At 64.2% G+C, this 113,581-nt stretch carries 107 protein-coding genes and 2 pseudogenes (1 of these 109 only partly in view); 60 read left to right on the top strand and 49 right to left on the bottom strand.

Annotated elements, in window-relative coordinates; translation table 11 throughout:
• Positions 1-282: 282 nt before the first annotated feature.
• A complete protein-coding gene (locus tag J5251_RS08690) occupies positions 283-504 on the top strand; it encodes a helix-turn-helix domain-containing protein (protein ID WP_208575795.1) in 222 nt (73 codons plus the stop codon).
• Positions 505-606: 102 nt separating this feature from the next.
• Entirely contained in the window at positions 607-1,155 is a 549-nt protein-coding gene (locus J5251_RS20645; protein WP_208575794.1) for a DUF1643 domain-containing protein, read from the top strand.
• A gap of 599 nt (positions 1,156-1,754) precedes the next feature.
• Here the strand turns inward: J5251_RS20645 and J5251_RS08680 are convergent.
• Complete coding sequence (locus J5251_RS08680) at positions 1,755-2,420, bottom strand: NUDIX hydrolase (RefSeq protein ID WP_208575793.1); 666 nt, start codon at positions 2,418-2,420, stop codon at positions 1,755-1,757.
• A gap of 135 nt (positions 2,421-2,555) precedes the next feature.
• Here J5251_RS08680 and J5251_RS08675 point away from each other — a divergent pair, with 135 nt between their 5' ends.
• From J5251_RS08675 to J5251_RS08640, 8 genes are all read left to right on the top strand, one after another.
• Positions 2,556-3,443 (top strand): ARPP-1 family domain-containing protein, encoded by an 888-nt coding sequence (locus tag J5251_RS08675; protein ID WP_208575792.1) that lies wholly within the window; start codon positions 2,556-2,558, stop codon positions 3,441-3,443.
• 62 nt (positions 3,444-3,505) lie between these two features.
• Positions 3,506-4,996 (top strand): ADP-ribosylglycohydrolase family protein, encoded by a 1,491-nt coding sequence (locus J5251_RS08670; RefSeq protein ID WP_208575791.1) that lies wholly within the window; start codon positions 3,506-3,508, stop codon positions 4,994-4,996.
• On the top strand, positions 4,993-5,730 hold the full coding sequence (locus tag J5251_RS08665; protein WP_208575790.1) for a TY-Chap domain-containing protein: 738 nt from the start codon (positions 4,993-4,995) through the stop codon (positions 5,728-5,730). The genes J5251_RS08670 and J5251_RS08665 overlap by 4 nt, the downstream gene beginning before the upstream one ends.
• Positions 5,731-5,788: 58 nt before the next feature.
• The gene (locus J5251_RS08660; protein ID WP_208575789.1) at positions 5,789-6,151 is read left to right on the top strand and encodes a hypothetical protein; all 363 of its coding nucleotides are present in this window, start codon (positions 5,789-5,791) and stop codon (positions 6,149-6,151) included.
• 264 nt (positions 6,152-6,415) lie between these two features.
• Positions 6,416-7,126 (top strand): ribonuclease HI, encoded by a 711-nt coding sequence (locus J5251_RS08655; protein ID WP_208575788.1) that lies wholly within the window; start codon positions 6,416-6,418, stop codon positions 7,124-7,126.
• Between the two features lie 130 nt (positions 7,127-7,256).
• Complete coding sequence (locus tag J5251_RS08650; RefSeq protein ID WP_208575787.1) at positions 7,257-8,366, top strand: sigma factor-like helix-turn-helix DNA-binding protein; 1,110 nt, start codon at positions 7,257-7,259, stop codon at positions 8,364-8,366.
• Positions 8,354-8,743: a hypothetical protein gene (locus tag J5251_RS08645; RefSeq protein ID WP_208575786.1), complete on the top strand. Its 390-nt coding sequence runs from the start codon at positions 8,354-8,356 to the stop codon at positions 8,741-8,743. Before J5251_RS08650 ends, J5251_RS08645 begins: the two co-directional genes overlap by 13 nt.
• 172 nt (positions 8,744-8,915) lie before the next feature.
• Positions 8,916-12,440 (top strand): TM0106 family RecB-like putative nuclease, encoded by a 3,525-nt coding sequence (locus J5251_RS08640; RefSeq protein ID WP_432264415.1) that lies wholly within the window; start codon positions 8,916-8,918, stop codon positions 12,438-12,440.
• Between the two features lie 112 nt (positions 12,441-12,552).
• Here the strand turns inward: J5251_RS08640 and J5251_RS08635 are convergent, their stop codons facing one another.
• Complete coding sequence (locus J5251_RS08635) at positions 12,553-13,866, bottom strand: hypothetical protein (protein ID WP_208575785.1); 1,314 nt, start codon at positions 13,864-13,866, stop codon at positions 12,553-12,555.
• 748 nt (positions 13,867-14,614) lie between these two features.
• Here J5251_RS08635 and J5251_RS08630 point away from each other — a divergent pair.
• Entirely contained in the window at positions 14,615-17,116 is a 2,502-nt protein-coding gene (locus J5251_RS08630; protein ID WP_208575784.1) for a beta-glucosidase family protein, read from the top strand.
• A 118-nt stretch (positions 17,117-17,234) separates the two neighbouring features.
• Complete coding sequence (locus J5251_RS08625) at positions 17,235-18,839, top strand: alpha/beta hydrolase domain-containing protein (protein WP_208575783.1); 1,605 nt, start codon at positions 17,235-17,237, stop codon at positions 18,837-18,839.
• Between the two features lie 116 nt (positions 18,840-18,955).
• Here J5251_RS08625 and J5251_RS08620 read toward each other — a convergent pair whose 3' ends face one another.
• Together J5251_RS08620 and J5251_RS08615 are read right to left on the bottom strand one after the other, a co-directional pair.
• A complete protein-coding gene (locus J5251_RS08620; protein ID WP_208575782.1) occupies positions 18,956-19,852 on the bottom strand; it encodes an RNA polymerase sigma-70 factor in 897 nt (298 codons plus the stop codon).
• 25 nt (positions 19,853-19,877) lie between these two features.
• Complete coding sequence (locus tag J5251_RS08615; RefSeq protein WP_208575781.1) at positions 19,878-21,077, bottom strand: NAD(P)/FAD-dependent oxidoreductase; 1,200 nt, start codon at positions 21,075-21,077, stop codon at positions 19,878-19,880.
• A 407-nt stretch (positions 21,078-21,484) separates the two neighbouring features.
• Between J5251_RS08615 and J5251_RS08610 the strand changes: the two genes are divergently transcribed.
• Together J5251_RS08610 and J5251_RS08605 are read left to right on the top strand one after the other, a co-directional pair.
• A complete protein-coding gene (locus J5251_RS08610; RefSeq protein ID WP_139004970.1) occupies positions 21,485-22,246 on the top strand; it encodes a peptidoglycan-binding protein in 762 nt (253 codons plus the stop codon).
• Between the two features lie 7 nt (positions 22,247-22,253).
• Complete coding sequence (locus J5251_RS08605) at positions 22,254-24,818, top strand: hypothetical protein (RefSeq protein ID WP_244250857.1); 2,565 nt, start codon at positions 22,254-22,256, stop codon at positions 24,816-24,818.
• Positions 24,819-24,933: 115 nt separating this feature from the next.
• On the opposite strand, the gene J5251_RS08600 is transcribed toward J5251_RS08605, so the two are convergent.
• From J5251_RS08600 to J5251_RS08585, 4 genes are read right to left on the bottom strand one after another with little or no spacing between them, the layout of a single operon-like run.
• On the bottom strand, positions 24,934-25,767 hold the full coding sequence (locus J5251_RS08600; protein ID WP_139004969.1) for an ABC transporter permease: 834 nt from the start codon (positions 25,765-25,767) through the stop codon (positions 24,934-24,936).
• Between the two features lie 9 nt (positions 25,768-25,776).
• The gene (locus tag J5251_RS08595) at positions 25,777-26,712 is read right to left on the bottom strand and encodes an ABC transporter permease (RefSeq protein ID WP_244250855.1); all 936 of its coding nucleotides are present in this window, start codon (positions 26,710-26,712) and stop codon (positions 25,777-25,779) included.
• A gap of 45 nt (positions 26,713-26,757) precedes the next feature.
• Positions 26,758-27,954 (bottom strand): ABC transporter substrate-binding protein, encoded by a 1,197-nt coding sequence (locus J5251_RS08590; protein ID WP_208575780.1) that lies wholly within the window; start codon positions 27,952-27,954, stop codon positions 26,758-26,760.
• A 44-nt stretch (positions 27,955-27,998) separates the two neighbouring features.
• Positions 27,999-29,087 carry an ABC transporter ATP-binding protein gene (locus tag J5251_RS08585; protein ID WP_208575779.1) on the bottom strand — a complete coding sequence of 363 codons (1,089 nt, stop codon included), beginning with the start codon at positions 29,085-29,087 and terminating at the stop codon, positions 27,999-28,001.
• A 202-nt stretch (positions 29,088-29,289) separates the two neighbouring features.
• Here J5251_RS08585 and J5251_RS08580 point away from each other — a divergent pair, with 202 nt between their 5' ends.
• A complete protein-coding gene (locus J5251_RS08580; RefSeq protein ID WP_208575778.1) occupies positions 29,290-30,027 on the top strand; it encodes a FadR/GntR family transcriptional regulator in 738 nt (245 codons plus the stop codon).
• A gap of 2 nt (positions 30,028-30,029) precedes the next feature.
• Positions 30,030-30,728, top strand: coding sequence for a cache domain-containing protein (locus tag J5251_RS08575; RefSeq protein ID WP_208575777.1), 699 nt, complete (start codon positions 30,030-30,032; stop codon positions 30,726-30,728).
• Between the two features lie 250 nt (positions 30,729-30,978).
• On the opposite strand, the gene J5251_RS08570 is transcribed toward J5251_RS08575, so the two are convergent.
• The 3 genes and pseudogenes from J5251_RS08570 to J5251_RS20320 all read right to left on the bottom strand — a co-directional run bounded on the left by J5251_RS08570 (position 30,979) and on the right by J5251_RS20320 (position 34,403).
• Positions 30,979-32,223, bottom strand: coding sequence for an FAD-dependent monooxygenase (locus tag J5251_RS08570; protein ID WP_208575776.1), 1,245 nt, complete (start codon positions 32,221-32,223; stop codon positions 30,979-30,981).
• 123 nt (positions 32,224-32,346) lie between these two features.
• Positions 32,347-33,327 (bottom strand): ABC transporter substrate-binding protein, encoded by a 981-nt coding sequence (locus J5251_RS08565; protein WP_208575775.1) that lies wholly within the window; start codon positions 33,325-33,327, stop codon positions 32,347-32,349.
• Positions 33,328-33,497: 170 nt separating this feature from the next.
• Positions 33,498-34,403 (bottom strand): annotated as a pseudogene (locus J5251_RS20320) (alpha/beta hydrolase).
• Positions 34,404-34,470: 67 nt separating this feature from the next.
• Between J5251_RS20320 and J5251_RS08550 the strand changes: the two are divergent.
• Complete coding sequence (locus J5251_RS08550; RefSeq protein WP_208575772.1) at positions 34,471-35,232, top strand: IclR family transcriptional regulator; 762 nt, start codon at positions 34,471-34,473, stop codon at positions 35,230-35,232.
• A gap of 40 nt (positions 35,233-35,272) precedes the next feature.
• Here J5251_RS08550 and J5251_RS08545 read toward each other — a convergent pair whose 3' ends face one another.
• A complete protein-coding gene (locus J5251_RS08545) occupies positions 35,273-36,982 on the bottom strand; it encodes a flavin-containing monooxygenase (protein ID WP_208575771.1) in 1,710 nt (569 codons plus the stop codon).
• A gap of 140 nt (positions 36,983-37,122) precedes the next feature.
• Here J5251_RS08545 and J5251_RS08540 point away from each other — a divergent pair, with 140 nt between their 5' ends.
• From J5251_RS08540 to J5251_RS08495, 10 genes are all read left to right on the top strand, one after another.
• Entirely contained in the window at positions 37,123-37,749 is a 627-nt protein-coding gene (locus tag J5251_RS08540; RefSeq protein WP_208575770.1) for a flavin reductase family protein, read from the top strand.
• A 246-nt stretch (positions 37,750-37,995) separates the two neighbouring features.
• Positions 37,996-38,865 carry a TetR/AcrR family transcriptional regulator gene (locus J5251_RS08535; RefSeq protein WP_208575769.1) on the top strand — a complete coding sequence of 290 codons (870 nt, stop codon included), beginning with the start codon at positions 37,996-37,998 and terminating at the stop codon, positions 38,863-38,865.
• Positions 38,862-39,749, top strand: a complete 888-nt coding sequence (locus J5251_RS08530; RefSeq protein WP_208575768.1) for a 3-keto-5-aminohexanoate cleavage protein — start codon at positions 38,862-38,864, stop codon at positions 39,747-39,749. Before J5251_RS08535 ends, J5251_RS08530 begins: the two co-directional genes overlap by 4 nt.
• Positions 39,750-39,754: 5 nt before the next feature.
• Positions 39,755-40,726 carry a 3-hydroxyacyl-CoA dehydrogenase NAD-binding domain-containing protein gene (locus tag J5251_RS08525; RefSeq protein WP_208575767.1) on the top strand — a complete coding sequence of 324 codons (972 nt, stop codon included), beginning with the start codon at positions 39,755-39,757 and terminating at the stop codon, positions 40,724-40,726.
• Positions 40,723-41,193 carry a thioesterase family protein gene (locus J5251_RS08520; RefSeq protein WP_208575766.1) on the top strand — a complete coding sequence of 157 codons (471 nt, stop codon included), beginning with the start codon at positions 40,723-40,725 and terminating at the stop codon, positions 41,191-41,193. The genes J5251_RS08525 and J5251_RS08520 overlap by 4 nt, the downstream gene beginning before the upstream one ends.
• 102 nt (positions 41,194-41,295) lie before the next feature.
• On the top strand, positions 41,296-42,825 hold the full coding sequence (locus J5251_RS08515; RefSeq protein WP_208576087.1) for an ABC transporter substrate-binding protein: 1,530 nt from the start codon (positions 41,296-41,298) through the stop codon (positions 42,823-42,825).
• Entirely contained in the window at positions 42,822-43,778 is a 957-nt protein-coding gene (locus tag J5251_RS08510; RefSeq protein ID WP_208575765.1) for an ABC transporter permease, read from the top strand. The genes J5251_RS08515 and J5251_RS08510 overlap by 4 nt, the downstream gene beginning before the upstream one ends.
• Positions 43,775-44,662, top strand: coding sequence for an ABC transporter permease (locus J5251_RS08505; RefSeq protein ID WP_208575764.1), 888 nt, complete (start codon positions 43,775-43,777; stop codon positions 44,660-44,662). The genes J5251_RS08510 and J5251_RS08505 overlap by 4 nt, the downstream gene beginning before the upstream one ends.
• Positions 44,659-46,350: a dipeptide ABC transporter ATP-binding protein gene (locus J5251_RS08500; RefSeq protein ID WP_244250854.1), complete on the top strand. Its 1,692-nt coding sequence runs from the start codon at positions 44,659-44,661 to the stop codon at positions 46,348-46,350. Before J5251_RS08505 ends, J5251_RS08500 begins: the two co-directional genes overlap by 4 nt.
• 8 nt (positions 46,351-46,358) lie before the next feature.
• Positions 46,359-47,522 carry a serine hydrolase domain-containing protein gene (locus J5251_RS08495; protein ID WP_208575763.1) on the top strand — a complete coding sequence of 388 codons (1,164 nt, stop codon included), beginning with the start codon at positions 46,359-46,361 and terminating at the stop codon, positions 47,520-47,522.
• A 46-nt stretch (positions 47,523-47,568) separates the two neighbouring features.
• Here J5251_RS08495 and J5251_RS20580 read toward each other — a convergent pair.
• Positions 47,569-47,949 (bottom strand): annotated as a pseudogene (locus tag J5251_RS20580) (VOC family protein).
• A 127-nt stretch (positions 47,950-48,076) separates the two neighbouring features.
• Between J5251_RS20580 and J5251_RS08485 the strand changes: the two are divergent.
• From J5251_RS08485 to J5251_RS08445, 9 genes are all read left to right on the top strand, one after another.
• On the top strand, positions 48,077-49,456 hold the full coding sequence (locus J5251_RS08485) for an MFS transporter (RefSeq protein WP_208576085.1): 1,380 nt from the start codon (positions 48,077-48,079) through the stop codon (positions 49,454-49,456).
• 327 nt (positions 49,457-49,783) lie between these two features.
• Positions 49,784-50,773 (top strand): phosphate/phosphite/phosphonate ABC transporter substrate-binding protein, encoded by a 990-nt coding sequence (phnD, locus tag J5251_RS08480; RefSeq protein WP_208575762.1) that lies wholly within the window; start codon positions 49,784-49,786, stop codon positions 50,771-50,773.
• A gap of 38 nt (positions 50,774-50,811) precedes the next feature.
• The gene (gene phnC, locus J5251_RS08475; RefSeq protein ID WP_208575761.1) at positions 50,812-51,624 is read left to right on the top strand and encodes a phosphonate ABC transporter ATP-binding protein; all 813 of its coding nucleotides are present in this window, start codon (positions 50,812-50,814) and stop codon (positions 51,622-51,624) included.
• A complete protein-coding gene (phnE, locus tag J5251_RS08470; protein ID WP_208575760.1) occupies positions 51,617-53,260 on the top strand; it encodes a phosphonate ABC transporter, permease protein PhnE in 1,644 nt (547 codons plus the stop codon). The genes phnC and phnE overlap by 8 nt, the downstream gene beginning before the upstream one ends.
• A gap of 200 nt (positions 53,261-53,460) precedes the next feature.
• Positions 53,461-54,540, top strand: coding sequence for a cytochrome P450 (locus J5251_RS08465; RefSeq protein ID WP_208575759.1), 1,080 nt, complete (start codon positions 53,461-53,463; stop codon positions 54,538-54,540).
• Entirely contained in the window at positions 54,537-55,454 is a 918-nt protein-coding gene (locus tag J5251_RS08460) for a PaaX family transcriptional regulator (protein WP_208575758.1), read from the top strand. Before J5251_RS08465 ends, J5251_RS08460 begins: the two co-directional genes overlap by 4 nt.
• Positions 55,455-55,564: 110 nt before the next feature.
• A complete protein-coding gene (locus J5251_RS08455) occupies positions 55,565-56,980 on the top strand; it encodes an alpha/beta hydrolase family protein (protein WP_208575757.1) in 1,416 nt (471 codons plus the stop codon).
• Between the two features lie 14 nt (positions 56,981-56,994).
• Positions 56,995-58,326 (top strand): hypothetical protein, encoded by a 1,332-nt coding sequence (locus J5251_RS08450; protein ID WP_208575756.1) that lies wholly within the window; start codon positions 56,995-56,997, stop codon positions 58,324-58,326.
• A gap of 483 nt (positions 58,327-58,809) precedes the next feature.
• Positions 58,810-59,037 (top strand): type II toxin-antitoxin system Phd/YefM family antitoxin, encoded by a 228-nt coding sequence (locus J5251_RS08445; protein WP_208575755.1) that lies wholly within the window; start codon positions 58,810-58,812, stop codon positions 59,035-59,037.
• Positions 59,038-59,290: 253 nt separating this feature from the next.
• Here the strand turns inward: J5251_RS08445 and allB are convergent, their stop codons facing one another.
• The 3 genes from allB to J5251_RS08430 are packed head-to-tail and all read right to left on the bottom strand — an operon-like array spanning position 59,291 to position 62,989.
• Positions 59,291-60,673: an allantoinase AllB gene (gene allB, locus J5251_RS08440; RefSeq protein WP_208575754.1), complete on the bottom strand. Its 1,383-nt coding sequence runs from the start codon at positions 60,671-60,673 to the stop codon at positions 59,291-59,293.
• 50 nt (positions 60,674-60,723) lie between these two features.
• Positions 60,724-61,470, bottom strand: coding sequence for an aspartate/glutamate racemase family protein (locus J5251_RS08435; RefSeq protein WP_208575753.1), 747 nt, complete (start codon positions 61,468-61,470; stop codon positions 60,724-60,726).
• Between the two features lie 34 nt (positions 61,471-61,504).
• Positions 61,505-62,989, bottom strand: coding sequence for an NCS1 family nucleobase:cation symporter-1 (locus J5251_RS08430; protein WP_208575752.1), 1,485 nt, complete (start codon positions 62,987-62,989; stop codon positions 61,505-61,507).
• Positions 62,990-63,460: 471 nt separating this feature from the next.
• Between J5251_RS08430 and J5251_RS08425 the strand changes: the two genes are divergently transcribed.
• The 5 genes from J5251_RS08425 to J5251_RS08405 all read left to right on the top strand — a co-directional run bounded on the left by J5251_RS08425 (position 63,461) and on the right by J5251_RS08405 (position 67,364).
• Complete coding sequence (locus tag J5251_RS08425) at positions 63,461-64,144, top strand: GntR family transcriptional regulator (RefSeq protein ID WP_208575751.1); 684 nt, start codon at positions 63,461-63,463, stop codon at positions 64,142-64,144.
• Between the two features lie 174 nt (positions 64,145-64,318).
• Complete coding sequence (locus J5251_RS08420) at positions 64,319-65,191, top strand: fumarylacetoacetate hydrolase family protein (protein WP_208575750.1); 873 nt, start codon at positions 64,319-64,321, stop codon at positions 65,189-65,191.
• A gap of 139 nt (positions 65,192-65,330) precedes the next feature.
• Complete coding sequence (locus J5251_RS08415; protein WP_208575749.1) at positions 65,331-65,852, top strand: HNH endonuclease; 522 nt, start codon at positions 65,331-65,333, stop codon at positions 65,850-65,852.
• 95 nt (positions 65,853-65,947) lie between these two features.
• Positions 65,948-66,553: a DUF1326 domain-containing protein gene (locus tag J5251_RS08410; RefSeq protein WP_208575748.1), complete on the top strand. Its 606-nt coding sequence runs from the start codon at positions 65,948-65,950 to the stop codon at positions 66,551-66,553.
• Positions 66,554-66,572: 19 nt separating this feature from the next.
• Positions 66,573-67,364, top strand: coding sequence for a DUF2182 domain-containing protein (locus J5251_RS08405; RefSeq protein ID WP_244250852.1), 792 nt, complete (start codon positions 66,573-66,575; stop codon positions 67,362-67,364).
• Positions 67,365-67,391: 27 nt separating this feature from the next.
• Here the strand turns inward: J5251_RS08405 and J5251_RS08400 are convergent, their stop codons facing one another.
• Positions 67,392-68,162, bottom strand: coding sequence for a DUF2306 domain-containing protein (locus J5251_RS08400; protein ID WP_244250851.1), 771 nt, complete (start codon positions 68,160-68,162; stop codon positions 67,392-67,394).
• 139 nt (positions 68,163-68,301) lie between these two features.
• Between J5251_RS08400 and J5251_RS08395 the strand changes: the two genes are divergently transcribed.
• Positions 68,302-69,006 carry a TetR/AcrR family transcriptional regulator gene (locus J5251_RS08395; protein WP_208575746.1) on the top strand — a complete coding sequence of 235 codons (705 nt, stop codon included), beginning with the start codon at positions 68,302-68,304 and terminating at the stop codon, positions 69,004-69,006.
• Here the strand turns inward: J5251_RS08395 and J5251_RS08390 are convergent.
• Both J5251_RS08390 and J5251_RS08385 read right to left on the bottom strand, forming a co-directional pair.
• Positions 68,997-69,683 carry a M15 family metallopeptidase gene (locus tag J5251_RS08390; RefSeq protein ID WP_208575745.1) on the bottom strand — a complete coding sequence of 229 codons (687 nt, stop codon included), beginning with the start codon at positions 69,681-69,683 and terminating at the stop codon, positions 68,997-68,999. The two genes, J5251_RS08395 and J5251_RS08390, sit on opposite strands and share 10 nt — an antisense overlap.
• Before the next feature lie 69 nt (positions 69,684-69,752).
• Positions 69,753-71,051, bottom strand: a complete 1,299-nt coding sequence (locus tag J5251_RS08385; protein ID WP_208575744.1) for an alpha/beta hydrolase — start codon at positions 71,049-71,051, stop codon at positions 69,753-69,755.
• A 91-nt stretch (positions 71,052-71,142) separates the two neighbouring features.
• On the opposite strand from J5251_RS08385, the gene J5251_RS08380 reads away from it, so the two are divergent.
• From J5251_RS08380 to J5251_RS08370, 3 genes are all read left to right on the top strand, one after another.
• Complete coding sequence (locus J5251_RS08380) at positions 71,143-71,703, top strand: helix-turn-helix domain-containing protein (protein WP_208575743.1); 561 nt, start codon at positions 71,143-71,145, stop codon at positions 71,701-71,703.
• Between the two features lie 57 nt (positions 71,704-71,760).
• Positions 71,761-72,942, top strand: a complete 1,182-nt coding sequence (locus tag J5251_RS08375; RefSeq protein ID WP_208576083.1) for an MFS transporter — start codon at positions 71,761-71,763, stop codon at positions 72,940-72,942.
• Between the two features lie 90 nt (positions 72,943-73,032).
• Positions 73,033-73,506, top strand: a complete 474-nt coding sequence (locus J5251_RS08370) for an SRPBCC family protein (RefSeq protein ID WP_208575742.1) — start codon at positions 73,033-73,035, stop codon at positions 73,504-73,506.
• A gap of 63 nt (positions 73,507-73,569) precedes the next feature.
• On the opposite strand, the gene J5251_RS08365 is transcribed toward J5251_RS08370, so the two are convergent.
• From J5251_RS08365 to J5251_RS08345, 5 genes are all read right to left on the bottom strand, one after another.
• Complete coding sequence (locus J5251_RS08365) at positions 73,570-74,616, bottom strand: NAD(P)-dependent alcohol dehydrogenase (RefSeq protein WP_208575741.1); 1,047 nt, start codon at positions 74,614-74,616, stop codon at positions 73,570-73,572.
• Between the two features lie 24 nt (positions 74,617-74,640).
• Positions 74,641-75,054, bottom strand: a complete 414-nt coding sequence (locus tag J5251_RS08360; protein ID WP_208575740.1) for a (R)-mandelonitrile lyase — start codon at positions 75,052-75,054, stop codon at positions 74,641-74,643.
• 72 nt (positions 75,055-75,126) lie between these two features.
• Entirely contained in the window at positions 75,127-75,588 is a 462-nt protein-coding gene (locus J5251_RS08355) for a MerR family transcriptional regulator (protein ID WP_208575739.1), read from the bottom strand.
• 64 nt (positions 75,589-75,652) lie between these two features.
• Positions 75,653-75,886, bottom strand: a complete 234-nt coding sequence (locus J5251_RS08350; RefSeq protein WP_139006791.1) for a hypothetical protein — start codon at positions 75,884-75,886, stop codon at positions 75,653-75,655.
• A 104-nt stretch (positions 75,887-75,990) separates the two neighbouring features.
• The gene (locus J5251_RS08345) at positions 75,991-77,061 is read right to left on the bottom strand and encodes an enoyl-CoA hydratase/isomerase family protein (protein WP_208575738.1); all 1,071 of its coding nucleotides are present in this window, start codon (positions 77,059-77,061) and stop codon (positions 75,991-75,993) included.
• Between the two features lie 77 nt (positions 77,062-77,138).
• Here J5251_RS08345 and J5251_RS08340 point away from each other — a divergent pair, with 77 nt between their 5' ends.
• Complete coding sequence (locus J5251_RS08340) at positions 77,139-77,420, top strand: cupin domain-containing protein (protein ID WP_208575737.1); 282 nt, start codon at positions 77,139-77,141, stop codon at positions 77,418-77,420.
• Here the strand turns inward: J5251_RS08340 and J5251_RS08335 are convergent.
• From J5251_RS08335 to J5251_RS08320, 4 genes are read right to left on the bottom strand one after another with little or no spacing between them, the layout of a single operon-like run.
• Positions 77,413-77,712 carry an antibiotic biosynthesis monooxygenase family protein gene (locus J5251_RS08335; protein ID WP_208575736.1) on the bottom strand — a complete coding sequence of 100 codons (300 nt, stop codon included), beginning with the start codon at positions 77,710-77,712 and terminating at the stop codon, positions 77,413-77,415. The two genes, J5251_RS08340 and J5251_RS08335, sit on opposite strands and share 8 nt — an antisense overlap.
• 18 nt (positions 77,713-77,730) lie before the next feature.
• Entirely contained in the window at positions 77,731-78,399 is a 669-nt protein-coding gene (locus tag J5251_RS08330; RefSeq protein WP_244250850.1) for a DsbA family protein, read from the bottom strand.
• A gap of 40 nt (positions 78,400-78,439) precedes the next feature.
• Positions 78,440-79,153 (bottom strand): cation transporter, encoded by a 714-nt coding sequence (locus J5251_RS08325; RefSeq protein WP_208575734.1) that lies wholly within the window; start codon positions 79,151-79,153, stop codon positions 78,440-78,442.
• The gene (locus tag J5251_RS08320; protein ID WP_208575733.1) at positions 79,153-79,482 is read right to left on the bottom strand and encodes an ArsR/SmtB family transcription factor; all 330 of its coding nucleotides are present in this window, start codon (positions 79,480-79,482) and stop codon (positions 79,153-79,155) included. Before J5251_RS08320 ends, J5251_RS08325 begins: the two co-directional genes overlap by 1 nt.
• Positions 79,483-79,600: 118 nt before the next feature.
• Between J5251_RS08320 and J5251_RS08315 the strand changes: the two genes are divergently transcribed.
• Positions 79,601-80,179 carry a hypothetical protein gene (locus tag J5251_RS08315; RefSeq protein WP_139006785.1) on the top strand — a complete coding sequence of 193 codons (579 nt, stop codon included), beginning with the start codon at positions 79,601-79,603 and terminating at the stop codon, positions 80,177-80,179.
• Between the two features lie 3 nt (positions 80,180-80,182).
• Here the strand turns inward: J5251_RS08315 and J5251_RS08310 are convergent, their stop codons facing one another.
• From J5251_RS08310 to J5251_RS08285, 6 genes are all read right to left on the bottom strand, one after another.
• Positions 80,183-80,938 (bottom strand): glycosyltransferase, encoded by a 756-nt coding sequence (locus J5251_RS08310; protein ID WP_208575732.1) that lies wholly within the window; start codon positions 80,936-80,938, stop codon positions 80,183-80,185.
• Complete coding sequence (locus J5251_RS08305) at positions 80,931-82,385, bottom strand: bifunctional PIG-L family deacetylase/class I SAM-dependent methyltransferase (RefSeq protein WP_208575731.1); 1,455 nt, start codon at positions 82,383-82,385, stop codon at positions 80,931-80,933. The genes J5251_RS08310 and J5251_RS08305 overlap by 8 nt, the downstream gene beginning before the upstream one ends.
• Positions 82,379-83,434 carry an acyl-CoA/acyl-ACP dehydrogenase gene (locus J5251_RS08300; protein ID WP_208575730.1) on the bottom strand — a complete coding sequence of 352 codons (1,056 nt, stop codon included), beginning with the start codon at positions 83,432-83,434 and terminating at the stop codon, positions 82,379-82,381. The genes J5251_RS08305 and J5251_RS08300 overlap by 7 nt, the downstream gene beginning before the upstream one ends.
• A 26-nt stretch (positions 83,435-83,460) precedes the next feature.
• Positions 83,461-84,030, bottom strand: coding sequence for a Dps family protein (locus tag J5251_RS08295; protein WP_208575729.1), 570 nt, complete (start codon positions 84,028-84,030; stop codon positions 83,461-83,463).
• Between the two features lie 189 nt (positions 84,031-84,219).
• On the bottom strand, positions 84,220-85,521 hold the full coding sequence (locus J5251_RS08290; RefSeq protein WP_208575728.1) for a cation:proton antiporter: 1,302 nt from the start codon (positions 85,519-85,521) through the stop codon (positions 84,220-84,222).
• Positions 85,522-85,700: 179 nt separating this feature from the next.
• A complete protein-coding gene (locus J5251_RS08285) occupies positions 85,701-86,507 on the bottom strand; it encodes a tryptophan-rich sensory protein (RefSeq protein WP_208575727.1) in 807 nt (268 codons plus the stop codon).
• A gap of 136 nt (positions 86,508-86,643) precedes the next feature.
• Here J5251_RS08285 and J5251_RS08280 point away from each other — a divergent pair, with 136 nt between their 5' ends.
• Genes J5251_RS08280 through J5251_RS08270 form a run of 3 tightly spaced genes read left to right on the top strand, consistent with a single transcriptional unit; the run spans position 86,644 to position 90,340 of the window.
• Entirely contained in the window at positions 86,644-88,083 is a 1,440-nt protein-coding gene (locus J5251_RS08280; protein WP_208575726.1) for a cryptochrome/photolyase family protein, read from the top strand.
• On the top strand, positions 88,083-88,829 hold the full coding sequence (locus tag J5251_RS08275; RefSeq protein ID WP_208575725.1) for a glycosyltransferase family A protein: 747 nt from the start codon (positions 88,083-88,085) through the stop codon (positions 88,827-88,829). The genes J5251_RS08280 and J5251_RS08275 overlap by 1 nt, the downstream gene beginning before the upstream one ends.
• The gene (locus J5251_RS08270) at positions 88,826-90,340 is read left to right on the top strand and encodes an SDR family oxidoreductase (RefSeq protein ID WP_208575724.1); all 1,515 of its coding nucleotides are present in this window, start codon (positions 88,826-88,828) and stop codon (positions 90,338-90,340) included. Before J5251_RS08275 ends, J5251_RS08270 begins: the two co-directional genes overlap by 4 nt.
• On the opposite strand, the gene J5251_RS08265 is transcribed toward J5251_RS08270, so the two are convergent.
• The 6 genes from J5251_RS08265 to J5251_RS08240 all read right to left on the bottom strand — a co-directional run bounded on the left by J5251_RS08265 (position 90,283) and on the right by J5251_RS08240 (position 95,574).
• Positions 90,283-91,164: a prenyltransferase gene (locus J5251_RS08265; RefSeq protein ID WP_208575723.1), complete on the bottom strand. Its 882-nt coding sequence runs from the start codon at positions 91,162-91,164 to the stop codon at positions 90,283-90,285. The two genes, J5251_RS08270 and J5251_RS08265, sit on opposite strands and share 58 nt — an antisense overlap.
• On the bottom strand, positions 91,157-91,507 hold the full coding sequence (locus J5251_RS08260) for a lycopene cyclase domain-containing protein (protein ID WP_208575722.1): 351 nt from the start codon (positions 91,505-91,507) through the stop codon (positions 91,157-91,159). The genes J5251_RS08265 and J5251_RS08260 overlap by 8 nt, the downstream gene beginning before the upstream one ends.
• Positions 91,504-91,899 (bottom strand): lycopene cyclase domain-containing protein, encoded by a 396-nt coding sequence (locus J5251_RS08255; protein ID WP_208575721.1) that lies wholly within the window; start codon positions 91,897-91,899, stop codon positions 91,504-91,506. The genes J5251_RS08260 and J5251_RS08255 overlap by 4 nt, the downstream gene beginning before the upstream one ends.
• The gene (gene crtI / locus J5251_RS08250) at positions 91,896-93,479 is read right to left on the bottom strand and encodes a phytoene desaturase family protein (RefSeq protein ID WP_432264422.1); all 1,584 of its coding nucleotides are present in this window, start codon (positions 93,477-93,479) and stop codon (positions 91,896-91,898) included. Before crtI ends, J5251_RS08255 begins: the two co-directional genes overlap by 4 nt.
• A 74-nt stretch (positions 93,480-93,553) precedes the next feature.
• Positions 93,554-94,492: a phytoene/squalene synthase family protein gene (locus tag J5251_RS08245; RefSeq protein ID WP_244250849.1), complete on the bottom strand. Its 939-nt coding sequence runs from the start codon at positions 94,490-94,492 to the stop codon at positions 93,554-93,556.
• Complete coding sequence (locus tag J5251_RS08240; protein ID WP_244250847.1) at positions 94,489-95,574, bottom strand: polyprenyl synthetase family protein; 1,086 nt, start codon at positions 95,572-95,574, stop codon at positions 94,489-94,491. Before J5251_RS08240 ends, J5251_RS08245 begins: the two co-directional genes overlap by 4 nt.
• Positions 95,575-95,632: 58 nt before the next feature.
• On the opposite strand from J5251_RS08240, the gene idi reads away from it, so the two are divergent.
• Positions 95,633-96,196 (top strand): isopentenyl-diphosphate Delta-isomerase, encoded by a 564-nt coding sequence (gene idi / locus J5251_RS08235; protein WP_208575719.1) that lies wholly within the window; start codon positions 95,633-95,635, stop codon positions 96,194-96,196.
• Here idi and J5251_RS08230 read toward each other — a convergent pair.
• Complete coding sequence (locus tag J5251_RS08230) at positions 96,148-96,789, bottom strand: MarR family winged helix-turn-helix transcriptional regulator (protein ID WP_244250846.1); 642 nt, start codon at positions 96,787-96,789, stop codon at positions 96,148-96,150. The genes idi and J5251_RS08230 overlap by 49 nt on opposite strands.
• A gap of 67 nt (positions 96,790-96,856) precedes the next feature.
• Between J5251_RS08230 and J5251_RS08225 the strand changes: the two genes are divergently transcribed.
• Positions 96,857-97,417, top strand: a complete 561-nt coding sequence (locus tag J5251_RS08225) for a DUF6328 family protein (RefSeq protein ID WP_205676857.1) — start codon at positions 96,857-96,859, stop codon at positions 97,415-97,417.
• 94 nt (positions 97,418-97,511) lie between these two features.
• Here J5251_RS08225 and J5251_RS08220 read toward each other — a convergent pair whose 3' ends face one another.
• The gene (locus J5251_RS08220; protein WP_139006773.1) at positions 97,512-97,799 is read right to left on the bottom strand and encodes a hypothetical protein; all 288 of its coding nucleotides are present in this window, start codon (positions 97,797-97,799) and stop codon (positions 97,512-97,514) included.
• Positions 97,800-97,887: 88 nt separating this feature from the next.
• Here J5251_RS08220 and J5251_RS08215 point away from each other — a divergent pair, with 88 nt between their 5' ends.
• Positions 97,888-98,190 (top strand): hypothetical protein, encoded by a 303-nt coding sequence (locus J5251_RS08215; protein WP_208575718.1) that lies wholly within the window; start codon positions 97,888-97,890, stop codon positions 98,188-98,190.
• A gap of 141 nt (positions 98,191-98,331) precedes the next feature.
• Entirely contained in the window at positions 98,332-100,125 is a 1,794-nt protein-coding gene (locus J5251_RS08210; RefSeq protein ID WP_208575717.1) for a DUF222 domain-containing protein, read from the top strand.
• A 17-nt stretch (positions 100,126-100,142) separates the two neighbouring features.
• Here the strand turns inward: J5251_RS08210 and J5251_RS08205 are convergent, their stop codons facing one another.
• Positions 100,143-101,546 carry a sugar porter family MFS transporter gene (locus J5251_RS08205; RefSeq protein ID WP_139006770.1) on the bottom strand — a complete coding sequence of 468 codons (1,404 nt, stop codon included), beginning with the start codon at positions 101,544-101,546 and terminating at the stop codon, positions 100,143-100,145.
• Positions 101,547-101,708: 162 nt separating this feature from the next.
• Here J5251_RS08205 and J5251_RS08200 point away from each other — a divergent pair, with 162 nt between their 5' ends.
• Positions 101,709-102,284, top strand: coding sequence for a hemerythrin domain-containing protein (locus J5251_RS08200; RefSeq protein ID WP_208575716.1), 576 nt, complete (start codon positions 101,709-101,711; stop codon positions 102,282-102,284).
• Here J5251_RS08200 and J5251_RS08195 read toward each other — a convergent pair.
• From J5251_RS08195 to J5251_RS08185, 3 genes are all read right to left on the bottom strand, one after another.
• Positions 102,198-103,058: a DUF4386 domain-containing protein gene (locus J5251_RS08195; protein ID WP_208575715.1), complete on the bottom strand. Its 861-nt coding sequence runs from the start codon at positions 103,056-103,058 to the stop codon at positions 102,198-102,200. The two genes, J5251_RS08200 and J5251_RS08195, sit on opposite strands and share 87 nt — an antisense overlap.
• Before the next feature lie 151 nt (positions 103,059-103,209).
• Positions 103,210-104,364, bottom strand: coding sequence for a fatty acid desaturase family protein (locus J5251_RS08190; RefSeq protein WP_208575714.1), 1,155 nt, complete (start codon positions 104,362-104,364; stop codon positions 103,210-103,212).
• An 11-nt stretch (positions 104,365-104,375) separates the two neighbouring features.
• Positions 104,376-105,467: a ferredoxin reductase gene (locus J5251_RS08185; RefSeq protein ID WP_208575713.1), complete on the bottom strand. Its 1,092-nt coding sequence runs from the start codon at positions 105,465-105,467 to the stop codon at positions 104,376-104,378.
• A gap of 155 nt (positions 105,468-105,622) precedes the next feature.
• Between J5251_RS08185 and J5251_RS08180 the strand changes: the two genes are divergently transcribed.
• The 3 genes from J5251_RS08180 (at position 105,623) to J5251_RS08170 (ending at position 109,021) form a co-directional block, all read left to right on the top strand.
• Positions 105,623-106,966 (top strand): alpha-amylase family glycosyl hydrolase, encoded by a 1,344-nt coding sequence (locus J5251_RS08180; RefSeq protein WP_208575712.1) that lies wholly within the window; start codon positions 105,623-105,625, stop codon positions 106,964-106,966.
• Positions 106,967-107,165: 199 nt separating this feature from the next.
• Positions 107,166-107,873, top strand: a complete 708-nt coding sequence (locus tag J5251_RS08175; RefSeq protein ID WP_346764142.1) for a GAF and ANTAR domain-containing protein — start codon at positions 107,166-107,168, stop codon at positions 107,871-107,873.
• A gap of 74 nt (positions 107,874-107,947) precedes the next feature.
• Positions 107,948-109,021, top strand: coding sequence for an alkene reductase (locus tag J5251_RS08170; protein WP_139006763.1), 1,074 nt, complete (start codon positions 107,948-107,950; stop codon positions 109,019-109,021).
• Positions 109,022-109,027: 6 nt separating this feature from the next.
• On the opposite strand, the gene J5251_RS08165 is transcribed toward J5251_RS08170, so the two are convergent.
• From J5251_RS08165 to J5251_RS08155, 3 genes are read right to left on the bottom strand one after another with little or no spacing between them, the layout of a single operon-like run.
• On the bottom strand, positions 109,028-109,831 hold the full coding sequence (locus J5251_RS08165) for an ABC transporter ATP-binding protein (RefSeq protein WP_208575711.1): 804 nt from the start codon (positions 109,829-109,831) through the stop codon (positions 109,028-109,030).
• Entirely contained in the window at positions 109,828-110,919 is a 1,092-nt protein-coding gene (locus J5251_RS08160; protein WP_208575710.1) for a FecCD family ABC transporter permease, read from the bottom strand. Before J5251_RS08160 ends, J5251_RS08165 begins: the two co-directional genes overlap by 4 nt.
• Positions 110,916-111,986: a FecCD family ABC transporter permease gene (locus tag J5251_RS08155; protein WP_244250932.1), complete on the bottom strand. Its 1,071-nt coding sequence runs from the start codon at positions 111,984-111,986 to the stop codon at positions 110,916-110,918. Before J5251_RS08155 ends, J5251_RS08160 begins: the two co-directional genes overlap by 4 nt.
• 134 nt (positions 111,987-112,120) lie before the next feature.
• Between J5251_RS08155 and J5251_RS08150 the strand changes: the two genes are divergently transcribed.
• Both J5251_RS08150 and J5251_RS08145 read left to right on the top strand, forming a co-directional pair.
• Positions 112,121-113,128 (top strand): ABC transporter substrate-binding protein, encoded by a 1,008-nt coding sequence (locus tag J5251_RS08150; protein ID WP_208575709.1) that lies wholly within the window; start codon positions 112,121-112,123, stop codon positions 113,126-113,128.
• A 93-nt stretch (positions 113,129-113,221) separates the two neighbouring features.
• Positions 113,222-113,581, top strand: the 5' portion of a protein-coding gene (locus tag J5251_RS08145; protein ID WP_208575708.1) for a hypothetical protein. Its footprint extends 126 nt past the window's final position; the window shows 360 of its 486 coding nt (coding positions 1-360); its start codon is at positions 113,222-113,224; the stop codon falls past the right edge of the window.

Raw genomic sequence — 113,581 nt, 5'->3', positions numbered from 1 at the left:
CAATTTCATCTTAATCCATTGCTATTCGTCCTTTAAAAAGAAAGCTCAGCGGTGGCTCAGACGCCGCTCATAACTTTTGGCGACGGGAGGGATATATTGAATGCTTCATCATCTCAGGCATACGTAACGGTTCGCTCGGGCGCGTTGCCGACAATCCAATTTTTGAGGCAACAGAATCTTCACATAGATTCAAACTTATAGGGTGGATAAGAAACGTGCTGTATGAAGGCATGATGAATCGAGTTGAAGGAGGGCAGTTCCACAGTGACGGACAGACGATTCATGACGCTCGGTGATGTCGGTGCGGAGCTGAATATTTCCTCTACACAGGCATATGCATTAGTGCGCTCCGGCGAGCTGCCTGCGATCCAGGTTGGAGGCCGTGGTCAGTGGCGTGTGGAGATTCGGATTTTGGAGGAGTTCATTGCCAAAGCGTACGAGAAATCGGCCGCCGCCGCCCGGCTTACGAGTCCCCCCGAGGACGACGAAAACGCAGATGGTTAGCACAATCCCCTGCAGGTTTCTCGTTCGTTCTGCATGATGTATACGACAGTGCCTGTCCCGGGCGATCATGTCGCCGCTCTGGAGGAGTGAAGGAGTAACGACATGGATCCGGTAACCTCCGGAGGACACTGTGCGCCATCCGCTGTCGTCCAAGGCCCTTATCGGTACGAGCTAACCCGGCACTGGGTGGTATCGGACAATCCATCGATGCTCACCGTCGTCATGCTGAATCCTTCAACAGCCGACGCGACTCAAGACGATCCCACGATCCGCAGGTGCATAGGACTCGCAAAGGCGGCTGGAGCCGAAGGGCTGCGGATTGTTAACCTCTTCGCACTGCGTAGTACCGACCCGGGTGCTCTTGCTCAGGCCAACGACCCGATTGGACCAGAGAACGACGAGCACATCCTAACTGCCGCTAGGGAGAGCACTCGGATGGTCGCCGCGTGGAGCGCTCACCCATTTGCGGCACGCCGGGCGAACATAGTCTACGAGATGCTCCGGAATGAGGACGTCCCGCTTGAGTGCTGGGGAACGACCAAGGACGGACATCCGCGCCACCCGCTCTACTTACGTAATTCGAGTCAACTGCAATCCTGGAAACCGAGTAACCAATATTCAAGAGCGAACGAAAATGGCACACCGAAATGAGGAGTCAGGGGATGGTGAATTCGTGCTGGAATCGGGGCTGCGAGCTTTATGACTCGTCGTGTGCTGTCAGCTTCTCGGTCACGTGCCCGGCGCCCCACGGGCGCGGCGGATCTCCTATAGCGGTGCCTGGTGACCACTATCCATCGGCCCCGGTTGGATCCTTAGTCTGACTTCGCCAACATGTCGCCCAGCAATGACGCATCTTAACCGTGATCGTTTCGGGCAATTCGTGGCCCGTCGTCTTGGTGTAGCCGCGGGACTAATCCAGTTTTCTGGACTTCAAGCCGGCGATCCCGCCGTTACCCCTGCTTCCAGGCCACAGCACCCAGACGACGAAGACGCGTCCTTCGACGCGACAAATTGAGACCGCCGGTGCACGGAAACTAGTGCCTTTGGAGCGAAGGTCTCCAGCCGGTTCCCGCTCGGAAGTAGTAGGGAACCGCCACTACCGTGGCGTATTTATTTGGACGTCGCCCCATCTCTCACTGAGCTTGGCATCAGCGCTTCTTTCCAATCTCGGTGACATATATGCGAGACGAGAGGCAAGCGGTAGCACAACCGCACGACAGAGTACGTTGTCTGGTGATGTTCCGGAACTCCTAGCGATTATCGCAGTTTGGCTGACGGAACAATCGCGATGGTCGGCCCCGGCCACCGTCGGTCATTTCCCCGGTGGGGACGAGCTTGGGTTCCATGAAGCGGCGAAAGGTGTCGCGCATGAGCTCCTCTCCCATGACCGTCTCATGTAATCTGCGCAGGTCGCGCAGAGTAAATGCGCCGGTGAGCAAGCCCCCGGGATCTGGTTCGGCGGAGTAGGCGGTTCGAGTCCGTTCGATTGCTTTGGCGACGATGGCCGGGTGGTCGTAGGGCAGGTTAGGGATGTCGCCGCACAGGGGCAAGAGCTTAACACCAGTGGCCTTGATGGCTGGCTCCAGGTCTTGTATTGGAACGACGTCGACGTGAGCGACAGAAAGGATCCAACCGCGGGGATCCCGCTTCGGATCGTCGAATACATGCAGTTGTTGTGGTTGTCGCCCGGACACATGCGCCTTCTCACGCAGGGAGCGAAGCACTGCATCTGCCAACCGCTCCCCCTCGTGCAAAAAGGTGCCGGGAAGGGCCCACCCATGGCCAGGCACCTTGTCGTGCGCGACGACCAAGACACCGAGCTCGCCACCGGAAACTGTCAGTACCGCGGTGTCTACTGCTACTGAGGGGCAGGGATAGTCGCTCAGGCTCTTGCCGACGTCGTTAGTTTTAGCCACAGAACCCATTAAACGCAGGATTGCGCTAATTACCAAACTGCTCTATCTTTGAATTAGCGCGATGATGCGTAAAAGATTAACCGCCGGACCGACCTCTTTGGTTGAAGGGGCACCGGCGGCAGATTTGGGGGAATCATGAAGATCAGCACCTTACACATTGGAGCCGGCACCAAGCTCGGCCCGCTCACTCTCTTCCCGGTCTGGACCGAAGGCCGGGGCGCCGTCGGCCTAACGAGCGGTGCCGCCGCGAACCTCCAGGTCACGGAGTTGGCCTCCGGTCCGCAGGTTTCCAAACTGACCGTTAGCAACAAGGACACCAAGCCCTTTCTGCTGCTCGAAGGCGAACTGCTGGAGGGCGGCCATCAGCACCGGGTATGCGCCCGGGACGTGATCCTGGCACCGGGCGAAAGCCGCGACGTCGAAACGTACTGCGTGGAGCAGGGCCGCTGGGGCGGAGCTTCCGTTCACGGCCGCTCCGCACGGCGGGCGCCGCTGAACGTCCGGGCGGAGCTGAACCGCGAAACCCGTGGGCCGGAAACGCAGGGCAGGGTGTGGGAGCGGGTCGCCCGTTATCAGGGCCTGCACACGGTCTCCGGTTCCGGCTCGCTGGTTGACCACCTGGACGCCGGCACCCGTCACGCAGGTCTTGACCTTGCCAAGCTGCCGCAGCCGATCGAAGGCCAACGCGGCGTCGTCGTTGGTTTTGGTGGCAACGCCCTGATGCTGGAGCTTTTCGGCAGCCACCGTCTGTTCGTGCAGCACTACCGGCCGCTGGTGGAAGCGGCGTGGCTGGACATCCAGGTGTTCGCCGGCAACGTACCCAGCATCAAGACGCCGGCACAATCCGCCCGCGATCTCGCCGTACGGCTGACCGAGATGGGAGCCCGCCTGGATGGCTCGGCGATCACCACCGGTGACGGCCGGGTCACCGCCAGCGGCATCGCTTGGGCACCGCCGAAGCGGCTGCCAGCGTTGGCGCACCTGAGCAGCTGGGACACGCACCACCCAATGATGGCGATCTAACCGCCGCTGCTCCACCTCATCCGCAACACTTGACCTCATCACTTCGCGCCCTTGGAGGCCCCATGAACCTGAACTCTTTGCAGAATGACCGCGCCGCCGGCGTCCTGGTCACCCTCGCCGCCGGCGACGCCCTGGGCGCCGGCTACGAATTCGGACCCGCCCTGCCGGACACCGCCGACGTCAGCATGAAGGGCGGCGGCCCGTTCGGGTTCGCCCCCTCCGAGTGGACGGACGACACGTCCATGGCGATCGTTATCGCCGACGCCCTGCTCGAAGCCGCCGGCGAGCGCCGCGGACTGGACGAGCAAGCCAAGAGCGCGATGGCGCAGGCTTGGTCCGAGTGGGCACGTGAGGCCAAGGATGTGGGCGTCCAGACCAGCTCCGTGCTGGGCCGGGCACGGAGTGCGGCCGCCGCCGAGGGGCGCACCGCGATCACCGCAGCAGATGCCTACGCGGCGTCCGAGCAGGTGCACCGCTCCTCCGGCCGTTCCGGCGGCAACGGCTCGCTGATGCGCACTGCTCCCCTGGCGCTGGCCTTCCTCGACCGGCCCGAGCGGGAGCTGTTCGACGCGGCCATGGAGGTCAGCGCACTGACCCACTTCGATCCGGAGGCGGGTGAGGCCTGCGCGCTCTGGTGCCTGGCCATCCGGCATGCTGTCCTCACCGGCGATCTGGACATCCGGAAGGGGCTGGAGCTCCTGCCCGGTGAACGGGCAGCCTTGTGGCTGGAGCGGATCGAAACCGCTGAACGCAGCCGGCCGCGCGACTTCACCCGCAACGGCTGGGTAGTCGAAGCCTTCCAGGCTGCTTGGTCCGCTATTACGACGACGACGGACGCAGCTTCCGGCCCGGCGCATCTTCGTGCCGCGCTTGAGGCTGCGGTCCGCGGCGGGAACGATACCGACACGGTCGCCGCAATTGCCGGTGGACTGCTCGGCGCCGCGCATGGCTTTACTGCAGTGCCGTTCGAGTGGCGGCGGAAGTTGCACGGTTGGCCCGGGTACGAGGCCCGGGATCTGCAGCGGCTGGCCCTGCAGCTGGCCCGCGGCGAGGGTCGGACGGAAGGCCGCTGGCCGGACCTGCCGGTCTTCGACAACTCGGCGTTCATCAGTGCAGCCAAGACCGCCGTCGTTGCCCACCCGCTGGATGACGGCGTGCTCCTGGGCGGAGCCCCGGCCCTGTCCCGGACCGACTACGACGCCGTCGTCTCCCTCTCCCGTGTTGGCACCGCCGAAACCCACGTGGATCCGTCCGACCATGCCTCCTTGTGGGTACTGGATGAAGCGGCGGCTGACGCTAACGCCCATCTGGAATTCGCGCTCCGGGAGGCCGCTGCCGCCGTCGCTCTCTTCCGCTCCGAAGGTAAGCGTGTGCTGCTGCACTGCGTTCGGATGGAAAGCCGTACGCCAACCGTCGCTGCTCTCTACGGTGCCCTGGTTACGGGCATGACTCCGGAGCAAGCACTGGAGAAGGTCCGTGAGGTCCTCCCCCACGCCAACCCGAACCCCGGATTCCGCCGACTGCTGCGGCGTCTTTCGCAGGAGGCCCAGTGAACAGCGGGCTGGGGCGGGCCTGCCCGCATTGCGGTGGCGACAGGCCGGAGCATTTGATCCCGCGGAATTACTTGTGCCCGGCATGCACGGACCGTGCCACCCATGTCATGGGCCGCAAGGTCCGGATGTTCAACGGCTTCGAAGACCAAGCGGACCGTATCAGCGCCTCCGGCCGAGGCGCAGAACACGAGGACGGTAGCCTGTGCCGGGAGGTTGCCGAGCGCGGCATCGCATACGTTGACGGGGCTGCCTATCAGGCGGGCGAAGGCCGTTTCGGCGGAACATGTATGTGGCCCCTCGCCTCGCCGGCTCCAGCTGCGAAGGAGACAGAACCGCATCCGGATGAGATGGAACTTTACTGGCAGGGCGCCACGCTGGCGCTGGCCGAGGACATCGAGTGGCTCAAGGATGGTGACTTCGTCCTGGTCGAGTACGGAGAGTCAACGGAAGACGCCTGTGCACCCTACGCTCAGGTCGCCTTGGACGAAGAGGGCTACTGGTGCGAGATCGTGTCGAATGACTATCTACCCGGAGACACCTGGCCGCTGCACGGTGACGTGTTGAAGGCGGCCGGCTGGAACGCACCGGATACGTCCTGCCCCAACTGGAGCAGTATGCGCACCGGACCGCAGCTCACTGCCGGGGAAGTGCTGGCTGGCCTCAGACACGGCCGGTCCTGCCCGGATGTCCGCCAACTTAGCTGGCATGTTGCAACGGCTCCGCCAGAGCTGTAAGCCGTCGTCTCACCGACTTCCGCGAAGGCGGAAAGTCTCCATCGCCGTCGTACTCGCGATGGCTGCCCGTAAAAATGTCAGTGGCAAGCCCTACTGTGAAATCACGGGGGCAGGCATCAGCTGCCACGTCAGAACGACGAACATTCTTGGGGGAATGATGAGCGACGGCTATGCAATTTTCGACACGGGCAATGACCAGCGCAAACCGGTGAGGCTACTGCTGGGCGACGCCAAGAAGCTGGAAATTATTCACGGCTTGCGGCGTGCTGGGTTTCGTTCCAAAGAGGCCGCGCTGGCCTTCCTGACGCGGACGACCGGCCGTCCCATCGCCAATCTGACAGAGGTCTACGACGTCGAAGGCGCCAAGATCTTGAGGGAGCTCAGCAAACTCAGCCGACCGCAGATATCCCAACGAATCTAAGAAAGGGAACAACACCGCCAAACCAACTACCAGGCCAGGGAGGTCGCCATGCAGTTTCCAGTACCCGTTCCACCAGTCCGTCGGTTCATTAGTGCTGCGGACGAAGTATCCGTCCGCAGCGGGATCTCCGTTCATGTTAGGCAGCAGCACGGTCATTACATCTGGGCCGCGGCACGGACACAAGGCGAACGTGTCCTTGGCATTCGCTCCGGAGCTATGGAGCCGACAGCCTGTGGTGCTAACCGAGGAAAACTGCTCAATGAAATGCACGACGCCGTACGCCTGCTGAGGGGTTCCAATCAAGTAGATATCTTCTGCACAAGCGAGGACACGGCCGAGTCGCTGCGCCAGCTGGGGCTGGCCGTGTCAGCCTTCTATCCGCCGGTTGCTGCCATCACGGCTATGGACGACGCTGTGCGTTCCTGCGTCGATAGCTTGTTCACCGCCGTCGAAATTGCCACGGATGCATCGCGGGGCAGGGGCTCCCGCTGGGTAGGCCACGGCTGGGTCCTGACGTTCGCGGGAAGCGTTGGGCCTGTCCTCGGATACAAAGCCGTGGACGTCGGCAATGTCCTCGAAGGCGAGCTGCGTGCCCTTCGTTTCGCTCTCCTTGCTGCCCGGAGCGCTTATACGGGTGCCCTCGACGGCCGAAGCGCGGTCACCGTCAGCACGGATAGTCAGTTGGCACTGCGGATGCTGCTGCAGCAAGGTTTCGAGCCGCCGTCGTCAAACGGCCGCTGCGCGAGCGAAGTCCTGCGCATCCGCGAGTTGACCAAGCACGCGGACGTGCATTTCCGGTGGGTCAAAGGGCATTCAGGCGATCCGTTGAACACCTTCGCTGACCGAATGGCCGTGCTCGCCCGGCGATGCCGGGAAGCCGGATTGTCTCCGGAAGAAACGGACCGCCTCGCTGCTGCAGTCCGTGAGGAAGCAGAGTGTCAGCTTCTCAGTTCGCACGTGGCGCTGGCCGCCTAGATCATTGTTCCGGCCCGCAGCAGTTGCCCGAGCTCAAATCCTGTCAGTGGCGGCTGATAAACCTTAACCAGAACGAACAGGACTTCCCCTGGCAACGTTCCTGACCCTGTTTCCTACCCGAGGAGATTGCATGACTCTAACCCTTCCGCCGGCTCCCGCCGGTGTCTCCGGGATCAGCCCGGTCGAAGCTGCCGTTTCCGGACAGCAGCTCACGCAAGCCCAGCGCAATGCCATCTGGGTGCGGCGCTACATCGACGGCGAAACGCTGGAAGCCATCGGCTCCGATTATGGAGTCACGCGCGAACGAGTCCGCCAGATCGTCACTAAGATCGGCGGCAGCCTTGCTCAGGAGTCGCGGCAGAAGCGCCTGGACGCGCGGCAAGCACTGGCACGGGCCGCTGCAGAAGCATTCATGGGTAAATACGGCGAGTCCGCCAGGCGCATCGCGGCGCAAGGATGCACCAAGCCGCAGACCCTTGCCAGGCTGAAATTCGTGTTCCCTGCCATGGATGAGGAACTTGCTGATTCAGTCCTCCGCACAGCGGGCATCGTGTTCAATCATCAAGCGCAGAACGTTTTTTCGGACGCAGTCATCAAAGCTGGCGTCTACTATCTGGTTGGCGCCGAGCTGGGGCTGGCGCCGGATCCCGAGTACGCCGCAGTACACGTGGACCTGGAGCTGATGGAAGAACTCGCACGGATCCTCAGGGGCGGAACTGCTAGCGACGACGACGTGGCCACCATTCTGGGCATCATCGGGGCTGCTCATAGGCATGTCGCCCAGCACCCCGAAACCACGATTACCGGCGCGCGTTATGAAGAGCTCCGTGATGAACTGGTACCCGCGCTCGGCTGGGAATCCAGGCAAGGTTCCACGCCTTGGCCACCTACGCGCCAGACACTCATGGGCCGCTACAAGTACTGGAATTCCGCACTGGAATCGATGGGCCTAGCCACCGCCAATATTGGACGCCCGCCGGGTCTCGTCAAATTCTCCGAAGCCGAGTACCAGGATGCGATTGACTCCTTCGTCCAAGAGATGAGACTTCTCGACCTGCACCCAAGCGTCGAACGCTACGGTCCATGGGCCTCCAGCGAAAAGGCAGCAGGCGTGAAGCGGCCCGCCGAAGCGTCCGTTCGAAACTTCTTCGGCGGCTGGTCCGCAGCGGTCCGTGCTGCCGAAGACCAGCAGCACGTTGTTGACCAGCACGAAAAGGAAATTCCGGCATGCGCGATTTGAGGAACACCCCCGAGTGGAACGCCTTGGCTGAGCTCCGCCGGCGCGGAGTCCCTGTGGAAACCGCGGCGGGTCTCTTCGGCTACTCGAAAGAGGAAGTCCTCCGCGCCTTTGGCCGCTGGGCAGCTGTCGAGAAGAAAAAACCGAAGGTGGCCAAAGACGGAACGACCATGTGTCCCAGATGCGGTCATGAGGCCTGGCCGGTGCGTTTCGGCATGTGGGTTCCTCAGCCGGACAAACCTGCGCCTAAAGCTGTCATGGCCGGGTGTGTCATTGGGCCAGACGAGCCCGACTGGGCCTGCCAGAACGAAGAATGCGGTTATGAATGGCGCGTGGACTCGGTAAGCAGAGCTGGCCACGATGGCTTCCGCGACTGGTGAACGGGAGACTTCTTCGCTGAACTCAACCTGCAGGATCACGCACAATCAGTGCGAAGGCTTCATTGAGACTGCTCGGCTCCGCTCGACTGCGTTTGGCTCTACCGACAATGACGCATATGAGCCCCAGCTGCCACTAGTACCGTGCCTGCACTAAACTTGGTTTGTTCAAATATTGGGGGAAATTTTGTTCACTTTGCCATCTACTGACGCATCAAACGGCCTAGACGTCGTATTTTCTGCAAGCGATTTAGTGCTCTTCAGCACCTGTCAGTTCGCCACGTTGCGGCGGTTGGACATCGCCCTTAAATGGTCGCCAAAGCCCGATTTCGCTATCGACGCTATGTTGGACCGGACGAGCAGGCTGGGCGACACCCACGAGAAGAAGGTACTTGTCCGGTACGTGAACCAGTTTGGGCGTTGGAACCCCGCGAAGGGCACTGGAGTCTACATCGTAGAAGAGGTGACAGCAGCCGAGCGTTCTCAAGGTGTACGAGAGGCTTACATCCGCAAGCACGACGAAACCGTTGACGCCCTTCGAGCCGGAGCTGACGTCGTCTTTCAGGCCTCATTCTTCGATGGCGTTTTTCACGGAAAGGCAGACTTCCTAGTCAAGCAGCCGAATGGCGCATACGCAGTCTATGACACGAAGCTTGCGCGGCACCCAAAAACCACTGCACTCTTGCAACTCGCCAGCTACGCCGATCAGCTTCTCAAGTTGGGTTTCCAAGTCGCGCCAGAGGTCACTCTGGTGCTCGGCACGTTGGAAGAATCCAACCATGCCGTTGTAGACCTCCTTCCCGTCTACCGGGAGCAGTTCGGCCGCCTGCTGAAAATGGCGTCTGGCCATAGAAGTGCAGGACTCCCGGTTGAATGGTTTGGAGAAAACTTTTCGGTTTGCGGCACTTGCGACTATTGCAGCGAAGCCATCGAAGCTAACGACGATTTGTTCTGCATAGCTGGAATGCGTACCTCGCGCCGTCAGGAGTTGATGGCGCAAGGAATAAGCACGGTCAAAGACCTAGCACTCGCAGACCCTGCACAAGGCGACGCATATTTTGCGAGGCTCGTTGACCAAGCCGTCATGCAGGCCGGAGCAGATAGCGAAGAATGCCCTAAGTACAAAGTCTTGCCCGGACACAACCTTCACTCCATTCCCCGGCCCTCCGAAGGAGACATCTTCTTCGATTTCGAGGGCGATCCATTGTGGCAGGACACGGCAACCGGTGACTGGGGCATCGAGTATTTATTCGGTGTCATCGAGGCACCAGTTGATGGGCTGGAGCCTGTCTTTGTAAAGTTCGTTGCGCACGATCGCAAGCAGGAAAGGCAAGCATTCCTAGACTTCGTGGACTACGTTCAGAAGCGGCGCGCGCAGCATCCTGACATGCATATCTACCATTACGCGGCCTACGAGCGTACAGCGTTGAAACGACTGTCGCACACTTATCCTGGCGGCGAACATGCCATCGACGACTGGCTCCGTAACAACGTCCTGGTGGACCTATACGCGGTCGTTCGGCGCAGCTTGCGCATCGCAGCTACCTCCTACTCCATCAAGAAGTTGGAGCCGCTCTACATGGGCGATGAACTTCGAACTGGTGATGTCAAGGACGCCGGCGCATCCGTCGTCGCATACGAAGAGTTCTGCGATGCCATCATCTCGAAGAATCAGCAAGCTGCAGACCGCATTTGGCGCTCGATCGAAGACTATAACCACTATGACTGCCTCTCAACGTTAAGATTGCGTGATTGGCTACAAAGCCTTCGGCACCCAGACGTCAGTGGCGCCGCCGAGGAAGGGAGCGATCCGCGTCCCCTGACTGAGCCTTCCGAGCTTGAGGTCGCCATGGGCGATCTCGTCGCCGCCCTGCCCGATGAATCCGAATGGTCGGGTGAAGATATCGTGCTGACCTTGGTCGAGGCCGCCTTGGCTTATCACCGTCGCGAGAACAACACCGCATTCCGAGAACACTTCGACCGGCTCAACGATGATGTCGAGGACTGGCAAGACCACCGCGACGTCTTCCTCATCGAGGAATGCACTGTCGAAGCCGATTGGGCGAGGAAGTCTGCCCGCTTATATCCGCGCCGACGGATTCGTGCCTCCGGCAGGTTGGCGGACGGATCCCGGTTCATCCCGACGAGCCTAAAGAAAGATGCGCGGTACGTTCGGATATTCGAAGATCCGTGGCCTGCGAAGCTGTCCGCGGACGAGTCACAAATGCGCAACCTGAGAGGTCATTTCAGGAATACCGAGATCATTTCCGTCGATCTTGGTGAAAACGGGCAGTCGACGATCATCTTCGATGAAGTCGACAAAGAGGGCTATGAGCAGTTTCCTATGGCGTTGGCTCCCCGTATGCCGGTGCCTGCGGACAAGCTCAAGGACGCAATCCATGGTTTGGCCCGGCGTTTACTCGAAACCTACCCCGAGCTGCCGAGACACTGCGTGTTTGAACTACTGCGACGGCGATCACCCAACAATCTGTTTGCCAATGCGTTGGCTGGGGTAGCCGGCCACGACTACGTCTCCGCAGCCGTTAGGGCCCTTAAAAGGATTGACCACTCTTACGTAGCGGTTCAGGGCCCTCCAGGAACTGGAAAGACGTATGTAGGCGCCCGGGTCATCAAAGCCCTTGTCGAACAGGGCTGGCGTATCGGCGTTGTCGCTCAGTCACACGCGGTGGTCGAAAACTTGCTCGACAGTGTAGTGGAGGCAGGTCTCAGTAACGACTGCGTGGGTAAAGTCCCCGAAGGCGATGGGGTGCGGCTCTGGACCACGCTCGCTAAGGGCAATTCATTTCGTGACTTCGCTAAGAAGGCCTCAGGCGTAGTAGTCGGCGGTACGGCTTGGACCTTCACCGACCCGGCTCTCGATGTCGAATTCGACCTTATGGTCGTGGACGAAGCCGGTCAGTACTCGCTCGCTTACACTATGGCTGCTGCGCACAACTCCCGCCGGCTCCTCCTGCTAGGGGATCCGAATCAGCTGCCACAGGTCACTCAAGGTAAGCACCCGGCACCGGTAAACCGATCTGCACTCGGCTGGCTCACTCAGGAGAAGCCCGTGCTCCCGTCCGAATTCGGCTACTTCCTCGACCAGTCATGGCGTATGCACCCCGAGCTATGTAACTTCGTGTCCCGTCTATCGTATGGGGGAAGGCTCAGCTCTGCCGATGCCGCTTCCCAACGAAACATGGAGCGAGAGCCCGCCGGCGTAGAGACCTTATTCGTTGACCATGAGAACAGGACTACCTCGTCGTCAGAGGAGGCAGATGAAGTGGTCCGTCAGGTCCGACGGCATGTCGGACTGGCATGGGTCGACGAGGAAGGAGTTGTTCCAAGGCCTTTAGCGGCATCGGACGTCCTAGTGGTCGCTGCTTATAACGCGCAGGTGGAGCTGCTCCGGCGTGTGCTCGACAACGCCGGTCTCGAAGCGGCGCGAGTCGGCACCGTCGATAAATTCCAAGGGCAGGAGGCCCCCGTCGTCGTTGTTTCAATGGCTTGTTCTGAGCCACGGACTGCAGCGCGAGGAATGGAGTTCCTGCTCAACCGGAATCGAATTAACGTGGCCGTGTCCCGTGCAAAATGGCGCACTGTGCTTATACGCTCGCCCCATTTGACGCACTATCTGCCCAAACAACCACATGCTCTAGCGGAGCTTGGTGCATTCATCGGGTTGTCCGAAGGTCACTAACAGCTCGCGTCTCAAGATGTCCTGTCCCCGGTGATGCTGCCCTCGAAACAGCATCACCGGGGACAGGACAATACGCAGCAAGAAATGTCAGCTCCTGACGGTACCAGCGCGGTTAGACAGCGACTGCAGGGAACACAACGAGCGATCCGTCGCTGCTTCGTTCGATCTCAATCGCGACATCGGCTTGGTGGATTCGCACATTGAGGCCGTCTCCTATCGCACGAAGGCGATAAGCGGCGTCGAGTAGGTCGTCCACCTCGCCTGGCGTGAATGCAGGGATCCGGAAACCGCCATGGCGCTTCAACTCAAGAGTGGACAGTCGAAGGAGGACTGAGTTGATGCCTGCTTCCAACTCGTCGACGCGACGTTCGTCGTCGCGCAATATTCCGATGAAGCTCTTGAACGGATTGTCGGTTCCCTCCAGCTGCGCGTGTTCAACTGCTTGAAGCACCAGTACTCGACGCTTGAGAGCAATGGCGAGCCGTGCAAGCTCCAAGTGAGCACGGAATGCGCCACCTTCCTCGTTGATACCGGGGAATGATTTGGCCAGTGCACCGACTTCAACCGGGCCATCAGGCAGCGCATCTAGGGAGTTTTGCCATTTCATGAGCCGACGCTTGGCTCGTTCGAACGCAGTGCTGATCGCGTACGACGAGGAATCCAGGCCAAGCGATAGTCCGATTCTGCCCTGGTCCAAGACAATCGATGTCGCCTTGTCGATCGCGTCACGACAACCGTCTAGCTCATTGCGTTCCTTCTCAAGGTTGTCTTCGTGTAATTGCTCCAGGAGGACGGTGATTCGCTCGATCGCTTGCTGGCGTTGGTGATCGGCGTGGGCGCTGACACCGACCGCGACGGCCATCAGCACGAGTGGCGCGGCCACTGTCAACGCTCCGGCGCTGGCTACGGCCACGCCAGCCGTGGCGGCCGAGCCGGTTGCAGCACCTGCAACAGCGGCCTTGCCAGCAACGGGCACGAACGTTGCTTTGGCTACGATGCCGGTAGAGTCGCGCAGCGCACTGTACACACCTCCGGCAGCGGCCTTAGAAGCCATGGGCTTTACGAGTCCCTTACCGACCTGCGCGGCGACCTTTGCCGGGACCACCATTCGATAAAGCACCTCGCCGCCATCCACGACGTTTAGCTTCGCGGGCGCAGACTTCGCGCTATCAGCCACAAGCTGCGATAACTGCTGAGCGAGCGGACTGGCCGAATGAAGCGCAATCCCCCCATTCCGATCGCGTTTGGCTGACATCGGATGCGCTTCCAGCGTCGCGATTGGGGAATCCGCAAGCGCTGCCAGAACTGTTCTCAGTTCTGCGAGTCGGGCAGGTGTCATGCCCTCGTCGCCTAGCACGCTCGGAACGTTCACGGCCTCTGTAGCGAGTGTCCATACCGGCACTGGTGCCTTGTTATCGGTAGTCACGTCTTGTCCCCTCCCCAAACTGACATCCACCATAGGCGGTGGTAGCGACACCAATTCAACCACAAGCCGCAGACCGTATTTCTCTCCTGTTCATGTGGTCGCACCCTTTCTGGTGGGCTGTAGGTGGGTCCTTGGGGCCCAGTCCGTTCGGCCACTCATGAAGCCTTTGCCAGCCCTGCCCTGCTGTTGCTGTTCGCGGTGACCATCCTCCCTGCTGGCTTCGACGAGTTCAGCCATGCCGCCGCGGCCAGACGCGACGGATCCACACCCGGGCGCTGTTCGTGGGCTGGCCTGCTTTCTATGCCAGTGTCACGAACTCCTACCGGCTCAGCCTGACGGCCGGATTCGCGCCAAGACGCACGGACGATGCTTCACTACCATCCTTGTCGTCGTCACGAAGGATACCTGGTGGCTTACCTGCTATGACGAGCTGCTCCTGATGGTGATGACTCGGATTCTCAGATGGTCTGCCAGCTGCTGTCCCAAGAGCATCGAGAGACGGGTAGCGGTACATGCCGCGGTCGACATGGACCGGGTACACGGCGCCGTCCTTATTTTATCTCCTTTAGAGTGCGAACAAGTTCAGTGCAACAGATGGCAACCAGTTGTTCAGGTCTTGCCTTGCAGTGGAGGCTGTCCTGTGACGCCCGTCGCTGCGCAGCAGACTCGCCGCTGCACAGCGACCGCGGCCGTTGGGGGCGTGGCTCCCCCGCGCCCTCGTCCTGAGATAGGTCGAAGGAGACCGTATATGACAAGCCGTTACCGCAGACGCGGGCTGCTGGCGCTGGCCGCGGCCGTGCCGGTGGCTCTCGCCGCTGCCGGCATCGCCGTTGCAGACCCCGCTACGACAGGCAGTCCCGAGGTGGCTGCCGCTGACCTGCCGTGGATGGATACCACGCTGGTGCCCGAAGAGCGCTCGTCGCTGCTGCTCGAAGCCATGACGCTCGAGCAGAAGATGCAGCAGCTGACCGGTGCCAACCCCGAGATCCTCCCCGACCTGCCCGAGTGCTACGGCGCCCGGCATGTCACCGGGATTGCCGACCTGGCCATCCCGACCCTGCGCATCACCAACGGCCCGGTGGGCGTGGGGCAGAACGACTGCGTCGACCCGGCGCTGGCCGACGATCCGAACGCCTCGCCGTACGCTGCCTACACAGACCCCTCGTCCGCCAAGGCGACGGCGCTGCCCTCGGCCACGTCGGTTGCCGCGTCCTTCGATCCGGCTGTCGCCTCGATGTTCGGCGACGTGATCGGCACCGAGATGAAAAACCTCGGCCTGCATGTGTTCGAGGCTCCGGGCATGAACATGGCACGCCTGCCGGTGCTGGGCCGCAACTTCGAATACTTCGGCGAGGACCCCTACCTGACCGGCACCATGGGCGTCGCCGAGACCCAGTCGGTCCAGGATCACGGTCTGATCGCCATGGCGAAGCACTTCGTCGCCAACGAGCAGGAAACCAACCGGATGACGATCCAGGAGACCGTCGACGAGCGCACGCTGCACGAGATGTACCTGCTCCCGTTCGAGATGGCTGTCAAGGACGGCGACGTGGGCTCCATCATGTGCGCGTACAACTACGTCAACGGCACCTCCTCCTGCGAGAACGACTACATCCTGAACGACGTGCTTCGCGACCAGTGGGGTTTCAAGGGCTACGTCCAGTCCGACTTCTTCGCAACGAAGAGCACTGTGGACACGCTGCTCGGCGGCCTGGACCACATGATGCCGACCCCGCAGCAGTGGGCGCCGGAACTGTTGACCGCCGCTCTCGACGCCGGCGACATCAAGGTGTCCGACATCGATACCGCGCTGGACCGACGTTATGTCCAGATGTTCAAGTACGGCATCTTCGACCGGCCGCTCGAGCAGACCCCGATCGACTACGCGGCCGGCGGCGAGAAGGCACGCGAGATCGGCACCAAGGGTGCCGTGCTGCTGCAGAACAACGGCGCGCTGCCGATCGACTCCTCGGTGGAGGAGATCATGGTGATCGGCAAGGCCTCGCAGGTCTACGCCCAGCAGGCTGTGGCCGGCGGTGCAAAGGTCGGTGAGCCGTTCGGCTCCGGCGGCGGAAGCTCCGACGTCGTTCCTACGTACTCTGTTTCCCCGGTGGAAGGCATCAAGAATGCGTTGGGCAACCTCGGCAATGCCGAGGCGAAGGTCAAGCTGATCCTCGTTGACGACGAGAACACCAACGCGACGATCGACGGCGAGGAAACCACGTTCGACGCGGCGCTGGAGGAGGCCCGGAACGCGGACAGCGTGGTGATGATGGCCGGCACGATCTCCGAAGAAGGCGCCGACCGTGCGACCTTCACCGACACCACCGGCAAGCAGCGTGTGGCCGTCGGCGACAACCTCGACTGGTACGCGGCCGCGCCGAACAAGATTGCAACCGACGACGGCGAAAACCCGGCGAAGAACAGCAACACGGTGGCCATGATCAAGGCGGTCATGGCTGCGGCTCCCTCGATGGCGGAGAAGACGTCCCTGGTGCTGAAGGACAACGCGGGAGTTGCCATGGATCCGGCCCTGGTGGGCGATAAAGGTCCGGCCATCCTCGAAGCGTGGTTCCCCGGTCAGGAAGACGGCAACATCGTGGCGGACCTGCTCTTCGGCGTGGAAAACCCATCCGGCAAGTCGCCTGTCACCTATCCGTACACCGGCAAGGGTTTCATGGACAACGTCTCCACGCTGCAGTTCCCCGGTGACATCATCGACGGCAAACAGACCGTCGAGTACACCGAGAAGCTCAACATCGGCTACCGCTGGTACGACTCCAACGTGAGCGGCGAATGCGACGCCGCGGAAGACGGCTCCAACTCCTGCGTAGCGTTCCCGTTTGGTCACGGCCTGTCCTACTCCGAGTTCGAGACGTCCAAGCTCACGGTGACGCCGCGGGTATCGGACGGGACCAAGCCGATCAAGGTCCAGTTCTTCGTGGAGAACACCGGCGATGTGGCCGGCACGGAGGTACCGCAGCTCTACGTGAGCCTGCCGGACGCCGCCAACGAGCCGCCCAAGCGCCTGGTCGGCTTCGAGAAGGTGGAACTGCAGCCGGGCGAGAAGAAGCGCGTGCAGATCACCATCGATCCGGATGCGTCCAACCACCCGCTCTCGGTCTGGGATGCCGAGGCTGACGAGTGGAGCACGCCGGCCGGAGAGTTCGATATCCGCGTGGGCAGCTCCTCGGGCGACGTGACGCTGTCCGAGACCGTGGACGTCCGGATGCCCGCGGCCAAGCAGTAACCGGACACCGCAGCAACAGCAGTAATGCCGCCGGGCCACTTTGTGGTCCGGCGGCACCATTCGCACTAAGAGCAGGCGCGACGGCGAGCATGCCGGGCGCCGGAAGAAAGAATTTGAGATGAAGAGACCGGGAAATCTACGCAATTGGCGTCTGCCGATGGCCGCGCTGTGCATAGGTGCCGTTTCGTTCACGGTGGCGGCAGCACCGGCGTCGGCCTTTGGGAAGTCCCAGGACAAGACTTCCGAGACGAGCGGCCCGTCGCAGGACGCGATCGCCGAATCGCTCAGTGCCGTCCCGTCCGTCAAGGGACCCATCGCGGAGACTGCCAACAGCTACATGTTCTCCACCATGGACCAGGCAAAAGAGCCGTTCGATGTGAAGGACCACGGCTACGTGGAGAAGGAGTACTTCCTCTCCGGCACGGCCAATGTGTACAGCAACGAAAGCGGCGCCGTCGAGGTCGCCACGGAAGATGTTCCCTACACCAACCGGATCCTGGTGCGGCGGCCGGCCAACCCGCAGGACGCTTCCGGCGTGGTGCTGGTGGACATCCTCAACGCCTCCAACGGGTACGACGTGGAGGACCACTGGCGCCGGGTCTGGCAGCACGCCATGGCCGAAGGCCACACCTACATCGGCATCACCTCGAAGCCCCTGAACGTGGACGCCCTCAAAAATTTCGACGCCGAACGCTACGCCGACTTGAGCTGGAACACCGACCAGGATACCGCGGACCAGCGGATCGTCGCCGATCCGGACAACCCTGCCACCTTCGACCCGTTCATGGTGGTCGAGGGAGCGGAAGAAGGCCTGGCCTGGGACATCATCACGCAGGTCGGCACGCTGCTGCAGAGCGACCAGTCCCGCCGCGTGCTCGGCGGCCAGGACGCCGAGACCGTGCTGCTGATGGGCCAGTCGCAGTCCGGCATCTACCTGAATACGTGGACCAGCAACTTCCACGACCTGGCCCGCGAAGCTAATGGCGGCAACGTTTTCGACGGTTACCTCAACAGCGTGGGCGCGGTGCTCGAACGTCCGCTCGCCCAGGACACTGACGGCGTGGGCGGGCTCCAGCTGGTACCCGGCTCGGAACCGGAACTGGATACGCCGTTCATCACCGTTACTTCGGAGGGCGATACGTCGCTGTTCGGCACCGGGATCCTCGCCGAAAACGAGGACCTGGCCGAGAACCGCCGGCACTGGCAGGTCCCGGGAACGCCACACACGGACGTCAATTCCCCCGTCACGCCCGCCAATGAGGAGGTCTACCGCAGCGGCCGGCTCCCCCGCCTGATGGACCAGGAGTTCATCGACGCGCTTAACCCGTACCCGCTGGAGCCAGCCATCATCGCTGCAACCGAGTCATTGGTTGATTGGGTGCAGGACGGCGAGCCGGCGGCGCCGTCGCAATGGTTCGACATGAACGACGACGGCATACTGGTCCGCGACGAGCACGGCAACGTCACCGGCGGCGTGCGCTACGGTCTGCTGGACTACCCGCTGGCAACGTTCAACGGCGCTTCTGCACCGGGCTCGGTGTTCGGCAGCTACTCGCTCATCTCACGGGAAGAGTTCGACGAGACCTACGGCAGCCGCGAGGCCTACCTGGAGCTCATCGAGGAATCCAACTCGCGGCAGATCGAGGCCGGCTATCTGACCAAATCGGGTGCTGCGCAGATGGTTCGCGTGGCTAATGACCTGCTGGACCGAATTGGAGCCTGAGGTTCGGCCTCCCTTCAACCCCTCGATATCGTGACTCATCACAACACTGGCGCCACCTGATTACCTTTCCTGGGTGCCCGATGAGGGTCTCGCGGCGACCAGCCCGCGCTCCTGTCTCACCATCGTGCCAGCGCGATCTCTGCTTCCACACCCGAGAGCTTCTCGGGGTTGCGGATGTAGTAGATCCCGGCGATCCGTCCGTCGTGGACGCTGGCGGCAAAGACGCCGTCCAGCTGGTCGTCCATGGTGACCAGCAACGCCGGGCGTCCGTTGATCGTCGTGTGGTGCGCGGCCAGCGCGCCGCCGGCCTTCTTCAGGCCGCCCAGGAACAGGCGTGCGACTTTATCGGCACCACGGACCGGGTTCGGGACGGCCTGCTTGATGCCGCCGCCGTCGGCGAGTACGACGACGTCGGGCGCCAGCACGTCCATGAGCGCCTGCACGTCGCCCGTCTCGATCGAGAGCTTGAAGGCCGCGAGCACCTTCCGGGTCTCTGCCGGGGACGCCGCCTTTCGGGGACGGCGGGCCTCGACGGAGGCACGGGCTCGATGCGCGATCTGCCGGACGGCGGCGGGCGACTTCTCAACGGCGTCGGCGATCTCATCGTGGGTGAAACCGAACGACTCGTGCAAGACGAACACAGCCCGCTCGGTGGGGGCGAGCGTCTCGAGCACCACCATGAGCGCCATCGAGACGCCCTCGGCGAGCAGCACGTCCTCGGCGACGTCGGGGGCGGTGAGCAGCGGCTCGGGCAGCCACTGCCCGACGTAGTCCTCCTTTCGCCGCTGCAGCGTTCGCAGTCTATTCAGCGCCTGCCGTGTCGTGATCCTCACCAGGTAGGCGCGTCGGCTATGGATTTGGTCGAGGTCCACGTCGACCCACCGCAGCCAGGTCTCCTGCAGCACGTCCTCGGCGTCGGTGGCGGAGCCAAGGATCTCGTATGCCACAGTGAACAGCAGGTTGCGGTGGGCGACGAAGATGTCGGTCGCCGGGCCGGCTGATTCGTCGGTCATGATCGACCTCTCGGAGGGATAATTCTCAGTCTGCCAGGGATCCTGGGATCCCGGCAGGGGCGGGGGTTTTGCTGAGGAGCCGCGACCGCCGCGGGTCCTGGACCAGCGTCAGACCGGCGATGAGCCGTGGCCGCCGCGCCATCATACCCAGCCCTTTCACGCTGCCCGCGCTCACGGACTCCTTGATCTTGGCGCCGAGCCGGCCGCCCACGTGGACGCCGATCGCGGTGTCGTCGCGCCGGGAAAGCTGCAGCACCCCGGCCCTTCGTCCGAGGCTGAGACACTGGCCCGAGATCGGCGCCGAGAACGGCTCGGGCTCCCGGCCTGCGACGCGCCGCAGGACGGTGCCGGCCGCGTGGGCACCGAGCAGCTGCGCGGACGCGCAGCACATGCGGTAAGGCACGCCGGATGGGGTGGCCGAGTCTCCCGCAGCGACGATGTGGTCGTCGTCGACACTGGTCAGCGTCTCGTCGGTGAGCAGTCGCCCGACGGCGTCGGTGGTCAGCCCGCTGCGGGCGGCGAGGTCCGGGACGCCGAACCCCGCGGTCCACACGGTAACCCCGCTAGGCAGCTCCCTGCCGTCGGCAAGCCGGACTGCGTCGTGCTCCACGGCCGTTGCCTGCGCACCGGTGCCCGCGAGGACGGTGACGCCGAGCCGGTCCATCTGCCGCATGACCTCGCGCCGCGCCGCCGGATGCAAGTACGGACCGAGCTCGTCGCCGCAGACCAGCGTGACGGAACGGCCGAGCTCTGCGAGCTCGGAGGCGGTCTCGATGCCGGTGGCGCCGCCGCCGACGACGGTGACAGGCGCCGCGGGGTCCGCGGCGAGGGCCCGCTGCAGAGCATCGGCCTGTTCGAGCGTGCCCAGCGGGTGGGCATGCTCCGCCGCGCCGGGCACAACCGGCGCCGCGCTGTGGCTGCCGACCGCGTAGATCAGGTAGTCGTACCGGGTGGTGCCGCCACCCTGTTCGAGCGTCTGGGACCCGGCATCGATCCTTTTCACCGTGTCGACGGCGATCTGCACAGACGGCGCCAGGACCTCGGAGAGGTCGACGACCGCGTCATGCGAGCCGGCGACCCGTTGGTGCAGCCGGATGCGTTCGACGAACGCGCGCCGGGGATTGATCAAGGTGATTCTCAGGTCCGGGTTCGTGCTGAGGCGGTTCGCGGCGATGACGCCGGCGTATCCGCCCCCGATGACGACCACGTCTGTCGTGCGTGCCATGGTTCTAACTCCCTGCGGTGTCGATTGGTTGACTGGTATCCATGTGACACCGGGGAAGCGGATAGTGTGACAGGCGGCGCTGCCGCTCCGATCGCTCCGGCACGGCAGCACGGTAAAGCGCGGCGTCGGCATCAGGGGTCGAAGAGGCGTGGAGCCCCAAGACCCTCGGTCTCGTCTGCCCCCGAGGCACTGTGGGAATCAAAAGGAACTGGCACGGTCTGGTGTAGGCAAGTTGAACCTGCTGGTGGAGCGGCTTGGAACATGGCGTCACAGTGGCCGCCCCTGACATTTCACGCCCTCAAATGCCAATGGAAGGATTCATCAGTATGCTTTCCAGTAGCTGTGGACGTTTGACCCCGAAGATAACTGAACAGAATGGCGCACCGCGCCGGGAGACGGAGATTTTGATGAGCAACGAACAGGGACCCACGCCGCTGTCGCCGGAAGAACTCGAATCCCAGTCCGGCACCGCGCTGCCGGACAAGGAGGTCGCTTCCATTCTCGATCTGAATGCGGATCTCGACTTGGCCATCGATGCAGCCGCGCCGATCGATCTCGCCGTCGCGGCGAACGCCAACGTCGCGGCCCCCATTGATGCCGCAGCCTCCGCCAACATCCTCTCGGATGGCTCCACGGCGCAGGCGCTGTCCGACCAGGGCGTCATTATCGACCAGGGCATCGCCGCCGATGCGACAGCCGAGTCCGCACAGGACAGCACCATCGACCAAAGCAATGAAACGATCGACGACGGCGAAACCACCTCGGGCACGGCCGGCAGCTTGGACTCCCCCACCGCTGATTCGAGCGTGCCGCTGGACGGCGCTAGCCAGGAGACGGCGGACCCGGCCTTGCTGCCCGACGGGACGCTGCCGGACGCCACGCTTCCAGACACTGGATCCGTCACGGAGGACCTTGGATCCACACTTGACGGGAATCTGCTGAACGTCAACCTGGATCTGGCCGCGGACGCTGACATTGCCGCTCCGATCAACGGTGCTGTGGCCGCCAATGCCAACGTTGCCGCGCCCATCGACGCCGCAGTCGCGGCCAACATCGGCTCGGTGGACAGCGAGGCGACCGCTGTGGCACAGCAGGACGCCATCATCAACCAGCAGATCGACGGCGCCGCCGAGGCCAGCGCAGACCAGCAGTCCGACCTCGAACAGTAGTTCCTGAATGAGCATGAGACCGGGCGGGCCGCCGGCGGCAATGGGCAGCCCGCCCGCTGCTGACGGGCCTCCCGCACCGGTGTCGATCGACGTCCCGGTGCTGGCCGATGGAGTGCAACTCCTCGGCCAGGCACAGGGCTCCGGCTACCGGGAGCCGCCCGCGCTGGTCCGGCGCGCAGACGGCCAGACCATCCAGCTCACTCCCCTGCTGTACGCGGTCCTGGAGGGCGTGGACGGCAACCGCAACCTCGAGCAGATTGCAGATTTTGCCGGCACCCGGACGGGCAGGCTCATCACTGCCGACAACGTCCGGACCCTCATCGCCAAGCAACTGCTCCCCCTGGGCCTTTTGCAGTTGGCTGACGGTTCACAGCCCGAAGTCAAGAAGGCCAGCCCGCTGCTGGGCATGCGCTTCCGCTACACGGTCACCGACCCGGAACGTACCCGGAGGCTGACCGCCCCATTCGCCGCACTGTTCCATCCGCTGATCGCGTTGCCCGTGGTCGCAGCGTTCCTGGCGGCGTGCTGGTGGGTGCTGCTGGTCAAGGGTCTGGGCTCGGCCACGCATGAAGCCTTCGCCAATCCCGGGCTGCTCCTCCTGGTTTTCGCCATCACCATCCTCTCGGCCGGCTTCCACGAGTTCGGCCACGCGGCCGCGGCCCGTCGCGGCGGCGCGACCCCGGGAGCCATGGGCGTGGGCCTGTACCTGATCTGGCCTGCTTTCTACACCGATGTCACGGATTCCTACCGGCTGGGACGCGGCGGGCGGATCCGCACGGATCTGGGCGGCCTGTACTTCAACGCCATGGTCGTCGTATCCACCATGAGTGTCTGGTGGTTCACCGGCTTCGACGCACTGCTGCTGGTGGTAGTAACCCAGATCCTGCAGATGGTGCGCCAACTGCTGCCCCTGATTCGCTTCGACGGTTACCACATCCTCGCCGACGCGACCGGAGTGCCCGACCTGTTCCAACGGATCAAACCCACACTGCTCGGGCTGCTGCCCTGGCGCTGGTCAGACCCCGAGCCCAAGCTGCTCAAGCCATGGGCCAGGGCCGTCGTGACCGTGTGGGTCCTGGTCACGGTTCCGCTGCTCCTGTTCTGCCTGCTCATGATGGTGGTCTCACTTCCCCGGGTCCTGGGCACGGCCTGGGCCAGCGTCCTGGAACAGCAGCGGCTGCTGGCCGAGGCCAGCTCCGACGGCGACGTTGCCGGCATGGCCGTACGGGTACTGGCCATCATCGCCGTCGCGCTTCCCATCCTCGGCATCGCCTACATCCTGCTGCGCATGGCCCGGCAGCTCCTCACCGCCGTCTGGGCGAAAACCCGTGGCCGGCCGCTTCGGCGTGTGACAGCCATTGCCGCCGCCGCTGCCGTTCTCGCCGGTCTGGCCTGGGCCTGGTGGCCCGACGACGGAGCCTACCGCCCGGTGCAGCCCTACGAACGCGGAACCCTGTTCGATGCCACAGCTTCCCTCACCTCGGCTTCTTCCGTCGGACTTGCCGAGGGTCGGGCCGGCCAAACTGTCACGGCCTGGCCGTCCGGTACGGACCTCCCCACCGCGGAGAATCCGCAACTGGCGATGGTCCTCGTTCCCCGCGACAACCAGGCCGGCAGCTCAGAGACCGGCAGTGCGGAAACCAGTGAAGATCAAGCGAACGACGGCGATTCCGGCGCCACCGCTGTTGAACCTGCCACCGCGGACGCGCCTCCATCCTGGGTGTTTCCCTTCGACAGACCGCTGGCTCCCGAGGACGACGGAAACCAGGCCCTTGCCGTCAACACCGAGGACGGATCGGTTGTCTACGACGTTGCATTCGCCCTGGTCTGGGCCGAAGACGGGCCGGTGGACGCAACCAACGAGGCCTATGCCTTTGCTTCCTGCCGGGACTGCACCGCCGTCGCCGTCGGATTCCAAGTTGTCCTGATCCTCGGCCAGGCCGACGTTGTTGTGCCGCAAAATCTCTCGGCCGCGGCCAACTACAACTGCGTCGACTGCCTCACCTATGCTCTAGCCAGCCAGCTTGTCCTTACCCTCGACGGTCCGCTCAGCGAGGCAGGCATGGATGAGCTTACGGCGCTGTGGGAGGAGATCGCTGCCTATGGCAGGTCGCTCGAAGACGTTCCGCTGGACGAGATCCAAAGCCGCCTGAACGACTACAAGGCGCGCATTCTCGGCATCATCGAAAAGGACGATGCAACCAGCGGCGGGAGCAGCAGCACCGAAGCGGAATCCGATGCAGACACCGACGTGGACTCAGATACCCAGCCCACCCAGGAGCAGGACACGGACGAGGAGCCTCAACAGGCGCCCGTATCCACCACCGTGGCGCCGGAGCCAGACACCTCCGATCCGAAACCCTCATCCGATGCAACGTCTCCGGCGGACACCGGCAGCGAGCAACAACCGGCCCCGGCACAGGAGCCTACCGGCGAACCGGCTCCCGATACGGCCACCTCTCCCCCTGCACCGCTAACCACCACCACGCCGCAACCCGCTCCGGCCCCCGCACAGGAACCAGCGCCCGCGCCGGCTCCTGCGGATGAACCGGCACCGGCGCCGACCGGATGAACGCTCCCAGAGATCCGGCGGAAGTCTTGCTCATGGCGGGCGGGACATGTCCTCCAAGTTCCTTCTACGGAACCAGCTCCAAAACATGCCCCTCGCTTGACCTGTTGCTTGTCGATTATTTGGCGGTCTTCGCGGCCTTCTTGGCACCGACCCCGACGCCTACCGAGTCCTCCGAAAGCCGCTGTGCCAGCCAGATCGGCACGATAGAAATCAGGATCAGCACCACGGCCACCACGTTGACCACTGGTGCCTGGTTGGGACGGAAGAGGTTTTGCAGGATCCAGACGGGCAACGTCTGCTGGCCGGCGCCGATGGTGAAGGTGGTGACGATGATTTCGTCGAAGCTGAGGGCGAAAGCCAGCAGCCCGCCGGCGAGCAGCGCCGAACGCAGCTGCGGGAAGGTGACCAGCCTGAACGTCGTGAAGACGCCGGCGCCGAGATCGGCGGAGGCTTCCTCCAGGCCTGGGCTCATCCGTCGCAGCCGGGCAATCGCATTGTTGAACACGGTGACCATGCAGAAGGTGGCGTGGGCAATGATCACCGTCCAGATGCTCAGCGGGACGCCCAGCACCGTGGTGAACATGTTGTTCAGGGCGATGCCGGTAACAATGCCGGGCAGAGCGATCGGCAGGATGACCAGCAGGTTGATCACGTCGCGGCCAAAGAACTTATAGCGCTGCAGCGCCATGGCCAGCAGGGTGCCGAGCGCCAGGGAGATAACCGTGGAGACGACGGCGACCCACACGGACGTCATCAGCGCCTCGCGGACGCCGGCGGAGTCGAATGCCCTCCCCCACCACTCCAGGGTGAAGCCCTTCGGCGGCCAGCCGAAGGTGCGGTCCGCGTTGAAGGAATTGACCACTACCAGCAGCAGCGGTGCGTAGATGAAGAAAAGGATGAGTCCGGTGATGGTGCCCAGGACAATCCTGGCGCTTCGGGACAGTCTCACGTCAGACTCCTAGAGGTTGTTCAGGGCGCCGGTGCGGCGGACCACAAAGAGGTAGATCATGATGATCACGATCGGGATCAGGGACACGGCGGCGGCCAAGGGCAGGTTGTTCGCCGCACCGACATTGGCGTACACCACAGTGCCGAGCATCTGCGTAGTGCCGCCGACAATCTGCGCGGTGATGTAGTCACCGAGGGAGAGCGAGAAGGTGAAGATGGTGCCGGCGATGATGGAGGGAACCAGGATCGGCAGCATCACCAGCCGCATGGTGGTCCACGGCTTGGCACCAAGGTCGCCGGAGGCCTCGAGCATGGAGTTGGGCACCCGCTCAAACCCCGCGTGGATGGGCAGGATCATATAGGGCAGCCAGATGTAGGCCAGGGTCAGGATGACCGCGGTCTCTGAATAACCCGGGGAGTCCAGCCCGATGGGCCTGCCGAGCCATTCGAGCAGCCCGCCCTCGGCGAGCACGTTGCGCCAGGCATAGGCCTTGACCAAATAGCTGGCCCAGAGCGGCATGAGCACTGCGATGACCAGCAGCTTCTGCCAGCGGGCGGTGGCGACCTTTGCAATGAAGAAAGCTATCGGCAGTGCTATCACCATGTCGATCACGGTCACGGCGACGGCAATATAGATGGTCCGCAACGTGATGACCTGGTACACCGAGGTGGTCAGGACCGTACGGATGTTGTCGAAGGTCCAGGTGGTGGACACCTTCCCGGTGAAGGTGTCCACCGTCCAGAGTGCGGTGATCAGCAGGGCCGCGAGCGCGGCAATGTAGACGAGGATGAGCCAGGCGGCCGGTGCGGTGAGCAGCCCGGCGAGCCGCAGCCGGGGCGAGCGGTGCAGCAGTGCCGAGATGCCCTGTTTCCTGGGTGGCACCGGCTTCCGCTCCGGGCCGCCCGCGGGAGCCGGCCCGGGCGCCGTCGTTGTTTGCATTGCCATTCTCTACCTCCGCCTTACGTCACTGCTGGTCAACATGGATTCAGGTCAGCCCTTGATCTCGGTCCAGGCCTTGGTCCACTCCGAGTAGTCCGTGCACTTGACGTCCGTGCGGCCGTCAACGCAGTTCTCCACCGGCGTGGTCCAGTACCAGATCTGGCTGGCGTACTCCTCGTCGCCCGAGTGGTACGTCTCGCAGTGGCCCTTGTCCTCGGTCAACTCGCAGGCCTTCGGGTTGGCCGGGGACTCACCGAAGTACTCGGCCACGGCGGCGTTGGCCTCCGGGCTGGCGATGTAGTCCAGCCACATGTAGGCGCAGTTCTTGTTCTTGGACTGGGAACCCACCATCCAGGTGTCGGACCAGCCGGTAGCGCCTTCCTCCGGCAGGACTGTCTCTACCTTTGTGCCGTCTGCCTTGGCAATGTTCGCACCCACCTGCCAGGTGGTGCCGACCACGCTGGAGCCGGAGGCGAAGGACTGCACTTCCTTGACCACGTCGGACCAGTATTCCCCGACGTGCTCGCGCTGCTTCTTCAGCAGTTCGACGGCGGCGTCCAGCTGTTCCTGGTCCAGCGCGTACGGGTTCTTGATGCCCAGCTCCGGATTGTGCTTCATCAGGTACAGGGCGGCGTCCGCGATGTAGATGGGCGAGTCATACGCGGTGACCTTGCCGGAGTTCTGCTCCGCGTCATCGAAAACCGCGCTCCAGGAGGTGGGGGCGGGCTCCACCTTGTCCGCGCGGTACATCAGCAGATTGGCGCCCCAGCCGTGGGGCATGCCGTAGTTAACGCCGTCCACAGTGTTCCATGCCTTGTCTTTCAGGAACGGGTAGACGTCCTTGTAGTTTTCCAGCAGGTCCGTGTTCACGGGGTCAACGTCGCCGCCGGCGATCAGTCGCAGCGAGGCGTCCCCGGAGGCGGAAATGACGTCATACTGGCCGGTGCGCATGAGGGTGACGGCCTCGTCCGAGGTGCCGAACGGCTTGAACTCCACCTGGCACTGGGTCTGCTCCTCGAAGGGCGTCACCCAGTCCACCTTCGGATCATTGCTGCCGTCCTCCACGTAACCGGGCCACGCGAGGATGGACAGCTTGCCCTCGCTCGCGCCGATCTCGGTTTTGACCTCGCCGCCGGCAGCAGCGGTCTCCCCGCTGCCGCCGCCCTGGGCTGTGCCGCAGGAGGTGAGGGCAAGCGCCGCCACCGCGACGGCGCTGATTGCCCAGTACGGTTTGTTCCTGGTTGCCATAGTGTTGCCTTTCCTAGTGCGGGTGATGTGTTTTCTCGGTTGGTTTAGGTGTTGTCGGGGAGCCAGACAATGTCATGCGTGTTCCAGCCGACCTGCACGCGGCGGCCTACCAGCGCGTCCGGATCGCCGTCCAGTCCGCTGTGCACCAAAGCAACGACGGCGGGGCCGCCTTCCAGCTGCACGTGCACTTGGGTGGCGTGCCCGACGTAGACCAGGGACGTGACGAGCCCCGGCAGGAAAGCCGAATCGCTGCGGGCAGAGCTGCCGCCGTCGTTGGTTGCTGCTTCATCCCAGGCCAGGTTCAGCCGCTCGGGGCGGACAGCGAAGGACTCGTTCCGGCCGTAGAGCCGGCTTCCGGTTTCCGGGCCGAAGATATTGGAGGTCCCCACGAAATTCGCCACGAACCGCCCCGTGGGGCGCTCGTAGATATCGTGCGCGGTACCGATCTGCTCGAGCCGGCCGCCGTTGAAGACGCCGATGCGGTCACTCATGGTCAGTGCCTCTTCCTGGTCATGGGTGACAAAGATGAAGGTGATGCCGAGGGAACGCTGCAGCTCCTTCAGCTCGATCTGCATCTGCTGGCGCAGCTTGAGGTCCAACGCGCCGAGCGGCTCGTCCAGCAGCAGCACCTTGGGCTCCACCACCAGGGCGCGGGCCAGTGCGACGCGTTGGCGCTGGCCGCCGGAAAGCTGAGACGGCCGGCGGTTGACAAACGCTCCCAGCTGGACGCGCTCGAGGGCCTGCGCCGCCCGGTCCCGGCGTTCCTTCCGGCCCACTCCCCGCACGCGCAGCCCGTAGGCCACGTTGTCCACCAAGGACATGTGCGGAAAGAGCGCGTAGTCCTGGAACACCGTGTTGACGTCCCGTTCGAAGGGAGCCTTGCCGGTCATATCCTCCCCTTGCAGTTCGATGGTCCCGGAGGTGGGGAGCTCGAACCCGGCGATCAGGCGCAACACAGTGGTCTTGCCGGAGCCCGACGGCCCAAGCATCGAAAAGAACTCGCCATGCCGGATGTCCAGGTCCACGCCCGCGACGGCGTTGGTCTCGCCGAAGGACTTGGTCAGTCCGCGCAACCGGATGGCCGGAACCTGGCCGGTTTCCTGCGCTCTGCCAGCCAAAACCGTCTCAGTCATGAGGTACCTCTCGCTCGAAATCGATGGAGCGTGGCGAAAGTGATTCAAGCCACGCGAACTTGATCGAACTAAAGACTATTACTTCAGAGGTTTTATGTATAGACCCCGGCACAAACTTCCCGATACGCTTGCCAAGAGCACGGTCCCGCACTGGTTGGATCGGCGGGGAATGATCCACAGGAATAATGGCGGGAGGAAACCGATGTCGCTGTCGCCGCTGGGCGCCTCACGAAGCCTCGCTGCCGTGTTCTCTCCGATCAAATCCGGCGGCCTGGTGGACGAGGTGAGCCGCCGGATTGAGCTCGCGGTGGAAACCGGGCTGCTGGCCAGCGGTCAGCGCCTGCCGAACGAGGCGGAACTCGCTGCGGCTTTGGGTGTCTCTGCCGTCACCACGCGCGAAGCACTCTCCCACCTGCGGGCCCGCGGCGTCATCCGGACCACGCGTGGTCGCAGCGGCGGCAGCTTCATCGCCGACAACGCATTGCCTTCGCGGGATCGGGCGCTGGAACGGCTGCGGGAATTCTCCCGCGTACAGTTGGCCGATCTGGGTCTGCATTACCGGGCCATCGCCGTGGCTTGCGCCGGCGTCGCGGCGCGCCGATCCGATGCTGCCGACATGGAGTCGCTACGCTCCTACATCCGGCCGGAGAACGACGACGATCCACTCGCCTGGCGCCTGGCCGATTCCGAATTCCTGTTGGAGGTAGCGGCCATAGCCCGCTCCGCCCGGCTTGCCCGGGAGCTGCTGCGGATCCAAGCGGAATACGGACCGGTGACGCTGCTGCCCTTCGCCGACGGGGACTTCCGGGAACAGTCCGCCAAGCTGCGGGAACGGCTGGCCGAAGCCATCGAGATCCATGACGGCGAACAGGCAGAACTGCGGACCAAAGACCTGGTGTCAGCCCTTACTGACTGGCTGCTCGCCGAGAGAGGCAGATAAGCATGACCATCGTCTCCAACATCGACAAGGCTGTCGCGGAGATCAGCACCCTGGTGACCGGAATAGAAGCCGGACTCGAAGGATGGGCCGCTGAACTCGGACGAAGCTTGGAAGCTTTGTCCGGCAAGCCGAACGGCACAGCTATCGACAGGCTGGTCAGGCCCACGGTCGAAGCCCTGCTCCAAGAGCATTCGCCCGAGGTTGCGGGCGCAGGCTTCATCGCCAACGCCGGGCTCATGGGACCAAACCGCAGCTACATTGCTTGGTGGCAGGGACCTGAGCTTGAGCGCGTGGACGCGCTGGCCAACTTCAGCCCCAACTCCATGAGCCGGTATGTGAAGAGCGAGTGGTTCCGGATTCCGGTACAGACCGGCCGGCCACATGTCACCGGGCCTTATGTGGACTTTCTCTGCACCGACGAGTACGTGCTGACCTTCACCCATCCGGTTCTGGTTGACGCGGCCGGGCCCATAGCCGGGATCGTTGGCATCGATATCACCGTGCAAACGCTGGAGAACCAAGCCGAACCGATCCTACGCACCATTGGCCCCAACGCTGCACTGGTGAATACGGAAGGCCGCACCATCGCCTGCACCTCGCCTGCTCTGGGCGCTGGCGACCTGGCCGTAAAGGACGACGACGCCGGTGAGTTCCCGGTGGGCAACCGGTTCAAGATCTGGAGCTCTGCGCTGCCGCTCTGACCTGCTGGTGCTGCGGACCTTCCGGTCAGGAGGGCGGGACATAGCTGTCGACGCGCATCAACGTGAGCATGGGACCCGCTCCAGAGAGTGCGACGACGCCGCGATCCGGGGTGGCGAACGCTTCTACATTGCCCAGGAGCCGGCAGCAGAAGGTCGCAAGCTGGTCGGTGTCCGGCAATCGAGCGAGATGGATACCAGTTGTCCTAACGCTCTGTCCTGACCGCAAACTAATAGGCCGATCCCGCCCTGTTCAGTCTCGCTCTGGGCCCGCAGTCGGGGCATGTTCTTCCTTGACCCATGATTCAGCGTCATAGCCGTAAAGCCAGGCATTCTTGACCAGTGGATCGCCTTGAGCCAGGGCGGCGTCGCGCTCCTGCTGAGCAGGACCATCCGGCAGATGGTTGATGTCCTTACGGGCGTGGCTGAGCTGTTGAACCTTTGTGGTCCGTTCGATGCGCAATTGTTCGTAGGCTTTCAACGCATTTTCCGGGTTATCCGGGTCCAATGTCAGGCACTGTGCCAGAACAGCAGCATCGTCGATGGCCTGGGCGGCGCCTTGGGCAAAGAATGGGAACATCGGATGGGCGGCATCGCCAAGCAACGTGATCCGGCCATGCGACCACTGCGTCAACGGGGCACGGTCCAACAGCGCCCAGCGCCCGGGTATACCTGCGGCTCTGATAAGGTCCGTCAGCCGTGGATCCCAGCCGGCGAATTCATCGAGGAACTCTTCAATGGTTGCTTTGGTGCTCCATGATTCCTCAGTAAAGTCGCCGGCCGGGGCAAAGGCGACCAGGTTGACTGCCGTGCCGCTGGAGATCGGGTAGTGCACTAGGTGATGGTCTGGCCCAATCCACAGCGTCTGTGCGGGGCGGCGGGCGAACTCGGGGGCGGCTTCAGCCGGTACGATCGCCCGGTACGCGCACATGCCCGAGTACTGTGCGGGCTCGGCTTCGGCTATTGCGCCGCGGACCACCGAGTGCACGCCGTCCGCGCCAATAACAACGTCGGCGCTGAAGGTAGTGTCGTCATCGAACTTTAGCTCCGCGACCTCCGAATACTGCGTGACGCCGATGCAGCGCTTTCCGAGACGGAGCCATTCCTCCGGCACTGCAACTATGAGGGACTCCAGCAGATCAACGCGGTGAGCCACGTAGGTTCGTTCACCGTAGAGCTCCTCGCATCGGCCGGTGAGCTGCTCAGCTGAGAGGACCTCGCCGCTTTCCCAGCGACGGAATTCCCAGCCCACCTCAAGCGGGACCGCTTTCTCCAATAAGGACTCGAGGTGGCCGAGCCTGCGGATCAGGCGCACTGCGTTGGGCGAGACAACCAGGCCGGCGCCCACTGCTCCGAGGGCCGGAGCCTGCTCGAACACAGTGGCGTGCAAGCCTGCCCTATACAGGAAAGCGGCCGCGGCGAGTCCGCCGATGCCGCCGCCAAGTACTGCGATGCGCGGTCCACTTGGCGTACTACCGTGCTGAGGTGACAGATTCATGGTGCGCGTCCTCGGACTGTTTGGCTGCTTCCGGTATCGCAAGTCCTGATTTCATTTTGTCCCGAGCGGAAGGGTGCGCCGCCACCTTTCGCAGCGGCAACGCACCCTTCTCGACGCAAGAAACTACTGGACTTCGGCGACAAACACCTCAAGGTCCACTGGCTTCTCAATGAGGCCCTGGTCCAGCATGATCTCGTTCAGATCCGCCAGCTTGCTGAAATCTGACTTCTCGGCGAAGGAGATGGGATTCAGCTTGGCCACCACTTCTTCGGGAATCTCGGTGAAGGTCAGCAGGGAGTCCTTGACAGCCTGCTCGTCCTCCACGGCGATGGCCATGGCCTCGTCCATCGCGTCCACGAAGGCGGAAACGGTCTTCGGGTTCTGCTTGGCGAAATCCGTCCGCACGGCCCAGCCGGCCACCGGGACGTTCTCGGTAGGTCCTTCAAAAGCGCTGACCACGGGCGTGGCGCCAATGGTGCCGGTAGCGATGGTCACGAAGGGCTCAACCAGCCAGGCAGCATCCACCTGGCCCTGTGCCAGCGCGGCCTCCATGTTGGGCGGTGGGATCTCCACGAATTTGGCGTCCGTAACGCCGTGGGATTCAAGCACCGCACGGGAGGTCAGCTCCATGATGTTGCCCAGGCCGTTGACCGCGATGGTCTTGCCGGCCAGGTCCGCGGGCTCCTTGATCCCGCTTTCCGGCGTGACGTACAGCGCCTGCACGCCGGGACGGTCGTTCTCGCGGATGACCTGCAGCGGCAGTCCTTTGTCAGCACCCTGCATCAAGGAGACATAGTTGCTGTACACCACGTCGATATCACCGGCCACCATGCCCGGGATCAGTCCCGCGCCGCCACCGGTGGAGTCTGCCAGTTCCACGGTCAGACCGTGGTCTTCGAAGATTTCCTGCTCGATGGCCATGTGCAAAGGTGCCAGCTCGGCGAAGGTCTGGGTGCCGACGACGATAGTCGCCTGTTCCGGTGCGTCACCAGTGCCGGCGGCGGGCGTGCCGGTTTCACCGTCCGAGCCGCATGCACCAAGACCGGCAACCAATGCGGCCGCCATGCCGACCCCTGCCCATTTCTTCAGAGCCTTAACTCTCATGTTTCCTCCAAATTTTGTTCTTACCCGCGGATGCCACCACCTGCATCAGCGGCCCCAACTGATGGCCACGAGGGCCGGACTTTGCTGTTCTGCGGAACTTCTACCAGCGTGGGTGCTCACGCCCGCCTCCCGCACCCGGATTCCCGGTGACCGGGAATCTATTCCGTGACTCAGATCACGATCGGCGCTTGCGGAATACCTCCGGCCTTGAGGACGTGCTTTCGAACGGACGCACCGCCCAGCTGCAATGCCTGCCCTGCTTGCTCAATCACTCCTGTCAGCCCCACAAAACCGTGGCACATGCCCTCGAACATGGTTAGCTCGACGGGCACGCCGTGTTCCTCCAGCCTTCGGGCATAGGCTAGGCCCTCATCCCGGAGCGGATCGTAGCCGGCCAGAATCATGACGGTGGGAGGCATTCCGGCCAGAGACTCGGCGCGCAACGGGGAGACCTTCGCCGCCTGCCGTGCCGCAGCGTCCGGCACGTAATGGTCTCAGAACCAGCTCATCTCGCCACCCGACAACAAGGTGGGAACCGGCGGCTCCTCCAAGTAGGACGCCCGGTGGGCGTCGCTGTCGGTCACTGGATACATCAACAACTGGACGCAGATGCCCACGGTGTTGCGCTGCTGGATCTTCCGCACTGCCACCGTGGCCAAATTTCCGCCAGCGCTGTCCCCGGCGACGGCGAGCGGTCCATCTGGGAACTGCTCCGCGGTCCACTCAATGGCATCGATGGCTTCGTGCAGGGCCGTCGGGTAGGGGTTTTCCGGGGCCAGGCTGTAGTCCACACTGACCACGCGGGCTCCGCTGTAGAAGGCGAGTTCGCGAGCCACATTGTCGAAGCTGTCCAAAGTGCCCATAACCCAGCCGCCGCCGTGAAAATAGACAAGAGTGCCGGCTGCATCCGGTTCGGAGAGGTAGACGCGGACCGGAACCGTCCCGCCCGAGGTGGTGACGGCGTCGTCGAAGATCCGGTGAAGTTCACGGCCCGGAACCTGCTTCCGTGCGGCGAGCTGGGCGCGCGCTTGCTCGGGTGTTCCATCGTTGACCGGCCGGCGGCCTGCTTCCAGCATCGAGGCCAGCAGAGCCTGCAGCTTGCTATCCATCTTCCGTCTTCCTCCTTTGTGCCACCATGATGTTGTGAAGAGAACCACGCCGGGTGAAACCGGACTGAGCCGGATCGTGAAGGTCCTTGAAGCGTTCGACAAAGGCAAGTCCACGTTGACCCCTGCTGAAATTGTCCGCCGGACCGGGCTGCCCGCAGCCAGCACCTATCGTCTGGTCAACGAGTTGCTCGAAGTGGGCTTCCTGGACAAGTCCGACGGCGGAGTCCAGACCGGAGTGCGGCTGTGGGAGCTGGCCTCGCGCGAGTCCAAGACATTGAGCCTGCGAAATACCGCACTGCCCTTCATGGAGGACCTGCAGGACGCCATCCGCCAGCACACCCAGCTCTCCGTCATGGACGGCACGGACATTCTCTACATTGAACGACTGTCCGCTCCTGACGCCGTCGTCAACATCACCAGGGTTGCCGGCCGGCTGCCCGCTGTGGTCGCCTCCCCTGGCTTGGTCATGGCGGCGTTCGGCTCGAGTGAACTGCAGGAAACGATCTTGGCTGCCGAGGTGCCGCAGTACACCCGCTTCACGCCGTCCACAACGGCCGATTTCCGCCGGATCTTCGCAGAGATCCGGCGTCAGGGCTACGCGCGGATGGACGGATGGATCGACGAAGGCGTCTCCGGCATCGCCATGCCCGTCCGCGACGCCGAGGGTGAGGTGATTGCCGCGCTCTCCGTGCTTCTGCCCAACGACGGCAAGACGCCAAGAATGGCGCTGCCTGCCGTGCAGATAGCGGCCGCCGGCATCTCCCGGGCCTTGGGCTGGTCCCCGTCCCACCGGTAACCGGCGCTTCCTCTCTACAAACAACGACGGCGGTGCTTGGCTAGGCACGAACTGCCGCCTTTTCCTCCGGCTCCGTCACGTGGAGCGAGTCGGCGATCTCGACGGCCTCAGCAGCCTCGGATCCGCTCTCCTGGCCGTCGAGCAGAAAGCCTGTGTATCCGGCTTGGGCCAGTGCAGTAATCCGGTTCCAGTAATTACCTACACCACCGACATACGGCATGAAAACCAACGGCTTGCCCGGGATATTGGCGCCGTAGAACCAGGTAGCCTTCGACTCGCGGTAAAGGGTCATGTTGGCAACCTCGTTTACGTGGCGGACCCATCCGGTTTCCGCTTCCGGGCTGGCTTCAATGGTGTCGAATCCGTTGCCGTCCAGATGGGCGATGGCGTCCGCGATCCACTCCACGTGCTGCTCGATGGACGTGACCATGTTGCTGAACACCGAGGGGCTGCCGGGGCCTGCAATGATGAACATGTTGGGGAATCCGTTAACCGTCAGGCCGAGGTAGGTCTGCGGTCCGGCGGCCCAGTGGTCGCGCAACTGGCGGCCTCCCCGGCCCACCGGGTTAAGCCGGTTCAGGGCGCCGGTCATCGCGTCGAAACCGATAGCAAAGACCAGGATGTCGACGTCGTAATGAGCGTCGGTGGTACGTACTCCGGTGGCTGTGATCCGGTCGATCGGCGACTCCTTGACGTTGACCAGCGTGACATTCTCCCGATTGAACGTCTCGTAGTATCCGGTGCCGGAGCACAACCGCTTGGTGCCGATCGGCAGGTCTCGAGGGGAAAGCGCTTCAGCGGTTTGCGGGTCGGCAACGATGCTGCGGATCTTCCCACGGACAAACTCGGAAGCCTCGTCATTAACTTCCTTGTCCACCAGAATGTCCTTGAACGCACGCATCATATACAGGCCGCCCAAGTCCCAGCGGTTCTCCAGTTCTGCCAGCCTTTCCTCCGCCGAAACTTCCTTGCCGAACTTCGGGTTGGTCACTTGGTTGTGCCCGAAGCCAGACTGCCGGGCGAACGCGCGGCGCTCCGGATAGGTGGCCTTCCATTCCTGTTCCACTTCCGGCTTGATTGGATAATTCTGGGCGGGCATGCAGAAGTTGGGTGTCCGTTGGAACACCAGCAGCCCATCGGCTTGGTCCGCGAGAATGGGAATCATCTGCGTTCCTGACGAGCCCGTGCCGATTACTCCGACACGCTTGCCGTGGACATCCACGCCCTCGTGCGGCCAGTCCCCTGAGTGATACCACTCTCCCTGGAAGTCCTCCAGACCCGTGGTGGACGGGACCTGGGGAACGGACAATACGCCCGTAGCCATTACCGCGAACCGCGCTTCGAAGAGCTCACCTGCGTCGGTACCGACGGCCCACGTGTTCGTAGCTTCGTCGAAGATCGCTGAAATGACTTTGGTATCCAATTGAATGTGCTTACGTAGGTCGAACCGGTCCGCCACGTGGTTGATGTACCGCAGGATCTCCGGCTGCGAGGCGTACCGTTCGCTCCAGCTCCAATCCTGCTGCAGTTCATTGTCGAAGGAGTAGGAGTAGTCCAGCGATTCAATATCGCACCGGGCACCGGGATAGCGGTTGTGGTACCAGGTACCACCGATTCCGCTGCCGGTCTCGAGAACTCTGACCGACAATCCTTGCTTCCGCAGCTTGTAAAGGGCGTAGACACCGGCCAGGCCAGCGCCCACTACCACGGCGTCGTACTTTTGTGGGCTGGTTTGCGCAGCGTTCTGCATGATGACTCCTTCAGCGGGACTGTCGAATGACTTGCCTCCACTATCCGAAGTCGGAGACGCGCACCACAGTGAGATTCTCAGTGACCGGGAGATCGATCCGGTCTGCACGAAGTTCCAACTGCGGTGGTTATCGCGTAGGTATGCGCACGGACATTAGCCCTGAAGAAACATCGTCACCCGATTTTTACCGCTCGTTGACCGCCGTGGTGGCTCCCCGCCCCATAGCCTGGGTTTCGAGTACCTCACCAGAGGGCGTGGACAATCTGGCTCCGCATTCTTTCTTCACCGCTGCCTCGGTAAATCCGCCGGTGGTCCAGTTCACGTCCGTGGGCGAAAAGGCCTCGTTACGCAATATCCGGGCCTCGGGGGAATTCGTGGCCCATCTGACCCCCACCCATTTGATGGCCGAGGTCAACGCGACAGGAACGAACTTCCCGCCCGACGTCAGCGAGTTCGACGCCGCGGGCCTGACACGTGAGCCAAGCTTCACGGTCAAGCCGCCCCGGGTAAAGGAGTCGCCGGTGGCGTTGGAATGCAAGCTCCACCAGATGATGCCGATGGGCGACTGCACGCTGGTTTTCGGCGTCGTGACCCATGCTGTGGTGACGACAGATGTTCTGGACGGAACGCACGCGCGGATAGACCAACTCGCACCGCTGTCCCGGTTAGGACTGGACGAATGGGGAACCATGGGCGAGGTGCGCGAAATCAAGCGGATCCGCAAGGCGGACTGGCCCGGGCACTTCCGTCCCGGATCCGCGCTCTGACCCCAAGCTGGTGTTCTGCCGGCACGTTCGGCAACGTATCCTGCGCCACGCCTGGATTCGCTGGAAGCAGTGTCGACTAGCATCTACCGCAGGCCGCCGCTGTCCTTGACTAAGTGGACGTCACCGGGGTTGTTGGATGCGGTCACGCACTCATCTCCCGCCGCCATGACTCGAGGGCAAATCGCAATTTCTGACTTCGAGTTAAAAGGCCTTGCCATAATCGCAAAAGCCGACTAACTTCGTCTCATGACATCAACTGAGACGGAGGTCACAGAGCGCGTCCGGAAGTCCATCAAGAACTCCGGAATGGCGCAACGTGAGGTGGCACACCACATTGGTTTGGACGAGACCAAACTGTCCAAGGCGCTCAACGGCACCCGGCGCTTCCACCCGCAGGAGCTGACGGATCTGGCCGACATTACCGGCGTTACGGTCAACTGGCTGCTGTCCGGGTCGGATGAAACGCACGGTCCGTCCGTGCCGCCTCCGGCCAGGATCCTCCCGACCAAGCACCGGGAGGACAGCGAGCACGCCCAGAAACGGCGCGCCATCATCGAGGCGGCCTGGTGGCTGTTGGCCCGCCGCGGCTATTCCGCGGTCCGCATCGCCGATATCGCTTACGCCTGCGACATGAGCACAGCCGCAATCCACTACTACTTCTCGACCAAGCGCGAAATCTTTGCCGAAACCTTGCGCTACTCCATCAAACTGGCCTTCGACCGCCAGATCGCCGAACTGCACACCATCACGGATCCGGTCCGCCGGCTCAAGCGGCTGATCGAACTCCAGCTACCCGCCGGCGAGCGCGGCAGCGCGGAGTTCTCCATCTGGCTGCAGACCTGGGCAGACGTGGCAGTTGATGGTTCCGGCAAGGAGAACCACGCGCAGGGCTACCGCCGCTGGTACAAGACCGTCGAAGACGCGATCCTTCAGGGCCAGGAATCCGGCGTTTTCGTAGACATCCCCTCCGACCAGCTCGCCATGGAGCTGACCAGCATGGTGGACGGCCTCGGCATCAAGGTCCTGACCGGGATTCTGACTGCAGATCAGATGTACAGCCATATCGAAAGTTTTATTGACCGCAACATCGTCCTATCGCAAGGGAGTTCCGCATGAACCGCAAGGTCATCGTCACCTGTGCCCTGACCGGCGCCGGCGACACCACAGGTAAAAGCGAGCACGTGCCCGTCACGCCGCAGCAGATCGCCGACGACGCAATCGCCGCTGCTCGGGCCGGTGCCTCGGTGGTCCACATCCATGTCCGCGATGTCGAGACGGGCCAGGGGTCTCGCGATGTAGCGCTCTACCGCGAGGTAGTCCGCCTGGTCCGTAAGAGCGACGTGGATCCTGTCATCAACCTGACAGCGGGCATGGGCGGTGACCTGCTGCTGGATCCGGGCGAGCCGACAAAACAGCTGCCTGGCACCGACCTGGTCAACGCCCGCGAGCGCCTGGCACATGTGGAAGAACTGCGGCCGGAAATCTGCACCATCGACTGCGGCTCGCTCAACTTCGGCGAGGGCAGCCAGGTCTACATCAGCACCCCGGATATGCTCCGCGAAGGCGCCGAGCGCATCAAGGAACTGGGCGTGAAACCGGAGATGGAAATCTTCGACACCGGCAACCTGTGGTTTGCCAACATCATGGTCGAAGAGGGCCTGATCGCCCCGCCGCCGCTGTACCAGATCTGCATGGGCATTCCCTACGGTGCACCCACCAACCCGGGCCTGCTGCAGGCCATGGTCAACATGCTGCCGGAGGGTGCGCAGTGGACATCCTTCGCCATCGGACGCGACCAACTCCCGTGGGTAGCCCAGTCCGTGCTGCTCGGCGGCCATGTCCGGGTGGGGCTGGAGGACAACCTCTACCTCAGCAAGGGCGTGAAGGCGACCAACGCCCAACTGACCGAACGCGCGATCGCGGTTGTCCATGACCTCGGTGCCGCGGTGGCCACCCCCGACGAAGCCCGCGAAATCCTGAAGCTCGAGAAGAAAGCCTGAATCCTATGACCACTGCTGAGTTCACTCCACTTGATATGAACGACGTCGGCACCGTTGCCTGTGTGGGCATCGGCACCATCGGCGGCGGTTGGGCCGCGTACTTCCTGGCCCGCGGCTACCGGGTGCAGGCGTGGGACCCCTCCCCCGATGCTGAGCCGAAGCTGCGCCGACTGATCGATGCGGCGTGGCCCGCCCTGACGGAGCTGGGCTTGGCGCCGAATGCCTCGAAGGACAACATCAGGGTGCACACGGACCTGGCCGAAGCGGTGGCCGGAGCCGGATTCGTGCAGGAAAGCGCTCCTGAAGTCCTGGACCTGAAGCGCTCCCTGCTCGCGCAGATCGACGCGGTGACGGCTCCCGACGTCGTTATTGCGTCCTCCACCTCCGGTTACGGCATGACGGAGATGGCCACCGAGGCAGCCAACCCATCGCGCCTGGTGGTCGGGCATCCCTTCAATCCGCCCTACCTGATTCCGCTGGTCGAAGTAGCCGGCGGCGAAGCCACCTCTGCGAGCGCGGTGAAATGGGCCTCCGCCTGGTACGAGCACATCGGCAAATCCGTGATCACGATGGATCGCGAGGTGCCCGGGTTCATTGCCAACCGGCTGCAGGAAGCCCTCTGGCGCGAAGCACTGCACATGGTGGACAACGGCGAGGCCACAGTGGAGCAGATCGACCTGGCCATTACGGATGGCCCGGGTCTGCGCTGGCCGATCCAAGGCCCGATGCTGACCTTCCACCTCGCAGGAGGTGAAGGCGGAATGGCCCATATGCTCGACCACTTCGGCCCTTCGCTGAAATCGCCCTGGACCAGGTTGGACGCCCCCGAGCTGACCTCCGAACTGCGTAACGCGGTGATCGCGGGATGTGATGAAGAGGCCAACGGCAGGTCCGTCGCAGAGCTGATCGTCGAGAGGGACCAGGCCATCATCGCCGTCCGCAACGTGATTGCCGCGCTCAAGGCGGACAAACCATGACGAACACGGCGGTATCGGCCTTGCCCGCCTACCGCTGCACCATCCTGCCGGAGTGGATCGATTACAACGGACACCTCTCCGAAGCGTTTTACGTCCTGGTCTTCGGCTTCGCGACGGACCAGGTGATGGACCGGCTCGGAATGGGCGAAGCCTACCGGCAGTCCACCGGAAACTCCCTCTACACAGTTGAAGCACATGTCAGGTATCTGGCCGAGACGGGGCTCGGCGCGGAACTGACCGTCACCACGCAGATTGTCGGCGGTGGAGCGAAGAAGCTCCATCTGGCCCACGAAATGCTCAGTGCAGGGAAGCTCATCGCCACCGAGGAGCTGCTGGCCCTGCATGTGGACCAGGGCAGCGGCCGAAGCAGCGCGTTCCCTCCTCCCGTCCTGGAGAACATCAGCAGATACCGGGCCGGCCTCGACGATGAGGCCCCGGACTGGATCGGCAGGACCGTCAGCTCCTAGCCGTTCCCCTCTGAGAAAGAAGGATCCGTGGAAGCATCCCCCATGCGCAGCCTGCCCTCCGGCGGCCCAGCGCTCCATCCGACCCGGCGCCGTGTGCTGGGAATGGGTCTGGTGATTGGCTTGGGTGGGCTCTTGTCCGCCTGCGGTGCCAGCCAGACCTCAGTAATTGCCGCACCCACAGGACCGCCGCAGCCCGGCGGCCGCCTCCGCGTGGGGCTGGCCGGCGGCGGAGCGGCAGACAGCCTCGACGCCCACTCCTCGGTCAGCACTACCGATATCGCGCGGGTAGTAAACCTGTACGAGTCCCTGGTCTACCGGGACGAAAACTACGAACTCAAACCACTGCTGGCCACCAAGGTCACGCCGTCTCCCGATGCCCTGGTGTGGACGGTGGATCTGCGTCCCGACGTCCTGTTCCATGACGGCCGGCCGGTAACCGGAAAGGACGTAGCCGCAAGCTTCAAGCGGATCATCAACCCGGATGATCCCAAGAGCGGCGCTGCAGCCCTGGCCATCCTCGACGACGTGGTCATCATTGACGACCATCGGGTGGAATTCCGGCTGAACAGTCCCAACGCGGCGTTCGACGATGCACTGGGCCAGTACACACTGGGAATTGTCCCCGCGGACTACGACCCGGCCAATCCGGTGGGCACAGGGCCGTTCAAATACAAGTCCTTCGCGCCCGGACGCAACAGCGTCTTCGTGCGCAACGAGCACTACTGGCGGGACAACGAGCCCTACCTGGACGAACTGGAAATCCTGAACTTCAGCGACGAAGACGCCCTGATCAACGCGCTGCTCTCAACCCAGGTGGATGCCATTGGCCAGATCCCGCTGGCATTACTGGAGGTCATCGACGCCGATCCGCGGATCAGCATCCTGCAGTCGGAGACGGGCGCGTGGATGCCTTTCACCATGCGGGTGGACAGGCCGCCTTTCGACGATAACCGGGTCCGTGAGGCATTCCGGCTGGTGGTTGACCGCCAGCAGATGATCGAGCAGGTACTCAGCGGCAACGGCAGCCTCGGTAACGACATGTACTCTCCCTTCGACCCGGGATATCCCTCCCATCTGCCACAGCGCGTCCAGGATATTGCCCGCGCCAAGGAACTTCTCGCCGACGCGGGCTATCCGGACGGGCTCACGGTCGAATTGGTGACCGCGCCCATCCAGTCCGGCGCCGTGGAAGCCGCGCAGGTCTTCGCCCAGCAGGCGGCCGCGGCCGGCATCACCGTGAAGATCCGGCAAGTGGATGTCACCACGTTTTTCGGGGACAGCTACCTGCAGTGGGACTTCGCCCAGGACTTCTACTACACCCGAAATTACCTGCCGCAGGTCAACGCCAGCACGCTGCCCACCTCGCCCTTTAATGAGACCCATTGGGACCATCCCGAGTTCACCGCCCTGGTGAAGAAGGCAACGGGCACCGTGGACCCGCAGGAACGCAACGCGCTCATCGCCCAGGCCATGGAGATCGAATACAACGAGGGCGGCTACATCATCTGGGGCCACGCCAACCAGGCAGATGCGTACCAGCAGTATGTTGCCGGCCTGGTGCCGAACCGCACCGGTCTGGCCCTCTCAGGATTCGAATTCCGCCGCGTCTGGCTAGGAGGCAACGCGTCATGACCCCGATCATCCTTCGCAGGCTGGGCACCAGTGTGCTCATCCTGCTCGCCGTATCCATACTCGTCTTCGTCGCAACCCTGCTGTTGCCCGGTGATCCCGCGCAGGCGATTCTGGGCCAGCAGGCCACGCCGGAACGGCTCGCCGCCCTGCGCGAGCAGATGAACCTCAACGACCCCGCATGGCAGCGGTACCTGTCCTGGCTCGGCGGCCTGGTCACCGGCGACTTTGGTGTCTCCGCAGCGTCCGGCGGGCCGGTCACGGACCTGCTCGGGGAACGTATCGGCGCCTCGCTGGTCCTGTTGGCCGCAGCCGGACTCATCAGCATCCCCGTGGGCCTTCTCGTGGGGACCTACAGCGCCCTTCGCCAGGGCCGCACCGGAGACCACGTGGTCACCGGCACGAGCCTGGTTCTGGCGGCCCTGCCCGAGTTCGTCATCGGCATCGCGCTGATCACGCTCTTCTCCACTACGGTGTTCGCCATCCTGCCGTCGGTCACCATGGCTCCGCCCGGAGAACCCGTCTGGAATTATCCGCTCCAACTGGTCCTGCCCACTATGACCCTGGTCCTGATGGTTACGCCCTACATCGCCCGGATGATGCGTGCGACCATGATGGAGGTCCTCGACTCCGGCTACGTGGAGATGGCCCGGTTGAAGGGCGTTCCCGAGCGGCAGGTCATCCTGCGCCACGCCCTGCCGCACGCGCTCTCCCCCGTGGCCCAGGTGATCGCCATCCAGCTGGCGTGGATGGCCGGCGGAGTTGTGGTCGTGGAGTTCCTCTTCCGCTACCCCGGCATCGGGCAGGCATTGGTAGACGCGGTCACCAACCGGGACGTCCAGGTGGTTCAGGTGCTCTCCATCCTGATCGCCGCGGTGTACATCGTCGTGAACCTGCTGGCCGACGTCGTCGGTATTCTCACCAACCCGAAACTACGGACAGGGGGCGCGCGATGAGCGTCATTGATACACCCCAGGCCATTGCCCGCGAAGTAGAAACCCCGCCCGGCCTCCTCCGCCGGCTGTTCCGTCAGCGGCAGGCAAAGATCGGCGTCGCGCTGACCGCCGCCGTCGTGCTCTTGGCCCTCCTCGGCCCGCTGCTGCTGCCCTGGGCTACGGGCCACACCAGCACGGAGTTCACCGGCCGCCCGTTCCAGCCCGACGGGGTCTTCGGCACCGACAATCTGGGCCGCGATGTCCTCTCCCGTTTCCTCGACGGTGGGCTGCGGTTGCTCACGTACGCCGGCCTGGCTACCCTGCTCGGCATGTCGCTGGGCGTGCTGGCAGGCATGACCGCCGCCTATCAGGGCGGCCGCGTAGACAGCATCATCATGCGGACCAACGATGTCTTGCTGGCCCTGCCGCAGCTGGTCTTTGCGCTGCTGGCCATCACCGTCCTCGGTCCGCAGGGGTGGGTACTGGTGGCGGTCATCGGTATCACGCACGCGCCCCGGATTGCCCGGGTCACGCGTTCGGCGACGGTGGATGTGATCACCGAGGACTTCATCCGGGCCGCCGAAATGTATGCCGTGCCGAAATGGAAAATCCTGGCCCAGGACGTACTGCCCAACATCACCGGTCCACTGATGGTGGAGCTCGGCCTCCGGATGACGTACTCCATTGGGGCGGTAGCCTCGCTCTCCTTCCTCGGACTGGGCATGCAACCGCCCACCGCGGACTGGGGCCTGATGATCAATGAGAACCGGATTGCACTGGTGCTCGAGCCTTGGGGCGTGCTGCTGCCGGTGCTGGCCATTGCCGTGCTCACCGTGGGCACCAACCTCATAACCGATTCCTTGGCCCGCGCCGCGGCCAACTCCAGCGTGGGAGCAAGCAAATGAGCACTTCGGTCCGGGAAGACACAACAATAACGATGCCCGTCCTCAGCGCGGAGGAATTGCGGATCGCCACCACCTCGGGCGACGAAATCCTGCATGGGGTGTCCTTCGAGCTTCGCCCCGGTAAGGTCCTGGCCCTGGTGGGGGAATCCGGGTCCGGCAAAACAACTGCGGGACTGGCCTGTATGGGCCACTTCCGCCAAGGACTGGTCAACACAGGTGGAACCGTCCGGCTCGCCGGCGCCGCTGAGACAGTCCTGGACGGAAATATCCTCGATCTGCCTGAGTCCGCCCGCCGGAAACTGCGTGGAGGTGCCATTTCCTATGTCCCGCAGGACCCCGCACTCTCCCTCAATCCGGCCATGCGGATCGGCGACCAGATCCTCGAGGTACTGCAGGTCCACGGCTACGGCTCCTCAGAGGCGGACCGGCGCACGCGCACCGCCGAGGTGTTGGCGGAGGTAGGCCTGGAAAACGATGTGTCCTACCAACGCCGGTATCCCCACCAGCTCTCCGGCGGGCAGCAACAGCGGGTTGGCATTGCCATGGCATTCGCTTGCCGGCCCGCTGTGATGGTGCTGGACGAACCGACCACGGGACTGGACGTCACTACGCAGGCTTTGGTCCTGGCCACCATCGCCCAGTTAGCCGAGCGGCACAACGTTGCCGGGCTCTACATCACCCATGACCTGGCGGTGGTAGCCAAGATAGCGGACGACGTCGTTGTCATGCTCTCCGGCGAGGTGGTGGAGAAGGGACCCACGTCCCAGGTGCTCTACCAACCACAGCACGCGTATACCCGCAAGCTGCTCGCGTCGGTGCCGGATCTGGCCGGTAAACGGCGGCTGGGCCGGGTTGCGGCCATCACCGGCGAGCAGCCCGTGGTGGACCGGCAATTTACTGAAGCCCGCCCTGCCCAGGCGGCACCTGCCGCGCGGGAGCGGACGCTGCTGGAGGTTGCGGACCTGCGGCTGGCGTACGGCAGCAACCAGGTATTGGACGGCATCAGCTTCACACTGGGCCAGGGCGAATCCATGATGCTGCTCGGCGAATCCGGGTCCGGCAAGACAACGCTCTCACGCTGCGTCGCCGGACTGAATGACGACTACGCAGGCAGCGTGCGTCTGAACGGCGGTGCTCTTGCGGCGGGCACCCGCGCACGCACTGCAGAGCAGCGACAGAGCATCCAGTATGTGTTCCAGAGCCCGTTCTCCTCACTGAATCCGCGCCGTACCATCTGCGAATCCGTAGAGATGCCCCTGCAGATGTCGGGCAAAATGGGCCGCAAAGAACGACGGCGGCGGGTACGGGAAGCGCTCGACCAGGTCCGCCTCGGCGAAAGCTACCTGGACCGCCGCCCGCGCGACCTCAGCGGTGGCGAACGCCAGCGTGCAGCCATCGCCCGGGCCCTGGTCAATGCACCGTCCCTGCTGGTCTGCGACGAAGTCACCTCGGCACTCGATGTGTCCGTCCAGGCGTCCATCATCGACCTGCTGCGCAGCCTGCAGCACGAATCCGGCATGTCCATGCTCTTCGTCACCCACAACATCGCGCTGGCCCGCCATATCTCGCAACGGATGGCCGTCCTGCAAAACGGCCGGCTGGTCGAGCTGGGTTCCACGGACACCGTGATGAAAAATCCGCAACACAGCTACACCCGCGAACTGCTGGCCAACGTCCCGACCTTCTAAGGATCACTGTGGAAATACCTTTTGAGAGCAATAACGACGGCGGACTGGCCGCCGACGGCTTCGAACGGCTGCAGGAAACGTTCGGCCGCCACCTGCAACGCTCGCAAGGAGGCATGGCGTTCTGCGTCTACCGGGACGGCGAACCCCTGGCGCGCTTCTACGGCGGCAGCACGATAAAACGCGGCGTGCCCAGCGCGGCCGCGGAGGAGCTCTGGAGCCCCAAGACCCTCGCAGTCATGTTCTCCGGCACCAAGGGCGTGGTCGCAACCGTCGCGGCGATCCTCGTGGACCGCGGGCAGTTCGATGTGCGCCGTCCGGTGGCCGATTACTGGCCGGAGTTTGCAGCCGGAGGCAAGCAGGACGTGCGCGTGTACCACCTGCTCAACCACACCGTGGGGCTCCCCTACGTGGATCCGGAGCCGCTTGGAGAAGAAAGCCAGTACGACAACGCCGGAAACGCGGCTGCCCTGGCCGCGCAGACCCCGTTGTGGGAGCCGGGCAGCAAGGTTGCCTATCACGCCACAACCTACGGCTATCTCATGTCGGAGCTGCTCCAGCGGGCCACGGGCAAGAGCGTTGGGGAGCTGATTTCCGAACTCATCAGCGCCCCCTTGGGACTGGATATCTACCTCGGGTTGCCCGAGGAACTCGACCCCAGGCTCGCCACCATTTTCCGCTCCGAAAGCTATGCCATCAGCACGTATCTTCAGGACCCGGAACGCCGCAGGATCGTCGATCGGATGTACAGGAACCTGCTCGCCGAGGACAAGGATCCGTTTAATAGCGTGGCCATGCGCCGCGGACAGCTGGCCGCCGGCGGCGGTATCGCCACCGCCGACGCGATGGCAAACCTGTACTCCCGTCTGGCAAGTCCTGAAGGTGATCTGGTGTCCGCCGAGGCGCTGCGGGATGCCACCCGGACGTGGTCCGAGGGAGTGGATGCCATTAACGACCGGCCGCTGCGGTTCGGCCTCGGTTATGAGCTGGCAGATCCCATTGGGACCTATGGGCCGGTGGCCCCTGCCTTCGGACATTCCGGAGCGGGCGGCGGGCTGCATGGCGCCTGGCCGGACAAGAACGTCGGGTTCTCCTTCCTGACCAACGAGATGTTGGCCGAGAATCAGGACACCAGAGTTAAGGACCTCCTGAAGGAGCTGGCACAGCTGGTCTGAAGTTAAGGGCTAGCTCGCGCCTTCTGTGGAAAACGCGCGGCGAAACTCAGTCTGGACGGACGACGGTGAGGCAGAAGGGATGTCCGACGGGATCGACCAGCACCCGCCAATGGTGAGGAGCGGGCTGGTGCTCCGCCTCCGTGGCGCCCAGCGCGACAGCACTCTCGACGGCGGGCTCCAGTTCGTTGACGGCAATGTCCAGGTGGAACTGCTGGTGTTGCGGACCTTTCGGCTAGGAGGGCGGAATATAGCTGTCGACGCGCATCAGTGTGAGCATGGGGCCTGCGCCGGAGAGTGCAACGACGCCGCGGTCCGGAGTGGCGAATGCTTCCTCAAGGCCCAGCAGGCGCGAGTAGAAGGTTGCGAGTTGGTCGGTGTCCGGGCAGTCCAGCGAGATGGATGCCAGTTGTCCTACGCGTTCTGTCATGACGACAAGTTAGCAGGCTGGGTTCGCGAAATCCTCGCTAGAGTTGGAGCAGCGCTTCGCCGCGGAATCCGGCGGCGGCTCCGGTAGTGGGTCCGAAAGCGAGGCAGGAATGAACAAGCGGGCCAGCATGAACCGCGTGGAAGCGGTCCGCCTGGATCCTGCACTCCGGCCGGTGCTGTGGGTCGCGATCCTGGCCTCGTTCGTAGCATTTCTGGACGGCGCGATTATTAACGTTGCGCTGCCCGCGATGACGGACGATCTGGGCGGTGGGCTGGCCCTGCAGCAGTGGGTTGTCGATTCTTACCTCTTGACCCTCGGCGCCCTCATCCTCATTGCGGGCTCCTTGTCCGACGGGTTCGGCAGGATCCGCATACTGCGGCTGGGCCTGGTCCTGTTCGGATTGGCGTCCCTGGCCTGCGCGCTGGCGCCGACCGGCGTCGTGCTGATTGCAGCGCGTGCCGTCCAAGGTGTCGGCGGCGCCTTGCTCGTGCCCAGCTCCCTGGCGCTGATCATGTCCGCCTACCGAGGTGCCGCCCGGGGCCACGCCATCGGGCTCTGGACCGGCTGGACCGGGACCTCCGCCATCGCGGGGCCATTGCTCGGTGGACTCCTGGTGGACGTGCTGAACTGGCGCTGGATCTTTGCCATCAACGTACTTCCGATTGCCGTCACCTTGTTGATTCTCGGCCGGCTCAAGGAACCGTCTTCGGTGCCGAGCCGCCCGCCGCTGGATGTGGTTGGCGCCGCGCTGGCCGCGGTCGGGCTTGCCGGGATCGTCTTCTCACTGATCGAGCAGCAACGGCTGGGCTGGAGCCATCCCGGTGTCGCAGGTTCCCTGGCCCTAGGGGTGGCGTCCTTTGTTGTCTTCCTCTGGTGGGAAAACCGCACCGCGCATCCGATGATGCCGCTGCGGTTGTTCCGGATCCGCAACTTCGGCATCGGCAACATCGCCACGGCGTTCATCTATGCCGCGTTATCGCTGGGGATGCTGATGGTAGTCCTGTTCCTTCAGCAGGTGGCAGGGTTCTCCGCCACCCAAGCTGGGTTGGCCACCCTCCCCGTCGCCCTGCTGATGCTGCTGCTGTCCGGAACCTTCGGCGGCCTGGCCGCGAGATTCGGCCCGCGAGTCTTTATGGCGGTGGGGCCCCTAATGATCGGTATCGGATACCTGCTGATGACAGCAGCGCGCATGCCCGTGAATTTCTGGACACAGTTGCTGCCCGGTCTGCTCGTATGCGGGGTGGGCCTTGCCATCACGGTTGCCCCTCTGACCGCAGGGATCCTCTCGGCGGTAGGTCCAGTAGAGAGCGGAATAGGTTCTGCCATCAACAACGCGGTCTCACGCATCGCCGGGCTGATCGCCGTGGCGTTAGCCGGCGTCATTCTCGGGGGCGTGCTCGACGACGCCGGCTTCCGCCGGGTACTCGTGGTCGTCGCCGTCGTCGCCATTGCCGGAGGGCTCGTCTCGGCGTTGGGCATCCGCAACCTTCCGTTAGAGGCCAGGTAGGTCTTGCGGACCTACCAGGAGAGCATCTTCTGCGCGCAGGCGATGTTGGAATTCCCACGGTGAGCTTGGCGGGATCCAGTATGTCGGACTCGTTGGGGGCGAAGATCGTCAGGTCTGCGGGTGGGATCAGACGACCTGTCCATCTTTGCCTAGGAAAATGCGCGCTGTAATTCTCTCACGACCGTTGACATTCTCAACGAATCTTGGTTCACTTGTGATTCAGCACACAGGACTTGTCGCATTTGCCCGGAACAATAGGCGGCAGTTTTCTGTTTGATCGACGCTATAACTGATGTCTAACAGTAACGACTCCTAGAAAGCGCAACCATGATGCGGAAAGCACTGAAGATTTCCCTCGCCGCCATTGCTGTCGGCACCCTGGTCGCAAGTTGTGGCCAAAGCCCGAATGCCAGGGGCAGCGACGACTCGTCCGATATCCAGGAACTCGTCTTTGCGGCGGTTCCCAGTGAGGAAAGCCAAGAGCTGGAGGAGTCCTTCGCGCCCGTCATCAAGGCACTGGAAAAGGAAACGGGTTTGCCCGTCCGGTTCGAAGCCGTCAGCAGCAATGCGGGCGTCGTCGAGGCCCAGGTGGCCGAGCGCGTGGACATCGCTGTCTACGGAGCCTTCAGCTACTATCTGGCCAGCGGCGTTGCGAACGTGACCCCGGTTGCTGTCGACCAGCGTGTGCCTGGCGGCGAATCCGGCGTCGAGTCCTATGGAATTGTCCGGAGCGACACTCCGGCAATCGCCGGCCTCGAGGATGCACAAGGCAAGAATGTTTGCTTCACCGATCCCGCTTCCTCCACTGGCTACCTCTCTCCTTCGGCCGGCCTTATTGAGGCAGGCATTGACGTCGAAAGCGACGTCGAAGCGATATTCGCCGGCGGTCATGACACTGCCGTGACATCGCTCCTGGCAGGAGACTGCGATGTTGCCTTCGCCGCCGCCACGTTCGTCGATGAACTGCTCCCGGCGCGTGGAGCGCTCAAGCCCGAAGAGGTAAACAAGATCTGGACCTCGCCCGTCATCCCCGGTCCGCCGGTGGTGGTGGGTGACTGGCTGCCGGAGGAACTGCAGACAAAGATCACCACAGCGCTGACGAAGTACGACGCCGTAACCGCCGCGGAAAACGGGTTCTGCGAAGGTGCGGAAACGGAAGCGCCGGAAACCTGGGGCGAATTTGCCGGCAAGCCTTCCTGCGTCTGGGGCGGAACGGCTGCGTTCGCTTTTGTCCCCACCAACGATGAAGCCTACGAGCCGATCCGCGAGATCTGCGAGGTCACGAAGGCCGAGGTCTGCACGGCGGAAGAGCAGTGACCGGCGTCCACGCCGCAACCACAACCCGAGGATCACGCATGCTGAACGTACACACCACCCCAACGCCCGCGCCGCAGGGACAGAGGGAACCGAGCATCAATCTGCGGAAGGTAGCCAAGAGTTTCGCGGGCAACCATGTTCTGACAGACGTCAGCCTCTCGGCCTCTCCCGGTGAGTTTGTGGCGCTCGTGGGACCATCCGGGGCGGGCAAGTCAACCCTCCTGCGCCTCATCAACGGCATCCACCATCCCGATACCGGGAAGGTGAGCGTCCTCGGCACCACACCCAGCGAATGCAGCCGGAAGGAGCTCCAAGCCCTGCGCACCAAGATCGGTTTTGTGTTTCAACAGTTCGGTCTGGTGGGACGACTGACCGCCTTGGAGAACGTGCTCATGGGTACGCTGGGACGGCTGAAATTGCCGCGCTACGGGATCTCCACCTATCCACAAAGTCTCCGCATACAGGCGGCTGAGCACTTGGAACGCGTCGGCCTGCTCGACCAACGGTTCCAGCGCTGCGACACCCTCTCAGGCGGGCAGCAACAGCGGGTGGCCATCGCCCGAACCCTGATGCAGGAAGCAGAAATTGTCCTCGCGGATGAACCTGTTGCGTCCTTGGACCCTGCTGCCAGCTTGTCCGTGCTGTCCATGCTCAAGCGAATCAGTGCCGAGGATGGTTTCACGGTGGTGTGCAGCCTGCACCAGGTGGACCTCGCCCTGCAGGTCTCTGACCGGATCGTTGCCCTCAAGAACGGGTCGATGATGATGGATCAGCCAACGGCCGAGACCACGGAGGAAATGATCCGCAACGTCTATGCCTCCGACTCCACGGTTGGGGACGGCAATGCCTAGCGACATCCTGGATTCCCCGGTCATGAACGGGATGCCCGTTCCGCCGCGGCAGTTGCGGCCACGCAGGAGCGTCGCGGTCGGGGTCATCCCCATTGTTTATGTTGGAGCATCCCTCTTCGGCCTCTGGTGGATGGGCGTCTCCCCTTCCTCCTTGCAAGATGGATTCGGCGACATCGGACGGCTGCTCTCCCGTATGGTTCCGCCCACCACAGGGCCAATCCCGGATCTGCTCACCCTGCTGGTCCAGACACTTCTGATTGCCATCGCAGGCACGGGACTGGCTACCCTTGCTTCCATTCCACTGGCCGCCGCGGCATCGAGTAGATTCACGGGGCCGCGGCCCCTGCAATGGGCGGCCCGCCTGGTTATCGTCCTCACGCGGGCTGTGCCGACCCTGATCTTCGCCATCATCTTCGTCCGTATCTTCGGCCTCGGACCGATGGCCGGCGGCCTCGCCGTGGCCTTCCACTCGGTGGGAATGATCGGCAAACTGATGACCGATATCTTTGAGGAACAGGACCGCACGGCTTCCGAAGCCGTCAGTGCCACCGGCGCATCGCGGCTGCGGACTTTCGTCGCCACCACGTTCTCCCGCGCGCTGCCGTCCATCACCGGCGTCGTTCTTTATCGGCTGGACATCAACGTCCGCGCCTCGGCCATCCTCGGCATCGTCGGAGCCGGCGGCATCGGTGTTGCACTGCAGACCGCGATCGGCAGCCTAAATTACCCCCGCGCGGCCGGCATCGTGCTCGTCATCATCGCTGTGCTGCTCATTCTGGAAGTCGTGTCGGTCCGGTTGCAGGTAAAACTTTCCGAACACGCCCGGGAGAACAGCCATTCCCAGCTCTTTGTGCCCGGCCGTGCCGTTCATCAGCCCGGCTGGGACCGCGCTCGGGTCACGCGCACCGTGCTCGGCTCGACTGCGCTGCTGGTTTTCATCTACGCAATCTGGTCGCTTGAAGCAGATCTGGAGCGAATCTCGCGGTCCCTACCGTCCGCCGTCGAACTTGTCGCCGGCATGTTCCCGCCGGAGTTCTCCGGGGCCATATTCCTTGGGGTCTTCGAGAGTGTTTTGATGGCGGTGACAGCCACCACCGTGGGTGTCCTAATAGGCCTGGTCATCGCGGTACTGTCTACGGATCTACTGGTGCGCATAACCCCCTTGGCTGTTGGACTGCGTGGGCTGACTGTCCTCATGCGGGGTATCCCGGACATCATCTATGCACTGATCTTCGTGGCCGCCCTCGGTCTCGGCCCGTTCGCAGGATTCCTCGCGCTGTCCATTTCCTGTACCGCCCTGGCGGCGAAGTTCTTCACCGACTCGTTGCAGAACCTCAATCCCGCGCCGCTCAAAGCATTGGAGGCTACGGGAGCCAACAGGCTGCAGGTTTTCATCAGCGGCGTCTGGCCGCAATTTGTGCCGTCCTTCCTGGGCAACAGCCTCTTCACTTCCGACCTCGCGCTCCGCGAGTCCGCGGTGCTGGGCATTGTCGGGGCCGGCGGCATCGGCTTCCTGCTCCACGAATCAGTGGCGACACTCAGCTACGAAACAACCAGTGCCATCCTCATCTCCCTGATTGTGGTGGTCCTCGCCATCGAATCCGCCGCACGGTGGATCCGCAGCCGAGTGCTCTAATGACGCGCCCCACTTCAGCAGACACGAAAGGCCCAACAGTGACCGCAGAAACCCAGGCGGTAGGAACTTGTCCCTTCCGCCAGTCAGAATGGGATCCGACCGCCGAGGAGACTTTCGGCAGCGCGCACCAAGACTACGCCCAGCTCCGCCAGACGAATCCATTCCCCTGGAGCAATGCGTACGGAGGGTTTTGGTCGGCGATGACGTACGACGATGTCGTGCAGGTTACGCGCGACTCGGAAACGTTCATCACTTCGGTCCAGAACGTGGTTCCGCACGTACCGCGCTCCAGCCGGCGTCCACCGCTGCACTTCGATCCGCCGGAACACGACGCTTACCGCGCGATCATCGACCCGGTCCTCCGGCGGTCAGCCGTGCGGAACCATGAACAGGCTTTCCGGCGCAGTGCCCGGGAACTCGTGGCCAACCTGTTGGCGAGCGAAGACCCGGATTACTGCCGCGATTTCGCCATGCCATACGTTGCGGACTGTTTTGCGGCATTCCTCGGAGTCCCCTCCGAGCTGGCTGTCCGCGTCCGGGAGATCGGTGTCCGCTACTCCTTCGCCATCCAAGACATGGACGACGCCGTTATTGGCGAGGCCAGTGCCGAGCTGTACGAAATTGCAGAGCAAATCTACCGGGACAGGATCTCTACCAGCGCCGACCCGGCAACGGATCTGGCTGCCGGACTCCATTTGGCTGCGCTCGACCCGAATAACCACATCACAGAACTATCGGCCATCGCCACCATCCGCCAGATGATCGTCGCCGGTATGGGTGCCCCGCAAGCAGTTCTGGGCAGTTGCATAGTCCATCTGGCGCAGCACCCCGGGCTGCAGGAGCATCTCCGCACCCATCCCGAGGAGCTTCCTGCCGCGATCGAAGAGTTCCTGCGCCTCTACGCCCCTTACCGGGTGTTTGCCCGCACGGCAACGAGGGACGTGCAACTCTCGGGCCGCGAGATCGCTGCGGGTGAACCCATAGCGCTGATCTTCCCCTCTGCCAACAGGGACGAAACCGTGTTTGAACATCCGGACGAATTCATCCTGAAGCGTCCGGCTAACCGGCATCTGGCCTTCGGCCGCGGCGCCCACCGCTGCCCTGCCGCTTCGATGGGCCGCACAGAACTGCTGATCGCACTCGAAGCGCTCCTGTCGGCGACCGCATCCTTTAGATTGGCAGGAGACGTGGAGATGATGAACTGGCTGGAGTACGGCCCGCGCAGTGTTCCGTTGCACTTGGAGTCCGGCCAGAAGGCCGGTGACATAATCTCCCTATGACTGCAGAAGCCGAGCCCAGCCTGCCGCGCTTCCAGCAGGGCGCACGTCCGCAACGTCTGCTGACGACGCTTCTGGGCGACTATTGGTTCGCCCGCCGGGAGCACATTCCCTCGGCCGCGCTGGTGCAACTGATGGCCGAATTTGGCATCACGGCGGCCGGGGCACGTGCGGCTATCCAGCGCCTGGCCCAGCGCGGCTTTCTGGTATCGGCGAAGAATGGACGAGAGACGGCGTATGCCGTAACTCCCCGCAGCCGCGAGGCTTTGGACCAGCATGTCCAGTACATCTTTGCCCCTCCTGCATCCGATTCGTGGGACGGCACCTGGACTATCGTTGCTTATTCAGTTCCCGAGGAGGAGAAGGCCGCTCGCAGGACGTTCCGGGAAGGGCTCCGTGCGGCACATTTCGGATACCTGTATGACGCACTCTGGATCCGGCCCGGCCACCACGTTGAAGCGGCTCAGCATCTGGGCGAAGCCACCGGAATCACTCAATTGACGGTCTTTAGCGCCGCCGAGGTCCCGGGTGCTGCAGAGGAAAGAATGGTCGAAACAGCCTTCGAGTTGGGGCCGGTCCGGGATGCCTATACTGCCTTCATCAAGCGCTGGGAACCTGGCGGCGCCGCTCCGGCCGCCGATGGCGCAAACGCCCAGGGTGCCCTGCTCGTCAGAACCCGGTTGATGAGTGAGTGGCGTGCCCTGGTGGGCATCGATCCGCAACTGCCGCGTCAGCTGCTGGGCAAAGACTGGCCGGGGACCCGGGCATACGAATGCTGCGCTGCCCTCTACGACTCCCTGGGACCCGAGGCGGAAGCAAGGTTTCGACGGATCATAGCGGCCAATGATCCCAACCTCGCCGGCCTCGTCAACCACCATACCTTTGCCAACTGGGCGTCCTTGGTCACCACCAACTAGCTCTTACCCTGATCGGCCTTGACTCCCATCCTGACAGAATAGGCCACAGTTCCTTGTTTGCTCGCGACACAATCTGTCTTCAAAATTGAAGGCACGAAAGGAATCTGCGCATGATCCCCCTACGAATCGCTGCCGCGCTGTCGGCAGCATCACTCCTCCCCTTCCCCTTATTGATGGCACCTGCGGAAGCGGCCGCAAGCGCAGCGGACTCCAGCACCGACGTCGTACGTGGAAGTCTGCCGAGCGGCGGCCGCTACGTGATCGAAACGCCCGCCGACTGGAACGGGACGCTCTTGGTCTGGAGCCCCGGATACATCGGTGGCGCCGCCGGTGGAGAAGCCGCCGGTGGCCCTTCGGGTGCGATCCATGACTGGCTGCTCGACGAGGGTTATGCCCTTGCCGGGTCGAAGCCGACCACCAATGGGTGGGCGGTTGAAGACCTGCTGCGTGACCAGCGGGACACCGTTGATGCAGCCGAAGGGAAGCTCGGCCAGCCGGAGCATGTGGTCGCCTGGGGAAATTCAATGGGCGGCCTCACGTCCGCGGCCCTTCTCGAGGAATATCCAAGCGTGTTCGATGCCGGCCTGCCCATGTGCGGCTCAGTTGCCGGAGCCATTCCCATGTTGAACCAGGGCCTGGACGCCTCTTTCGTACTCAAGGCCCTTCTGGCCCCGAACGACAATCGGCTGGAGTTGGTCAACGTGACCAACGAGAGCGACCGCAGGGCAGCTTTCCAGGAGGTGCTCAACGAGGCCCAGCAAACCCCGGAGGGCCGGGCACGGATCTCGTTGGCGGCCTCGATGGCACAGCTTCCGACGTGGACGCAGGCCTCTGACCCGCGCCCGGACAGCAAGGATCTATCAGCACAGCAACTCCAGCAGTACAAGGCGTTCATGTTCGCTGTCGTCTCCCCAAGAGAGCCGCTGGAAGCGAGGGCTGGCGGGAACTTCTCCTGGAACACCGGCGTCGACTACTCCCGCCAGCTCAACCATTCAGGCACAGCAGAACTGGTGAAGGCACTGTACGCGGAATCAGGAGCGAATCTGGAGGATGATCTTGCACAGCTGGACGGCGCACCACGTATCAGCGCCGATCCCGCGGCGGTCCGCTACATGCAGACGAATGCCACCCCTACCGGGGAAATCCCGGTGCCAGTCCTGACCCTGCACGAAACCGGAGATACCGCACCGACGGTCACCCAGGCGCGCACCTATGAGGACCGAGTCCGCAGCAACGGCAAGAACAACCTCTTGCGCCAGGCCTTTGTCGATCGTCCCGGACACTGCGACTACACGGGAGCCGAGATCGCCGCAGCACTCACCACCGTCCAGCAGCGGCTCGACACCGGGACATGGCGCAACGCCGCCACTCCCGAAGCCCTGAACAAGCTCGCCGCCGAAATCACCGCCGATGCTCAGGTCGACCTGGGCAACGCCGAATTCGCAGACATTAAGCCCCACCGGATGGTTCGGGCGGAAGCGGAACAGCCGGCGGCTGCCAACCACGGAAAGGACGGACAGCTGTGAACAAGACTGCCCGCATGCTGTTGATTACCGCTCTGGCTGTACCGTTCACCTGCACGATGACAGCCGGGGTGGCGGACAGCAGCAGCATAAGCGAACAGGGACTCCTGCCCGACGGCACACTCTACTCGCTGATCCGACCGGTCGGATGGAACGGCACCACGATTGTTATGCCCGGGCGCGAGGAATTAACCGGAGACGTTCCCCGCTGGCTGGGCGAGCAGGGGTACGGGGTCATTGGCTATGAGCTCAGCGACAACTGGAACCTGGCTCAGGACAGGAGCAACGCTTCCTCCGCCGTCGATATCTTCAGCGAAACCGCCGGAATCCCTAACACGGTCATTCTCAGCGGCCGTTCCCAGGGCGGCCTTGTCACCAGAATTGTCACGGATGCCGCCCCGGCCTGGTTGGACGGGTCCGTTCCCATGTGCGGCGGCGGAGCAGGCGCGATCAGCATGTGGAACACGAAGCTGGACAGCGCCTTCGCCCTGCGGGAGCTGGTCGGCCCGGATTCGCAGATGAGCATAACCCGGATTCAGGATGAGCGCGGCGAACAAGCGGCCATGAATGGTCTGGTCTCCACGGCGTCAGCCACCAACCATGGGCAGGCGCGCATTGTCCTTGCTGCAGCGCTGAGCAAAATCCCCGCCGTCGATGCGGAAACAGGCGAGGACGTTCCCGCAGCGAATCTGGACAAACGGATCGCAGAATACACAGACGCAATGCCGTTAGCACTGGGCATTGGCGTTCGGGCAGGCTTCGAGCAAACGGTCGGCGGTTCGTTCTCCTGGAACCATGGTGTTGACTACCGGAAGGAACTCAAGGCTTCGGGTCGCTGGTCCGAGGTTCAACGCGCCTATCGTGAAGCCGGCGCTGACATGGAAGCCGATCTCCAGACGCTGGCAAATGCACCTCGTATCACCGCCGACCAGATTGCTGTCAGCACAGTGGAACGCTTGGCGACTTTCACGGGCAACCTCGAGGTGCCGGTCCTGTCGCTGCACACAACGGGAGATCCCGCGGGTGCCACTGCGGAGGAAGAGGCATATGCAGACTCAGTACGTGCAGCCGGGGACAACCACAATCTCCGTCAAACATTCGTCGGCGCGGACGGACACTGCACCTTCTCAACGGCTGAACAAATTACAGCCATCAAAACCGTGGCAGACCGCATAGAGAATGGCCATTGGGTCTCAACGTCTCCACGCTCTCTCGCTAGAACAGCCAAGGCGGCGCAGGAGGCGACAACGATCAAACTGGGAACAACTCGCTTCACGACGCCTCATCCGGCACTTCCCGGGCGTCCATGGGATGTGCGGAACTGGGACTCCTACGTTCCAGCTGAGTAAGCGTATAGACGTCGGCGACGGCTGTTATCTGCACTTTGAAGGGGCTGTGCCCGGTCTTGAAACCGAGTTCAGCCCCTTCGACATCTCACAATCCCGCTGTTTAGTCCGTCTCTGGACCGTTGCAGTAGAGGCAAGTGGCGTCTGTACAGCTTGCATCGTACGGACCGATGGCGTCCGCATTGAAGAAACGGGCCGGACCGTTGCTAGACGCCGAAGTGGTGATCAGAGTACTCGCCGTTGAGTTGCTCATGTGGGTGCCTTTCGCGCATTTGAATTGGGTGCTACTTCCATAGTCCAGCATGCCGGTGACCTCGCATCAGGTACAGCGATTGTTTTCGACGGGTACCGGTTAGGAAACCTGAACGGTGGGACGGCGACGGCGGTTGCTGCACGTCGCAGTGCCGCTGTTCCGAAGGTGCCGGCAGAGAGTCACGTTTCGACGGATTTGCTGCAGTTGCAACCCCTGCTACGGAGGTGTCAAGCATGACTATCATTCCCCATCGTCCGCTTCGCAACGAGGGCCGCAAGATCCTTGAGCGCGTCAAAAGCGGGGAGATCATCGACATGACCATCAAGGGCAAGGTGGCGGCGATGCTTATCCCGCCGCCGTCCTCACCCTTTGAACGGCTGTTGCTCCGGGGTGCCGTCCGTCCTGCCGCGTCTACGGGACCAGTGGACTTCACCCTGCTTGCCAGAACCCGGCTGGATTAAAACAGCGAGGACACACTCGACAATCTCCGAGGGGACCGCTAATCCTTGCGCCGGAGCGGCCGCAGGATCAGTCCGTCTCCGGGCCGTTGCAGTAGAGGCAGGTGAAATCTTCACAGCCTGCAGGGCCGTCGACCCCGACTCCAAAGGTGTCGATTAGAGTACTCGCCGTGGAGTTGCTCATGGGACTTGCTGCCTTTCGTGGCGTCGGGCGGCTGCTGTACTTCGCTGTGCAGCAGCCGCCCTGTTGGGTTGGTCAGGCCATGCCGCGGCGGAGCAATTGTCCGGCCGGGGTCTGGCTGTCTATCTGCTGTCCGCGCAGGTAGGTCTTGCGGACCACACCGGAGAGCGGTTTCTGCGCGTAGGCGGTGATGGGGTTCTTGTGGTGGAGCTTGGCCGGATCCACTACATAGGACTTGTCCGGGGCGAAGATGGACAGGTCGGCGTCGTACCCAAGCGCGAGCTTCCCCTTGGAGTTCAACCCTGCCAGTGCGGCCGGTTTGGTGGACATCCAGTCGATGACCTTGTCCAAGGTGATGCCGCGGCGGCGGGCCTCGGTCCAGATCAGCGACAGGCCGAGCTGGAGCGAGGAGACACCGCCCCAGGCGACGGCGAAGTCACCGTTCTCGAGGTCCTTCAGGTCCAGGGTGCTGGGCGAGTGGTCCGAGACGATGCAGTCGATCGTCCCGTCCAGCAGCCCCTGCCACAGCAGCTCGCGGTTGCCGGCCTCGCGGATGGGCGGGCAGCACTTGTACGCGGTGGCGCCGTTCGGGATCTCCTCCGAGATGAGCGTGAGGTAGTGCGGGCACGTCTCAGCGGTAATGCGGACGCCGTCGCGCTTTGCAGAGGCGATCATCGGCAGCGCGTCCGAGGAGGACAGGTGCAGCACGTGGGCGCGGGCGCCGGTCCAGCGGGCGCGTTCGATGACCTCGGCGATGGCGACGTTCTCGGCGCCGCGGGGTCGGGAGGCGAGGAACTTGTCGTAGTGGTCGCCCTCGGCGGTGGGCGCGCGGTCGATGGCGCGCGAGTCTTCCGCGTGCACGATCATGATGGAGTCGAAGGTCTTCAGGACGGCCATGTCCGATTCCATCTCGTCCACTTCCAGGTGCGGGAATTCGTCCACGCCGGAGTGGAGCAGGAAGCACTTGAAGCCGAAGACACCCTCGTCATGCAGGCCGCGCAGGTCGCCCTGGTTGCCGGGGATGGCGCCGCCCCAAAAGCCAACATCCACGAACGCCTGCTCGCGTGCCGCCGCCCGCTTCTGCTCGAGCGCGTCCACGTTGACGGTCGGCGGAATGGAGTTCAGCGGCATGTCGATGATGGTGGTGACGCCCCCGGCGGCGGCGGCACGGGTGGCGGAGGCGAAGCCTTCCCATTCGGTGCGGCCGGGCTCGTTGACGTGGACGTGGGTGTCCACGAGGCCAGGGAGCAGGACTTCCTCGGCGGAGAGCTCGATGACCTCCGCGCCTTCCAGGTTGTTGCCCAGCGGCTCGATGGCGACGATCTTTCCGTCCCGGATGCCGACTTCGCGGGCGACTTCGCCGGCGGTGGTCACGATCCGGTTGCCGCGGATGACCAGGTCATAGTCGGTGGCGGGTGCGGCGGGTGCGGAAGCGGGGCGGCTGATGGTTTCTGTCATGGTGGTTCTGCAATCCTGTGAGTAGTCGGGTAGGTAATCCGGGCTGCCAGTTAGGCTTGGCCGGCGAGCACCGGAACGGAGCTCAGCGGCCAGTTCTTGAAGGTTTTAGGCCGCGGCGGCGCATAGGTGCGGATTTTCGACGTCGTTAGTCCCATCCGAACCAAGGATTCCGCGATGGTGACGGCGGCAGCAACGCCGTCGACGACGGGCACTCCGGTCCGCGCGATCACGCGTTCGGTGAGGCCGGCCATTCCGCCGCAGCCGAGGCAGATGACTTCGGCTTTGTCCTGCGCGACGGCGATGGCTGCTTCCGCGACGATGGCGTTGACGGCCGCGTCCGGATCCTCCTCCAGGCCCAGGACCGACATGCCGCTGGCGCGGACGGAGGCACATCGGGCGTCGAGCCCGGCCAGCTTGAGCCGGTCCTCGATCAGCGGCACGGCGCGGTCAAGGGTGGTCACCACGGAGTACTTGTGGCCGAGGAACTGCGCGGTGCTCGCGGCGGCTTCGGTGATGTCGACGACCGGGACGTCCAGGATTTCCTGGAGCCCCTCGCGGCCGTGCTCGCCGTAGCCGGCCTGGATGACCGCGTCGAACGGTTCCGGATAATTGCGGACCGTTTCCATCACGGCGATGGCGGCCAGGTAGCTTTCGTAGTTGCCCTCCACCGAGTCCGCGCCGAAAAGCGGAGTCAGCGGGACGATCTCGGTGCCGGGCGAGGCCACGGCGGCGGCCTGCCGACCGATGGCTTCGGTCATGGACTCGGTGGTGTTCACATTCACGACGAGGATGCGCACAGTAATTCTCCTGCTGGATAGGGATTGGTCGTTGTTAGTGAACGCTGGCGACGGCGAGTGCTTCGCCGTCGACGTCACGGAAGCGTGACTTGCGGTCGGCCACGATCAGGTAGAACACCGCGGCCAGGCCGGCGCCGAAGAACCAGGAGAAGCCGGCGACCGCGCTGAAGACGGGTGCCAGAGCAATGACAATCGCGATGACGGCGGCCGGAACCAGCGCGATGATGGCCCGCGTGTTGACGCCGTTCTTGTAGTGGTACTCGCCGTTCCGGGCTTCCGTGTACAGGTGCGGCACGTTGATCTGCGCCTTGCGGATGATCCAGTAGTCGGCCATGATGACGCCGAAGATCGGACCGAGGATGGCGCCGAGGCCGCCCAGGAAGTACACGATCACGACCGGGTTGTTGTAGAGGTTCCACGGCAGGATGACCAGGCCGATGACGGCGCTGACAATGGCGGCCGAGCGGAAGTTCAGGCGGCGCGGGAAGAGGTTGGTGAACATGTAGATCGGTGCCACGAAGTTGGCCATCAGGTTCACCGCGACGGTGAGCACCAGCAGCGCGAGGCAGGCCAGCACCAGGAAGAAGGTGTTGGGGATGGTCTGCACGATGTCGGACGGGCTCTCGATGATCTGCCCGTTGATCTTGAACTGCGCACCGGCGAGTACGACGACGATGGCGCCGAAGAAGAGCATGTTCAACGGGATGCCGACGAAGTTGCCGCGGGTGATGGCCTTCTTGCTGGTGGCCGAGCGGGTGAAGTCGCAGAAGTTCAGGACGAACGTGCCGTAGATGGCGATCCACAGGGCGCCGCCTACGAAGATCTGCCGCCACATCTCGCCGCCGGTCAGGCTCTCGTTGGTGGAGAGGGCGATGGAGCCGCCGGCCTCGATGAACATCCAGACGGCGATGGCCAGCATGGTGACGAGGATGACGGGGCCGGCGAAGGCCTCGTACTTGCGGATCATTTCCATGCCGAAGCTGACGATGATGACCTGCAGGATCCAGAGCGCCACGAAGGAGATCCAGCCCAGGGTGGACATGCCGAGGAAGTTATTGGTATCCAGCGGTGCCAGTCCGGGGAACATGGCCGTCAGCATTACCCGCAGGACCACGGAGGCCAGGTAGGTCTGGACGCCGAACCAGGCGATGGCCACTCCGCCACGTGCGACGGCGGCAAGCTGCGCGCCGTGGATACCGAAGGCGATGCGGCTCATGACGGGGAAGGGAACACCTGTCTTCTCCCCCATGAAGCCCGAGAGGCTCAGGAGCAGGAAGAGAAGGACTGCGCCGACGAGGAATGCCAGCAGGATCTGCCACGCTCCCAGCCCCAGGGCGAAGAGTCCGATGGCGAAGGCGTAGTTGCCGAGGCTATGAACGTCATTAGCCCACAACGTGAAGATGTTGTAGGCCGACCACGTGCGGCCTGCCTTCTTGGTGGGTGCCAGATCCTCGTTGTAGAGGCGCGGGCTCAGGGGCAGTGCGGTCGACGTTGACCTCTGGTCCTGTAATGCAGTCATTTCTACCTGTTTTCATAGTGTGGAAAATTATTTTCAGGAATTGAAATAAGGTTAGGGGTGACACCAATCACAGTCAAGGATTCGGGGGGCCACGTCAACGCCCCTTCCGCGGGCCCCCGCGAGATCACGGGGTTGGTATGCCAATAAAGCCCAAAAGCGCGGTACTGCACGGCCGGAAAGCGGATTGACCCACCGCTCCCTAGGGGGTAGAGCAGACGCACGAACGGCGCCGAGCGGAACTTCGGACGGAAGATGGCAACCGCCGTCGCTGTTCACCAGATCGCTACCCAGGTACGCCACTTTCGCGCATGCAGAATGCCCGAAATTTTGTTTGACCGCGATCGACGGCGCCACTAGGATTTTGGGATCCCACGCCGCGATCCTTCAACGCGTTCCTGCGATCAGAGGCCGGATTCCTGCTCCCACCGCTTGGGCCCGCATAACAGTTTTGAAGTATCGAATGGAGAAACTATGAGTCGCGCAGATGGAGCTCCGGAGAAGGACAAGCCGCTCCGGGATACTGTGCGTGACGCGATCCGTTCGAGAATTTTCGAAGGCCGCTATATACCCGGCACCCCGCTGGTGGAGCGCGACCTCGCCGCGGAGTTCCATGTCTCCCGCCTTCCGGTCCGAGAGGCACTGCGGATGCTCCGCCAAGAAGGCCTGGTGAGCGACCGCGGATCCCGCGGCGCGGAAGTGAGCAGCCTGAGCGAGAAAGATGTCGAAGACCTCTTTGCCGTCCGGCACTCTCTGGAAGTACTGGCCTGCCGGCTCGCGGCGGTCCGCGCAACCGCCGAAGACCTTGACCGGCTGAAGGGCTATCTGGACGACGCCGAACGCCATTTCGCCCAGGGTTCACTGCTTGAAGCCCTCCGCACCAACAGCGGGTTCCATCAGCAAATCACGCGGATTGCAGACAACGACTTCCTGCGGACCGCACTGGAACCCCTGCAGGGGCGGATGAACTGGCTGCTCCGCTACGCCACCGACCTGCCCGAATTGATCAAGGAACACCGCGAACTCTGGGCAGCCATTGCCAGCGGCGATCCGGAGCAGGCAGCCGCACAGTCCGCACACCATGTGGAGAAGTACCACGATCAGTTCCCCGACGATTACCGCAAGGCCCTGCAGGAACAGCAGCGGCAGAACCCCTGAAGGTCCGGAAAACTTGACGCACCAGCCGACGCTGGATAAAGTCGCCCTACCGCGTAGCGAGAATTAGTTTCCACATGATGAAACATTGTTTCGGGGATTCATTGCTTGCCCACGGCACGCAGGCTTGGTGCGATTGCCCGGCGCGCATCCCAGACCACAGCGAAAGGACCCCGCATGAAACTTATGCGCATCGGCGAAGCCGGACAGGAAGTACCTGTCTTCGTCTCCACCGAGGGGCAGGCATACGACCTAAGGCCGGTGACTGCCGATATCGACGGGGCGTTCCTGGAAAACTGGACACACCGGCTGGGCGAACTGCCGCTTGAGGCCTTGGCGCCTATTGATACTGCCGGCCTGCGCATCGGTGCGCCCATTGCCCGGCCCGGCGCCGTGCTTGGTATTGGCCTGAACTACGCCGGCCACGCAGCCGAATCCGGCAACCCCATTCCCGAGCGGCCTATCGTCTTCTACAAGCACCCCAACACTGTGATCGGGCCAAACGACGACGTCGTCATCCCGCCGCGCGCCGAAAAGGTCGACTGGGAGGTGGAACTAGGCGTGGTGATTGGCCGGCGCGCCGGCTACCTCGCTTCTCCGGCAGATGCAGCTGCCTGCATTGCCGGCTACGTGCTGGTCAACGACATCTCGGAGCGCGAATTCCAGCTGGAGCACTCGGGGGCGCAGTGGACACTGGGTAAGTCGTGCCCCACATTCACTCCCGTCGGACCCTGGCTTGTCCCTGCAGCGGAAGTCCACGCGGCCGGTGATTCCGGCGTGCGCCTGCAGACCTGGGTCAACGGCAACCCGCGGCAGGACAGCTCCACCGCAGATATGGTTTTCGACGCCGTCGAGCTGGTTTACCGGCTGTCCCAGTACATGGTGCTCGAGCCCGGCAACCTTATTAACACAGGCACCCCGGAAGGCGTCGCCATGTCCGGACGCTTCCCCTATCTACAGGAGGGCGACACCCTAAAGCTTGCCGGTGGCATCCTGGGCGAGCAGGAGTCCAAGGTCCACCAGCATGAGCTTGTTGTGCCGAAGACCTAAGTCAGAGCGCACTTCTGATGCGCTGATTCCCTGATTCGGACGGTTCTTGGTTGAATAGGCAGGAACAGTTCTGGTTGGGGGAAAAGTGTCTGAACTTGGTCGCGTCTATTGGTCGCGGAAGCTATTGGGGTACGCCTGCATGGGCGTGTCATCGTGGCTGTTGGTATCCGTTTTCCTCGCCCTGCAGCGGCTCCAGGTGCCCGCTACGCCTACCGGCCCGGCAGATGTTCTACTTCAGTTGGCTGCACAAGTCACCCCGGTTGCGATTGCTTCCATGGTAGCGATTGCCGCATTCGGAGTGATCGGGGCGATCACAGCCGCACGGGATACCCGACGCCGCGATCCGGTGCGCCGTTTCACCCGGCAGCAGCGCCGCGATGGCATGGCCCGCGCCGGTGGAGTGTGCGAGTTGGAAGCCGCGCTCCGCCGTCGTTGTTCGCGTCCCGCGGAGCACGGCGACCATTTCTACCCATGGTCCCGGGGCGGTGCGACTTCGCTGCAGAATTTCGTGGCTGCTTGCGCCAACTGCAACCGAACGAAAGGGGCGCGCCTGCCCTCGCCCGGCCGCCAGCGGCGGCTGGAGCGCCGCCGTCGTGAGTATTTTCCACCGCCAAAGCCCCTTGCCGTCGGTGAACGGCGCTCGGTACGGAGCAACCTCTAACAAGCCGTATAACTGGACGAAAATGCCTTGATTCCCCTTCTGGCCGAGAGGAGAATTCATAGCGGGGATGCCTTTTTCGCGGAAGGAGCCTCGAAATGGCTTGGCATGTTGAAGGTACGTACTTCGAAAACTGCAATTGCAACATGGTTTGTCCGTGCTCGACTTCGGGCCTTACTGCCCCGGCCGACAACGAGCGCTGCAACGCAGCACTGGCTTTTCATGTAGATAGAGGGGACGTAGACGGGGTCGATGTCGGCGGTCTCAATGTCTGCATCGTTGGTGATGCGCCTGCACTCATGAGCGATGGCGGCTGGAAGCTTGGCATACTTCTGGACTCCGCGGCCTCTAAAGAACAGGCCGAGGCTCTCGGTGCAGTGTTCGGCGGCCAGGTGGGTGGCCCGATGGCAGATCTGGGTGCACTGGTTGGCGAAATGGCTGGCTCGCAGACTCTGGACATCACCTACTCCGACGACGGACGGCAGCACCAGGTCAAGATCGGCACTGCCGTCGACATGACGGTCGAGGACTTCGTCTCGCCTATGGATCCCACAGAGCAGGGAATAAGAATCAGCGGAGTGGGCTTCCCGGCAGACACCTTGGCGGCTGGTACGGCTAGTAAGGCACGCGTCGATGTGTTCGGGATGAGCTGGGACAATGCCGGCAAGAATTCCTTCTCAGCTCCCTTCGCCTGGTCAGCATAGAAGTACTACAGGCACCATTTTGGCCTGGTCCCATCCGGGCCTACTGGTGCTGATTGCTTGCGCCGTTTTCGCCTGGTACTTCACAATCATCGCTGCCGGAGACATGCCGGCAGGCCCCGGAACCATGGGGATCGGTCTGGCGGGTTTCCTCGCTGGCTGGACGCTCATGATGACCGCCATGATGCTCCCGGCTTTGGCCCCACTTCTATCCGCGTATCTTCGCTCGATTCGAACCGTGCAGAACGCGTGGGTCAGAGCTGCCCGCTCTTCTGCCCTGCTGATCGGCTACCTGCTGACCTGGATGTTGTTTGGCCTTTTTGCCTACGGGGCAGCTGAGCTGTTCGGGATCCTAGCGGCAGAGGTACCGGACACTGCCCCATGGATAGGAGCAGGTTTGCTCGTGTCAGCCGGGATCTACCAGCTGACTCCACTCAAGAATTTCTGCCTGCGGCACTGCCGTTCCCCGCTTGCATTCCTCCTCCATGTCTCCAGATACAAAGGCCCCCTCCGCGATGTCCGGGTGGGTTTGTACCACGGCACCTACTGCGTGGGGTGCTGCTGGGGCATGATGATCGTGCTGATCTTGGTGGGCACGATGAACTTGGCGTGGATGGCGGTTATCGCCGCGGCGATCCTGCTGGAAAAGACCTGGTCCCGTGGGACCGCTTTCAGCAAGATCACCGGCATTGCCTTGATTGTCTTCGCCCTGCTTGTTCCCGCGAATCCGGCTCTTTTGCCAGGGCTCTATCCGGCCCCCGGAATGTCGCAGAACATGGAACCGGACATCTCCCCCGACATGCCCGGCATGTAGCTGGATGCCGCTGATCGAAGCAAGCGATCAGAGGGGCATTGTCGCCGCCGGCGCTGCCAGCGGGCTGGATACGTGGTTCGTTTGCGCGGCCCGACGGGCGCGGCGATGGATGAAGTACTCGGCGACCGCAAGATTGATCACCCAGGCTGAACCGAGGAGCAGTGCGCGGGTCAGCACGTCGGCCGGGCCGACGAGGAGAAGCCAGGGGATGCTGACGAGTGCCTGGGTTCCCGCGGCGATACCAATGGCGTAGCCGCGGGCCATCCATGCGCCGTGCGCCGCAAAGTCCCGGCGGCGGATCGCGAGAATGCCCATGACAATGCTCGCCACCATGGCCGAGCCAAAGACCAACCGAAACACGAGCAAAAGCGTTCCGTCGCTGGCAGGAAGGTCATAGAAGACCGCCATCCAAAGACCGGACAAAGCAACGAGCAGGCCGGCGGGGACCAGAATCCGCCCGGCCATGCGGTGCCAGCTGGGCCTACCGTGCTTGCCGTGCTTGCCGCGACGGAGCGAGGAAACGAACTGGAAGGCCCCGACCAAGGAGTACACGATGGCGGCGGGAATATGGATCAGCACCGGGATGGGTGAGTCGAAGAACCTGTGGTTGGCCGGCGTCACCTCGGACCCGCCCGTCAGCTCTGCGAGGCGGGCTGTCCCGAAGAACACCGGGATGAGGCTCACGAAGATCAAGGCGGCGGGCACGAGCCAGCGGCCTCGGGCACTTCGAGGGGTGCTGGGGCTTTCCTTGGTTTCCGTCTCCATCACCACAGTCGCAGTCTTTCTGCTGGCGTTCATCTCAAATCCTTCGGTGAATGGGCCGGAGAAGCCGTCCGATTTTGCCTTCGGTGTACGGCGTACACTTGATGCAACTAAAGATAGGTGTACGGCGTACACTTGTCAAGAGAATTGGCTGCCTACAGTAAGGGGGTTCCAGATGGCTCAGCAGAAGGGAACGGTACGCCGCACTCCCCTGAGCCGGGAACGCGTCCTGAGTGCCGCCGTCGTTCTTGCGGATGAGTCAGGAGTCGAGTCGCTGAGCATGCGGAAGCTTGCCCAGGAGCTGGGCGTGGTGCCGATGGCGCTGTACAAGCACGTCGCGAACAAGGAAGAACTGCTGGACGGCATGGTCGACGTCATCGTTGGCGAAATCGATGCTGCGGCCAGTGGCGAGGACTGGAAGAGTGCGGTCCGGCAGCGGGTCCTCGCCGCGCGGCAGATCCTGCTCCGGCACCCGTGGGCACGTCGGGTGATCGAGTCGCGGACCAACAAGTCGCCAGTGGTGTTGGAGTATATGAACGCGATGATCGGGATGTTCCGGTCCGGCGGCTTCTCGGTGGATCTGACGCATCACGTAATGCACGCCATGGGCAGCCGGATGTGGGGCTTCACGCAGGAAGTGTTCGACGATTCCGGGAGTGCACCGGAGGAAATACCGCGAGCTGTCTTACACATGATGGCCGAGAAGTATCCGCATGTCATGGAGATCGCCATGAGAGCGGACCACGACGACGAATCGGTCGTCGGGCAGGGCTGCGACGACCAGTTCGAGTTCGAGTTTGCGCTGGATCTGCTGCTGGACGGATTCGAACGGCTGCATGAGCAAGGCTGGACGTCGCGCCGGGGCACGGTTCAGAGGTAGTCCGGCGCATCCTCGAGACCGAAGTACTCCTCCAGGGTGGCATCAGTGGTGGCGGGATCGCCGTCGTCGATCTTCTGCGCAAGCGCCGTTCCCACATAGCGGAGATGCCACGGCTCGTACGTGTAGCCGGTGATGCTTTGGGCACCATCCGGGTAGCGGATGATGAATCCGTAGTCGGGTCCGTATTCGGCGGCCCATTTTCCAACAGGAGTGTTGGCGAAGCAGGCCTGCAGTGCACAGGTCCCGCCGGGATTTCCGACGTCCATGGCCAGGCCTGTCTGGTGCTCGCTGTAGCCGGGACGCGCCGCCAACATGTCGGCCTTTTCCTGGCCGTATTGCCGCACATAGCTGTCATAGAGACTCGACTGCTGACTGTAGGAACGGTAGCCGCTGACCGGGACGACGGTCACGCCTTCGCTCTTGGCCGCGCGCGCAAATTTCTTGAACGCGTCGGCGGCTTCTGCATGCAATGGCACCCCCTGGATCTTGACCAGCCGTGACGGCACATAGGAGGCGGGATTCAACTGCCGGTGTTTATTGACCACCACTTGCAGGCTCGAGGCCGCATCAATCTCATAACCGTTGACCCGCGCCGCTGTCGCGGGCGGTGCTAGCAGGCCCAAGCAGACGATCATGGCCAGCATTACGCCGACAGCTCGTTTGACTGCACTTACCATGACGTTCCCCCAGCGAGTCAGAAACAGGTGACGGTGACTCTACTCCACCTGCAAGAGGGCCGTCCAGCATTAAGACACTGGCGGACGGGTCGCCAGGACTTGGGAACGAGCCCAGCCCACCACCGTGTCCAGCACCTTGGCATCGGTGCGCTCACGGATCTGCCGCTTGTAGTCGGTGAGCATGGGCGTCCGCGGATCCCTGCGGAGCAGGTGCGTCAGATCAGGAATGCACTTGGTCTCCACAGGCCCCGGCACCGCGCGGGCGATGATCTCCAGGTCGGCGGGGTTGACTTGCAGGTCCTTACCGCCGCTGATGGCCAGCACGGGCATGTCCAGTTGCTTGAGCAAAGGCAGCGGGTCGAACCGGAGGAACTCGCGCATCCAGCGGGCGTTCATCCGCCGGCCCTGCATCCGCAGCACATCCTGGTCCGAGGCGTGCAGCTTCACCATCGACTTCCGCTGCTGCTTCGCCAGATCGGTGCGCAGCAGTTTCAGCACAATCCGCGGGAAGGCGGGAAGTGCGCCGGCGATCTGCCCGGTCTGCCATTGCAATGTTTCCTCGCCGCTGTGGGCCGATGCTGAAAGCAGCACGACGCCGGCAACCTGCTCCCGCTTTCGTGCGGCCAATGCCGTGGCATGGAAGGCCCCTTCGCTGTGGCCTACCACGAAGACCGGCAGCTGCGGCGAGCGCTGGGCGACCAGGTCGAAGGCCGCATCCGCGTCGTCGTAATTATGCTGGAAGCCAGCGGCAAGGAAGGATCCCTCAGACGCGCCGACGCCCCGCTTGTCGTAGCCGAAAGCCGCGATGCCCTCGAGTGCCAGCGCTTCGGCCAGGTCGCGGGTGACGCCCAGCGGCATCCGGCGGTGGTCCGAGTTGCGGTCAACCTCACCGGATCCGGGCAGCAAAAGGGCGAGGCCCTTCACTGGTCCGGTTGCGGGCAGGGTCCACGTTCCGGCAAGGGTCAGACCGTCCGATAGGAAGGTGGCATCTTCCAGCACCGGCGCCGTGCTCTCGTCCAAGCCGGCTGCCTCCCGCACCTGCCGCGCGGCTTCTTCGGCATTCTCGACCTCGACGACGACGCGGCGGTACTTCTGGTCCTTCAACGTCAACTGCACGGCCGGCTTTCCCTGATGGACGACGGCGAAGGTGTTTCCTCGGGAACCGCGCCAGGTCCCGATGCGCACGCGGCCGGGAAGTGCCAAGCCGGGCGCCCGCATGCCTGTGACTCCGGTGAAGCCGTCGTTGAGGGCCTGCACGTCCTCCACCGCGGTGGCTGACATCTTCAGGTCGGGTAGCAGACCGGCGATCTTCTCCCCTCGGCTCAGCTCCACGCGGACAGCTTCGCTGCTGACGACCAACCGTGCCATTGCCTCTCCCCAACTCTCGTATTTGGTTTGGTGTGTACAGGACCATCATTATCAATTTCGATAACATTGTCAATAGTGAGAACATAGCTTCATGGCCACCAGATCCAGTGCAGACCTTGTCCTCCATCCGGTGCGGCTGCGGATCTGCCAGACGCTCTTGGGCGGGCGCTCGCTCACTACCGCCGGCATGGCTTCCCAGCTGCCCGATGTGCCGCCCGCAACTCTCTACCGCCACATCCGCACACTCGCCGAGGCCGGCGTCCTGGCGGTAGTAGAGGAACGCCAGGTCAGAGGCACAACTGAGCGGACGTATGCGCTGGATCTAGCTGCTACCGAGCTCTCCGCAGATGCCCTCGCATCTATGTCGCCCGAGGACCACCGCAAGGCTTTCATGGGTTTCGCGGCCGGACTGCTTGCGCTGTTCGACCGGTACGTCGACGGTGTCCTGGACCGCGGCAAGGTGGATCTGGTGCGCGACGGCGTAGGTTACCGACAGACTGCCCTGTGGCTGACCGACAGCGAGTTCGAAGAGTTCGCCGGGGAGATGCGGGACGTCGTTCAGAAGCATTCGGCGAACACACCAGGCAAGGGGCGGAAACGACGCGTGCTGTCCACCATCGTCATTCCGTCTGACTCACCCGTGGAGGAATAGTCCTGTTAGTCTCAGCTACCGGAGCAGGCTCGAGGACAAGGAATCAGTGAACAGGTGATGACGCATGCGTCCGGTTCCGTTGGAGAGTCCGGCAAGCCGCGGACACGCGTGCCGGACTCGGTCCTGCGCTCCATCGGCTTCCTCTCATTCTTCGACCGCTTTGCCACGCCACCGATGTTGGTTGTGCTTGCCGATCGGACGGAGATGTCCCTCGGGCAGGCCGTCCAACTGGTGGCTGCCTACGCCTTGCTCTATGCCGTGGGACAGCCGGTGTGGGGTTTCTTCAGCGACAGATTCGGCCGCATGGCCGTACTGCGCACCGCATTGGCGGGTGTCCTGGTCGGCGCGTTGGCCAGCACCTTGTTCAGCACCTACCTCCCGCTCCTTTTGGCGAGGGCATTCACCGGACTGATGGCCGGGGCACTGTATCCCACGCTGTTGACGATCCTCGGCGACACCCGGACAGGGATTGAGCGAGCCCGCGGCCTATCCGACCTACAGATCTACTCCTCGCTGGGAACCACCATCGCCACCCTCGCGGCGGGAACGTTGGCCGCCGTGCTCGATTGGCGGCTGGTCTTCGCGCTGCCGGCTCTTGGCTGCCTGGTCCTGCTGATCTGGCTTCGCGGGGTGGCGGGCGATGGGTCGGCCCACCTCGGCGGCGCCAACTTCCGCCTGGCCTTTTCCGGCTCCGCCCTGGGCGTTTATGGTCTGGCAGCCCTGGAAGGCGCGGTGCTGATGGGCATCCTGACCTACTTCGTCCCGGCGCTGCAGAACGCCGGCATCGGGGTCACCCTGGCGGGCATCCTCGCGGCCGGCTACGGGATCGGCGTCATCCTCGGTGCCCGGCTGATGCGGCGCTTGGTCCGTCACTTCACCCGCACCCGGCTCATGGCCATCGGCGGACTGGTTCTGGTGGTCGCCTACCTGACCTCGTCCTTGTCGCAGCTGCCCGCGGCGCTGACCGCGACCGCGCTTCTGGTTGGCGCTTCCAACGCCATACTGCACTCCTCCATGCAGGGTTGGGCCACCGACGTCGCCCCGCAGGCCCGTGCCACGAGCGTGTCCCTGTTTGCCTTCTCACTGTTCCTGGGCAGCTCCTTAGGCACCTTCCTCACCGCCGGTCTGGCGGACGAGAGGCGCTACGGCACGATCTTCAGCCTCGGTTTGATCGTCAGTATCGTCCTGGTGGCGGCCGCCTGCTGGGGCCACGCCGCTTGGAAGCGCAAGCACCCCTAGCGCCAGCGAACGCAGCGGTCCCGCCCAGCTTCGATTCCTGCACATCTTCGCCCCGGTCCCAGCAGGCCAGCGGGGATTTACGATGGAACCATGTCACGCACGGACAAGGCCTCCCGCGTTATTGCGGCGCCGCCCGATCGAGTCTTCTCCGCCCTCGTCGACCCGGATTCGCTCGCGGCCTGGCTGCCGCCGGAGGGCATGAGCGGTAGCTTCGAACGGTTCGATGCCCGGCCGGGCGGCTCCTACCGCTTGGTCCTCACTTATACCGACCTATCGACGGCAGCGGGCAAGGCCACGAATGACACGGACGTGGTCGAGGCGCGCTTCGTCGAGATTGTTCCAGGCGTCCGGGTTGTGCAGGCGGTCGACTTCGAATCGGATGACCCGGCTTATGCCGGCACGATGACGATGACGTGGGAAGTGGCGCCGGTGGCCGCCGGAACGCGGGTGGATATCCGCGCTGACAATGTCCCCGCCGGCATTTCCGCTGAAGACCATGCAGCCGGGCTGGCCTCGTCGCTCGCGAACCTGGCGTCACACCTGGAGCTGCAGCAAGGCCGGTAAACGGAATCCGCAGGAGCGTGGCGAGCCGGATAGGATCGCCACGCTCCGGGTTAGGCGGCTGCGTTATACGAGGGTGGCGGTGTCGATGACGAAGCGGTAGCGCACGTCCGAGGAGAGGACGCGCTCGTAGGCGTCGTTGATCTTGTCGGCGGAGATGACTTCGATCCCGGCTCCAATGCCGTGTTCGGCGCAAAAGTCGAGCATTTCCTGGGTTTCGGGGATACCGCCGATCATGGAGCCCGCGAACGATCTGCGTCCGCCGATGAGCGCCATGGCGTTGACGGGCAGTGGCTCAGCCGGCGCGCCGACGTTGACCATGGCGCCGTCCACGGTCAGCAATCCCAGGAAAGCGCTGATGTCGATCGATGCGCTGACGGTGTTGATGATGAGGTCGAAGTAGCCTGCCAATTCGGTGAAGGTGGTCTCATCGCTCGTCGCGTAGTAGCGGTCCGCGCCGAGACGGAGGCCGTCTTCCTGCTTCTTGAGGGACTGCGAGAGGACAGTTACTTCCGCGCCCATGGCGTGGGCGAGCTGGACGGCCATGTGGCCGAGTCCGCCCAGGCCGACGACGGCGACCTTCTTGCCCGGGCCGGCGCCCCAGCGGTTCAGCGGCGAGTAGGTCGTGATGCCCGCGCAGAGCAGCGGGGCGGCGACGTCGAGTTCGATGCCGTCGGGGATGCGGAGCACGAAGTCCTCGGTAACGACGACGTGGGTGGAGTATCCGCCCTGCGTGATGGTCCCGTCGCGGTCAGTCGCCCCGTAGGTTCCCACCATGCCGTTGAGGCAGTACTGCTCATCGCCGGCCTTGCAGTTCTTGCACTCGCCGCAGGAATTGACCATGCAGCCGACGCCGACCCGGTCGCCGATGGCGTGCTTTGTCACCTCGGATCCGACGTCGGTGACGATGCCGGCGATCTCGTGACCTGGAACCAACGGGAAGGCCTGCGGTCCCCATTCGCCACGCACGGTGTGGATATCGGAGTGGCAGATGCCGGCGTACTTGATCTCAATCAGGACGTCGTGCGGTCCGACGTCGCGGCGTTCAATGGTCGTGGGACCGAGGTCCCCGTCGGGTGAGGGGGAGGCGTAAGCGCGGGCAATGGTGGTCATGTGTTTTCTCTTTCCAGGGGCTGGTCAGTTGGTCGTTGTGGTGGGCCGGTTGTACTCCTGGTCGGTGACGTGTTCGCCCCACGTCACGACCTTGTCCTGGTCGTCGGCTTCCTGGATGGCGACGTGGGCCATGAAGCGGTCCGCGCTGGCGCCGTGCCAGTGCTCCTCGCCGGGCTCGATGTAGACGACGTCACCGGGTCGGATCTCCTGCACCGGCCCGCCGCGGCTGGCAACGTAGCCGATGCCGTCCGTGACGTACAGCGTTTGGCCGTTGGGGTGGGTGTGCCAGGCCGTGCGGGCGCCAGGCGTGAAGCGGACGTGCGCGCAGCCGACCGTCGATTGCTCGTCGGGGTTGCGTATGCCGTCGATATAGACGGTGCCGGTGAACCATGAGGCGGGGCCGCTGGCGGTCTGGCCGCCGCTCCGGGTGAACTTCATGTCGGTTCCTTCCTGTCTTTGGGCACGCCGGATCGGCGGACCATTGGGTCCGCGAATTGATGGGCGTGTTGTTTACTGTTTCCTGGTTTTCTTGAGGTCTTCGGCCAGGGTGCGGGCCTCGTCCGAGAGTTTTTCGGCCTTGGCGCCGTCACCGGCGTGGACAGCCTGCCAGTAGTCGATTTTCAGTGCTACGTACCGTTTGCGCAGGGCGATGGACCTCGCTTCGTCCTCCAATTGCTCCTGCTGCGCTTTCAACAATGCGATCTGCTCCGGGGCAGCGGCCGGCCCGAGGGCTCCGTTTGCGAGGTAGCTGCGCATGTCGGCGACCGACATGCCCGTCGCGCTGAGGCACGACACCCAGGTCAAAAGGTCCAGGTCTTCATCTGTGTAGACGCGGTGCTTGCTGCTCGCGCCGCGACGGATCGGGGTGATGACACCGATGGATTCGTAGTAGCGCAGCGTGCTGGCCGGCAGCCCGGTCAGGGCCGCTGCCTCCTTGATCGAGTAGGTGTGTCGGATGATTGGTGCGCTCACAACATCAACGATAGGAACTTCAAGTACTTGAAGACAAGTGACGGCGGCCGCGACCGCGACGCGCTTACTCCAGCGTGGTGAAGTACCACTGGCCGTTCGACTCAGTGCAGTCCCGAAGGAGCGTGGTGCCTTCTTCGTTGAGCACGGTCCATTGCTTCCATTTGCAGTGGACGTAGGTGGGCTCCCAATACACGTAATTCATGCCGGCCGCATTGGCCGCGGTAACACCCAGGGCGGCAAGGCCGGCGGCCACCGTCGTGGCAGCGATTGCACGTGTCAGCATGGTGCGAGTGGACATGGGGACTCCGTTCCTCATCGGCAGCGGGCTGAGTCCCGGCCGCCACCCCTACTAGATCACGTTTTGATAACGACGGCGAATGTCTTGCTCCCGCAGCCGGCTGATCAGGCCTTTGTTCGACCGGCCGGCAGGTGCGCAGAACCGAGTCCGAGTTCGCCCTCGCCGAGGTCGGCGAAGTACGATTCCACCGCTTTACGGTCCACCTCGGCCAAGGTGGCGGGCTTCCACTTGGGGCTGCGGTCCTTGTCGATGACCTGTGCGCGGATCCCCTCGGCAAAGTCCGGCGCTGCGAGCAGGCGGATGCCCAGGCGGTAGTCCTGGTCCAGCACTTCCTCGAGCGTGTCCATCCCGCGGGCCCGACGCAGGGCCTCAAGCGTGAGCTTCACGGAGGTCGGCGATTTGGCGGCCAGTTCCGCGGCCGCCTCCCGGGCATTGGGTTCGCCGGATTCCTGCAGCGCGGCGAGGATCTCCTCGGCGTCGTCGTACGCATAGCAAGCGTCGATCCAGAGCCGTTCCTTTTCAAGGCCCGACGGCGGCACTTCCGTGTGCGCGAACCTCGCGATGGCTTCTTCCGCAGGCGTATCGGCGAGCGCCGCAACCAGCTCCGGCAGGCCGACGCTGTCCACGTAGTAGTCGGCCAGGCCCAGCAAGATCGCGTCCGCCCCGGTCCCGGTTCCGGCCGTGAGCGCCAAATGGGTGCCCAGCTCCCCCGGCGCCCTTGAGTACAGGAAGCAGCCCCCGACGTCGGGAATGAATCCGATGCGCGTTTCCGGCATGCCGACCGTGGTCCGCGCGGTCACCACCCGGTGCGAGGCGTGGGCGGACAGGCCGATGCCGCCGCCGAGCACCACGCCGTCCATCAGCGCGACGATTGGCTTGGGGTAGCGCGAGATCAGCGAGTTCATCCGGTACTCGTCTTCCCAGAACACCTCCTTGTCCGCGCCCGCCTGGATGTGGCGGTAGATGGCGACGATGTCTCCGCCGGCGCACAGCCCGCGCTCACCCGCGCCCGAGAGCAGGACGGTTTCGACGTCGTCGTCCGTTGCCCATTCCTGGAGCGCGGCCGTGATCGCGGTGATCATCGAGTCATTGAGCGCGTTGATCGCCTTGGGCCGGTTCAGGATGATGTGCCCGAGGCGGCCGGCACGCTGCAGCAGAATCTCATTGGTTTCCATCAACCACAGCCTAGCCGGACTAGGTTGGATCTAATCCGGCTAGGTTGGAAGTTGCACAGGAAAATTTGGAGGACAGATTGCATAGCAAGGCCATCGCCACGGTCCAGATCGACAACGAGCAGTTCCGGGTGACGGAGTGGAGGTTCCCGCCAGGGACGGAGACGGGCTGGCACCGGCATGAACTGGACTACGTCGTCGTGCCGATGACAACCGGGGAACTGCAGCTGCAAACTAACGACGGCGAATCCGTGAACCAGCTGACCGCCGGGCAGTCCTACACAAGAGCCGCTGGCAGCGAGCACAACGTGGTCAACCCTGGGCCGGGCGAATTCGTCTTCGTGGAGGTCGAGGCTAAGTAGCTATGAAGACCTGCGAGTAGTGTTCCACGACGGGGAACGGCTCGTAGAAGTGGTGCAGCAGTTTCTTCCACTGCTGGTATTCAGAGGATCCGCGGAAGCCCTCGGTATGGTCTTCAAGCCGGTCCCATTCGACCAGCAGCAAGTATTTGCTGCCCTGTTCCATGCATCGGGACAGCGAGAGCCCACCGAAGCCGGGCATTGCGGAGATAATGGCCGAAGCCTCGCGGCAGGCAGCTTCGAAAGCTGCTTCCTGGCCGGGGCGGACCGGCAACAGCGCGTGTTCAGTAATCACGACTCCATCATTGCAAGCCTAGTTCGTAATGGCGTCCTTCAGGAGTTGTTCGAACTCCTTGAGGCTGGAGGGCTCGATGAGCTTGCCGTCGAGGAAGAAGGTCGGTGTGCCGGAAACGCCAAGGGCGGTGCCGTCATTCTTGTCCTGCTCGATGCGGGCGGCGGTACCAGGATCGGCGATGGCGGCGTCGTAAGCGGCCAGATCGAGACCGAGGTCCTCGGCGTAGCCGCGGAACGTCGCTGCCCGGGAGTCCGCGGAGTGCGACCACTCTTTCTGGGTTTCGAACATCCGGTGGTACATGTCCTCAAATTTGCCCTGAGCTGCGGCTGCTTCAACCGCAAGGGCTGCGTTCATGGAGTTCGGATGGCCGGCCAGGGGGAAGTAGCGGCTGACGATGGTCAGCTCGCCTGCGTATTTGCTGCGCATTTCCTCGATGAACGGGTAGGCGGCGAGACAGGATTCGCATTCGAAGTCCAGGAACTCAACCAGGACTGCCTTTTCATCCTCGGCTGAGGACAACCGGTGGCTGTCGCTGCGCACTACCTCGGAGGCCTCCGTCGGGGCTGTTTGAGTAGCGGCGTCCTTCGTGTTGATCAGGGCCACGATGCCGATCACCGCCACAACGGTAGCAACGATGAGACCGATGGCGATCTTGTTTGGCAGGCTGATGGAGGACTTGGCTGTCACGGGGTTGTTCCTTTTAGTTGCGCGAGCTTCTCGGTTGAGTCTAGTCGTCGCTGCAGCAGGCAGGCGGTGTTGCCGGCGCCTGGCTGTTGGCATCGCCGTCCACATCAAAGTGGAATCCCGAGGCGCAGCACGCGTCGCCTTTCCACGCCTCCAGCCCTTCCTTCAGGGCGATTGCGGCGATGACCAAGGCGGCTAGCGGATCAGCCCAGGACCAGCCAAACAAACTGTTCAGCAGGAGACCCGCCAGCAGTACACCGGACAGGTAGGAGCAAAGCAGTGTCTGTCTGGAATCGGCCACGGCGGATCGCGAGCCCAGTTCCCGGCCCGCGCGGCGCTGCGCCCAGGACAGCAACGGCATGACCGCCAGGCTGATGGCGGCCAGCATGATGCCCACGGTCGAATGATCAGGTTCGCGTGCGCCCAACAGGGAGCGGAGTGCATCGACCGTGACGAAGGCGGCCAGCGCGAAGAACGAGAATGCAATGAAGCGCAAGGCCTTCTTCTCCCGCGCTTCCGGGTCGCGGCCGGCGAACTGCCACGCTACAGCGGCGGCCGAGGATACTTCGATGATGGAATCCAGTCCGAAGCCGATCAGGGCGCTGGATGAGGCTGCAGTACCGGCAGCGAGCGCCACCACTGCTTCGATCACGTTGTAGGTGATGGTGGCAGCGACGAAGAACCGGATACGCCGGGCCAACACCCGCCGTCGTTCCCTGGAGGCCACCGACCCGGCATCTGGCTTGAGGGCGGGCATCAGCAGCACCCCTCGGCTTCGCCACTCCTGCAACAGGCCGGGTCGACAGCCAGCACCACACCCAGCAGGTCGGTCAGTGCGTGGCCCAGTTTCGGGTCGGCCAGTTCGTAGCGTGCGCGACGGCCTTCAGGAACGGAGACCACCAGACCGCAGCCGCGCAGGCAGGATAGGTGGTTCGACAGGCTCTGCCGGCTGACGCCGATCAACTCCGCCAGATCACTCGGATAGGTTGGGGCATCCCGCAGCGCCAGCAGTATCCGTGCGCGCGTCGGATCCGACAGTGCGTAACCAAACCGGGACAGCACGGACGAATGCACGATGGTTTCCATATCGCCATAGTACATCTTTGGGTGTATTGAACCGCTGGCGGTTCTGGTGCGTCTTTCAAACTGGAGGTGTTGTTGCTCAGTCTCAGGGGGCTCGGAAACGTCACCCTGGAGGATCGTTATGGGCACTTTTGCAACTGCAAACCGTCGGCTAGGCCAGACGGCCACGGAGAGCGACATCAGGAAGGTAGTGGCTGGCCTGGTTCTCGCCGGCGTGGTCGCCTGGGCGTTGTCGGTCTACCTTTCATCCATCGTGCGGACCGAGGGCGTGGTCTCCACTATCGCCCTGGTGCTGCACATACTGTCCCTGGTGGTGGCTTTCGGCGCCATCATCCTTGTGGATTGGCACGGTTTCCTCTGGCTGCTGGGCCGGCGGGAATTGAGCGAAACAATTCGCTTGGACGGGGCGGCCGGCACGTTGATCTGGGGCGGCCTCGCGGGCCTGCTGGCCACCGGGGTGTTCCTGAATCCGGTACTAACCGACCCGTTGACGCAACTGAAGCTTGCCGCGGTGCTGATCGCGACGCTCAACGGAATCATGCTGATTCCGCTGATGAAGCGGTTGGTCAGGATGCCGCCGAGCACCACCTTCGCGAAACTGCCGCTGGGACAGCGGTTCCACATGGTCTCGTGCGCGCTGATTTCTCAGACGGCCTGGTGGACGGCAATCATCGTCGGCTTCATCAACGCCGAAGGGTAGGAATTAGAGCGCGGCGAGATAGCCGGCGAAGCCTCCCGGTGTTCGACCTTCCAGCCGTCCGGACGTGACGGCATGCACTGCCCGGGACGATCGGACGATGGCTCCTGAACTGCGGAGGTCTTCAACCAGCCGGACATCCTCGTGCTCGGCCATGCCCCGGAAACCACCGGCAGCCAGGTAGGCGGAGGCACGTATGCCTAGGTTGGCGCCGTGAACAGGGGCAGCTTCCGCACTACGGCCGTGGCGATGGTGCCAGGCGGCGAGGCGCTTTGCGTCCAACTGGGCCGGATCCGGTTCCACGGTTCCGGTCACCGCGTCTGCCCCGGTATTGGCCAGGCCAACGAAGGCTGTCAGCCAATTCCCGGGCACCAACGTGTCAGCATCAGTGCAGGCGATCCACACGGCCTCCATTGCCCCGTTTAAATTTCGGACCCGCTCCAATGCGGCAGTCGTTCCGGCGGCTCGGGCAGCGCCAACCGATCCATAGTCTGCCTCCAGGATCTGGATGCTGCCATGCTGGGCCGCAACTGCCCGCGCGATAGCCGCCGATCCGTCGGTACACCCGTCCAGCACCACAGTCAATGCGGCGGTAAGGTCCGGCCGTGTAGCTTCCAGCCGGTCCATCGCGTGGCGGATACAGCCAATGCAGCCAGCCAGAAGTTCTTCTTCGTTGCGCACCGGCACAACGACGACGACATGGCGGATCGCGTCCGGGCCGGATTGCGCCGTCGTGCTTTGGATCCTCTCCAGCTCAATCACGCGTTCCGCCGGGGCACTCCAGGATTTCCAGCAGGAAATCACGTTCCCGGTGGACCACAACGACTTCCCAGCTGGTAACCTCGCGGGCGATGGCATGCACCGTCTCCCCGTCCAACTCCCACCCTTCAATGGGGTGGAGCCAGTGGCAGAGCAGCAAGTGTCCACCCGGATTCAGCGCTTCCTGTGACCGCCGCATCAGTGCGCGAAGCTCGCGGGCACGGAGGAAGTAGCCGACCTCGGAGACCAGGACCAGGTCCAATCCCTGCCGGCTGTCGGCTGGCCAGCCGTCCGGAAGTTCCGCCCGGACCAGCTCCACGTTGCTGCGGTTCGCCAATCTTGCTTTCGCCCGTTCGAGTGCGACGCTGCTGGCATCCACGGCGGTCAACTGGCCGCATTTGTCGGCCACCTCGGCGGTCAGGACACCGATCGAGCAGCCGGCTTCCAACGCCCGGCCGTAGTGCTCGCGCGGCAGGGACGCCATCGTCACGGCGCGCTTACGCTGCTCGTACCAACTGGAGAGGTAGGCCCAGGGGTCGGACTTTCTTCGGTAGAGCAAATCGAAGACTTTGGCTGCTGTCCCGGCGCCGTTGGGCCTTGCAGTGTCGCGGGCCGGCGTCCAGCGGAAGATCTCTGCCGGCCGCCCGAAGTACTGCAAGAAGCCGGGGCTCAGGAGTGCTTCGTCTCCCGGCGCGTCTGACAGGGGCGCGGTCTGTGAAACGTGGGCGGCCAGGGCCCTTGCCTTGGCAGCCGCTGCCGGGGCCGGAAGGGCGAGCGATCGCCAGCTGCGCCAGGACTCTGATTGCTCAGGCGCAGCCCACAACCAGTACCAGATAGGGAACTCAAGCAGCCCGGCGCCCTGAGCACTTGCCGCCCGTTGGGCCGCAAGACCAACCTCTTCGTGGTCAGTGTGGCCGTCTTCCCTGTACGTTGCAGCGATGACGGCGTTTTCGGCGCCCGCGAGCGCTGCGGCAAGACCGGCATCCAGTTCCGCGGTATGCTCGCTGATTTTGCCGTCCGGCAGGTCAAGAAACGTCCAGCTCAGGTTGCCGCTTCCGGCAGGATCCCCGGCATCCGCGGTGTCGGCGGCATCCCCGGAGTCGATTGCATCAGCGGCATGGGCAGCGTCCGAGGCCAAGCCTCCCATGACGGCGTCGAATTCCTGCAGCCGGATCCGGGCCAGGTCCTGCGGCGTGTGCGTTGGGGATTGCGGGTGGGACGCCTCCCCCGCCGTGCACAGGAGAACGACGACGTCCGCCCCGGCGGCCAGTGTTGCCTGGATCAGCCCTGCAGCTCCGAGCGATTCGTCATCCGGATGCGCCGCCACGAGCACCAATCGCCCGCCGCGGCAGGGAATGGCCTCCGGCTCCAGCGCAGGCAGCTTGGCAATCCCTGCTTCCTGCCAGCGCTGCTCTGGCGTACCGGTATCCGTATGGGAAAAGCTCACCATGCCAGCTCCGACGCTGAGGGTGAAGCCCGCTCGAACAGCAGGCGGCCCAGCGCAGCATCGTCCCGGGCTGCGTGATGCTGCCGGATGTAGAGCGTGAGGTCCGCAGCCCTGCGGGCATGGTCCGCGTCGAACGCCAACGGACCTGGCCCCAAAGACTGCCCGCAGATCTCCAGTATGCGCGTGCACAGCGCGGCAATGTGGCCGCGTACCCGCAGCGCCTCGGCCGCACCTGCCTGACCGGCGTCCACTTGGTCCGCGGCAGCGCCCAGCACGGAGGCTCCGGCAGCCAGCGACCGGTCCGCTTCACCCAGCCATGCGAAGGCCAATTGATCGGGTTCCCGGCGGTGCGCCGCTGCCAACATGGTCCGGAACAGGCCAACGGCACCGCCGAACCAACATGCTGCCACCCCCATCCCACCCCACGCGAAACCGGGCCGCGACAGATACCAGTCGGTCTCGCCAACCGGGACTGCCGGCGAAGCGCGGAAATACACCGGCGTGCTGGGGAGCGAGCTCAGGCCCAGGCTGGGCCAATCCCCCGCATCCGGCTGCACTTCATCGCGGCGCAATCCCACTGCGAAAGCGCGCCTGCCGCCGGGAACATGGGCGGTAACGACGGCGGCATCCAGTTCGGCCGCCAGGGAGCACCAGGGCTTGGTCCCGGAAAGGTGCCAGGCGCCGTCGTCGTCCTTAGTTGCCTCCAGCCGATTGCCGGCCGACTCCGCGGCGAACACTCCCCAGGCGGACCCGGGCGGCATGTCCATCCCCGCCTGCGCCAGAATCGCCGCCGCGTCCAGATGCGGTTCCACCGTCCGTGCGGCTGCCAGATCCACAGTTGCCAAGCCCGCAAGGAACTCCCAGAGGGCACGTGTTGCGCCCGTACCCGGTTGCGGGACCTGATCCTGCGCTGCCCGGAGCTCCGCCAGGATCGGGCGGGGGTCCCCTTTGCAGGTGCCGGCCCGTGCGAGCAAGGGCCCGGCGGCGCCCCAGTCAAGCTGGCTGGCCGGCCGGGCCCCGAAACTGATCTGTTCCGCAGCTAGTGTGTGCATCCGTTTATCAGTTTGGATACTCTGCGTTACTTCTTGGACTTCGCCTTAGTGGCTGCGTCCTTCTCGGTCTTGGCGCCCTCGGTGGAGAGTTCGCCGCCGGCGTTCTCGAGGTGCGCGCGCATGAACCACTGGAAGAGTTCAAGCTCGGCCGTCTGGCCGATCAGCATGTCCTCCGTGATGGGATCGAGCTCGCCGACCTCCTCGATGGCTTTGCGGTGGTCCTCTACTACGCCGTTGTAGACGACATTCAGCGCGGCCAGATGCTCGGCGGTTCCGGCGCGGTCGATGGAGTAGTCGTCCCAGCTGCGGGCCTTGACCATGGCGCCGGGCAGGCCGTTGGGCGAAACACCCAGGGTGGCCATACGCTCGGCGACCGCGTCGACCATGGCGCGGACCTGTTCAATCTGCGGGTCGAGCATTTCGTGGACGCCGATGAAATCGCGCCCCACCACATTCCAGTGTGCGTGCTTGAGGGTCAACTGCAGGTCATTCAGGGCGTGCAGCCGCATCTGCAGCGTTTCGCCAACCTTGTAGCCATCCTCGAGCGAGAGTCCCGGTACGGTAAAGCCTGCCTTCGATCGGTCCTTTGCAGCCATCAAAAACCTCCTTACTCGGTGCGCCGCGTATCGGCACGCCACTTCCTCCAACCTAGCCAGCCCTTGCCCGGCCGTCCACGGGATATGGACGAATTAGCTCAGCGCGAAATTCAGCATGCTTATTATCTCGGTGTCGTGGGTGGCGGGAGGTGACTCGACTGCACTAGGGCTTGCCGCCGTCGTTGTTTGTCACACGGCGGTGTTGGGAGCTTGCGTTTCGTCGCCGAACCGCCGGAGGGCTTTGTTCTTGCGCAGTTCATCCAGCCGGTTCATCAGAGGCGCCGTGGTGGCACCGTGCAGGACGATGGACATCGCCACTACCAGCCCGACGACGGCCCATAGCTCGCGCGCCTCGGCGTCGAACTCCCCGTGGCTGAGGGCATACCCCAGATAGTAGAGGGAACCGATACCGCGGATCCCGAAGTAGGCGATAGCGAGGCGTTCACGCGGTCCGGGTGTGCCCCCGATCAGGCCCAGCCACCCGGCCACCGGACGGACCAGGAGCAGGAACCCGAGCACCACCAGCACTTCGGTCCAGCCGATTCCCGCCAGCAGGCCCCGGGCGATGGCGCCGCCGAGGAGCACCAGGATGACCACGGTCATCAACCGTTCAAGCTGCTCCACATAGCTGTGCAGCACCTTGTGGTAGCCGTGGGTGTGCTCGGCAGAGCGGATCGTCACCGCGCAGACGAATACTGCGATGAAGCCATAGCCCTCCACCATTTCGGTCACACCGTAGGCCAGGAACGTGGCAGCCAGCGCCACGAAGCCCTCGGAATGTTCGGACAGCCGCAAGCTCTTGTACCGGGCCGCGAAGAAGATCCGGCTCAGGAGTTTACCGATGCCGAAACCGAGCAGCACGCCGACTCCGATCCGCCACAGCACGTCGACGGCGAACCAGTGCGGAAACCACGCCTCCGGAGCCGTTCCAACCAGGCTCATCCCGATGGCCAGATAGACAAAGGGGAAGGCCAGTCCGTCATTCAGGCCGGCCTCGGAGGTCAGGCCGAATCGGACCTCGTCCTCGTTCGCGTCGGTTTCGGCATCCGCCGGCTCCCCCACTTGCACCTCGGAGGCCAGCACCGGATCGGTGGGTGCCAGCGCCGCCGCAATGAGAATGGCCCCGGCCAGCCCGAGGCCCAGCACCCAGAGCCCCAGCAGTGTCATCACCAGAATGCACAGCGGCATGACGATCCCAAGCATTCGCCATGTCGTGGACCATTCGCGCCAGCGGAACGGCCGGTCCAGCGCCAACCCAGCGCCCATCAGCGAGATGATGACGCAGATTTCGGTCAGGTGCGTAGCGAACTCTGCGTACTCGACCGGGTCCGGGTCCGGCAGGTTTTGGAGCAGAGTAAAAGCGAGAATTCCGGTGCCGAGGAAGACCATCGGCATGGAGAGCGGCATATTGCGCAGGAGTTTGGGCAGGATCGCCGCGGCGAAAACCGCGAGGCCTGCCGCCAAGAACAGAATGCTGGGAGCTTCGAACACTGCTGGGCTTCTTTCTGCCGCGCCCGGCTAACTGTCCGGAACTAGTCAGCAAGCTTAGCGCCTGGCCGCGCCGCTCAGCCATATTCCGCTTCCCGCCGCATTCACGATCTGACAGCCGGCAAGGATCGGGCCGACCCATCGCCGAGTTCAAGACGAAGGCGGGACCGGCCGGTGAGTCCTTAGGTTGCCCGCTCCACGCGCCGGAATTTCAGCCAAAGCACGACGGCGGCCAGCAGTACTGCGGCCGAGCAGATCGCGGCGGCGATCGCCGTACCGGTGGATTCCAATCCGCCGTCCACCCTGCCGACGGCGATCCAGGCCAGGCCCCAGGCGAGGGCAAGTGCGGGAGCAATCCTGCCGCCGGTCCGCCAGGCCTGCGCGATGCCGATCACGGCAGCTAGCGCGAGGACAACGGAAGCCAGCAAAGGCACGGACAGGCCGAAGCCGGAGAAGCCGGCCGCGCCGAGCACCGCCGACGTGTTCGCTATCGTCGCGACCGTGACCCAGCCCAGATAGAGGCCGAAGGTGCCGTCGGTAATGATTGTGTCCGCGGCATTCTCCGCTCGGGTGCGCATCAGGATGAACAGGATGCGGACCAGGACCGCCAGCAGGACCACGATCACCAACAGGCTGGCAGCCAGCCAGCCGGCCTGCACCACCCAGATCCACCCTGCGTTCAGCAGCATGGCAGCTGCTGCCCATAGCCTGAGTCTGCGATGGCGGTCCGAAAGTCGCTGGGCCGGCAGCAACTGCCAGATGGAATAGGCGAACAGGCCCAGATAGATCACGGACCAGATCCGGAAGGCCGGTGAAGCCGGCGCCAGCGGCGTGGAATCGGCCGAGAGCCACCCTCCGGCGGCGTCCTGAATGGGCGTGCCGACAATCGCGCCGCTGCCCAGAAAGGCGCCGATAATCGCGATGATGCCGCTGGCCAGCACCAGCACCGGAATGGCCAGGCCGGTCTGGTCTCGCGCTGTTGAATCCATGGCTTCTCCTCGGTTGGCAGCTGGTTCCCCGGTGTGCTTGACTCGATCATAACAATTTCGATGATCGAGAGATAAGCGCACTGTTCTTCCCGTCTCGTGGCTCTGCGGGGGACGGGACCTCCGGAAGGGACTTCCCATGACGACGTCGTTGGTCTGGTTCCGCGACGATCTGCGCGTGCGGGACAATCCGGCGCTGCTGGCTGCCGTGGCGGACTCGCCTGCAGCGGCGCTGTACGTGCTGGACGAGGAGAGCTCGGGCATCCGGCCGCTTGGCGGTGCGGGCCGCTGGTGGCTGCACTGTGCGCTGGAGGACCTGCGCCTCGAGCTGGACAAGCTCGGCGTTCCGCTGCTGCTGCGCCGGGGGCCGGCCGCCGGGATCGTGCGCGATGTGGCGGAGGAGCTGGATGCCGGAGCCGTCTATTGGAACCGGCGCTACGGCGGCCCTGAGCGCCAGGTCGACGCCGAGGTCAAGCAGAAGTCCGGGGAGGCCGGCCTCCCCGCGGAGAGCTTCCAAGCCTCGCTGCTACACGAACCGTGGCGGATCCGCACCGGTCAAGGCAACCCGTACAAGGTTTTCACGCCGTTCTGGAAGACGGTTTCCGAGCTGGACTTCCGCAAGCCGCTCGATGCGCCGGAGCCCGGACAGCGCTTCCGCGGTCGCCTGCCGGAGTCCGAGGACCTGGACAGCTGGGAGCTGTTGCCTCGACGGCCCGATTGGGCGGGCGGCCTGCGTGAGACGTGGACTCCGGGAGCGGCGGCCGGCCACGAGCTGCTGGAGGACTTCACCGACGGAGTGCTGGCCGACTACCCGCAGGGCCGCGACCGCCCCGCCACCGGAGGCACCAGCCGGCTCTCCCCCTACCTGCGCTGGGGCCACCTCAGCCCGTTCCAAATTTGGCACGCCGTCGCGGCCCGCCGGAACGCGTCGAACGGCGAGGCAATCCGCACCTACGTCGGCGAACTGGGCTGGCGGGAGTTCTGCTGGCACCAGCTCTACCACCAGCCGCTGCTGGCGGAGCGGAACCTGCGTCCGGAATTCGACGCCTTCCCCTGGCAGCGGCCTGGGCAGGGCAAGCGGGACAACGACGGCGGCACCTCACCTTCCAGCCCGAACCAGGACGACGGCGGTGCCTCACCTGCCGCCCGGGTCCGCGCCTGGCAGCGCGGCAGGACCGGGGTTCCGCTCGTCGACGCCGGCCAGCGCGAGCTGTGGACCACCGGCTGGATGCACAACCGGGTCCGGATGGTCTCGGCCAGCTTCCTCGTTAAGAACCTGGGCATCGACTGGCGGGTCGGCGAGCAGTGGTTCTGGGACACACTGGTGGATGCCGACCCGGCGAACAACCCGGCGAGCTGGCAGTGGGTGGCAGGTTCGGGCGCGGACGCGGCACCGTTCTTCAGGATTTTCAACCCGCTGACCCAGCAGGCCAAGTTCGATCCGGACGCCCGCTATGTCTCCCGCTGGGTGCCGGAATACGCCGGCCCGGACTACCCGGAGCCGATTGTTGACGTGAAGGAATCACGGCAGTCGGCCCTTGAGGCGTACCAGGCACTGCGCCAGAACAAGGCCGGCTGATGGGCTCCGGCATCTCCGTGGTGATTCCCTGCCTTGACGACGCGGGTCCGCTGGAAGCGTGCCTGCGCTCGCTCGCCGGCCAATTGGACCCGCCGGATGAAATCATCGTGGTGGATAACGGCTGCACGGATAACAGCGCCGAGGTCGCCGCCCGTTTCGGTGCCCGGGTCATTGTGGAACCGGCACCGGGTATCCCGGCCGCAGCGTCGGCCGGCTACGATGCGGCCATCGGTGACGTCATTGCCCGGTGCGACGCCGACTCGGTCCTCCCGGCGGACTGGCTCCGGCGTATTGCGGTGGCGTTCGCCGATGACCCGGACCTTGCCGCACTGACCGGAAGCGGCACCTTCGCACTCCCCCGGCCCGCCGCCGTCGTACTTTCCTTCCTTTATTTGCGCGCCTATTATCTGGCCGCCGGCGCGGCACTGGCCCACTGGCCGCTGTTCGGTTCCAACATGGCATTGCGCAGATCGTGCTGGTTGGAAGTCCGCGACCAGGTCCACCGGCGGGATCCGGACCTCCACGACGATCTGTGCCTGAGTTTCCACCTTGGGCCGCTGCGCAGGATCCGTTTCGACCGGCAGCTGACGTCGGGCATGTCCCCGCGGGCCATTGCCAGCGTGTCCAGCCTGAGGCTGCGGTTCCGGCGGGCCCGGCATACCCTGTCCGTACACTGGGCAGATCAAGCGCCCGCCCAACGTTGGCAGGCACGCCTGGCCGCGACACGAAGGAGACGCTCCGCATGAAGCAACAGGTACTGGTAACCGGCGCAACCGGCTATATCGGCGGGCGGCTGGTCCCGCGGCTGCTCGACGCGGGCTACCAAGTCCGCGTGCTGGTGCGCTCTCCCGCGAAGCTCAAGGCCGTCCCGTGGCATGACCAGGTGGAGATCGTCGAAGGTGACCTCGGCGATGCGGCCACCGTGGCGCGGGCGTGCGACGGCGTGCAGACGTTCTTCTATCTGGTCCATTCCATGGGCTCCGGTGAGGGCTTCGAGCGCAAGGAACTCGAGATGGCCCGGACGGTTGCCGAGGCAGCCGCCCGCGCCCACGTCCAGCGGATCGTTTACCTGGGTGGGCTGCACCCGGAGGGCGTGGAACTCTCCCGGCACATGCGCTCGCGCACCGCCGTCGGACGGGTGCTGCTGGAAGGCGACGTGCCCGCGGTGGTGTTCCAGGCCGGCGTCGTTATTGGTTCCGGTTCCGCCTCCTTCGAGATGATCCGCCACCTCACCGAAAACCTGCCCGTCATGCCGGCGCCGAGCTGGGTGCGGCGGAAAATAGAGCCGATCGCCATCCGCGATGTGCTGCACTATCTGGTGCACGCGCCGCAGCTGCCGGCAGGGCTGAACCGCACCTTCGACATCGGTTCGCGCGAGGTGCTGACCTATGCGGGCATCATGTACGGCTACGCGCATCAGGCGGGGCTGGCGCAGCGGCGGGTCTACTCGCTGCCCATCCCGGCGCCGAAGCTGGCCGGCTGGTGGGTGGCGCTGACCACGCCGATCCCGCACTCCATGGCCGTGCCGCTGGTGGAATCCCTCCAGCACGACGCCGTCGCCGCTGAGCACGACATCGACGACTACATTCCAACGCCCGACGGCGGGCTGACCGACTACCGCTCGGCCCTTCAGCTGGCGCTGGGCAAGATGGCCAGCGGCGAGGTGGAGACCAGCTGGACCAACGCCTCGCAGGCCCCGCCCTCGGATCCGCTGCCCAGCGATCCCGAGTGGGCCGGGCAGACGGTCTTCGTGGACGAGCGCACGCGCAGCACCGACGTGGCGCCGGAGCACGTGTGGCGGGTGATCGAAGGCATCGGCGGGGCCAACGGCTGGTACTCCTGGCCCGCCGCCTGGGCAATCCGCGGCGTGCTGGACAAACTGGTGGGCGGCGCCGGGCACAACCGCGGGCGGCGGCATGCCGACCGGCTGGTCGTGGGCGATGCCGTGGACTGGTGGCGGGTGGAAGCCATCGAGGACTCTCCCGCGGGCAAGGTGCTGCGGCTGCGCGCGGAAATGCGGGTGCCGGGCGAGGCCTGGCTGGAACTCTCCGCGCTGGCCGATGGCGGCGCCGCCGGTATCGGCACCACCTACCGCCAGCGCGCCATCTATTTCCCACGCGGCCTGTCCGGCAAGCTCTACTGGTGGCTGGTGCTCCCGTTCCATGGGCTGATTTTTCCGTCCATGGCGCGCAAGATCATTCAGCGGGCCGCGGCGTACCAGAGCAGCAGCATGGTCACCAGGAATCCGGTCACGTAGTTCAGCCAGAGGAAACGCTTCCAGCCGGCATTGCTGCGTTCGGCGTCGTTGTCCTGAAGTGATCTGAACGCCCAGATGTTGGCGAGGTACGGCACGGCCAGCAACGCCCCGAGCATGCCCGGCCAGCCGGTGAAGAGCATCAGCAGCCCGGCAAGCGCGTAGGCGGCGAGCGCGTACTTAACCGTCGCCGCGGCCCCGAGCACCGTGCCCACCGACCCGACGCCGCCCTGCCGGTCCGCGATGATGTCCTGCACAGCACCGAAGGCCTGGCTCGCCATCCCCCATAGGAAGAATGCGCCCAACAGCGCCCAGAGTCCACCGGTAAAGTCCGCGCCCGCCAGCACCAGCCCGAACAGTGCCGGACTGACAAAATGGAAACTGGAGGTCATAGAGTCCACGAACGGGCGCTCCTTGAACCGCAGCCCGGGCGCACTGTAGGCCACCACGGCGAACAGGCTCAGCGCCAGCACCAGCGCGGACAGCCAGGTCCCGATCGCCAGCAGGTACAGCACGAACGGCAGCGGCAGCAGCAACGCGGCCCGCAGCGTGATCCGGTGCAGCGACCTGTCCAGCACCGCGCCCTCGGCCCCGCCCTTGCGCGGGTTGAGCACATCGGATTCGTAGTCGAAGACATCGTTGATGCCATACATCATCAGGTTGTACGGGATCAGGAAGAACAGCGTGCCCAGCACCAGCGGCAGGTCCGGCGTCTGGGCGGTGAGCAGGTAGGCCGCAGCGAACGGATAGGCCGTGTTGACCCACGAGACCGGCCGCGAGGACACAAACAGATTGCGCAGCACGGAGGCCGGCTTGAGGTCATTCATCGTGCGCTCCCTTCCCTCCCGGCAGCAGAATCCACACCGCCGGCAGCAGCACGGCCGCGGCCAGCACGTAGGCGAAGTCCTCCAGCGGCGCGAGCCCGATCCGCCACCCGGATGTATGCTCCGCACTGTACTCGAACAGCCCGACGGCGATCATCAGGTTATCGAACACCGCCGTCAGCACGCACAGCACCAGAAAACCAAGCACGACGGCGGCAATCACCTTCCGCGGCCGTCCCGCCGGAAGCCCGCTCACCGCCTGCCGGCGTCGGTGGACCAGCGCCGCCACGAGAGCCATAGCCGCGGCGAGGGCCAGGAAGCCGAGGTTGAGCAGCAGGTATGTCATCGGGAGCCTGCCTTTTCGCCATGCGTTTTCCGCTGTGTTCCACCACGCCGGACCGCTTGCTCCACCGGCAGGAACGTGCCGGTCCGGAGCTTCCGGCTGAACAACAGGAACAGGTTCATGGTCAGGTAGCACAGGAACAGCAGGAAGACTCCTTCCTCCAGCGGCAATTCGGGCGCCAGCAGGACGCCGGACATGATCTGCGTTTGTCCCCGGTAGAAGATGCCCAGCGCGATCCCGCTCAGATCCCAGGTCAGAAAAAACACGAGTCCGGCAAGCAGCACCAACCCGGCCCGCAGCGGGGCAACCCGCACGAACAATTTGAGCCGCCAGTCCAGGATGACCATGCCTGCCAGCGAGAACAGCAACGCGCCCAGGTAGATGAAGCCGGTCAAATCACGGCTCCGGACCCCGCGCCGATGGAAGGCAGCAGCGGTTCGGCCAGCGCCGTCGTCGTAATATCGCCACGGACGCGCTTGAGCAGGATTTCCGCGCTGATCAGGCACATGGGCAGTCCGATGCCGGGGATGGTGGTGCCGCCGGCATAGTAAAGGCCATCCACCTTGCGGCTTTTGTTGCGGCCGCGCAGGAAGGCGCTTTGCTTGAGCACGTGCGCCGGGCCCAGCACGCCGCCGCGCCAGGAGTTGTAGTCGCGCGCGAAGTCCGCCGGGCCCACGGTGCGGCGGAGGCGGATGCGACCGGCGAGGTTGTCGATTCCGGCCCACGCGGCGAGCTGCTCGATAACGGCGTCCGCGATGGCCTCGATCCGTTCGTCGCCCGCACCGTTGATCCCGCCGGCCCCGAGGCCGGGATCTGGCGGTACCGGGACGAGGATGAACAGGTTCTCGTGGCCTGCCGGCGCCACCAGCGGATCGGTGGTGCTGGGCTTGCAGACGTAGATCGACGCCGGCTCCGGCACCTTTGTCTGCTTGCCGAAGATCGCCTCGAAGTTGGTGTCCCAGTCCTTGGTGAAGAGCAGCGAGTGGTGTTCGAGCTGCGGCAGCTTCCCTTCCACGCCGAGCATGACCAGCACGGCCCCGGGGCCGGCGACGCGTCGGCGCCAGTACTGTTCGGGGTAGGTCTGCAGCGCGCTGGGCAGGAGCTGTGTTTCAGTGTGGTGCAGGTCGGCTGCGGAAACCACGGCGTCCGTAGCCAAGGTATGAGTTGCCCCGTGCCGGTCCCGGTAGCGGATGCCGAAGGCCCGCGGCTTTCCGCCCGGACGGCTTTCGGTCAGGACGGCGGTCACCTCGGCGCCCGTCAGGATGCTCGCTCCCGCGGCTTCGGCCAGTTGGTGGACCGCCTCGATGATGCGGCCGAAACCGCCCTGCGGGTAGAGCACGCCGTCGTCCAGGTCCAGATGGCTCATCAGGTGGTACATGCTTGGCGTCAGCTTCGGCGCCGACCCGAGGAACACTGCGGGATAACCCAGAATCTGGCGGAGCCGCTCGTCCTGCACATACCGGCCGGCGAACCTATCCAGTGGTTCCAGCAGCAGCCGGGCCAGCTTGGGCCCGCCGCGCAGTACTTCGCGGGTCAGCAGCGGCTTGAAGGAGACGAAGGAGGTGTAGAGGAAGTACTTTTTCGCCAGCTCGTAGGTCTCCTGGGCGGAGTCCAGGTAGGCACCGAGCTTCCTGCCCGCTCCCGGCTCGAGCTGCTCGAACGTCTTCTCGTTCAGGCCGCGGTCCTGCCGCATGTCCACGGCCTGGTCGTGGCCTTCGAAGAACACCCGGTAGCCGGGATCCAGCACGCTCAGGTCCAGCTGTTCGGCGGACGAGGTGCCGAGCAACCGGAAAAAATGGTCGAAGACTTCCGGCATCAGGTACCAGGAAGGTCCGGTGTCGAAGCGGTAGCCGTCCTGTTCCCACGTGCCGGCCCTGCCGCCCACGTCGGGCTGCTTTTCGAGGACGGTAACCCGGTATCCGTCTCGGGCCAGCAATGCTGCCGAAGCCAGACCTGCCAGTCCGGCGCCGATCACCGTGATCCTGCTGCCTTCAGGTACCTCCCGCCCGGACTGCCGCCGCGGCCGGGTCGGTTTCCGTGATCCGGCGCTCACCGGCTGCTCCTGTGCAGCGCGGCAAGCAAGGGCACCCGCCGCAGCCTCCAGGTGCCGGACACAGCCGGCTGCTGCCCGATCCAGGCGGCGGCCACCAGCCGCAGCTTGACCGCGTCCGGCACACGCACGCGCCGCGACAGCAGTTCCCGGGCGGGGACGGCGCGCAGCCGTTTGGCCAGCTCGGCGAACAAAGCGTGCACCGCCGCAACGGCGGTCCGGCTGCCGGCGGGCAGTTCAGGAATGACCGCAGCAGCAGCGGCCAGGTCAGCCTCGATGTCGCCCAGCAAAGCATCCTTCTGGGCGTCGCTGAACTCGCCGACGGTGACGCCGGGAAAGTAACTCCGGCCCAGATCCTGGTAATCATCAGAGAGATCGCGCAGGAAATTCACCTTCTGGAACGCCGCGCCCAAGCGGCGGGCACCGCCGTCGAGCCTGGCCAAATGCCCGGCATCAACGGGGCTGCCGAGCAGGAAGGCCCGCACGCACATCAGCCCCACTACCTCGGCCGAGCCGTACACGTACGCGTCGAAACTGTCGCGGGTGTGTCCGGTCTGCTCCAGGTCCGCGCGCATGGAAGCGAAGAACGGGCGGATCAGCTCCGTCCCGATACCTACCTCACGGGCAGTGATCGAGAAGGCATGGACCACCAGGTTGGAGCTGTAGCAACCGGTCAGGGCGTCCAGGGTTTCCTGCTCGAGCTTGTCCAAACAGCTGCGGATGGCTTCCGGTGCGGAACCGGATCCCGCGCAGGCCCCGTCGACGCATTCATCGGCAATCCGGACGAGCGCGTATATGTTTTCCACATGGCGGCGGACGGGCTTTTCCAGCAGCCGCGTGGCCAGGGAGAATGAGGTGGAATAGCGCCGGATAACGACGGCGGCGGCCTCCTGAGCAACGGATGCGTACAGTCCCGCCTGCGCCTGGTTATCCATCATCGTCTCCTTTGGACGGCACGGTTGAGGACGCCGTCGAGCGCAGTCAGCAGCTGTGGCGGCAGCTGTGAATCTTCCAGGGCGGCCCGGGCACGGGCGGTGTAGCACTCAATCAGGTCCTCGACGTAGGCTCGTGCTCCGCAGCTCTCCAGCACCCGTCGGACCTTATCCGCCTGCTCGGGGGTGCGGATCCCCTGGTCCAGCACAGCCGCGATCCGGGGCCATTCAGGCGTGTTCCGGGCGTAGACCATCAGCGGCGTCGACTTGGCCTCCGCCAGATCACCCGAGGCGGTCTTGCCGGTGACGGATTCGTCGCCGAAGGTCCCCAGCAGATCATCCACGAGCTGATAGGCGGTACCCATGAACCGGCCGGCCGTGCCGATGGTCTCCACGGCCAGCAAGTCGGCGCCGGCCAGGATGGCCCCGGTGCGCAGCGGTGCTTCGAACGAGTACACAGCGGTCTTCAGCCGCGACATCGTCATCACCTGCGGCAGCGTGGGAGCCAGCGGCGCGCCGGCAAACTCCACGTCCAGCAGCTCACCGCCAGCGGAAGCGAAGACTGCGGCATCCAACTCTTCCAGCAGCCGCAGCCGCAGCTCGCCGCCAAGCTCCGTGCCGGCAATCAGCTTGTAGGCCCCGGTCAAGGCAAGGTCGCCGGCGATGATCGCTACGGACTGGCCGCGGTGTTCTGCCTGATCCATGGGAAACCCCTGGCGGACGGCACGTTCGCGGAATTCACCGGCAAGGTTCTTCACACCGCGGCGCTTGAAGTCGCGGTCGATTACGTCGTCGTGCAGGATCAACGCGGTGTGCAGGAGTTCGAACGCCGCTGCTACCGGTGCCACGGCGTCAAAATCGGTGCCACCCAGGCCGCTGTAGGCGGTGAACACCAGCTCCGGCCGCAGCCGCTTGCCGCCCTGCGTGCCGCGGCGCAACACGTCCCACAATTCGCCATAAGCTACTCCCATGGCTCCGGCTTGGCGCCGCGCCCCGTCGAAATACTGTTCCAGCACACGCTCAGTGCGATCGTGGTGCTGTTCAGTGCGGGAGGCAGGCGCCGCCTGGCGTTCCATCGGGATCGTCATAGGGAATAGTAAACATGATTATCTCTCGGTAATCGAGAAACATGGCAGGATTGATTTTATGAACAGCGTCCATCCCAGCGACTCGAGCATTGAGAATGTTGTCCTGGTGGACAACGACGGCGCCGCCATCGGCACCGCGGACAAGGCCAAGGTCCATACCGCGGCCACGCCACTGCACCTGGCTTTCTCCTGCCACCTCTTCAATCAGGACGGGCAAATCCTGGTGACCAGGCGGGCGCTGTCAAAACTGACGTGGCCGGGCGTGTGGACCAACTCCTTCTGCGGCCATCCCGCCCCGGGCGAAACCACGGAGGAAGCCGTTATCCGGCGCGCCCCACAGGAACTGGGGATCGCAGTTTCCGGGCTGCGGCCGGTCCTGCCCGACTTCCGTTACCGCGCGCTGGACGCCTCCGGCGTGGTGGAGAACGAAATCTGCCCCGTCTACACAGCGGTATTGGAAACCGATCCACAGCCCGCACCGGCAGAGGTTTGCGAGTGGCGCTGGACAGATCCTGCTGCCCTGGTCCGCGCCGTGGACGCTGCGCCATGGGCTTTCAGCCCCTGGCTGGTGCTTCAGCTGCCGTTGCTTGCCGCCGCCGAACCGGCGCTGTTCCGCTCCTGACCCGCGGCTTGTTCGCGGGCGCGGATCATCGCGTCCCGCAGCTCGGCCATGAACGTGGAGAGCAGCTCAACTTCGGCGGCCGAATGCCGGGAAACTACCTTGATGAGTTCTTCGACCATCGGCGAGAAGATCTCGGCCCCGGTGGTGCGGGCGCTCTCGGTGATTTCCAGCTGTACCTGCCGGCGGTCGGTCTCGCTGCGCGCGCGGACCATATGCCCCACCTTGCCCAGCCTGTCCACCAGTGCCGTTGTCGCGGCGGAGCTCAATGACAGTTTTGCACCCAGGACGCCCGGCGTGATCGTCCGGCCCTCCCGCTGCGCGTCGATCACCGTAGTCAGGGCATTCAGGTCCGTCCGGTGCATGCCGTAACGGCGGCCCATCGTATCGATGTAGCGGTCAGTCTCCGTGGTGAAGCTCTGCAACAGCAGCATGAGCTCCCGGCCGGGGTAGTCGGCGCCGGGAGGCACCTGCCCTGCCTTGAACTCGGCCACAGGCTGCACAGGCTTCCCGGCCTTCCCGGCGGCGGTCGGTTCCCCGGCGGAGGCTGCGGCGCCTGCAGGCACGGACGAACCCTCGGAATCAGAACTTGGCATAACGCCAATGGTAAACCTCGCTGGAACTTAGCCTCCCGCCGTCGTACTTTGGCGGTAAGTTTGAAAGATGGCTACGGACGATCAGGTGTACGAAGATTCGGTGGGCCGCCGGGAGACGTTCGAGGAGAAGCTCGACCGCAACTGGAACGATCTGCTGCAGGAGCTGCGCGTCATGCAGACCGGCGCGCAGATCATCACGGCTTTCCTCATGACCCTGCCGTTCCAGGCCCGATTCGAGGACCTGGCCCCTTACCAGGTTGGCCTCTACGTTGCGTTGCTGACGTTCACCGGCCTGCTGACCTGCCTGATCCTCACACCCGTAGCCATCCACCGCAAGCTTTTCGGCCTGCATGTGAAGGATTCCACCGTGGCGCACGGGCACCGGATCGTGAAGATGGCCGTGCTCGGGATCGGACTGATGGCCACCGGCTGCGTCGCCTTCATTCTCGATGTCGTGGCGGGCGACCAGGTGGCGATTTACGTGGGCGGCGGCGTTCTGCTGGTCATGCTCGCGCTGCTGTGGGTGATCCCGGCCTTGCTCAAACGCGCGGTGAACCCCGACGAGGCGAAGCACCAGTACGGCGACAAGAACAACGACGCCGGCATGAACAGCGACGCCATCGAGTAACCTTTGCGTTCGGGCCGGCGAGCCCTGCCGGCTGCTGCAGCTGTCTCTGTTGGCAGCGCCGCTCAGCCCCTGTTGCCGATGTTCGCAGCGCCGGTTAGCGCTGTTCCCCGCCAGCCTCGGTGTCCCGCTCCCTGTCCGGTTCCAGCACCGGCGCAGTTTCCCGCTCCCTGTCCGGCTCCATGATCAGGACTATCGCGTCGTGCGGCACGGCAACCGTTTCGGGGATGCCGTCCAGGTGGATATCCACGACATCCCTAGTCTGACGGACGATGAAGCCGGACAGCGTTCCGGCGTGGACGTCATGGTTGAAGCCGACGATACTCACGGCGCGGCCGAGGTCGGCGAGCCTCAGGTCTGCGGCCAGGCGTCTGACGGTTCCCATATCGGGTCCTTTGGAAAGTTTCCGTTAGATAGGGGCAGTCTATGCTCCAGATAGGCTAGAGGACATCGCCCCAGGCTAAGGAGATTTCATGAGTTCCCTGCTAACCCCGCTGGTCACGAGCGCCGGATTGATCGGCGGCTTCCAAACCGCCCGCGCCACCAAGAACCGTCCGCTCGGCGGCGCCGTGCTCGCCGCCGCAGGTGCGGCTGCCTTCGCGATGTGGAAGCGCGACGCCGGCACCGGCACTGCCGCTGCTTTGACCGGCGTATATCTGGCTGCGTTTGGCGCCTCCCACCCGCTGGCGAAGAAGATGGGCGCCTGGCCCGCCGTCTACACGGTCACGGCCGGTACTGCGGTAGCCTCGCTGGTGTTCGGTCGCCGCCGGGCCTGACCGGGCCCGGAACAGCGGCCCGGCCGGCCGGCCGCCTTCACGCGCGGCCGGGCCCCGCGCTTCCTTCCTACACAAGCCACTTGTCCTCCACATTGCCCCTTTTTTCGTGCTATTCGAAGGCGTGTTCTATAACGTGGAGGTATGGCAATCGCACCGTTCGAAGCGCATCAGGAGCCCGCGGGCTTCCTCGCTTCGGTGCACGTTGCCCTCCACGATTTTTCGGCCATGTTCCAGCAGGACTGCCTCCTGCAGTCCCCCAAGGAACTCGCCGCCACCGTTGCCGGCATTGAAGAGATCTCCAAAGCGGTCGAGCAACTGCAGGTCATCGGCGCCCACGCCGTCGAGCAGCAGAACATCGCCCAGGTCGGTGAAACGGACCAGCGCATCCCCTGGGGCGACCCGGTGCAGGGACTCGGCGCGGACGGAAAACCGAAAAAGCCCGAACACAAGGATGCCGCCGAATACCTTCGCCAGAAACTCAAGATCAGCCGCGGTGAAGCCAAACGCAGGCTCCGCGTAGGTTCCAGCACCATGCCTTCGACCCTGATGACCGGAGAACAGGCACCGCCGAAGCTCGAACGTCTTGGCGCAGCACTGACCTCGTCAAAAATCAGCGGTCAAGCCGCAACCCTCATCCGCGACGCGATGGAACGCGTCCGCCCGCTGGCATCCGCCACAGACCTGGCCGCCATGGAAAACCAGCTGACCATGCAGGCCTCCGAATCAGACATCGACGGCCTGCGCGAAATCATCAAACGCTGGGAAGCAATACTCGACCCCGACGGACTCGAACCCACCGATGAAATCCTGCGCGCGAAACAGGGCGTGTTCCACCGCGGCAAACGCCAAGGCCTCCACCGACTGGAAATCGCCGCCACACCGGAACAATACGAATACCTCGTTACCGTCATGAACACAGCAACCAACCCGCGCGTCAAAAGCACCTTCGCACCGGAAGACGGCACACCGGCCCCCACAGCAGCCGGCGGCACGCAAGCTCCCGCCGCCCCCGACACGGCCCGGGAAACGCCGGAACAGGAATGGCAAGGACCAACACGTCCGCAGAAACTCCTGCAAGGCCTCGTCGGCGCCTGCCAGATCGCCCTCTCCACGGACAAACTCCCCTCCAGCGGCGGCCACCGCCCCCAGGTCATGATCAACCTGGACTACAAAGACCTGGTCGACCAGATCGGAGCCTCCGGCCACGCGGTCTTCGGCGGACTGATCAGCCCCAACACCGTCCGCAAAATAGCCTGCGATGCCGACCTCATCCCCCTGGTCCTCGGCGGCAAAGGCGAAATCCTCGACATCGGCCGCGCCCAACGGCTGTTCACCCCCGCCCAGCGCCGCGCACTCGTAGCCCGGGACAAAGGATGCGCCTTCCCCGACTGCACCATGCCCGCACCCTGGACCGAAGCACACCACATCAAGTTCTGGGACAAGCACAACGGCTGCACCTCAGTCCACAACGGCGTCCTTCTCTGCAGCTACCACCACCACCTGCTGCACGACGAAAACTGGAAAATCGAACTCCGCGACGGAATCCCGTGGTTCATCCCGCCCCGCTACATAGATCCAGATCAAAAACCCCGCCGCAACCGATACCGATTCGCCGGCACACCCCTGCCCGGATCCCGCGCCCAAACCCCGGCTGCCGAGAACGGGACCACCACGGAACCCCCACCACGACCGGCGGATCCCTCACTGACGCCAAGGCCCGGTCCCCCGGGCCAAAAGGTAGAGACCCCGTTGCCGCTGAAGGAACCTGAAACCGCTATGGCCAAGGGTCGACCCAAGTCACCCAAAAGGTGCACCGCGTCAAATGTGCCGCAGGAGTCAACGCTGTCCAAACAGGCACTGATCGGAGAGCGAAAGGATGATTGGAACCGGCCGTTCGATGAATGGCCGCTGCAGCCGAACGAGCCACCGTGGTGACCATGCATGGGGCGAAACTACATAGCCTCGAGTTCCTTGCCTTTGGTTTCAGGCACGAACTTCCAGACGAATACCAGGGACAACAGCGCGAAGAACGCATACAGTCCGTACGCCAGAGTCAGGTCGATATCTGCGAGGAACGGGAAGGTGGTGGTGATGGCGAAGTTGGCCAACCACTGTGCGGCCGCGGCGACGGAGAGCGCCACGGCACGGATCCTGTTGGGGAACATCTCCCCCAGCAAGACCCAGACCACCGGACCCCAGGTGGCGCCGAAAGAGACCACAAACAGGTTGGCCGCGATCAGCGCCACCACACCCCACGGCTGCGGCAATGTGACGTCTTCACCGGTCCCGACGGCCTGGCTGAAACACAGAGCCATCACGCCAAGCGACAGCAACATGCCGATAGAGCCAGCCACCAGCAGCGGCTTGCGCCCCACCTTGTCCACCAGCATGATGGCCACCACCGTCACCACGATGTTGGTCACCGAGGTAATGACAGTAATGCTGAAGGAGTCAGACTCGTTGAAGCCCACGGATCTCCACAGGCTCGTGGAGTAGTAGAAGATCACGTTGATGCCAACGAACTGCTGGAAGACGGAAAGGAAGATGCCAACCCACACGATCGGCAGCAGCCAGCCCTTGCCGCCCATCAGGTCTTTGAGTCCCTGCCGTTCCTCGCTGTAGATGGTTTCTCGGATGGCCTGAATCTTGTCCTGCACCGCCTGTTTGCCATTAAGGCCAACGACGTCGCGCAGTACCTTGGCGGCGCCCACCAGTTCGTTTTTGGCGACCAAATAGCGAGGCGACTCGGGCACCTGCAGGGCCAGCAGTCCGTACAGCACGGCGGGGACGGTTTCCGCCAGGAACATCCAGCGCCAGGCCTCCAGCCCGAACCACATTGGTTCCCCGGCCCCACCGGCCACGGCCGCCAGGAACGCGTCAGTCAGCAGCGCCACAAAGATGCCGAGCACGATGGCCAACTGCTGCAGCGAGCCGAGCCGCCCGCGGCTGTGCGCGGGCGAGACCTCTGCAATATAGGCCGGGGCGAGAACCGATGCCATGCCGACACCGATGCCGCCGATGAAGCGCCAGATAATCAGGTCGGTCACGCCGACGGCGAGGCCGGAGCCGACGGCCGAGACCGTAAAGAGGACCGAAGCCACCAGCATCGCCCGAACCCGGCCCTGGCGGTCGGCGAGCGGGCCGGAGAGCCAGGCCCCGGTCATGGCTCCAAGCAGTGCGCAGGAGACGGTGAAGCCGAGCAGTACACTGCCCAGTCCGAACTGCTGCTGCACCGCGTCGACGGCGCCGTTGATCACGGCGCTATCGAAGCCGAACAGGAAGCCGCCGAGCGCCGCAACGATGGCGACCATGACGACTTTGAGCGGAGTCTTTTCGTGGACCAAGGGCTTCTGCATGGAACTCACCCTACTGTTCAGTAAGCTTATCGTCGCCTTTGGAACGTGGATTCGCACGCGAACACCCATATTAGGCCAGGGCATAGATCTTGCTTCTGGGCGGTGGTACGTTGGCGGTTCCTGCGAACGCACGGGAACACGGACCCAAAGGAGGGACGTCTCATGACCGAGCCCGGTAGTGGTGGAACACGCGTGGATGTCGTCGATATCCTCACGACCGACCATCAGGAGATGGTCTCGCTGATAGCGCAGATCGAGAGCACATCCGATCCCGGCCAGCGCCGGGATCTGGCTGACACCGTGATCGCGGAGGTGATGCGTCATGCTGTCGCCGAGGAGATGTTCGTCTACCCGGCGGTAGAAGAACACGTGCCGAACGGCACCAAAGAGGTCGAGCACGATAAGAACGAACACGACGAGATAGTCCGGCTGATGAAGCAGGTTGAAGACGTCGACGCCGCCGATCCGGAATTCATGGAACTAATCCGCGAGCTGGAGGCGAAGTTGCGCCACCATGCGAAGGACGAGGAGTCCGAGCAATTCCCCCAGCTACGCGCCCATATCCCTGCCGAGAAACTCGTCGATCTCGGTGAAAAGGTGGAAAACGCCAAGAAACTGGCCCCGACCCGGCCGCACCCCCATGCGCCGCACTCAGAGCTGTTCCACAGGACCATCGGCCCCGGTGTAGGCATGGTTGACCGGCTCCGGGACAAGCTCACGGGACGGCACACCGGCTGATTGCAGCCGTGCTTGCTGCTGGATTGGAGCCGGCGGCGTCGTTCGCTTGAGCAGGAGGACGGCGCCGAGGGCGGCAATCCACAGTCCCCACGTTGAGCTGCCTATCAGCCCTGCGAGATCCCAGACAGGGAAACCGGGCACGGCGGTGGCCAGGATGTCACCCTGGTTGAGCAGATAAAGGACACTGGTGACGAGGCCGGCGGCACCTAGCCAGCGCGGCAGGATGCGGCTGCGCAGAATGACCGTGCTGAGTGCAATCGTCCAACCGATAACCAGCAGTTGCCCCAGGTGCTCGCCCAGCAGCGCACCACCGAACTGGTGCTGGGCAGTCCAGGCGGCGTCCACCGCGGTCCTGGCGGCGGCGTCGCCCGAGACGTAGGCCTCGGCCAGATGCGGCACGACGAAGACCCAGCGCAGAAATCCGATCAGAGATAGCACCACGGATGTGGCGCCAATATAAGTGGCAGCTCGCAATACGGGATCCTCGCGCCGGCCCAGGGCGGAAGGCAGCAGCAGGATCGGCACGGCAAGGATGCCGTAGGTCCATGCGGTCGCAAACCAGGTCCAGACCAAGCCGGTGCCGCCGTCAGCAAAAGCAGGAAGCACTACGGCGGCCGGCTCGCGCAGAATATCGGGCCAATCGAACATCGCCGATAAGACGGTGGCCGCCCCGGCGAATGTCAGGGCGCTGATGACGAACAACCCGCCGGTCGCCCGGCGGATGCCACCGCCGGATTCCCTACCTGTTCGTGGGCCCGTACCGGTGGACTCCATGATGCGCCACACTTCCCCAGCGCAACCGACCGCTGCAGGACCCTATTTGCTGCAGCTTGTAGCGCTGCTCAAACAGTGTTCCCGCCGGGGAGGAATGTCAAGGCGGTGGGGCGCGTCAAGAAAACGCGGAGCCGTTGTCAGGAAGCTTATGTCAGGAAGCCGGCGCGGCTTTGTCCGGGAGCGCGTACTTGAAGACCTTCGCCCAGGAGGATCCGACCTGCTTGAACAAGGGGCCGGAGTTGTAGGGCAATCCGTAGCGGCGGCAGATGTCGCGTACTTTCGGGGCCACTTCGATGTAGCGGTTGGAGGGCAGGTCGGGGAACAGGTGATGTTCGATCTGGTGGGACAGGTTTCCGGTCATCAGGTGCATGAATTTGGAACCGGAGATGTTCGCCGATCCGATCATCTGGCGCACATACCAGTCGCCGCGGGTTTCGCCGTCGACCATTTCCTCGGTGAAGGTATCCGCGCCGTCAGGAAAGTGGCCGCAGAATATGACCGCATGCGCCCAGACGTTGCGGACGGCGTTGGCTGCCAGGGTTCCCCAGAGTGCCTGCTTGCCGGAGCCGGTGACCATGGCCACGATCGGCGTTGCGGCGTAGTCCTTGGTGAACTGGCGCAGGGCCTTGCGGCCCATGGCCTTGAGGTCTTTGACGAGAGCGGCCTTGGACTTCGTGCCTTCGCGGTAATCCACCAGCTCCAGGTCGTAGATGGCGATCCCCCATTCGAACACGGGCGCCAAGATCGCGTTCCACAGCGGGTTGCCCAGGTTGAAGGGCCGCCATGGCTGGTCCGGGGACATGCGCAGCAGGTTGTAGCCGACGTCCTTGTCCTTGCCGATGACGTTGGTCCAGCGGTGGTGCAGGTCGTTGTGGGTGTGCTGCCAGGATCGGGCAGGGGTGACGAAGTCCCACTCCCAGGTGGTGGAGTGGATGTCCGGATCGCGCATCCAGTCCCACTGGCCGTGGAGCACGTTGTGGCCGATCTCCATGTTCTCCAGGATCTTCGCGAAGCTCAGGAGGGTGGTGCCGGTGACCCACGCGGCCTTGTTGCGCCCGGCCAGGAGTGCTCCGCGGCCGGCGATCTCGAGTCCGCGCTGGGCCTTGATCACCCGCCGGATGTAGGCGGCATCCGACGCACCGCGCTCGGCGATGACTTCGTCTCGGATGGCGTCCAGTTCCCGGCCGAGTTCGGCAACCTGCTCATCCGAGAGGTGGGCGGCCGCGGGCGGGCGGACCAGCGGATGGCCCGACGCGGCGAGCCCACCGGTTCTGCGGGCTGTGGCCGTAGTGGAAACGGTTTCCATAATTTTCCTCCTTAGAGATCCAGGTTGACGGGTCCGGCGGCTGCCGTAATGCATGTCTGGATGAGTTGGCCGGGTTCGCCGAGGACTTCCCCGGTGCGCAGGTCACGGACTTGTCCGGCGCGTAGTGGTGCGAGGCAGCTTTGGCAGATCCCCATCCGGCAGCCACTGGGCATCAGGATACCTGCGTCTTCGCCGACGTCGAGCAGCGGAGTGTTTCCGTCCGCCTCGATTTCGCGGTCGGACGCCTCGAAGGTGACCAGACCGCCGTCGTGCCCTTCTCCCCCGGCAAGGCCGGTACTGAAGCGTTCAATGGTCAGGGCGCCGGTCCCCCCGGGAACGGCTGGGACGCCGGTTTTGGACGCAGCCGCTTCGCGTGCCCAGAGCGCTTCGGCCTCGTCGAGGAAGCCTTCGGGGCCGCAGGCGTAGGCGGCGCGTTCCCGCCAGTCCGGGCAGAGCCGGTCCAGCTCCGCGGGCGAGCTGAAATCGAACCGCCCGTATTCCTCGGTGAACCAGTGGAGGACGTGCAGGCGCGGGAACTGGTCGGCCAGCTCATGCAGTTCTTCCCCGAAGATGCTGTCCTGCGGGGTCCGGACGGAGTGGATGAGCACTACGTCCGCGTCCGGGCGGGCCGGCACCAGCGTGCGGATCATGGACATGACCGGGGTGATGCCGCTGCCTGCGGTGAGCATCAGCAGGGGCCGGGGCTGCTCGGGCAGGACGAAGTCACCCTGCGGCGCGGCCAGGAACAGCACGTCGCCGGGTTTGACCTTGCGCACCAGAGCACCGGAGACCGCCCCGATGTCCGTCACGGTGATGGCCGGGTCCTCACCGGCGGCAGTGCTCAGCGAATAGGAACGCCAGTGGCGCACGCCGTCGAGTTCTACCCCGATGCGCGCCCACTGGCCTGCCTGATGGGCTTTCCAGCCGGGGCCGGGGCGGAAATAAATGGTGGCTGACCCGGGTGTCTCCGGTACCACCCGGGTCACTACGCCGCGCATCTGGCGGGCGGAGAACACCGGATTGAACAGGGACAGAATATCTTCGGGAGCCAACGGGGTTGTCAGAACGGACGCGGCCTGCGCCAGCTGCCGGAGCCGGATCATGCCGTCGCCCTTATGACGGATTGAGCCATAATTCTCCTCGCGGGACCTACGATCGTACTCCTGAAACTACCGTGTGGAAAGAACTTTCGGGAGTCTTTGTGTCCAATTGGTGACACAATACCGGCAGTAGCATCGTTCAGCGGAAAGAGGCATCCATGGCCGGGCCGGCTTGGGTCGAAAACGCCATATGGTGGCAGGTCTACCCGTTGGGGTTCGTCGGGGCGGAACGGGACGCTCCTACGACGGGCAGCGAGGTGCAGCACCGGTTGCCGCGGCTGACGGCGTGGCTGGACTACGCAGTGGAGCTGGGCGCTTCCGGAATTGCGCTCGGACCGGTTTTTGCTGCCGAAACCCACGGCTACGACACCACCGACTACTTTCGCATCGATCCCCGCCTCGGGGACGAAGCCGACTTCGAGGACTTCATTGCCGCGGCCCATTCGCGCGGGCTGCGGGTCCTGCTGGACGGCGTCTTCAACCATGTGGGCCGCGGCTTTGACCGGTTCCAAGAGGTCCTCCGGGAGGGGCCGGAAGCGCCGTCGTCGTCCTGGTTCAAGCTTTCCTGGCCCGAGGGGCCATGGAGCCGGGGCGCCGGACCGGCCTACGAGGACTTCGAGGGGCACCACCACTTGGTAGCCCTGAACCACACGGAACCGCAGGTGCGCGATTTCGTCGTCGAGGTGATGAAGTACTGGCTGGCCCGCGGCGCGGATGGCTGGCGGCTGGATGCGGCGTACGCGGTTCCGCCGTCGTTCTGGGCACCGGTGCTGGACGCGGTCCGCGCCGACTATCCGGACGCGTACTTCGTCGGCGAGTTCATCCACGGGGACTACGCCGCCGCAGTGGCGGAAGGAAGGCTTGACTCGGTGACCCAGTACGAGCTGTGGAAGGCCGTCTGGAGCTCGCTCAACGATGTCAACCTCTACGAACTGTCCGCCGCGCTGGAGCGGCACAACGGCTTCCTCGAGTCCTTCGCGCCGCTGACCTTCGTGGGCAACCATGACGTCACCCGGCTGGCCAGCCGGCTGGACAACACCATGCTGCTGCCCCACGCCGTCGTTATTTTCCTGACACTGGGAGGCACGCCTTCCATCTATGCCGGCGATGAGCAGGCGTTCCGCGGGGTGAAGGAGGACCGTGCCGGCGGGGACGACGCCGTCCGGCCGCCCTTTCCGGACAGTCCGGCGGAGCTCAGCAGCCTGGGCGCGGACATTTGCCGGCTGCACCAGGAGCTGATCGGCGTCCGGCGCCGGCATCCCTGGCTGCACCGGGCGCGGACCCGGGTTCTGGCCCTGGCCAACGAACACCTTGTGTATGAAGCGGCAGCCGACGGGAGCTGCATTACCGTTGCGCTCAACCTCGCCGACAGTCCGGTGAGTGTCGATGCGCCTGCGGGCAGCCGCGCCGTTCTGGCCAGCGGCGGCGACGTTCAGGTGGGCGGTGACGGACTGGAGCTGGGCCCCTTCGCCTGGTCCATCCTCGGCAGCGACGTCGGCTAAGCGCATGTGTCCGGCATTACTCCCGCCACGGGGCAGTATGCTGCCGGAAGTGTTGCCGTTGGCCTATACTTTTTCGGTACGGTTCAGCAGCGGGCCGTTTTTGGATTGCTCTTCGACGGGCTGGACGCCCGCGCAGTGCATGAGTGAAACGGCGCCAACGTTCTTGAGCACTGAGTCCACCGCTAAAACGGATACCCATTTGAGCCAGCATCTCCAGGAGCTGGTTCTCAACAGCACCGACGTCGGGGAATTCCTGGACGGGCTGGCACGCTTGTCTTCCTCCAGCCTCTCCACCCCGGGCGACGAGGTCCTCACAGGCATTACCCTGCTCAGGCACAAGAGGTCCGCCACCGTGGCCAGCAGCAGTGAAGACGCGCAGGCCATGGACGAGATCCAGTACGCCTTCGGCGACGGTCCCTGCATGACCGCCTCGCGCGACCAGGTCAATGTCCTCGTTTCCGATCTGCAGACGGAAGAGCGGTGGCCGCAATATGCGACGGCGGTACTCCAGCATGGTGTGCGGTCCATCCTTGCCGTACCGTTCCACCTTCAGGAAGACACCAAGGCCGCCCTGAACCTCTACTCCCACCGGCCCGGACGCTTCGATGCGAAGTCCATTGAGCTGGTCGAGCAGTTCGTGCGGCAGACCTCGCTCGGCCTGATGCTGGCGGTCCGCCTCGCCCACCTCGCCGAAACCGCCGACAATCTGAAGGCAGCGCTGGTCTCCCGGACAGACATCGACGTCGCCGTGGGCATCATTATGGCGCAGAACCGGTGCAGCCAGGAATCCGCCGTCGAGATCCTGAAGACCGCGTCCAGCACGCGGAACATCAAGCTGCGCGAGGTCGCGGCGGGAATCGTAAACTCGCTGGAGCAAGGGCCGGCGAAGACCTTCTACGAGGATTAGGCGGCCGGGGCGGAATAACTTTTCGGCCCGTTTGGTTGCCTCCTGCGGAAGTAATACTGAGAAGAAGGACTTTTGTGAGCCTGTTTACCCCGCTGTCCGTCGGCGCCCTTGACCTCTCCAACCGCCTCATTATGGCGCCGCTGACCCGGATGCGCTCCGGCGTGGACGGCGTTCCGGGACCGCTGGTTGTCGAGCACTACCGGCAGCGCGCTTCGCTGGGCCTGATCGTCACCGAAGGCACCTACCCCAGCTACGCCGGACAGGGCTTCCAGCGCCAGCCGGGTCTGGTCACGCCGGAACAGATCGACGGCTGGCGGGCTGTCGCGGACGCGGTCCATAACGACGGCGGACGGATCGTCGCCCAGGTCATGCACGCCGGCCGCGTCACGCACGAGGCAACCACCGGCGGCCACGAAGTTGTTGCGCCCAGCGCCATTGCCATCGACGGCGAGACCCACACCTATGACGGCAAAAAGCCGTTCCCCGTGCCCCGAGCCCTGGACACCGATGAGCTGCCGGGCATCATCGACGAGTTCGTGCTGGCGTCGCGGAACGCCGTGGAAGCGGATCTGGACGGGGTGGAACTGCACTCTGCCAACGGCTACCTGCTGCACGAGTTCCTCGCCCCGAGCTCAAACCAGCGCACCGACCAGTACGGCGGATCGCCGGAGAACCGCGCACGGTTCGTCATCGAGGTTGCCGCAGCCGTTGCCGCCGAGATCGGCGCGGACCGGGTTGGGATCCGTATCTCCCCCGAACACAATGTCCAGGGCGCCCTGGAGCTGGATACCGAAGAGACCCGGGCAACCTATGCCGCGCTGATGGACGGCCTTGCACCGCTGGGCCTGGCCTACCTCAGCATCCTGCACAAAGAGCCGGGCGGTGCACTGGTCCAGGAACTGCGCGCGCGCTTCGGCGGTCCGGTGTTGCTCAACAACGGCTTCGGCGTCATTACCACCCGCGAAGAAGCACTCGCCATCCTCGACGACGGACTGGCCGACGGCGTTGTGGTGGGCCGCCCGGCCATCGCGAATCCGGATCTTGTCCGGCGCTGGCAGGAAAACCTCCCGCTGAACGATCCGGACTCGAAGACCTTCTACACCGACGGCGCCCCCGGCTACACCGATTACCCGTACCTGGCGAACTAGGCCGCTCTAGACGCCCGCCCCCAGCGGGATGACGTGCGGCCGCCCGGCAGTCGGCTCCTGCACCACCTGGGCGGCCAGCCCGAAGATCTCGAGCAGCCGTTCCGGCGTGACCACTTCAGCCGGGGTCCCCTGCGCGACAATCCGGCCGTCCTTCATGGCCACCATGTGGTCGCTGTAGCGTGCGGCGAGCGAAATGTCGTGCAGCACCATCACCACGGTGCGGCCGCGGTCCCGGTTGAGCCGGCGGACCAGCTCCAGGACCTCCACCTGGTGCGCCAGATCGAGGTAGGTGGTGGGTTCGTCCAGCAGCAGGATGTCGGTCTCCTGGGCCAGCGTCATCGAGATCCACGCCCGCTGGCGCTGGCCGCCGGATAGATCCTCCAGCGGCTTGTCCGCCAGCTCCAGGCTGTCCGTGGCCGCCAGCGCGTCGAGCACCACCGCCTCGTCCGATACGGAGAACTGCTGGTACCACTTCTGCCGCGGGTGCCGCCCGCGCGAAACCAGGTCCGCCACGGTCAGTCCGGACGGCGCGGCCGGCGTCTGCGGCAGCACGCTCAACTGGGTGGCGACATGGCGGGTGGACAGTTTCGCCAGGGGTTTGCCGTCGAGCGTCACCGCTCCGGACCGGGGCGCAAGCAGCCGGCCGAGCCCGCGCAGCAGGGTGGACTTCCCGCAGCCGTTGGGGCCGATCACGGCGGTAACGGCGGCATCGGGCACGGTCAGCGATAGTTCGCGGACAATGTCAGGGCCGTCGTAGCCAAGGGTCAGGGCGTCGGCGCGCAGCCGCCCGCCGGTGCTGGACGCGCTCATGTGAGCCTCCGTTGGTAGCGCAGAATCAGGTAAATCAAATAGGGGGCGCCGACGACGGCGGTGGCAACGCCCACGGGCAGCGCCACGCTCAGGGCGTTGGCGGAGACGGTATCTGCCAGCAGCACAAACACGGCCCCCACCAACGCGGAAACGGCCACCGGGGGCACCACCGAACCGGTCAGGATGCGCGCGATCTGCGGGCTGGCAAGCGCCACGAACACCAGCGGCCCGGCGACCACGGTGCCCACGGAGGCCAGCAGCACGGCGATGGTCAGGGCCGTCAGCCGCACCGCGCCCACCCGGGTACCAAGTCCGACGGCGGTATCCTCGCCAAGGCTGGTCAGCAGCAGCCACCGCCCGCAGAGGACGGCAGCAAGCACCAGCACCACGGCGATGGCCCCCATCCGCTGCACCAAGGCCCAGTCCTTGCCGTTGAGCGAACCCGTCATCCAGGTCAGCGCCTGGGCCGCGCTGCTGACGTCGCCGAGGGTGAGCAGCCAGGTGGTCAGGCTGACGGCAAAACCGTTGATGCCCAGCCCCACTAGGACCAGCCGGTAGCTGTCGATCCCGCCGCGGTAGGCCAGCAGGTAGACCGCGACGCCGCTGAGCACGCCCGCGCCGAAGGCAGCCAGCGGCATGCCCATCGTGGCGGCCAGCCCGCTGAGTCCGGCATTCCCGCCGCCGGCGACCACCAGCACGGTGACGGCGCCGAGCGAGGCCCCGGCGGTAACTCCCAGGACGTCCGGACTGGCCAGCGGGTTCCTGGCCACGGTCTGCGTGATGGCTCCGGCAGCGGCGAGGCAGGCGCCGGCGACGACGGCGGCAACCATCCGTGGTGCGCGGAACTCGGTCACGGCCAGATGGACCTTGGAATTGGATGTGTCGCCGAGCAGCGCGCGCAGCACGTCCAGCAGGGCGAGCGGGGTACCGCCGTTGGCTACGTGGATGGCCATGGCCGCCACCAGCACCAGGATCAGCACACCGCCCACGGAGAGCCCGCGCGGGCTGATCCGGATCGAGACCGGACCGGCGCGCAGCACGCGGAGCGAACGGACCGGGCTGCCGCCGTTGCGGGTCACGGTGCTCATACGGTCACCAGCTTGCGGCGGCGGGCCAGGAAGACAAAGAATGGGGCGCCGATGACGGCCAGCACCACGCCCACGGAGAGTTCGCCCGGACGCGCGATGACCCGTCCGGCGGTGTCGGCCAGCAGCAGCAGCGCGGCGCCGGCTACTGCGGAAGCCGGCAGCAGCCAGCGGTAGTCGGCCCCCACCATCGCCCGGGCGATATGCGGAACCAACAGTCCGGCGAACGCAATCGGGCCGGCCATGGTCACGGCGGATCCGGCCAGCAGCGTGATCGCGGCGATGCCGGCGCAGCGCGCCCACAGCACCGAGATGCCCAGGGACCGGGCGGTGTCTTCGCCGAGCGCCAGCGCGTTCAGCGCCGGAATGTTCATCGCCGCCAGTACCAGGCCCGCCAGCAGGAAGGGCCAGATGGCCGGCAGGATGTCGTTGCGCCCGGCGATGGAACCCACCTGCCAGAAGCGCAGGGTGTCAAGGGCCGCCTCGTTCAGCAGCACGATCCCGGTCACCAGGCCCGTGCACAGGGCTGTGACGGCGGCGCCGGCCAGCACCAGCGTGATCGGCGTGGAGCCATGCCGGGCGGCGGTGCCGATCAGGAACACGAACACGCTGGCCAGCAGCGCGCCGCCGAACGCCAGCACGGCCTGGGTCAGCGGAAGCATTGTCCCGGCGATGGCTGTCGCCGCCACGATCGCCAGCGCAGCCCCTTGGTTGATGCCCAGCAGACCCGGATCCGCCACGGCATTGCGGGTATGCCCCTGCGAAAGCGTCCCGGCCACACCGAGGCAGATGCCGGCCGCAATACCGGTCAACGTCCGGGGCCAGCGCAACTGCAGAATGGTCACATCCATGTTGGTGCCCGTCGGCGTCACCACCGCATGCCACGCCTGCGCCAGCGTCGAGGGCTGGCTGCCGATGCAGACACTGGCCACCACGGCGGCGAAAAGTACGACGACGGCGGCGGCCAACCAGCGCAGCCGCACCTTTCCGCTGCGCATGGGCAGCCGCAGCGCGGTTTCGCGCAGCCCGGCAGCCGGAATGGAGTCTGTGCCCGTGGCCGGTGCATCCACAGTTTTCAAGAGCGCCTTCTATTACGGGAGGTTTGGAGCGTCGGTCTTTTCGACTGCTACAGTCTACGGCGGGGAAAAGCTTAGCCTTACCTAAGTTACGCGGCTTTGGCCGTTCAACCGTGAAAGAGACTCGCATGAAAACACCCGTTCTGACCAAATTGCTGGCCCTGGTGGCCGGCGTCTCGCTCCTGGGCACCGCTGCCTGCGGCGCACCTGCCGCCACCGAAGACGCCGCCGCCTCCGCTCCCGCGGGCGGCTCCGGCTACCCGCTGACCATGGAACATGCCATGGGTTCAACCACCATCGAATCCGAGCCGAAGCGCGTCGTCGCGCTGGACCCGAGCTACATCGATGCCGCGCTGCTGCTGGAGGCAGATCTGGTCGGCTACGTCCAGTACCGGCAGGATCCGGGCGATCCGTTCGCCGACTACCTTGGCGACGTGGACGAAGCCACTGCAGACGCGGTCAACGTCGGCACCCTCGCCGAGCCGAACCTGGAGAAAATCCTTGAGCTGGAGCCGGACGTGATCGTCTCCGCGCAGGTCCGCCACGAGTCGCTCTACGACCAGCTTTCCAAGATCGCGCCGACCATCTTCTCCGTCAGCACCGGGCCCACCTGGAAGGAAAACGTGGTGTTCCTCGGCGAGGCGCTGGGCAAGAAGGACAAGGCCGAAGAACTCGTGGCCGGTTATGAAGAGCGCGCGAAGAAGGTGGGCGAAGCAATCCTCGCGAAGGATCCCGAAGCCACCTACTCCCTGCTGCGTTTCGCCGGCGAGGACACCGCTCGCCTGTACTCCACCGATTCGTTCATCGGCGAGATCATGGCCGACATGAACATCCCCCGACCGGAAGGTGCGCCGGACACCACCGAGTCCATCTTCGTCCCGCTCTCCGAAGAACAGATCCTCAAGGCCGACGCCGGCCTGGTTATGGTCAGCGCCTGGACGCCGTCGGGTGCCGAGGGCGACGCGTCGCGCGAGCAGCAGAAGGCCTTCGAGTCCAACCCGCTGTGGGAGCGCCTGAAGGGCGACGTTATCCACGTCGACGACGAAACCTTCGTCGCCTCCGTCAGCATCCAGGGCGCGCACGCCGTGATCACCGATCTGGCCGAGCACTACGGCGTCGACCCGCAGCTGCCGTAGTCCCTACAACTCAACCAAAAAACCAAGTGCGACGTCGGTGCCAAGTTGGCCGCCGGCGTCGCACTTTGCGGATTCAATGGTAATAATTTCCCCATGACGAGCATTCCGCATGAAGGTCCTGACCATTCCCACCGCCGCCCCGAGGGCACGAATGACGCAACGGTTGAAGCGCTGGGCAAGCTGTCCGAGGCGTTGGAGGTCGTTGAACACGCCCGCGGCTATCTGTATGGCTTCCACCGCCTGACCGGCAAGGCCGACCTCGCCCTGGGCGAAGCCGCGGAGCTCCTGCGCAAGGCCGGGCACGGAGAGCTGGCCGACCGGGTCGAGCAGGACGTTGTGGGACGGAATGTGATCGCTGGACGGTGGACGTTCCAGATCGTCGAAGACTACGACGACAACTACTACGCCGCGTTCAAGTCAGTGGAGCAGGACGCGCGCCATGAGCTCGCCGAG

It is taken from the genome of Arthrobacter crystallopoietes (genome assembly GCF_017603825.1).
GTDB lineage: Bacteria > Actinomycetota > Actinomycetes > Actinomycetales > Micrococcaceae > Crystallibacter > Crystallibacter crystallopoietes_B.
This window is presented reverse-complemented; position numbering and strand designations above follow the sequence as displayed.

What these genes read in the sequence shown, in the direction of transcription:
- J5251_RS08690 (WP_208575795.1), top strand. Translation starts at nt 283, where the DNA reads ATGACGCTCGGTGATGTCGGTGCGGAGCTGAATATTTCCTCTACACAG.
- J5251_RS20645 (WP_208575794.1), top strand. Translation starts at nt 607, where the DNA reads ATGGATCCGGTAACCTCCGGAGGACACTGTGCGCCATCCGCTGTCGTC.
- J5251_RS08675 (WP_208575792.1), top strand. Translation starts at nt 2,556, where the DNA reads ATGAAGATCAGCACCTTACACATTGGAGCCGGCACCAAGCTCGGCCCG.
- J5251_RS08670 (WP_208575791.1), top strand. Translation starts at nt 3,506, where the DNA reads ATGAACCTGAACTCTTTGCAGAATGACCGCGCCGCCGGCGTCCTGGTC.
- J5251_RS08660 (WP_208575789.1), top strand. Translation starts at nt 5,789, where the DNA reads ATGGCTGCCCGTAAAAATGTCAGTGGCAAGCCCTACTGTGAAATCACG.
- J5251_RS08655 (WP_208575788.1), top strand. Translation starts at nt 6,416, where the DNA reads ATGCACGACGCCGTACGCCTGCTGAGGGGTTCCAATCAAGTAGATATC.
- J5251_RS08650 (WP_208575787.1), top strand. Translation starts at nt 7,257, where the DNA reads ATGACTCTAACCCTTCCGCCGGCTCCCGCCGGTGTCTCCGGGATCAGC.
- J5251_RS08645 (WP_208575786.1), top strand. Translation starts at nt 8,354, where the DNA reads ATGCGCGATTTGAGGAACACCCCCGAGTGGAACGCCTTGGCTGAGCTC.
- J5251_RS08630 (WP_208575784.1), top strand. Translation starts at nt 14,615, where the DNA reads ATGACAAGCCGTTACCGCAGACGCGGGCTGCTGGCGCTGGCCGCGGCC.
- J5251_RS08625 (WP_208575783.1), top strand. Translation starts at nt 17,235, where the DNA reads ATGAAGAGACCGGGAAATCTACGCAATTGGCGTCTGCCGATGGCCGCG.
- J5251_RS08620 (WP_208575782.1), bottom strand. Translation starts at nt 19,852, where the DNA reads ATGACCGACGAATCAGCCGGCCCGGCGACCGACATCTTCGTCGCCCAC.
- J5251_RS08615 (WP_208575781.1), bottom strand. Translation starts at nt 21,077, where the DNA reads ATGGCACGCACGACAGACGTGGTCGTCATCGGGGGCGGATACGCCGGC.
- J5251_RS08610 (WP_139004970.1), top strand. Translation starts at nt 21,485, where the DNA reads ATGAGCAACGAACAGGGACCCACGCCGCTGTCGCCGGAAGAACTCGAA.
- J5251_RS08605 (WP_244250857.1), top strand. Translation starts at nt 22,254, where the DNA reads ATGAGCATGAGACCGGGCGGGCCGCCGGCGGCAATGGGCAGCCCGCCC.
- J5251_RS08595 (WP_244250855.1), bottom strand. Translation starts at nt 26,712, where the DNA reads ATGGCAATGCAAACAACGACGGCGCCCGGGCCGGCTCCCGCGGGCGGC.
- J5251_RS08590 (WP_208575780.1), bottom strand. Translation starts at nt 27,954, where the DNA reads ATGGCAACCAGGAACAAACCGTACTGGGCAATCAGCGCCGTCGCGGTG.
- J5251_RS08585 (WP_208575779.1), bottom strand. Translation starts at nt 29,087, where the DNA reads ATGACTGAGACGGTTTTGGCTGGCAGAGCGCAGGAAACCGGCCAGGTT.
- J5251_RS08580 (WP_208575778.1), top strand. Translation starts at nt 29,290, where the DNA reads ATGTCGCTGTCGCCGCTGGGCGCCTCACGAAGCCTCGCTGCCGTGTTC.
- J5251_RS08575 (WP_208575777.1), top strand. Translation starts at nt 30,030, where the DNA reads ATGACCATCGTCTCCAACATCGACAAGGCTGTCGCGGAGATCAGCACC.
- J5251_RS08570 (WP_208575776.1), bottom strand. Translation starts at nt 32,223, where the DNA reads ATGAATCTGTCACCTCAGCACGGTAGTACGCCAAGTGGACCGCGCATC.
- J5251_RS08565 (WP_208575775.1), bottom strand. Translation starts at nt 33,327, where the DNA reads ATGAGAGTTAAGGCTCTGAAGAAATGGGCAGGGGTCGGCATGGCGGCC.
- J5251_RS08545 (WP_208575771.1), bottom strand. Translation starts at nt 36,982, where the DNA reads ATGCAGAACGCTGCGCAAACCAGCCCACAAAAGTACGACGCCGTGGTA.
- J5251_RS08540 (WP_208575770.1), top strand. Translation starts at nt 37,123, where the DNA reads ATGCGCACGGACATTAGCCCTGAAGAAACATCGTCACCCGATTTTTAC.
- J5251_RS08535 (WP_208575769.1), top strand. Translation starts at nt 37,996, where the DNA reads ATGACATCAACTGAGACGGAGGTCACAGAGCGCGTCCGGAAGTCCATC.
- J5251_RS08530 (WP_208575768.1), top strand. Translation starts at nt 38,862, where the DNA reads ATGAACCGCAAGGTCATCGTCACCTGTGCCCTGACCGGCGCCGGCGAC.
- J5251_RS08525 (WP_208575767.1), top strand. Translation starts at nt 39,755, where the DNA reads ATGACCACTGCTGAGTTCACTCCACTTGATATGAACGACGTCGGCACC.
- J5251_RS08520 (WP_208575766.1), top strand. Translation starts at nt 40,723, where the DNA reads ATGACGAACACGGCGGTATCGGCCTTGCCCGCCTACCGCTGCACCATC.
- J5251_RS08515 (WP_208576087.1), top strand. Translation starts at nt 41,296, where the DNA reads ATGGGTCTGGTGATTGGCTTGGGTGGGCTCTTGTCCGCCTGCGGTGCC.
- J5251_RS08510 (WP_208575765.1), top strand. Translation starts at nt 42,822, where the DNA reads ATGACCCCGATCATCCTTCGCAGGCTGGGCACCAGTGTGCTCATCCTG.
- J5251_RS08505 (WP_208575764.1), top strand. Translation starts at nt 43,775, where the DNA reads ATGAGCGTCATTGATACACCCCAGGCCATTGCCCGCGAAGTAGAAACC.
- J5251_RS08500 (WP_244250854.1), top strand. Translation starts at nt 44,659, where the DNA reads ATGAGCACTTCGGTCCGGGAAGACACAACAATAACGATGCCCGTCCTC.
- J5251_RS08485 (WP_208576085.1), top strand. Translation starts at nt 48,077, where the DNA reads ATGAACCGCGTGGAAGCGGTCCGCCTGGATCCTGCACTCCGGCCGGTG.
- phnD (WP_208575762.1), top strand. Translation starts at nt 49,784, where the DNA reads ATGATGCGGAAAGCACTGAAGATTTCCCTCGCCGCCATTGCTGTCGGC.
- phnC (WP_208575761.1), top strand. Translation starts at nt 50,812, where the DNA reads ATGCTGAACGTACACACCACCCCAACGCCCGCGCCGCAGGGACAGAGG.
- phnE (WP_208575760.1), top strand. Translation starts at nt 51,617, where the DNA reads ATGCCTAGCGACATCCTGGATTCCCCGGTCATGAACGGGATGCCCGTT.
- J5251_RS08465 (WP_208575759.1), top strand. Translation starts at nt 53,461, where the DNA reads ATGACGTACGACGATGTCGTGCAGGTTACGCGCGACTCGGAAACGTTC.
- J5251_RS08460 (WP_208575758.1), top strand. Translation starts at nt 54,537, where the DNA reads ATGACTGCAGAAGCCGAGCCCAGCCTGCCGCGCTTCCAGCAGGGCGCA.
- J5251_RS08455 (WP_208575757.1), top strand. Translation starts at nt 55,565, where the DNA reads ATGATCCCCCTACGAATCGCTGCCGCGCTGTCGGCAGCATCACTCCTC.
- J5251_RS08450 (WP_208575756.1), top strand. Translation starts at nt 56,995, where the DNA reads ATGCTGTTGATTACCGCTCTGGCTGTACCGTTCACCTGCACGATGACA.
- J5251_RS08445 (WP_208575755.1), top strand. Translation starts at nt 58,810, where the DNA reads ATGACTATCATTCCCCATCGTCCGCTTCGCAACGAGGGCCGCAAGATC.
- allB (WP_208575754.1), bottom strand. Translation starts at nt 60,673, where the DNA reads ATGACAGAAACCATCAGCCGCCCCGCTTCCGCACCCGCCGCACCCGCC.
- J5251_RS08430 (WP_208575752.1), bottom strand. Translation starts at nt 62,989, where the DNA reads ATGACTGCATTACAGGACCAGAGGTCAACGTCGACCGCACTGCCCCTG.
- J5251_RS08425 (WP_208575751.1), top strand. Translation starts at nt 63,461, where the DNA reads ATGAGTCGCGCAGATGGAGCTCCGGAGAAGGACAAGCCGCTCCGGGAT.
- J5251_RS08420 (WP_208575750.1), top strand. Translation starts at nt 64,319, where the DNA reads ATGAAACTTATGCGCATCGGCGAAGCCGGACAGGAAGTACCTGTCTTC.
- J5251_RS08415 (WP_208575749.1), top strand. Translation starts at nt 65,331, where the DNA reads ATGGGCGTGTCATCGTGGCTGTTGGTATCCGTTTTCCTCGCCCTGCAG.
- J5251_RS08410 (WP_208575748.1), top strand. Translation starts at nt 65,948, where the DNA reads ATGGCTTGGCATGTTGAAGGTACGTACTTCGAAAACTGCAATTGCAAC.
- J5251_RS08400 (WP_244250851.1), bottom strand. Translation starts at nt 68,162, where the DNA reads ATGAACGCCAGCAGAAAGACTGCGACTGTGGTGATGGAGACGGAAACC.
- J5251_RS08395 (WP_208575746.1), top strand. Translation starts at nt 68,302, where the DNA reads ATGGCTCAGCAGAAGGGAACGGTACGCCGCACTCCCCTGAGCCGGGAA.
- J5251_RS08390 (WP_208575745.1), bottom strand. Translation starts at nt 69,683, where the DNA reads ATGGTAAGTGCAGTCAAACGAGCTGTCGGCGTAATGCTGGCCATGATC.
- J5251_RS08385 (WP_208575744.1), bottom strand. Translation starts at nt 71,051, where the DNA reads ATGGCACGGTTGGTCGTCAGCAGCGAAGCTGTCCGCGTGGAGCTGAGC.
- J5251_RS08380 (WP_208575743.1), top strand. Translation starts at nt 71,143, where the DNA reads ATGGCCACCAGATCCAGTGCAGACCTTGTCCTCCATCCGGTGCGGCTG.
- J5251_RS08375 (WP_208576083.1), top strand. Translation starts at nt 71,761, where the DNA reads ATGACGCATGCGTCCGGTTCCGTTGGAGAGTCCGGCAAGCCGCGGACA.
- J5251_RS08370 (WP_208575742.1), top strand. Translation starts at nt 73,033, where the DNA reads ATGTCACGCACGGACAAGGCCTCCCGCGTTATTGCGGCGCCGCCCGAT.
- J5251_RS08365 (WP_208575741.1), bottom strand. Translation starts at nt 74,616, where the DNA reads ATGACCACCATTGCCCGCGCTTACGCCTCCCCCTCACCCGACGGGGAC.
- J5251_RS08360 (WP_208575740.1), bottom strand. Translation starts at nt 75,054, where the DNA reads ATGAAGTTCACCCGGAGCGGCGGCCAGACCGCCAGCGGCCCCGCCTCA.
- J5251_RS08350 (WP_139006791.1), bottom strand. Translation starts at nt 75,886, where the DNA reads ATGTCCACTCGCACCATGCTGACACGTGCAATCGCTGCCACGACGGTG.
- J5251_RS08345 (WP_208575738.1), bottom strand. Translation starts at nt 77,061, where the DNA reads ATGGAAACCAATGAGATTCTGCTGCAGCGTGCCGGCCGCCTCGGGCAC.
- J5251_RS08325 (WP_208575734.1), bottom strand. Translation starts at nt 79,153, where the DNA reads ATGCCCGCCCTCAAGCCAGATGCCGGGTCGGTGGCCTCCAGGGAACGA.
- J5251_RS08320 (WP_208575733.1), bottom strand. Translation starts at nt 79,482, where the DNA reads ATGGAAACCATCGTGCATTCGTCCGTGCTGTCCCGGTTTGGTTACGCA.
- J5251_RS08315 (WP_139006785.1), top strand. Translation starts at nt 79,601, where the DNA reads ATGGGCACTTTTGCAACTGCAAACCGTCGGCTAGGCCAGACGGCCACG.
- J5251_RS08305 (WP_208575731.1), bottom strand. Translation starts at nt 82,385, where the DNA reads ATGGTGAGCTTTTCCCATACGGATACCGGTACGCCAGAGCAGCGCTGG.
- J5251_RS08300 (WP_208575730.1), bottom strand. Translation starts at nt 83,434, where the DNA reads ATGCACACACTAGCTGCGGAACAGATCAGTTTCGGGGCCCGGCCGGCC.
- J5251_RS08295 (WP_208575729.1), bottom strand. Translation starts at nt 84,030, where the DNA reads ATGGCTGCAAAGGACCGATCGAAGGCAGGCTTTACCGTACCGGGACTC.
- J5251_RS08285 (WP_208575727.1), bottom strand. Translation starts at nt 86,507, where the DNA reads ATGGATTCAACAGCGCGAGACCAGACCGGCCTGGCCATTCCGGTGCTG.
- J5251_RS08280 (WP_208575726.1), top strand. Translation starts at nt 86,644, where the DNA reads ATGACGACGTCGTTGGTCTGGTTCCGCGACGATCTGCGCGTGCGGGAC.
- J5251_RS08275 (WP_208575725.1), top strand. Translation starts at nt 88,083, where the DNA reads ATGGGCTCCGGCATCTCCGTGGTGATTCCCTGCCTTGACGACGCGGGT.
- J5251_RS08270 (WP_208575724.1), top strand. Translation starts at nt 88,826, where the DNA reads ATGAAGCAACAGGTACTGGTAACCGGCGCAACCGGCTATATCGGCGGG.
- J5251_RS08265 (WP_208575723.1), bottom strand. Translation starts at nt 91,164, where the DNA reads ATGAATGACCTCAAGCCGGCCTCCGTGCTGCGCAATCTGTTTGTGTCC.
- J5251_RS08260 (WP_208575722.1), bottom strand. Translation starts at nt 91,507, where the DNA reads ATGACATACCTGCTGCTCAACCTCGGCTTCCTGGCCCTCGCCGCGGCT.
- J5251_RS08245 (WP_244250849.1), bottom strand. Translation starts at nt 94,492, where the DNA reads ATGATGGATAACCAGGCGCAGGCGGGACTGTACGCATCCGTTGCTCAG.
- J5251_RS08240 (WP_244250847.1), bottom strand. Translation starts at nt 95,574, where the DNA reads ATGACGATCCCGATGGAACGCCAGGCGGCGCCTGCCTCCCGCACTGAA.
- idi (WP_208575719.1), top strand. Translation starts at nt 95,633, where the DNA reads ATGAACAGCGTCCATCCCAGCGACTCGAGCATTGAGAATGTTGTCCTG.
- J5251_RS08230 (WP_244250846.1), bottom strand. Translation starts at nt 96,789, where the DNA reads ATGCCAAGTTCTGATTCCGAGGGTTCGTCCGTGCCTGCAGGCGCCGCA.
- J5251_RS08225 (WP_205676857.1), top strand. Translation starts at nt 96,857, where the DNA reads ATGGCTACGGACGATCAGGTGTACGAAGATTCGGTGGGCCGCCGGGAG.
- J5251_RS08220 (WP_139006773.1), bottom strand. Translation starts at nt 97,799, where the DNA reads ATGGGAACCGTCAGACGCCTGGCCGCAGACCTGAGGCTCGCCGACCTC.
- J5251_RS08215 (WP_208575718.1), top strand. Translation starts at nt 97,888, where the DNA reads ATGAGTTCCCTGCTAACCCCGCTGGTCACGAGCGCCGGATTGATCGGC.
- J5251_RS08210 (WP_208575717.1), top strand. Translation starts at nt 98,332, where the DNA reads ATGGCAATCGCACCGTTCGAAGCGCATCAGGAGCCCGCGGGCTTCCTC.
- J5251_RS08205 (WP_139006770.1), bottom strand. Translation starts at nt 101,546, where the DNA reads ATGCAGAAGCCCTTGGTCCACGAAAAGACTCCGCTCAAAGTCGTCATG.
- J5251_RS08200 (WP_208575716.1), top strand. Translation starts at nt 101,709, where the DNA reads ATGACCGAGCCCGGTAGTGGTGGAACACGCGTGGATGTCGTCGATATC.
- J5251_RS08195 (WP_208575715.1), bottom strand. Translation starts at nt 103,058, where the DNA reads ATGGAGTCCACCGGTACGGGCCCACGAACAGGTAGGGAATCCGGCGGT.
- J5251_RS08190 (WP_208575714.1), bottom strand. Translation starts at nt 104,364, where the DNA reads ATGGAAACCGTTTCCACTACGGCCACAGCCCGCAGAACCGGTGGGCTC.
- J5251_RS08185 (WP_208575713.1), bottom strand. Translation starts at nt 105,467, where the DNA reads ATGATCCGGCTCCGGCAGCTGGCGCAGGCCGCGTCCGTTCTGACAACC.
- J5251_RS08180 (WP_208575712.1), top strand. Translation starts at nt 105,623, where the DNA reads ATGGCCGGGCCGGCTTGGGTCGAAAACGCCATATGGTGGCAGGTCTAC.
- J5251_RS08165 (WP_208575711.1), bottom strand. Translation starts at nt 109,831, where the DNA reads ATGAGCGCGTCCAGCACCGGCGGGCGGCTGCGCGCCGACGCCCTGACC.
- J5251_RS08160 (WP_208575710.1), bottom strand. Translation starts at nt 110,919, where the DNA reads ATGAGCACCGTGACCCGCAACGGCGGCAGCCCGGTCCGTTCGCTCCGC.
- J5251_RS08150 (WP_208575709.1), top strand. Translation starts at nt 112,121, where the DNA reads ATGAAAACACCCGTTCTGACCAAATTGCTGGCCCTGGTGGCCGGCGTC.